Raw genomic sequence first — 113,301 nt, forward strand, 5'->3', positions numbered from 1 at the left:
TAGTACTGAAACCTTCCCTCTGCCACTCCCTTGAAGACCTCAACCACGTCCCTGGCGTGGTCGCTGTGGGCTGCCGCACCCGCGGCTATCATTCTCAGTAGGTTCCTTGCAACGATTGTGTCCGCTCCTGCTCCACAGACACCTTTTGTTGGTCCCGAACCGAATGGGTCAATCCTGCACGGCCCCATTGCACAGTTCCTACAGCAAACTCCGAGTTGTCCAAAGGCACACTGGGGTTGTTGCTCTAAGAGGCGGTGCCAAGCGGTCTTTATGCCTTCCTCTTCGGCCTTCTCAATCAGCTCGGCAACACCCTTGGTTGCCGAAACTCCCTTTGCGGGAACACGATACTTTATGTATTCGGCCATATCATAACACCCCCTCAATACCACCTAACAGAAGTGTACATCCTGTAGAGGTCCATGGGCTTAACAGGCCCTTCCTCCTTCTTCTCGACGATGGGCTTTACGTACACCATGCCAGGAACCTTCATTCCGGAAATCAGGTTCTCAGCCTTTTCCGTTCTGACCTCATCAAGGATGTCGCTGAGCCGCCCGAACTTCATCGCTCCGGTTGGGCATGCTTCGACGCACGCTGGAAGTTTACCTTCCCTAATGCGCTCGACGCACGAATCGCATTTCAAAACTACCTTGTATTCTGGCTCGTATTTTGGATGACCAAAGGGACATGCCATCACGCACATAAGGCATCCAATGCACATGTTCGGGTTCAAAACAACGAAACCTTCCTCGGTCTTGGAGATTGCTCCCGTTGGGCACGCCTTCATACAGGGGGCATCCTCACAGTGCTGGCATCTCATTGGGACATTGAAGAAGTCGGCAACGACGACCTTCAGTCTTGGTTTCGGCTTTGGTTTCTCCTGAATTGCCCCAAATAGTGTCTTGCTCATGGAATGCTCGATGGCACATGCCATTTCGCACGCTCTGCACCCCATGCACTTGGAGGGATCTATATAGACCGTCAGCCTGTCCGTTGCAGGCGACAGTATAGAATCCATTGTTATCACCTCAATCTTTAGGTTAAACAAAACAGATAAAAGGAAGTCGTGTTCGGGAATCAGGACATTAACAGCCATTGTTTCTCTAAATTCAGAACACGAGACTTTCACTTGGGATTATAACTAATGGGCGTCCTTCACGTGTATAGAGAGAGGAGTACCTTTTCCCTGACCCTGCGGTATTCTTCTAAAATGTCTCGTGCGAATCCCGTCAAAACAGTTATACCCTTCTTTCTGCCCCCTCTCACGGTTATTAGTAGGGACATGCCAAGCTTGTACTCAAGTTCCTTTATTCTTTCCCAGTACGTTGAGGGGGAGACACCAATGGCTTTGCACGCAGCCCTGAAGGACTTTAGCTGGGAAATAAGCTCAAGAAGTTCCATGATGTCTGAAGGTATCTCAACTCCATCCCGCGTTACAAAGGAAACTTTGACTTTGGGGGTTAGCTGAAGGGCATTTTGACTCAACGGGCATGGAGAAAAGAGCATCTTCCTGAGGTACTCAGTCGATATGTGGCGGTAGTTGATACTGAGCTTTGAGTGGGGGCATTTGGAAACATTGCCGTAGGGGTTTACATAAATGGTCTTGCAATTCTCTGAGGATGGAGACGTCAGCAAGGTCACAGGATAGTCATCAAAGAAAACCTTAAGGGCATGATAGATATACTTTATCCCATAGTGTAGGCCCACCTCGGTGTTTTCCCTCTTCGCAAGTTTTTTCAGAAATTCCTCTGTTGGGGCTTTCTCATAGAATCTCGGCCCCACGGTTATTCTGAGTCCAAGTCTGCGGCAGATACCAATCAGGGAAAGTATCTCTGCAAAATCAAAACTCGATCCTAACGGTATGTACGCTTCAATGTTATCGACACCAAAGGACAGCAGGTTTTTTATCGTCTGAATTGACGACATCATGGCCTTTTGAGAGTCCACCAAGATGATGAGGGCATGCACATTATCTGAAATTTTTTTAAGTTGACCGCTTCGAGCAACGTTCTTTAATCCCGGGATTGTTATGAACATATCAATACGATCGCATATTTCTTGGGTTTTATTTACTATAACGTCTATCTTTGGATGGGAGAAGGGGTTGGGGCACGTTATAACACACTCATCAAACCTGAAGCCATCTAGGTTCTCGGCCAAGATATCTACTACCTCAGGGGGTAGCATCACCCCTGTACACCCAAACTTCTCCCTCCATGGACAGATCAAACAACCTCCGTCACATTTAGTGGAGGGTTGGATTACCAACAGGCTCATACCCATCACTCGAATACCACTTCAAATCCGCAGAAATGATTGCCTAATCCCCAGCAGTATACTTCCCTTGTAATGTTCTTGCCGATAAGAGCCTCCATGACTCCTTGGATGAAGCCGGCTTCAAAGTCGCAGAGGGTTCTCCCAACGGGCTTGATGTTGTAACAGCTTATGCACTCATAGAGGTTAACTTTCATGCGGTTGAAGGATTCTTCGATGATATCGACTATTCCAAGTTTCTGCTTCAGAAACACCCTCGGGAGGTCGTCTATGCTCCTGATTTCGCTGGTCTCAACAAGTTTACGGGCTAAGTTATATCCTGCACCCCTGAGAATGAGTGTCCTCAGGGAGGGACTGTATTTGAGCATACCGTATGAGATCATCCTAAAAGTCCTCACGTACGTGGGATCTTCTGGGGATAATCTCACAAAGAACGGCCTTTTTACGTTGAAGTACACCGCCGGTTCAAGCTCGGAATATTCCACTTTTTCGGGGGTCTTTTTTTGTTTCTTTTCTTCTTTGTACACCTCCCGCCACTTTTTCAGTAAGGGTTCAACTGAATACGTGATGTCTTCCACTTTTAACACCAAGATTATATGGCTAAATATTCAACTAAAACCTTTTTGGTTGTTATTTATCTTTGGATACTCCCTTCTGACGTTTGGTTAAGCAACTTTGCCAGCATTATTGGAAGCCAAAACTGTTACCATGCCTTTAATTTCAATGCCCAAAACATCTTTTCAAGCTTATTTTTCACCCAATTACTCTGGAGTGTTCCTTACGGAGAGGGCCGTCATTACTGGGACGATGATTGGGGCGAGGGAGTAGGCTTTGACGCTCCATTTGTCCCTGAGCCGGATTCCGATGAGTTTGGGCAGGACTTTGACGATGGCTTCTATGACTGCGAGAATGCCGAGCGTTCCTACGAGCGTAGTTTTGAGGATTTTGGCGAGTATGTCGCCCAAGTAAGGCTCGAAGAATTGGCGGAATTGGTTGGTGGCCATGACGACGGTTATGGAGAGTATTATGAGCCAGAGGAGTTCGGGCCGGCGGATTTCCCGGAAGGATTGGAGGGTGTGGCTTAGATAGGAGCGTTCGGGTTTCTGGAATTCATACTCGGGGATTGTGTAGGCGACTATGAGCGTGGCTATTTCGAGGATTAGGGTCAATGCTAAGGGGAGGGTGAATCCGTAGAGTTGGGCAAGGATTCCGCCGATGGCTACTGTGAGGGCGGAGAGGGGTAGGGTTATGGTTTTGATGTCTTTCATGAGTTGTCTATACTCTTTTTCTCTGCCGAGGTGTTTGAGGTTGTCGTATAACCATGCTTGGAGGCTTCCGCTGATGAATGCGACTGCGAGGGGTGTTATTATTGAGTAAGCGATGAGCATTGGGAAGTTTTTGAGGAGTATGAGTATTATCGTGCCGATTGGGTAGAGGGCGAGGCCTGTGAGGACGCTGGTTTTTCTGCTTATTTTGTCGCCGACTACTCCGGTTGGGACTTCGAAGAGGAATGTTCCTATGGTTGCTATGGCCATTGCTGTGCCTATTTGGGCGTAGTTGAAGCCTTTGGTTAGGTAGTAGATGACGAGAATGTTTCCTACGAATCCAACGTTCATGAGGGCATAAAAGAGCTTGTATTTCCTAACCAGGCCCACTTAACATCCACCGCCCAATTAAGGAGCAGGAAAAATAAAAAGTTATCACTCTCCAGGTGGAACATTCTTAGAGCGGTAAATATCCCCAATAATCTCTTTGATTGTGGCTTCATCTAGGGCTTTTTCAGTAGTTTGGAGCGGAAGTATGATGAGCTCTATTATTATAGTGGGAGAGTAGACCTTCGACGTTGAGATGGCAGTTACCATTTCATCGAGAAGAAGCTGGTATTTTTCCTCCAGAGGCCGGCCCTTTTCTTTGAGGATGTCCAAGGTTTTGGCCAATAATGAAGGAGAAACTTCAGAAAGCCCTGTGTCTATCAATATGCGAGATATCTCCTCTTCAGCTTTCTTCGTATTGCGGGTTCTGTGAAATGTTTCAGTAAGTTTCCTAGCCAGCGTTGATAGATCGGTACACGAGTCCAAGTTGAGTGATGTGCAGGCTTTAATTTTGATTAATCCCAGAGACTCAAATTCCAGCAGACTTTTCTTTACAGTCCGGGAATCCTTGTTCAGTGTTCTCAAAGCGTCAACAAAGACCACAGCGGGAATAGGCACTTTAGTCCATGGAACCTTAATGTCAATTCTCCACCTAGATAGGATTGTGTTAAGCACATTTTCATATCTTTGGAGAATCTTGTCCCGCCTCTTATCTTTCCTGTATTTGTTCAGCCGGTGAATCCAGTTCTTTCTTGCTTCTTTATGCTCTAAAATCTCTTCGAGAGCACTCTCTAGCTCTTCAGGGGTTTCAATTAAATTAAGGATATGCCCTAGGACCAGCAGATCTTCAAGGGTATAAACTATCTGTTCTTGGGCTGGGTCCTTAGGGTACCATCCTGAAGCTAAAATATCCAGGAGAGCGTTTATTCCAGGAGTCACCTTAATGCATTTCAGTTTCAATTCTCCCGGCTCCATGAGTCCGTAAAGCACCCCAATAATCTCTTTAATTTCCTCCCTTTTCATTATCTGCCACCCCAGTTGTTTTATATCCATGAGTAATTGATCCGCATAATTTCTATGCTCTAATTAATTAAATAATTATTGGGTCTCACTTTTAACCACCACCTTTTCTTGTCGTGAGATATACAAAAAGGAGCAAACAAACGTTTACGAGATAAAAAGCTCTTAAAGTGGCCAGAATCTGAATTGAAAACTTTATATAGTATAAGAGCATAAAAGACGCCTTCTCGTTCCTAAATCTTTATAAAGTTGTAAGTCTACATAATTACATAAAAACTTGTGTACACTACCATGAGAACTTGAACGAGGTGAGATAGTAATGAGGCAACTGCACGTTCTGATCCCAGACGAGCTGGATGAGGAATTTAGGCTCGCAGTTGGAAGGAGATACGGATCAAAGAAGGGAGCATTAGGGATTGCAGTCACCGAGGCTCTCAGGATGTGGATTGAGAAGAATATGGCTGTGAAAATAAAAGAAGATTGAAACTCTTAGATAGCCGGCTCCGCTGACTAAAAGGGGGATACCCGAGAATGACTAGGTTAGAGGATACTATAAATTTTATCCCTGCTAATGAATACAACAAAATATCATCAATCAACAGCTCTCATTTTGGATTACAGTCTCATTATTCTGCCGTTAGGCACCATTTTGTAGTATATTTCTCATACTCTAGCACATACATATATGACGTCTTGGAATTCCTAAGCCGGCATCTAATCAAGGCTCTAGTTCGGAATGTGATAAATAGCCGGGATAAGATAAGAGAAATAGAGCAGTGGAGATATATAGGTGAGACAAGAAAAAACGGGAAAAGGTATTACATATTCCTGAAGGAGCTAAAGAGGGAGGATATTAAGATCATTTTAGAAGCCCCTCTAGATTCAAGTCGCAAGTCAAAAAATTCGGAGGAAATGCCCCCAATTATTGTAAAAGGCTTCAAAAAGAACCAGGATATAGAAGGGGATCTACCCATATGGACAGTAACTGTGGAGACAATATACCGAAACACATTGGACGCTAGATATATAAGACCCTGGTATGTACAATCAACAGTAAGAATCGACCTCTATGGCACCTACTATCCTTTTGGAGCTCTTAGTGCCATCAGGGATCTTCCTAATAGACCTATAAATTATACATATCGCCTTAAAGAAGCCAAATTGCTTGCTCCTGAGCTTTATATAAGATTTCCTAGATACGGCATAGATGAACATGGAAAAACTGTAGATAATCTTATGAGAGTTGACAGACTTCTAAATGAGTTAAGAAAAAGAGTAGGAATATCCCAACGCTTCGGTAGCAAAGGGGAATTTAGGAACTTGAAATGGTACTATAACATAGTAGAAATACTTTGGAGAGGCCTTAAATTTCGGCTGAAGCTATATCTCTCAAAGTTACATTCATACAGGGATCCAAAATTGGAAATTATTGTTGTAGATGGTGTTGATATTTCGAAAGACGAGATTCTTAACCCAGAGAAACTCTCAAAGAAGCTGGCCCTTATTCGAGAGAGAATTAACATGGCATCGGGAATACTGGGAGCAATAATGACTTTCACTGGAATATCGCCCCGATGGGACCCATATGAAGACTACAAGTATCTAGTCCAGAAGCTTTTAGTAGATAGAGGATTTTTAGCGTATTTAAAAGGCATAGATCTTGCGAACTATCTAGCCTGTCATAGCCAACATTTGACAAAGTTAGATAATTTAGACTATAAGATACTTCAGATAGCTACTCAACATCTTGTTATTAGAATATCAATGTTAGCTGAACTCCTATCAAAAAGCGAATCAACAATAAGACGCAGACTAAAAAAGCTGGAAAAACTTGGATATATTTCTGGCACGACGGGCAAAAGGCCGAACTACTACTGGCTCAAAATATATGAAGACCTCTCCAAGACTACAATTGAAGAAAATGAGAACAAGTTCCCGTACGTGGACACAAAATTCTTAGAGCATACTACTAGCATACTCCAACGTATTGCCTCCGAACATATATACAGCCAAGATGACATCGAAAAGATGAGTATAATCCTTTGGGTCATTGGAATCGAGTGGAGCACGAGCGACCAACTCTTTAAGTTTGTTAGGTTCCTCGGAAAGCAGAGAGGTTTAAAGAAATTGTCGAAAAAAGCCATAAGCAGGTATCTGGAATTTTTAACAGATATAGGATTAGTAAAAGTTGAGGAATTCAAAGTTGGGAAAAAGAAAGAAAAAAGGTACCTTCTACTTGATGAGACTCTGAAATCATACTTTAGCGACTTGGATTACTACAAAATATTCGGAGTATAACTCTGAGAAATCCTAACGTTGGTGACTTACATCCCGCCTGTTAACGCATTCACCTTTTCAATCATTACAGTTAGCTTTCTGCTGAGCTCTCCGCTCAATATGAAGCTACCCTCCTTACCTCTACCGATCAAGCCTAAACTGACTAATTTCTTCAATGTACGATAGTAGAGCTGGATGTCCCTTGAAGATTTAGTGGGGATTATGACTTTCCACTCATCAGGCCACAGCCTTCCGTTTGTCTTTATGTGATTAATAATTCTCTCTGCCATTTCAGCTTCATTTTTGGTTAATAAAATCTCCAGAATCGGCGTTTCATACAGAACTGTTATTTCTTTGGGTATTGCCACTTTAACTTCCGAGGGATATTTGGGACGTCTTGGCATTATTCACACCCCATAGTGTAATATACTCATTACTTTGTAAATATTTCCCCTAAAGTGATTAGGGCAAAGTCATGCTTATTCACATTTCAATGTGAATAAGTGTGGTTCTGCACTGAATAGGCTAGCCTATACTAAGGAAACTCAAAAGACAAAAGAATATTTACAATAACATGTGAATAAATAGCCCTTCACTCTTTATCTTTTTCGAGCAGTTCAATAAATTCCTCAACGCTCAAGCCAGAGACATTCTCTGGCTTCAAATTTTTCAGCTCAGCCTTCAATCGGCTCAACGTTTCCTCGTCAATCTCCTCTTCAGGCAGGTTATCAGCAATCATCTTCAGGACCATGATTTTCAGCTCTTCTACGTCGTTCTCAATCTGGATAACTTTTCTCAATATCTCATTGAGATTATGAAGAACGTCGTTCATGCTACATCACACATCTATTTAGGAGGCCATGAATATAAACTATCAACCCACACAACTTTCTCAGAGGCTTGGAAAATATAAGAATATAGTGACGGAATACCCTTGTGTAGAGACATAGTGTATCCGTCACGAAAATACCCATTAATGAGTATTTATGAACAGAAAAGAAGCCCCAGTTTGTCTCAAAATCTCGGATGTTAGAGTTTGTAGGGGTTTATTCTAATAGTTATTGCTGGTATAACTGCTCCAAATTTCTAGAAAAGCTCTAGGAGTTCTTTAATAACAACATAACTATCTTTAATCAGGTATTGAGAAGTTGAGGTTGTTACTGCTGGGAAAGTTGGTGGATTTATTCATAATATTATTGCTGCTATTAGTCTCTTTTTAAGAAAGCATATCCAGAGCTTTATTTTTGGATTGAATTAGATTAGAATGAAGGATAATATGACAAACTAGTGGTTTAGGGCAATATAGAGTTGGCATTATCTTGGTATTTCTTAGCTTCTCTCTCTTTCAATTTCTCGTATCCTCTCAATCATGCGAATAATGTACTCATTAAAGTCCTTATGGAGTTTGAACTCATGAGCTTCTTCATCAAAATCCTCAACAAGCTTAGATTTTCCATCGACAATTCCAGTGATATTAACATAGAATTTTAATTTTATTTTTTTGTCTCCTAATAGAGATAGAAGTAGATCAAAGTCCACTTGAGCTATGCTGAATATTTCGGGATACACTGTTTTATCCAGATTGTCCTCAATTACCCTCGACAAGATCTTGAATATAGTTAGTACTTGTTTTAGATTCTTTTTCTTGTGTCCAGATAGATATGCATCAACGTGTTTTTCTGTAATATCTAACATAAAGATAGCCTGGATTGCTGATGTGTACATCTCCCAATTAACAGAACGGAAGTTGTCACCATATACCTTCTTTATTTCAAGTAGAGACTGTAAAAGTTTTCCAGGTAGGAGTTTCCGATCGTTAGTTATGTCCACAATACCCAACTTATATAACTCTTGAAGAATCTCAGTTTTGTTTTTGTATGTATATTTTAACGAAACCAAGTCCTCAATTTCAATTCCTTCTATTTGAGCTTCATCATCAATTATATATTCCCACACTACTTCAGATACGACATTTTTATACGCCAAAAACTCGGGATAATTGGATAGGATTTCAGTGATCTTATTTGCAGCTTTAAGAGCCCATTCCGGAGGCTTTTCTTTATGCATGATAGATTCTCTTAGTGTGTTTTTTAACGTTTTGATTTGAAATAATGATATCTGGCAGTTTTTGCATATTGGGATTTTACTAAGTGGATCAATAGATGCACCGCAAAGTTTACATTTCCTTCTATGTCTAAGAACACTTCTTTTCATTTTTTTGGGTTTTTTATATCGTTTACGTTTGGATCGTCTTTCTGAATGGGTGGTTTCTGATCTATGAGGGTCGCCCTGCTTACTGTATTTTTTTAGATATTCATCAAGTCGTTTTTCCATGAGTCTTACCCCACTGGTCTTATTAAAATATTAAAATACTAACCTCATAAAACACTCACTTTTATGTCATTGACATTAGATGTTGTTCTAGTTAACACTATGGTAACTTGTTCTTGCTTGGCATATTCATTGAGAAGTTTTAGTATTTCATCTGTTCTATACTGGTCAAAATACTCGTACATGTTGTCTATAATGATATAGTTTATATTCTCTCTGTACACCTTGTTCAAAGCTAACATCAATACAAGAGCTATAGCAACTCTCTCCGACTCACTGAGAGCGTATGGTTGTATGATCTTAACTTCCCCATTGGGCGCTACATATTGGACATTTAATATGTAATCCTTGTCGAGGTAAATCTTCTTGAATTCACTAAACCCAATGCGCTTTAACACGCTAGTTATCATAGTGTTAAACTGTTTTCTAGCTTCTTGCCTTACTTTTTCGGCCTGATTATGTGCATATTTATATGCACTACTAAGCTCCTTTGCCAACTTTTCAAGTATTTGTTGAGCGGCCTCTAGTTCTATGTTGACTCCATATATTTCCATGTAACCCATAGTAGTATATTGTGACTCTTTGTGTTTCAGTAGTTTTTCTTTTTCATCGATCTTCCTCGATATTTCATCTAGCTCTGCGATCAATTCAGGATTCTCTTTCCTTAGGAGTTCCTTAAGCTCTGAGATTTTCTTATCTACTTGATCTAGCTGTTTTTTGAGAGTTTCTAGCTTACTCATGTCATTCTGTAACTCTACTTTTTTTGTATCTACATATTGTTTAAGCCAGCCAATTTTTCCATGTGTTTCCCTTTCTTCAGCAACTAATGATTCACGCCGTCTTTCAAGCTCTTTTAGGTACCGCTCTATTTGTGTTTTCTTAGACACAAGTTCACGTAGTCTCTTTTCAATTTCAGAAACTTTGTTCTTTGTTTCATTGAGGTGACTCTCTATATGAGAAACATCCAATGTCCCTACTCCACAGAGCGGACAAACAGAGGGCTCATTAGTTTCCTTAATATTTTCAAGTGCTATGTAATATAGATCAGCTAACGCTTGTAAACGAATTCTCTCTTCTTGCAGAGATGAGATTTCATGTTCTATATCATCCAAATCCGGCGGATTTGAAAGCTCCTTTTCTATTTGACTCAGAGTTTTCTTTATCTCTTCAAGTCTTTTAGTTAAAAATGCAATTTCTGCTTCTTTTTGTTTAATTTCTTCTTTAATTCTTTCCTGGGAGGTTGTAAGCTCTCTCATCTCTTGTTTAAGGCTTTCTTTCTCTTTTTCCAATTTTTCAAGGTTGCGTTTTAGTTTGGATATTTCCTGTTTTTTATCTGCTCTATCGGTTCCAATCATTGCCATCAGACTGTTTTTCTTTTGGGTAAGCTCTTTGATTTCCTTTTTCAATTGCTCAATCTCTTTTTTTAGATTGGGAATCATTGCTTTTCTCTTTCTTAACTCATTCTGAAGTTTATGGATCTGAGAATAGTATTCCTGGATCAAAACTCCCGCACTTTCATATTTGTCCGCTTTTGCAGATAATCTTGTGATGTAATTCTTAAAGATGGATTCGTTTCTTATATCCCCGGGCCTACTAATCGCTGTATATAACCAGGAATTTGGCGTTAAAACTCCAACTAAGAGAAAATTCGAATTTGCATTAATATCTGGGTATACCTTGCCGGATTCGTCTATGATAAGTCTTCTTTCCAAAGATTTTTCTTTGAGAACTACTTCTCCTCTACTAGCATGTGCGTGAAGAATTCCTGCTCTGTGTCCCCCCCTTTCTGGGAGAAGGCCTAGATTTCTGGCTTCAATAGCCCATATCTTACTGTAATTCCCTACGTGGAGTACCTTATTGTCAAGTCCTAGAACTGCCATCAGGCCCTTAGCAATACTGCTTTTCCCACTGGCATTAGGACCTTCTACAATATTTAGTGTGCCTTCTGCTAGATTGATTTGTTTTTTGCCTAGAATTCCTCCGATGTTTAGAACTTCCAAAGTGATGCTGTCTCTCATTTTTTAGCCCCCTCTACTTTTTCTTTAAGAATTCTTTCCAATTCCTTTCTAAATTGAGTCTCTGTGATCCTTCCTTGAACATACTCCTCGACTAGTATTAGGAGGGAAGGGTTTTTGGGTTCAGTCATATCTAATCACCCTCCTCGCTATTAGTATGTAGTAATCCCCAAACCATTCTGGTTTTCCATTTTCTTTTTTCTTCTCTAATATTTCAAACAATGCCTCATAGAATTCGGGAGTTGCGTTTTCTATCAGATATTTATACTCTCCCCCTTTGGCTTTACCTGCTCTTCCCTTTTTCTTGGCGGGTGAGATATATCGGGTTAGCGCGTATTCTAGAGGCACGATGCTGGTTTCAGGAGATGCTGCCTTTAACTTCTTTGGTAACTCTTCCATTAGCCAAGTTCTGGCTTCATTCTGAACGTAGTCTTTTAGAATTCTAAAATAAATTCCAACAATTAGAATGCCCTCTTTCATTGTGTCTTCATCATACCATATGGGGTACTCACTCATCAATATCACCTTCCGAGATGTAATTAAATGTCATCATCGCTATCTCATATAGTACTCCTCTTAGGTCTTGTATTTTATCATTTTCTATTTTATTCCTAATTGCAGATGCTATTTTTGTTTTTATATTTTCAGGGAGCTCTATTGAAGACATCATGTTGTCAAGAAGAGAAAATAGTTCAGATTTTGGAACTCTTGGAATTTCAATTAAGTAGAATCTAGATTTCAATGCATCATCTACTAGATCGATTCTATTTGTGGTAGCTAAAACAACGCATTTCGATGGATCTATAAAATCCAATGCATGAAATAGCACCGAATTTATTGAATAATGCCACTCTTTTGCAATAGATGCTCCCCGGCTCATCATTAAGCTCTCAATATCATCAAAAATTATTATTCTCCTTTCATTCTCGGAGATATTGAATACATCCTGAAGTTTCTTTTCTGCTTCCCCCCATTTTGGAGATGCAATATCTGCACCATCAATATAATATACTTTCACATTTGGATAAGCCTCTGCTATCTTTTTACTTACTTGCTTTACTATTTCACTTTTCCCAGTTCCGGGGGGACCATAAAGGAGAAAGCCCTTGAAGGGAATATTCTCAAAAGTGCTATCAAACAACCAGTTCACTACGTTATATATCTTCTTGAAAATGCGTTCTTGATATTCTAGCAATTTGACTTCTTTTATTGTAAATGGATCAATCTCTGGCATTCTCTCTCACCCTGCTAGCATATATTCTTTCCAAGGCTCTTATAAGATCCTCCCTCACTATAAATTCAACTCCGTTATTCCCTGTAGGCTGGATGTTTTCAATAAATTGTTGAACTGAGTTGGGATTTATTGCTTTTAAGGCAGATATGTAGTTAGATATAGTAGTTGTTGAAAGACCCCGTTTTGCAAGGAATTTCCGAAACTCATCTTCAGTGAAATGTCTTCCCTCTTCCCCTTTTGTTAATCTAGTAGTCCAAAGAAACATCGTTGCCACCCATGGTGCTTTGGGGGAATGAACGCCAAAAGTATTTTCGATTTCTGTCTTAGTTTTTAATTTAGCTAGTACATATAATTCGTGTAGAATAGCATACATAGTTAGGACAGAGGCAACTCTCGTTTTTGCTTGTTCTTTAGCTTTATACACTCTATATACCTTGGCAAAATTCTCTAACACCGGCCCAGGTTTAACTACCCGGCTAATCCTATCGGGAGATTCTAACTTGAGAATCTCAGCGTCTTCCATAGATTTCAGAACCTTTAGAATATTTCTTCTGGATCTTGTTCTCCTCCACAACTCATCATAATCAATCTCCGTCAGGTTTTGTATAGCAAATGCTTCTAAAAGTTCCTTTACAATGGCTGCGTATACAGAGAGCTTGGGATTCTTTTGGATAACAAAATAAGTTTGTTTTAGTATTTCATAAATATCTGAAGCTTCAATTGGGGCTGAAGGGTCCAAAAATGTCTCCTTGGCAGTCTCATAAAGAGAGATAACTACCTGTTCATGCTGCTTGCATTCATCACAAATAAAGGTCTCATAATCCACATTGGACCGTCTTCCACTTGTAACTCCACACTTTATGCATCTTACAGGCATATGTATACCTCCTACCAAATACTTTCTACTTTACACTATCCATAGCATACTATTTAAATGTTTTGGCTATGCCTTGAGTCAAGGTAAACATTTAATAGGCTCATCAACGTGATGGTAAAACATGAGCACTGAGAAAGAACTAAAAAAGAAAGAACTAGAAGCGCTGTATTTCTTGAGACAATTCCCCAAGTCTGCGATAGCAGTGAGTTTTTCGGGGGGTAAAGATAGTTTGGTTGCCCTTCATTTAGCTTCGAGAGTTGGTATTAGAAGAGCGGTTTTCAGTGATACAACAATTGAATCTTCTAAAACAATTGAGTACATTAAAGAGGTTGAGACTATATTAGGGGTTAAAATAGATATTGTGCGCCCACAAAAATCTTTTTGGGAGCTATTGCCCATGCTTGGACCCCCTTCCACTCGCCACAGGTGGTGTTGTCCAACTATCAAATATCCCCAACTTAGTGAGTATGCCAAAAAGCATCACATTAAATATTATATAACCGGCTTAAGGAGAAATGAGAGTCTAATTAGAATGGAATACAAAAAAATTGGCAAGAACCCCATGATACCTTACGTCATTCAAGTTAACCCGATTATTGATTGGACTGAAAATGAAGTATGGGAATACATTAAAAAATATAACCTCCCAATTCATCCAAACTACAAACTTGGATTATCCAGAAATGGTTGTGTAATCTGCCCATATAAATCGCCAAAAGAGCTTAGAAAACTCAAAGAGATAGAGCCTGAAATCTGGGAGAAATTCGAGGAGTTCTTAATTACATACGCTGATACAATGGGAATACCTAACAAAGAGGAGTTCTTAAATGGAGGATGGCGCTCTTGGAGGCCTCCAACTAAGAGAAAGATTGTTGGGGAGGTTGAAATCTCCAATTTTAAGGTTAGTTTTAATAATGGACTGTCAAAAGAGAGCTTCAAACTACTAGGTATACTAAGCAATGGACCAAATCTTCAAGATTACCAATATAGGAACAAAGTCAGGATTATAATTGAGAAAGAGCTCAATTGTATTGGGTGTGGGGCTTGTATCTCACTATGTCCAACAAATGCGTTGTTTATAAACAAGGAGGGCAAAATAGATGTTAATTTATCTAACTGTATCCACTGCTATGCATGTCTAGATACATCTAAATTGAGAGGAGCATGTATTGGTCGAACGTATACTTTAGAAACATTTGTTGTTAAAGTTAAGGATATTAAAGAAAAATCCAAGTCATCAGCTAAGAGCATCTGATAACATTTATAACTTTCAAACTTCTGAATACTTTTTGGTGAGTTCAATGGATGAATTAAACACAAAAACCATTAGGCTCACAGTGGATGCATACAAAATCCTAAATTCTGAAAAGAAAAAGCTGAATCAGATTGCTAATGTCTCATACACATATTCAGACATAATACTAGCAAGCTTGGCAATACTGGAAGCGTTAAACAATGAAAACCAGCCTCTTGTCATCGACATCCTTAGGAAGTTCAAAAATGCCAGGGTTAACAGTGATAAAACTAACATTGAAGAACTCTTTAAAAATACAGCCAATGAGATCGTTAGTAAACTTTCATCTAACCTTCTGAAAGAGGCTATCACTAGGATAATCGAACATTTGATTGAAAGAGGCTTTCCAGGGGCCGCTATGGAAGTTTTGTTAAGTAATGTTAACCTTTTTGATGTTCATGAAAGAAATCAACTTAGCTTTGAGATTCTCTCGGCAATGGCTGAGATTAGCCAGCCAGAAGTTAAGGAAAACCTAAAGAAGAAACTTGAAGGTTAAAGGTTTTGGGTATTTTTATTAACCGATGACGGCTAATTGGCTCTTTTTTCTTAGCTGTTTTTAGATGGTAAAACCTTTTAACCTCTCTTTCTTGGGTAAGTTTAAAGGGGGTGGGATGACAGACCCACTTTAACCGATGACACCCACTCCGTTGAAAAGGCCCCTTTGGCCGAAAGAAGGCTTGAAAGGGGAGATTTGGGTTGCGAACCGATGAGGAGTGTCATCCCTCCTGATGTCGAGATGATGACATTATCCCCACCCGAGGTGGTTCAATGCTGGGCTTTTTGAGGAGGAAGAAAACCTACGGGCCCTTCGTTTACCTGACGGAGCCCACCTTCCTCTACCACACCCGAACAGAGAGGGCAATCCTTGAAATCATCGAGGAAAAGCTGAACTCCAACAACATCCTCGTGCCGTCAAAGTATGGCATTCGAGACACGAGCGACAGGATTGAAGAGGCGGAATATCTCGTCGCGGTAGCCCCTCTCGGGAAATTCACCTCCCTCGTCGGCAGAGAGGTTAGGATTGCGCAGGAGCTCGGCGTCAAAGTGTTCACGATTCTCCTCGCCCGGAAGGGAGAAGAGCTCGTCTATCTGTGGGTTGAAGGAGTTCCTGAGGATGTCGAGTGGCTCTCGCCGGAAGAAACGATGGAGTTCATGAAAACGTTTGCGAACAGCGAGTTCATGGACTTCGTGAAATACGGACTCTTTCTGGGTTCGAGAAAAAGGGAATGGTAAAGACGAAATCACGCGCTGGCTTTCTTGGCCCGGATATACTCGTCTATTGCCTTCGCCGCCTTCTTTCCGTCGCCCATCGCGAGGATAACCGTTGCCTCGCCCCTTATCGCGTCTCCACCGGCGAAGACTCCGGGAATGCTCGTCATAAGGTTCTCATCAACGACGAGCGTCCCGTTGGCGTTTGTCTTCAGCCCGGATTCCTCGCTGATAATCCTGTTGGGTTCAAGGCCGATTGCTATTATCACCGTGTCCGCCTCAACTGTGACGTACTCGCCGGTCGGCCTTATCTTCCTCTTCCCCCTTGAGTCCCTCTCCTCCAACGGCTCCATCTTCTCGAACTTCACCGCCTTGACCTTGCCCTTCTCGTCGCCTATGAACTCGACCGGCTGGACGAAGTAGAGGAACTTCACGCCCTCCTCCTTCGCGTGCTCGACTTCCTCAATCCTCGCGCTGACGTCCTCCTCGCCGCGCCTGTAGGCTATCGTCACGTCGCAACCGAGTCTGAGCGCGGAGCGCGCCGCGTCCATGGCGGTGTTTCCGGCTCCGATGACGATTACCTTCTTCCCGACGGCTATCGGTGTGTCGTACTCGGGGAACTCGTAGGCCTTCATCAGGTTGATCCTCGTGAGGAACTCGTTGGCCGAGTAAATCCTGTCGAGCAGGATTCCCGGGATGTTGAGGAGCTTCGGCGTTCCCGCACCGGTTCCTATGAAGACGGCGTCGTACTCTCCGAGGAGCTCTTCTAAAGTCACGGTTCTGCCAACGACGTGGTCGGTCTTTATTTCGACTCCAAGGCGCTTGAGCTTGGCCAGCTCGTGGTCGAGTATCTCCTTCGGCAGTCTGAACTCAGGGATTCCGTAGATGAGAACTCCACCGGGCTTGTGGAGGGCCTCGAATATTGTCACCTTGTAGCCCATCTTCGCGAGCTCACCGGCGGCGGTTAGTCCAGCCGGCCCGGCGCCAACAACTGCCACCTTTCCAAGCTCTCCGGTGCACTTCTCCTCGAACTCGCAGAGGAGCTCCTCCTCTATGCCGTGCTTCCTCGCGTAATCTGCCACAAAGCGCTCGAGTTTGCCTATGTCAACCGCGTCTCCGACCTTTCCGACGACACATGCGCCCTCACACTGGTCCTCCTGCGGGCAGACACGGCCGGTTATGGCTGGTAGAGTGTTGTCGTTCCAGATTATCCTCAGGGCGCCCTTAATGTCGCCCTCCTTAATCTTGGCGATAAAGGCAGGAATGTTGATGTGAACCGGACAGCCCTTTATACAGGGCGCGTAGTTCTCGGGACACTGAAGACAGCGCTCCGCTTCCTTAACGGCAAGCTCGAAGGTGTAACCGAGGTTGACCTCACCGAAGTCCTTAACCCTCTCCTCAACGGGCCTCTCAGGGGTTGGAACCCTCTCCTTGATGAGCTTCGGCATTCAAATCACCCCCTTGGCGCGGAGGTACTCAAGGTAGCGCTCCTTGGCGAGCCTCTCCTGCTCTGCAAAGCGCTCCGCGTTCCTCCTAATCGCGTCCTCCCAGTCAATCTTGTGGGCGTCGAAGACCGGCCCGTCCCTGCAGGCGAACTTTACTTCTCCGTCGTAGAGGACCCTGCACGAACCGCACATGCCTGTTCCGTCCACCATAATCTGCCTCACCGTCGCGTAGGTTGGGATTCCGTAGGGCCTCGTGAGCTCCGCGAGCTTGGCGAGAGAGCCGAGCTTTCCGCCGGCGAAGATGATGTCGACCTTGTCCTTCTCGATGAGCTCCTTCACGACGTCGAGGTAGTGGCCCTTTATTCCGACGGAACCGTCGAGTGTAGTCAGGTAGTACTCGTCCGCCACTTCTCTCGCCAGGAACTTCTCGGGGTAGACCCTTTCCCTGTCTTCGAACGTCTGAACGGAGATGGTGTAGTTACCGGCCTCGCGCATGGCCTTCAGCGTTGCGTAGTTCTCGGCCTGCCCGCAGACCGCATCGGAAACAAAGGCCACCCTGCCGTAATCCTTGATTTTGATCGGCCTTCCAAGGGGCCCGACAAAGCTCCAGAGCTCGTCTCCGGGCTTGTACTCGTGGTAGAGCTGTAGGCTGGTCTTTCCGAGCTTTCTGATGAACATGCTTACCCTTCCGTCCTCGGCCTTGTAGACAGACATTGGAACCCTTTCGCCCTTCTCGTGGAGGATGAAAACAACGAACTGGCCCGGTTTCCATGCTTTGGCGACGTGCGGGGCCTCCACCTCCACAAAATAGTCAATCGGGCTCAAATCTTCCTTTGCAGTGATCCGGTATCCCAAGATGAACACCCCCGTTCACGGGAACAACATTGTTCACCAGAAGTTTTGAACCTAGAGTTTATACGGTTTTCTTGAACCAAAGGTTTAGAACCCCTTTCCGGCCAAAAGGAGGAATGAGCTGGCTTTTTGGTTAAGGGCTGAGGACAGGTTTATTAGGGGTTGGGAGAAACCCCTCCGGTGATTGGAATGGTGAAGATCCCCAAGAGCCATCCGCGCTACTGGAGCCTTTACTACCGTGAGAAAATCATCGAGGGCATGGAGAAGGGAATGACTGCCAAAGCCGGTCTAATCGCCCACGGACGGGGGGAGGCGTTCGATTACCTAATCGGAGAAAGGACCATAGAGCCTGCGGAAAGGGCGATGAGGGTGGCGGTTGCCAAGTTCCTGCTTGCGGAGTGGCCGGTCATATCAGTAAACGGCAACGTCGCGGCGCTCGTTCCAAAGGAGACGATTGAGCTGGCGAAGGCCCTCAACGCGAGGCTCGAGATAAACCTCTTCTACCGAACGGAGGAGCGCGTTAGGGCCATAGAGCGGGAGCTCAGGAAGTATGACCCGGAGATAGAGATACTCGGGATAAACCCGACGAAGAGGATTCCGGGCCTCGAGCACGAGCGCGGGAAAGTTGACGAAAACGGCATCTGGAGGGCCGACGTGGTTCTCGTCCCGCTCGAGGACGGCGACAGAACGGAAGCGCTCGTGAAGATGGGCAAGTTTGTGGTTACCGTCGATTTAAACCCCCTCTCAAGGAGCGCAAGGATGGCGGACGTAACGATAGTCGACAACATCGTTAGAGCGTACCCGAGGATGATAGAGCTGGCGAACGAGATGAAGGACCTTCCGAGGGAAGAGCTTGAAATAATTGTGGAGTCATACGACAACGGGAAAACGCTGAGCGACGTTCTGATCCACATGAGGAACAGGCTAACTAAGCTTGCGGAGGAGGGGATCTGGAGGAGGAAGAGCCTGGATTAGTCTATTCTCTCGCTTTTTTCGACCAGCGCGCGGAGGCCCGCTATCAGTTCGTTTTCGTTTTCGGCGTGCGAAACGACAAGGGGTATCTTCTCCTTCTCCGCGAGCTTTACGGCAAGTTCATCGAGCTTCTTGACCCCGTGAACGACGACAACGGCCGGTTTAAGCCCCTGAACCCGGACGGCTATCATTGGACTCCGCCCTGTGCTCACCTTGGTGAAAACGAGTGCCCTCTCCGTCGTCCAGCCGTAGAGCTTGAGGAACTCCTCGCTGCTCATTTCGAGGATGGCCTTTATGCTGTCGACCACGGTGTAGCCGTAGATTCGCCTGTCCAGGTCTTCTTTTCTGGTTACGACCTCGCCCTTTACGGCCTCCACCAGCTCCGCTATCGTCACCGGTATCGCGAACTCCCTGATGTCGAGTATCGCGCTCGTCGGGAGCTCCACCCCGATGGTCCTGCTGAAGGCCTTTATGACGTTGCCTCCCCTCTTCTCGTCTATCTCCAGAAGTGCCTCAACGAACTTCTTTATCGTTGCGGCTCCGGGGCTTTTCCTCCTGCCGCCTTCGTAGTCGCTTATCACGGAGGAGGAGACGCCGAGGTGCTCCGCGAGTTCGGTCTGGCTTATCCCGAATATCTCGCGCCACTTTCTCATGGTCTTCCCGGGATCGGAGGAAAGGGCTATCTCGCCGGCGATCCTCCTCGCGAGGGCTTCCTTCTCTTTCTCCAGCATGTTTTGATGATCCAGCCTAACGGTTATAAACCTATCGGCAATTGCTGAAATTCGGTCTTAGCTGATCGAGTACATGTCAACTCATCATGGAAGCCAGAAGGGCCCCCTTCTTAGAGCGAAACACTCACAAGCAAGCTTTTGGGAAAAAGTTTGACCAAAAGGGTCAAACCCTCCCAGGGGGTAAAGATAGAGTGCATGCCTTTCCAAGTGATCCGTTGGTTTTTGGGTTTGTTTTAATAAGGGCTCTTGGGAAAGGGGTTTAAACTTGAAACGCGCCCGAAGGGCGCTAATGGAAAAACACGCTCGAGAACGGCGAGTTTGAGAGCAAACCCACTCGAAAATGAACCCGTCTAAAAGCATGCCCACTTTGATGAAACTTTTCACCAGAAAAGTTTCTCCGCCAGCGCTTTCGTCAGAAAGGGCTGTTGTGGTGGGCCCGCGGGGCTTCGAACCCCGGACCTCCCGCTTATCAGGCGGGCGCTCTGACCAGGCTGAGCCACGGGCCCACGAGAATTCTGGTGCCCCGGCCGGGATTTGAACCCGGGTCGCGGGATCGAGAGTCCCGCATGATTGACCGGGCTACACCACCGGGGCGCGTCCGAGATTAAGGGTGAGGGAGGGTTTAAAAAGTTTTCGGATCGAGGAGGGGCGTCGCGAGCAGATGTGCCAGGGTCCAGGCCATCCCTATTCCCGTTATGCCCTCCCTCGGCAGGAGGAAATAGCTGAGGAGAAGGAAAGATACACCCCTCACGAGGTTTATTGCCAGGATTCTTCCCGCGGCGTTCCTGAGGGTGAGCCCCGAGATTCCGAGGTAAACGAGCCCAAACGGCCCGAGACCGAGGGCGATCGCCTTGAGCATTGGGAGGGCATTGAGGTAGTCCATGCCAAAGATTTTGAGAATTGGTTCTCCAAGCAGGAACGTGCCGGCAGCTGCAAGGGCCCAGTAGGAGAGCACAAGGCCCAGGGATTTTCTAAAGAGTGCCTTTTTTCCGTCCCTAATGAGGACGGTGGAGAGGGCTATTATCGGGGTCGTCAGGAGGTTCCCTATGGTAAAGCCGATGTAGTAATAGCCCGCCCACTCCTTCCCCAGCTCCACGAGAACGATCGTCGGCATCAGGTAGAGGGGAAGCACGTTGACGATAGATCCAATGTAGTTGCTCAGGGACAGCGCGAGGCTTTCCCTTATGAACTCGACGTCGATTGTGAAGGAAACCTGTTCCCGGAATTCCTTCATTCCCAGGGCCGATGCGACGGCCAGACCGAGGGAAGTTGCCAGAACCATGCCTCCTGCCTTCAGGGTTCGTAGGAAGGGCAGGAAAACGACCCTCAGGCAGTAGAGGGCGCTCATCTTAACGTACACTTCCGTTCTGCCGAGGGGGATGGAGACGAAGCCTAAAGCGTTGTAGAGGGCCCCAAAGAGGGCGAGCAGATAGGCCCCGAGGATGAGTTCCGGTCTTTCGAAGGCCCCGCCCGGGTTCATCAGAACGTAAGCGGTTGTTAGCCCCGTTGAGAGCAGCAGCATCGCCGTTACCATCGTGCCAGAGGCCCCCTTTCCGTGGATCCTGTAGAACCTGACGAGCCCGATGTTAAGTCCAAGCGTTGATAGGGCGAAGACGAGGTTCATGAAGGATACGAGCGCCGAGGCGGTGCCTATCTCCTCAGCCGGATACAGCCTGGCCGCAAAAAGCCAGAAGAAAAGCCCGCTGAGGGCCATTACGATCGTCCCGAGGGTTAAGTCTGTCGTTGACCTCAGGAGGGCCTTCAGCTCCACCCATCCGACCTCCTGAAAACGCCCCTGTCGAGGATCGTCTCCCCCTTGAGGTAGGTGTACCTTATCACGACGCCCCTGACCTCGGGAGGTATCTTGAACTCCGTCATTCCGGAGACGTTGTAGGCCCTGTAAAAGACCCTCTTCCCGGAATCGGTGTAGCCGTATATCCTAAGTGTATCTCCGGTTGCGTTTTCGAACCTGAGAAGCCCTTCTTCGCGGTCGAGGGCAACGTTTGGGTGCACCAACTTGAATATCTTGACCATTCCCCCATCCGTGTAGGCGAGCCTGAAATCCCCGGGATAATCGTTCGTGAACATGAGCCTCGCGAAGGGTGTCTTAAACGTCTCCCCGTCCATCAGCACCGCGTAGCCGTAGTTGAGGTTGACGTACAGGTAGGCGTTGCCGGCTTTTTTCCCGGTTACGTTCGCCAGGAAGGAACCGTCTTTTCCCTCTATCCAAGTCTCGTTTGGTATGAACTGGGCACCGCCGGCGTTTACGAGCACGTCCCACGTTTTCCCGTTCTTCCTCACGGCCACCTGGTAGTTACCGTTCTGGAAAACCGCGGTGTCCCCGTAGGCTCCCCTGAACGGCAGGAGGATGAGGACGTAACCGCTTTTCTGGCCGGCAGTTGCCTTGAGCGAGCCCCACTTGAGCATCGTGTCGAAGGAAACCGTGACGTAGTCCACTCCAAGTGCCATAAGGTCTTCCTTCGTCGTTTTTCCCAGGTAGAACTTTGACACCAGCTCGCTCGGCGTCCCCTGTGCAACCGCCGCCCTGTGGGCGAAGTATGTAACCCAGTGGCCGTGATCCCACCACGTCAGCACTATATCGTTCTCGTTGGAAACACCCCGCAGGTATTCCAAGGCCCTCTCCCAGTGCTCATCGACTATGGGCTTAACCTCGTACGTGGCCTTTACGGAGTGGTAGCCGCCTATGAGGAGCAGGATGGCTATCAAGAGAATTCCGACGGGACGGGCGTTTTTCTTCGTCAGCTTGAGGAACTCCGCCCCCCCAATGCCGCCGAGCAGTGCCAGGCCAAATGATCCGATGAAGAGGAAGCGGGTCCAGTAGAGGGAGAGCAGGAGCAGGGGAAGGGAAGAACCGAGGGCGAAGGCATCGCCGAGCCTTGGTCTTCTCAGGGAGAGGGGATAGAGGAAGAGAAAGAGCAGGAGCGCGTGGTAGGCGGTCTTGATGTCCCACCACCCCGGCCTCGACATCTCGGCCGTGGCCGCTCCGCCGAAGGCGTTGAGTCCCGAGGCGAGTATCTCCAGTGTACCCCCGTACCTCCAGAGCAGCCCGAGGAAAACAACGAGGGCAAGGGCTAAAGTTCCGGCGGTTCCGATCTTCCTGGCTTTCTCTGGGATTTTTGACTTAAGGGCCCACAGAAGGGCGATTATTACGAGCGTGGCTGGGAGGAGGACGAGGAGATGGAGGACGAGGTACGCATCCTGGAGGGGACCCGGGCTTATTCCGGTGAGCTTTACTAGGTTTTTTCCCTGCCAGTTCTCGATCCAGAACATTCCGAAGCCGAAGAGCCTGCCGAGGAGTGAGGCAACGACGGCCGCTATTCCCGTTGAAAGGGTCATCAGAACACCGTCCTTGATGCCCTCTCCCCGTAGGAAGCCGTAGGCTGAAACGCTCAGCCCAACGAAGAGGGGCAGCACGAGGACTATGTAATAGGCGCTCCAGAAGGCGCTTGAGAGCCCGCCGGCGAGACCGCTCAGCGCGTAGAGCTCCACCTTTCTCCGGGGGTTTTTCTCGAACAGGGCGAGGGAGAAGAACAGGAGCACGACGGAGTACCAGAAGAGGGCGTAGTTGTCACCCCTGTAGTAGTTGGACATGGATCTGAAGACGTGCCCGAAGGTCAGGGCCAGGATCAGAGAAGATATAATCGCTGCTCTCGTCGAGTGTATCCTCCTGACGGTGTAGTACAGCGCCAGAACCGTTAGGGTGCCGAAGATAGGAGGGGTTAGTTTGAACGCACCGTAAACTGATAGACCGGCCCATTTTCCCATGAGGTAGACCGCGTAAGGCGCCCCCCACAGTCCCTTGGGGTGGAAGTGGTTTATCAGGAAGCCCCACGGGCCAAGGGCGTAGGGGAAGTAGTTCACCCATCCGTGCTCCGTGACGTACTGGAGGTATGCCAGGTGGAAGTAGGGATCGTAGCCTATTGGATACCTGAGCCTGTACGGTATGAGCCTTATGAGGAACGCGATCAGCGCTATGAGGACGGGGACTGAATAGGGGGATGATTTAATCCTTTCAAGCGCGGCTGTTTTTTTCCGCTCGGTTCTTTCAATTTCACCCTTCTTCCCTTCTCTCTTTCTCGCCATCACGGGCACCCGATTCGGATTGACTTTTTCATATATATCTCTGACGGAAACGTTATATTGCCTGGGGCCGTAGGGTAGTCCCATGGTGATGCCCGTGGAGAAAAAGCTCAAGGCCTGGCTCGGCATCCTGACGGTGCTCGTTTTGATCCTCCTGCTGATAGACGTTGGGGCGATGGTTTTAGTGTTCAAAGTCAAGGGAAAGGCGGCCTCGTCCGTGGATCAAGCCATCGCGTCCCTTCAGGATCTGAAGAACAAGACGTTCCAGGTCAAGATCCCGATCCACAAGACAGTGAAGATTCCCGTGAACACAACGGTCAGGGTTCACGTTTCAAAGACCTTCCACGTGGGGCTTGAGAAGACGGTCGAGGTTGATGTCAACAAGAGCTTCCGGGTCAACATTTCAGATACCGTTGAAGTTCCCATAAACCAGGAGGTAAGCTTCGACGTGCCCATCGACCAGGTCGTGGAGGTTCCGATAAACACCGTAACGAGGGTCCACATCGTTCAAACCGTCAACACCACGGCGTACAACAGGGAGGAAAACCTCACCCTCAACGTGACCGTTCCGATAGACAAATGGGTGGACGTCCCGATAAACACCACCGTGAAGGTCCGCATAAACACAACGGTCCCGGTTACGACCCTTGTGAACACGACCGCGACAGTTCCGATAAACACCACCGCGGTCGTCCCGTTCCACGACACGCTGAAGGTGCCGATAAACACGACGATCGACGTGCCCTTCGACGACTACCTCGACGTCCCCATAAACCAGGAACTTGAGGTTCCCATCGACATGGAGTTCACGATGAACCTGACCGCTAAAGAGCTGGGCCTTGACGAGATGATAGACCAGGCCGTTCAGATGCTTGAGGAGATAAAGGCCGGTCTCGGGTGAGGGTTAAACCTAAAAGCCCACCCTTCAATTTTTTCCAGGTGAGGCGATGGACGTTTCGGTGGTTCTGCCGACGATGAACGAGGAAGAGGCGATAAGGGTAGTTCTCCCTAAGATAAAAGACGTCCTCGATAGGATGGGTCTTGAGTATGAAATCATAGTCGTCGACAAGAGCAGCGATCGAACGCCGGAGATAGCGAGGGGGCTTGGCGCTATAGTTGTGAGGCAGAGGGGCAAAGGCTACGGCGATGCTTACCTTGAGGGGTTCAGGAGGGCCCGGGGGAAGTACGTTCTCATGCTCGACCCCGATGGGAGCTACGATCCGGAGGATATACCGGCGATGCTGGAGCCCCTCCTTAAGGGTGAGGCCGACTTCGTGATCGGCTCCCGCCTAAAGGGCGAGATGGATCCCGGGGCCATGCCTTGGCTTCACAGGAGGATTGGCAACCCCTTCCTGACGTGGGTTCTGAACCTCTTCTTCAAGGCGGGCATATCCGACGCCCACTGCGGAATGAGGGCCATAAGGAGGGATGCCCTTGAAAGGCTTCCACTCAAGTGTAAGGGCATGGAGTTCGCCAGCGAGATGGTCATAGAGGCTGCTAAGCACGGACTCCGTATAAAGGAGGTTCCTATAAGGTACCACCCTAGGATAGGTGAGTCAAAGCTGAGCTCCTTCAAGGACGGCTGGCGGCACCTCCGCCTCATGCTCCTGTACTCTCCGACATACCTCTTCCTGATTCCCGGACTCGTTCTCCTTGCCCTTGGGCTGTTCCTCTTAGCTTACACGTACATCTTTGAGCCCATTAGGCTGCACACGATGATACTCGGCTCCCTCCTAACCATCACGGGGACGCAGGTCCTCGGCTTTGGGGTTTCCGCCAAGGTCTACGCCGTTAAGGAGGGCTTCGAAAAGCCGGACAGGATAACGGGCTTTTTCATGAGGTACTCCATCCTTGAGGAGGGCCTTTTGGCAGGAGGAGTTCTCCTGTTCGTCGGTCTCGTCCTGGGAATTAGGCTGTTTCTCCAGTGGAGGAAAGCAAACTACGGTGCCCTGTTCCACATCCAGGAGGCAATCCTGATACTGACCCTGATAACCCTCGGCCTCCAGGTGGTCTTCTTCTCCTTCTTCATCAGCGTGTACATGCTCAAGGAGGGTTAGCCTTGCGGATTCTTCTGGTTTCCCCTTATTTTCCCCCTGAAGGCGGCGGCCTTGAGAGCTACGCTCTGGCCATGGCCGAGGAACTCCTGGAGGAACATGAGGTTCGGGTTCTGTGCATGAGCCGGGGTTCATCCTCCAGGGAGACAATGAGGATCCGGGGAAAGTCCCTGCCGGTCGAGCGCGTGAAGGCGTTCGTGTTCTCCAACACTCCCATAAGCCTGAGGTTCGTTCTGAGGCTTTTTTCCATCGTCAGGAACTGGAGGCCGGAGCTTATAATCGCCCATACGCCGGTCCCCTTTGCGGCCGATGCTGCGGCTTTTGCTTCCGTCCTCTTCCGCGTTCCGCTCATGATAGTCTATCACACAGTCGGCCTGAGGAAGGGATCCGCCCTCGATGCCGTTGCAGCTCTCTACTCAAAAACCCTGGAGCGGTTTACCCTCTCACGGGCGGGGCTTCTGGTGGCGGTCTCCCCGTCGGTCAGGGATTACCTCCGTGAGGCCGGCTTTCATCCCATAATTATTCCGCCGAGGCCGAAGTCAGAGCTTCTCAGGGCCGTTCCGGAGAAGCTTCCACCCAAGGAGAAGGTGGTCCTCTTCGTCGGTCGGCTCTCCTCCTTCCATCGCTTCAAGAACTTTGAGCTTCTTTTGAGGGCCTTCGCTCAGGCTTCGCGGGATCATCCCGACTGGGAGCTCTGGGTTGTTGGGGGTGGAGACGAGCTGCCGAGGTATCGCGCTCTTGCTGAGGAACTCGGCTTGGAGGATAGAGTGAGGTTTTTTGGCCCGGTTTCGGATGCAGAAAAACTTGCCGGGATCTATTCCGGGGCCGCGATAGTGGTTCTCCCGTCTTCTTTTGAGTCGTTCGGCCTCGTCGTCGTCGAGGGGGCCCTCTTTGGAGCGGTTCCTCTTGTTTCGGATGTGGTGGCAAGGAACGTTTTTCTCTTCCATCCAGGGATTGGCAGGGCTTCCCGCGTGTTACGGCAAAAGGCGGAGCTTTCTTCGATGTTAAACGAGCTGTTTGAACATCCGAAAACTTTAAAAAAGCTTTCTGCAATGCTTGGGAAGATCGAGGGATTCAGAAAATCCTTCAAAAGGTTTAGATACATCAGCGTTCTTTCAGAACTCAATCTTTTGGAAAAATTTTGAAGATATTGGGCGTTTTTCCGTGAAACTAGTTCTTATGCCTTCAATTATTAAATAATGCTCGGTGATCCAGCGAAAGGTTTATATTTGTCTGGTGGCCTATAAGGTATTGGCCTTCCATGAGGCCGGCCTCAAAGAGTGGCAAAAAAGGAAGGTAGGTGAAGTAGTATGAATAAGCGCAGGAAAGCGCGGATCTTTAGTTTGTTATTGGCATTTTTAATGGTAGCCTCAGTAGTTCCAGCAGGATTCATTGGCTTCCTTAAACCGGTAAGTGCTGCAGATTACATTACCAGTGTAGTTGCTGAGAGTAACTATGGCGACAAAATACTGTACAGGGGGTACAATTACACAATATCGTTCAAAATTTCAGGAACTGTAACTTCGTACAACGTGACCCTAATATACGACTTTGGAACTCACCAGGAGATTGCTTATAGTGGAAGGTGGTTTGGTAACCCAACCAATGGTACAATAAACTCATCCGATACCCTGGATCCGTATATGATACGTCCAGGTCCGCTTCCTCCAGAAGTACAGAGAGTTTACTTGGAAGTGTACTACTGGACTGACACTGCGGGGAATATAGGCAGTCCATATATACTCAACTTTACTGTCAAGGATCCATTCAACGTCACAATAACCTCAATACACAGTGAGATCCCTTACAACGACAGCGGTACTTGGAAGTACGATAAGGCATTCGCTTACATTCCGTTTAACTTGACAGTGAACGTTACGTATGATCCCAATTTTGTCAACTACTCCCCAAGCTCTCAGATTGTGTCAATAATCCTACCAAACGGATCCGTAAAAGAGGTCCCAGTGACCCTTGTTAATGGAACCGGTGTAGCCAATGTTTCAGTAGACGGGGTGAAAGCGGGTTCAATTGGTGTGACCTCCACTAGCGGAGTTTACACATACTCTAACCCCAATGCTGGCGTCGTTCACTCTTGGCACATTGAAACTGAGATTGACAAGTACACCTATAACGCAGATACTCTGACACAGCCTTACAAGTACGTTCCTTTCAACGCTACCATCAACGTAACTGCCCTTAGCGATGCTGGTGAGCTTCTCGGTGTCAACGACACCATAATCGCTGAGGTCAGCGGGGCCGTTGAAGAACACGGACCTTACAGTGGTGCAATGATCAACGGTACCGGTCAGGTAACCCTCACTGACATCAGAGTTGATCCAGCAACGGTGCTCCTCTACCTCGGAAACTACACGGCAATAAACACAACTTTCACCCTTACCGCCAGTGAGTGGGTGATCTCCGCTGACTACAACGTTACCTACGTTGGCAACCAAGTAAGTGACAGGTTCTACATTAACGTTCCTGCGAACCTTACAGTTAACGTTACCTACAATCTCCCGGTTAACGTTAGCAGCAACAACGTCAATTACACCATTAAGTTCCCGAATGGTTTGAGCATTCCTGGTAACTTCAATGTTACCAACAACACCGGCAACTTCACAGTCGAGATACCCAGTGATTACGTTAACGAGCTTGGTAACGTCGTTGTTATCATCAACGACACCTATTATCACGTCAGCAAGATTATCACGATACCCATTGAAAACTGGAGTGTCTCCGTTGTCTCACATGAGGTCCTCTACACTGGAAACACTCAGAGTGATCCGAACTTCTACATTAACGTTCCTGCGAACCTTACGTTCCAAGTTCACTACAACATTCCAATACTCCTAAACTCAACGAACGTTAACTACAGGATCATTGTTCCGGGCATTGCTACTCCAATAACTGGAGTCTTTAACATCACGAACGGTGTTGCCATAGTCAACGTGAACGCTTCAATGATTCCAAGTGAGCTCGGCAACGTTACTGTGATAATCAACGACACGACCTACAGCAGAGTATCAGAGCCTTACAAGATCCCAGTTAAGGACTGGAACGTTAGCGGTGCTTATATCGTCTACCACTACGGCAATCCTGCCTACCCGGACAGGGTGTTCTACATCGGCATTCCGGCCAGCCTGTACGTTAACGCCACCTTTGAGAACATTACCATCAACTTGGACAGTGGTGTTATCGTTGAGGTATATGGACCAGACGGAACCCTGGTCAGGACCAAGAGGGTGACTATTACCAGCAACTTCGGAGAAGACATACTCGATGGGCTCCAGTTTGACCAGCTTGGCTACGTCACAGTGAAGATATACAACAGCACTTACAGAATACTTGACACCCTCAGAATCCCCGTAAGGGACTGGGGCATCTACGTTGACAGCACTCCGGAGAACCTTACGGTGAACGAGCCCACCTCACTGACAGTTGAGATCAGGGAGAGCCTTTACTTCCCAGGTGCAAAGGACGTCAACGTCACGCTCTATCTACCGGATGGTACAGTTAAGCAGAGAACCGTGACCCTTGTTGGAAGCTCCTACGGCACCAACGGTGGCTACTATGGTGTCGTTACCTTCGGCAACGTTACTTCAACAGAGCCGGGTATCGCGAAGGTAGTCGTTACTGACTCGGGCAAAGAGGCAGTTAAGCTCATCCCAGTGTTCCCGCAGGGAGGCAGGCTCTACCTTGAGGTCACAGCGCCAGAGCTTTACAAATACGTTCCGGCGGAGCTCACGGTCAAAGTAATGAACTACACCGGTTCAACACCGACTTACTTCAACATCACGGTCTACGATCCGAACGGTGATGTGATCTACACCAAGAAGGTACTTTACAACAGCAACGTTCCAGTCTTTGAGATTCCTGTCACTGTGGACCAAGCGGGCAACATAACCATCGTTGTCATGGACGAGGGCGGTAACTTCATGGGTGTTTACAAGGTACCAGTTCACGACTGGAGTGTCACCTTTGACTGGACCCTGCCCAGTAGGGTTTACAAGTGGGTTCCGGCCAGTGGTAGTGTGAGTGTTAGCACTGTTCCGGACGAGCCTGTGACTATCGAACTTTACAGGAATGGAGAGCTAGTTTACAGTGGCTCTGACTTGACGATACCGTTTGACATTCCGACTGAAAACGACACCGTGAACTACACAGTCAAAGTTTACTACAACGGTCACCTTGTTGGCAGTGACGAGAGGAGCATAACAATCCAGTCGTGGAATGTTACCGTTGATGTTAGCCCGAGTGAGGTTTACAAGTGGGTTCCGAGTGATGTCAGTGTTAGCGTTGAGCCTACGATTAGCGCAGTGGATGCTAGTGAGCTTGAGGTTTACGTTAATGGTCAGCCGTACACTGGACCGTTCAGTGTTGAGCTTGAGAACAACACTAACTACACCATCACCGTCTACTACCACGGACACCTCATCAAGAACATCACCAAGACAATCACCGTTGAGAACTGGAGCGTTAGCATAGAGCCATCCACTACATGGATTTACAAGTATGTACCGACAACTGTGACATTCACAGCCACTCCAAGCATTGATGCGGTTAGTGCTAGTGAGCTTGAGATTACTCCAGAGAGCGTGATCATAGATGACACTACTAACGTAACGGTGACAGTTAAGTACAGAGGACATGTCATAAAGACTGAAGAAATACCAATAACCGCCAAGGAGTGGAACGCTCAGATTGACTACTACACTGACAAGCCGGTATACGAGGGTGTTCCAGTGACTGTGTACATTGATCAGTACAATGAACCCGGAGTCCAGGTAAATGTCACCATCTACAAGAATGGTATCCCAGTTACGCAGGGCATTGACAGTGCAGAGTTCACAATTGAGAACCCGCAGGGTACCATGGTATATGAAATCAACGTCACGTACAGAGGACATGTAGTGGGCCACAGGGTTATATCTTTAACTGCAAAGCCGTGGGGTATTTACATCAACACGTACCCAGAGAAGCTTAAAGTTGGCGAGAGGGTGAACCTGAGCGTGCACATCACCAGTGACAGGGTTGGATTCGATGGCCTTGTAAAGGTCACGCTTGTACTGCCCGATGGAACAGTAATGTCTTTAACTCGCACACTGGCCTACGATGGTTCTCAGCAGGAAGCTACCATAGTCCTGCATGATGTGGTCTCAGAGAAGCCTGGACTTGCCAAGGTAATAGTAACTGACGAACTTTCAGGCAAAGAGTTCGTCAAGTACATCCCGGTCTACCCGAACGGTGAGATAACCGGCAGGTGGATCGACGTCAAGGTTACTCCGGAGAAGAGCCCGGTTTACGCTTACGTTGAGAACTCCCTCAGGATCGACGCCCAGTACTACTACAACATGGGCGATGGAGCCTACAAGGATGACGTCAACAGCTACGTCAACATAACCATCATTGATGCCGACGGTAGCGTCTACAAGCTCAACAACGTCCCAGTGATCAATGGTGTCATAAGCATACCGAACTATCCACTCCCAGTTAACGGAACTGGTTCAATCTATGTAATGGCAGTGGATGCATTCAACAGCAGTATCATGGGCTTTGCTGAGATCCCAGTTGAGGACTGGAAGGTTACCTTCGACATAAACACCAACGGTCCTGTCTACCAGTACGTTGACAACATCCTCAAGGTCACCGTGCACGTTCCGGCTGGAGTTCCCGTTGACGTCAACGTTAGCGGCCAGATATTCACCGGCGTCACCGACGGCCAGGTCATAAGCATACCGATAGTTGACCCGACCTCGGACATAAACGTCAACGTCGTTGCCAAGTACCACAACGCCGTCGCCGGCAAGGACTACGTCGTCGGAAGCGCGAGCAAGACCATCGAGCTCAGGGGATGGCACGTCGAGATAACCTACACGCCGAAGGTCATCTACACCCACATACCGGCCACGCTCACCGTCAACGCCATAGCCGTCGACAACGAGACCGGTGAGACCCTGCCGTTTGACCTCAAAGTTGGTCTCTTCAATGAGACCCTCAGCTTGGTCGCTGTTGAGACCAACACCGTTAGCATCCCGATCCAGGACGACACCGGTGCAGGACTTACCTACTTCGTCACCGTTAACTACGGTGCCCACGAGATGGTGAGCTACGAGCCAATACTCATCGACACCCACGACTGGGCCATTGAGGTCACCAAGACCATAACCTCAAGCGCCTACAGCGGAACCGACTACCTCTGGGCTGGAGTTCCGGCTCAGATCACGTTCAGCGTCGTAACCTACGACCTTGACACCAACGCTCCCGTCAGCCTGCCGGTCAGCATACCGATCAACGTCACCTATAACGGCTACACCTACACCGGAACCGACTCGATAACCATCAACCTCGCCTCACCCGAGCCGGCCAGCGAGGCCTTCCACGTCGAGGCGGCTTACCAGGACATAAGCTACGTCAACGACTTCATCGTTCCGGTCAAGGACTGGAGCATCTACGTCAACGCCTACCCGAGCAAGCTCTACGCCGACCTGCCGCAGCAGCTAACCCTCATCATCGGCTACAGCGCCGGAATCGAGAGCGTCGCCACCGTTGACGTTGGCGGAACCACCTACACCGCCCACGTCGAGCCGGTTGGCGAGGACAGCGCCATAGCGGTCGTCAACGTTGGCGAGGTCGTTGCCTCCGAGGGCTACCTCCGCGTCACCGTCACCGACCAGTACGGCAAGACCGCCACCCTCAAGATCCCGGTCGTCAGCTGGGACATCGCGGTCACCTCGAACGTCAACTTCGTCTACACCAACGTCTCAACCGACATCACCGTTGACGTCCACTACAGCGACAGCATGCTCGACGGAAACGCCAACGTATACCTTGTCCTGCCCGACGGAACCATGCTGACCAAGACCGCCACCATCCTCGACGGCAAGGGCCAGGTCACCTTCACCGGCGTCGTTGCCGATAGGGCCGGCAACATCACTATCTACGCGGAGGACGTTGCCTCCGGCAAGAAGAGCGGCAACATCACCATTGAGGTCCACGACTGGCACATGGAGGTTAACCTCACCCCGACCGAGTGGTACACCTACCTGCCGCACGACTACATCGTTGGAATCAAGTACATCGACGATGTCACCGGAGGCATAGCGAACATCGACTCGACCGTGGAGGTCAGCTACAACCTCACCGGTGTCACCGGCAGCGAGCTCGTCAACGTTACGGGCGGCCAGGGAGAGGTTACCTTCACCGGACTCGCTACCGAGAACGCGGGCGTTGGAACCTTCACAGTCACCGACGCCGCCCACGGCAAGAGCGGAACCGTAAACGTTACAATCCACGGATGGACAGTCAAGGTTACATACCCAGAGAAGCTCTTCGTTGCTCCAGGCTACAGGAACCCAGTGGTCGTTGGCTTTGCATACATTGCTGACGACAACAGCACCGTCCCATACACCGGTAACACTACTGTCACGATTGAGCTACCCGGGAACTTTACGCGCACTCTCAATGTCAATGCCAGCCCCGCTGACTTTGGTCAGATTAAACTTAACCAGACCGGCGTTGGAACCATAACAGTCTTTGCCAACGACTACCCAGAGGTCAACTTCACGGGTACCATCCAGGTCGAGAACCTCCTCGAGATGAGCTTGATAACCAAGAGGATCTATGAGAACGTTCCGACTGACATTGTTGTCAACATAACTTACAACGGCGGAGACTACCATAACCTTGAGGTCTACATCGAGGGACAGAACATAACTCTGACCACCACCAATGGCCAGATTTGGACCGCTGAGGTCAGCCTGCCAGCAGGAAACTATACAGTTGTTGCATACGATCCCGTCTATAACGTCACAGTCACCGACACGTTCCACGTCGCTCCATGGCACCTCGAGATCGTCCCGAGCACCACCAGCATCTCCGCCGGCAACCTTGAGGAGGTCAACTTCACCGTCAGGGCGATCGACGACGAGACCAACACCACCGCTGACATCGACGCACTCATACACATCCAGATAACCTTCAGCAACTCTGCCCTCATACCGAACGGCACCTTTGAGGTCGCTGACTTCAACCTCGTGAACGGTGAGTACACCTTCACCGAGAGCCTCTTCGCACCGGCTCCAGGTAACTTCACCGTCAAGGCTATGGCTGTTGACTACGGCAAGTGCGCCAAGACGATCATCCAAGTAACCGAGCCAACGGTTCCACCGACCTATGCCTACATCAAAGTCTATAAACAGGGTACCCTCGAGGTTCCAAACGACACCGTGGTACTCTACTGGTCAGTCGATGGCAAGACATACTTCCCAGCATATGATGCCAAAGCTGGCAGGATAGCTGAGATAAACACTGCTGAAAACAACGAAATAGTGCTTACCCTGTATCCAACCAACCAGTTCACCCTCTACATAATCGCGGTTCCGAAGTTCATCGCCGACAAGTATCCGATCCTTACCTCAGAACCAATTGATACTAGAGTTACCCACGAGTACGTCTGGTACAACTACTCCATCACCTCAGTGAACGGTACGATAAAGGCCAAGGTCGTTGCCTACAAGAAGACCATCACCGAGGGCTGGACCTACCAGATCCCAGAGGCTCCGGGTTACATCTCGGTCATCCCACCGGCCTCAGTACAGGGTGTCGCTCCGTACACCGGCTACCAGTACGTGTACAAGGAGGAGCTCGCCAACGAAACCAACTGCACCAAGTACACCTTCACATTCGAGCCTACTGAGTTCATTAAGTTCAAGAAGCTCAGCACCCTCAGCATACAGCCGGCTCAGTACGGCTCATACTTCGAGTTCGAGGCTATCCTCTACGAGAAGTACCTCAACATGAGCGGCCAGTTCGACGAGCAGTTCAAGGTCTTCGAGGACAACGTCAAGAGCATGGTCTCAAGCCTGCAGTTCCTCAGCGACGACCAGAAGCAGGAGCTCATTGACGAGATAATCAACGAGGCCCTTGGCTACAAGGACGAGATCATCGGTGCCTACCCGCAGGATGAGATCCCGATCAGCGGCGCTGAGGTGCAGTTCCACATTGACAACCCGGCCATAGCGTACCTCGAGCCAGTCAACGCCACAACCGACGAGAACGGCATTGCCAAGGTGAAGGTCTACTCCGCCGCTCCGAAGGACGCCACCCCAGAGGAGCTTGTCAAGTACATGGGCAGCGTCACCGTCTGGGCTACCTACGACAACATGACCAGCGAGAACTACACCGTCTCCTTCGGCGGCATCGGTAGCATCTCAGGTGACGTCGTCGATCCGAACAACAACCTCCTGCCGGGAGCCAAGGTCGAGCTCTGGATCAACGACAACGGCCAGTGGGTCATCGCCAAGGACTACGCCGGCAACAACCTCACCACAATAACAGACGGCCACGGCCACTACTCGTTCAACGTGCCGGCCGCTCCACAGGGAACCGCCTACAGGGTCGTTGCCTACTACGGAGACGGCACCGGCTACGCTGACGTGGTCGTCTATCCGTTCAAGACCAGCACCGCCGACGTCGTCGTCACGACCTACGAGACCACCAACGTCACCGGACTCGGTGCCTTCCTCAGCGACGCCCAGACCCACGACGTCAAGATCGTCCTCGGCAAGAACGCCCTCACCTCAGTCGACTACCACGCCATGGACTTCCTCCTCGAGTACATCGGTGTCAAGCCAGTCTACAGCGACAGCGACATCAACGTTGACAGCCTCTCCGCCAGCGACATGATAATCGCCGTTGGTGGTCCAGAGGTCAACAGCATCACCGCCTACTACCAGAAGATGACCCCGGTCAGGATGGTCACCAACGCCGACGGCTCAATAAGCATCATCGTCAACAACGAGACAGTCGCCAACTGGACCGCTCCGAGCCCATGGTGGAACGTCACCAAGGGCTACTGGGTCATCCAGAGGGTCGTTGATCCGGACACCGGTGCAGTGGTCTACATGATCTACGGTACCGATGCCGACAGCACCTGGGCAGCGGCCTACTACTTCAGCAAGCACTTCAGCGAGCTCAACAACGTCAACTACGTCGTCGGCTGCTGGAAGGACACCGACAACATGATCTACAGCCCAGCGTTCCTCAAGTTCGCCAGCGACGACAAGAACGGATTCAGCCCGACCGACAAGATCGGGGTTATCGTTGAGGGCTGAGGCCCTTCCAACCTTTCTTTTCTCGTTTGTTTATTACAAATCCCTTGGTGGTCGTTTTGATTTCGAGGGATTCTCTAACAGGTGCGGTCCGCTTCGCTGGTATGTTTCTCGCCCTGTGGCTCTTGATCAGGTTTGGCTACGGCAGAATAACCACCACATTTGACGAGGCTTACTATCTCTCAACACTGAGAACAGGTGGCGTTTACTCGGGATTGATCACTCCCTACGTTCTAAAGGCAGTTAATGCCCTTATTTCCAGCCCTGTAGTTTCCCTTCTGCTGGTCTCGTTGGTACTGTTCGTTACGTATCCGTTTTTTCTCCTCCGGTTTCATAGGTCTTTCAGCGGATATCAATCAACGTCACTTTCGTTCTTCCTGGCTTTGCTCCTGAGCAGTCACTACCTTTGGTCCTCCAACGAGGTCCGGCCGCAGCAGATAGGAACGCTGGTGGGACTTGTTCTTATTCTTGCAGTCATGAGAATCCACGAGAATAACTCGTCAGGGGTTAAGGGGTTTCTCTGGGTTTCCGCGCTGTGGGTTTTGCTGGGCCTCGCCCATGTTCTCTCGCTTGTGGTCTTTCTTGCCCTGGCTTGGTTCGTGGGTGTTCTTGAGCTCATTAGGGGCAGACCCCTAAAGGCTTACCTGCTTTCCCTGGGTTCCTCTTTCTTTGCGGTTTCTCTGCTTTTCATCTCCGAATACAGAACGATGGTCTTCTCAATAAAATGGATGCTCAAGCACTCCACCAACACCCTTTTCCATTTCATCGGCTGGAACTTTTACACATCTCTCGTTCTCGGATGGTTTCTCCTTTTGGTCTCCGGCCCTGTGATCGCTTTGCTGTGGAATAGAAACCCCTTGTTAAGTTTGACCCTGGGGAGAGTCAGGGATGAGATCGTTAAGCGGGCGGGACCATACGCCCTTTTAGGAGCCCTGGCCATGGCTTGCCTTATGATAGTTCAGTTCCAGTTGAGCAGGAACGTTTACGAACTGGTGTATCGCAATCCCTATTTCATCCCGATAATGCAGGTGGGAAACCTCATATTTGGAATCCTCACCATCGCGGGATTTATCGGATCGCTCAATGAAAAACGATCTGACTTCAGTAGGGAGATTCTCGTCTTCATGATTGGTCTAATGATCTCCGCCCTTCTCGTCTCGACGGTGATGCCTGCCGGCTTCGGAAGCTTTGGCTTCAGAAACTGGATGATCCGGATGTATCAGTACTTCGTCGTGTTCTCCGTCCCATTTGTCGCTCGGGAGATTGAGGCTTTGCTGGGAAGTTTTCAGTGGCGCAGGGCCTTAGTTCTCGTGCTGGTCTTTGGCATCGCGGTGAGCGTTCTGAACGTGAGCCGGCCTCCGATCGTTTACAACTACCCCTATTACTGGACAGAGTCCGATCTTGAGCTTCTGCCGAAGGTTGGTCCTGGATTTGTGTACCTGGGCGATACCCTTTCCCCTCCTGAGAACTCCCTGGCGGTATCGTTCCTTGGGTGGGCCTACGGGAACCGTATCGAGCCCTATCCCAATAATTTAGGGTATCCCCCGGAACCAGATCAGTGCGTCTCGGATCTCTGTCATTCTCCTTATCCCTATCATGAGATTCCACTGACGTCGGTGAACGTATCCCAAGCGACGATTGTCTCTGGAAGCACCCCGGTGGGCCTCACGTCTTGGGCGCGATCGCTCTTCCACCTCAACGGAACGGGGAGAGGTCCCGTTATAGCACTGGGTAACTCCACCCTGAACCCCCTGATTTCAAGGCTTGAGTCCAGGTACCTTCTCCCTGTGGTTGTCAACTACTCGATAGTCACGGGGCCCCACTTCCGGTACTACTTCGCCATTCGGGAAGGGCGGGTTAAGGGGGACGTTGACCGCTCGATGTTCGTAATCCAGGCAGTTCTGGTAAACGACACCCCAGTGATCGTCATCAGCTCACCTTCCTTGGACGGTGTTGCCGCCGGGCTCTGGGTGCTCAAAACTGAAATCCTCCAGAACAGAACGAAATGGAGGGGTGTTTCCTTCGTCGTTGGTGAATGGAGCGAGAAAGACGGAAGGGTTCTTCCCATGCTGAAGGCCTATCCAGAGGACGAAAACGGCTTCAGTTACGCAGACAGGATAAAAATTCTAAGAACAGGAACGGTCGGAAAGCCCTGACCGATCATCACACTTCAGGGTCCTGGCTTCTCGTCATCCCGGGAGGAGCTCACTCACTTCCCAGCTTCTTGAGGGCCCTCTTGCCCTTTGGCCGGCCATCCCTGAAGAGCCAGCCGTGGGATTTGTTGACGTGCCTTATGTAGTCTCTGCTCCTCCGGAAGACCATACCGCAGCGCGGGCAGCGATAGTAGAGCTCGCCATCCCTATCGACGAAGGTGATGGCCTTGAGCTCCACCATCCTCCCACCCCCGATTTCTCCGGGTATTTGCGTTTTTTAAAGGTTGCGCTAGGCCCATATCCTGTTGCCCTTGACTTTGAGGTATCCCAGAGCTTGCAGTTCCTTCAGGAAGCTCTCGATGGCCTCCTCATCAAAGTACACATGGACGGTTTCCCGCTCACCCTCAACTGTTAGGGGCTCCATCTCGAGGAGTTTCTCTATCAGTTCGTCCTTCCTCCGTATCCGCTCCGCTAGTTTTAGGATTACGTCCGCCAGGACAGATCTCGCTATCCCCACGAACATGGCCTCAACGTAGCTCTCCTCCGTTGAGTACTCCCTCGCTATCTCAAGCGCTGCCTCAATTAGTTCTCTATCGACCTCGAGCACCTCGACGTAGTAGGTTTTCATCATGGCAACTTCCGTTATCATCCTCGGACTGAACCTCTCCTCCAGTTCCTCAAGATCTTCCTCAAGCTCGTCAAGGGAAAACCTGAGTTCGATTTCAAGATCCTCCAGCGGCGGCTTTGAAACGATCTTCAACCGCTCTCCACTCTCCTCAAGGGCTCCCTCGGCCGCCAGTGCCTCCAGCAGCGCAAGACCTCCATCCAGTTCCTCTAAAAGCTCTTCCGGGCCGATCTCATCCCCTATCTCCCGGGACAGAAAAACATTCTGGTAAACCCCCCTGATGGACTGGAGGGCTTCCTCCACAGGCGCGATGCCCTCGGCCTTCTCGAACAGCTCTCCGTACCTGCCGGAGATGACCACGTAGTGTGAGACTTCCTTTCTGACTTCCTCCACCTTTCTGTTCATGATCCCCGCTCTGCTGAGCTGCCTTGAAAGCTCATTCATATCGTCCTTTGAGAGAACCTCGAACTTCATCAAACCACCTGCACTAACTTCCCCTTCAAAGTTAAAAAGAAAGCGGCGTCAAACTGTCCTCTCTTCCTCGGGCTCGCCCTTTCTCCTGCTCTCGTTTTTGATGACCTGTATGACGTAGTCGATGAACTTCCTGACCTCCTCGAGCTCCTCCTCGGGGATGTCCTGGATTTTTTTGTTCTTGGTCTTGTATGTGAGCAGCTTGAGGAGTGCAAGCCTTCCCAGGGCAGTCTTCGTGCTTATCTCTCCGTTCTTCCAGTCGCGCCATATGGCGTTCGCTATGCCGTAGAACTCCGGGATGCTGTCGAGTCCCGGGTCACCGACGTCAATAACTTCTTTTCCGAGGTACTTGTAGCGCTTCTCCTTCTCCTCTTTTGTGAGCTCTTTGGTTTTGTCTTTGATGTACTCGTGCACCATGATATCACCCCCTTCGGTTTCTTCACTTATTTATTAACCTTCAGTTCTTAAAAGTGTTCCGGAGGCAGCTGGTGCCCTTCGTTCCTTATCTCCCTCCAGATGGCACCGAGAATTAGCAGGGCCCCGAGGTATCCCCTCGGACTGAGAAACTCTCTGAAAAACAGGAGGGAGGCAATGTGGCCGAATATCGGTTCGGTGGAGTATATGAGCGCCGCGCGGTAAGCTTTGATGTACTTCTGGTACTTGACCTGAAGGGTGAACGCCAAGACCGTGGCAAAGGCCCCCGTGTAGAGTGCCCCCAGCCAGGGGACAGGATTCCTCCAGAGAGCAAGCTCTCCGGTGAGGATTACGTACAGGAAGGAGAGGGCGAAATTCCAGAATATCTGCCAGAAGGACAGGCTGAGGTAGTCGTTTTCCCTGAATTTCTCGACGAGTACGATCTGAAAGGCGAAGCTCACTGCACACAGCACCGTTAGCAGGTCGCCATAGTTCAGCTCCAGAGAAGCGTTGGAGATCAAGTAAAGGCCGAGCAGAGCCAGGAGCAGGGACTCTACGTCTCTACTACCCACCTTCTCTCCGAGGAGGAAGTACGCCACGAAGGGCGTGAAGACCACGTAGAGGGAAGTTATGAAGGCTGAGTTTGAGGGGGTTGTGTACTTCAGTCCCACGATCTGGAAACCGTGCCCTAAAAACAGGGTAACGCCCAGAACAAAACCCCTCCAGAAGGTGTCCCTTCTCAGCACCCGTCCCCCAAAGAGGAGCAGCATCAGCAGGGAGGCGATGCCGAACCTGTACACTAAGAAGGTCATAGGCTCGGAATAGCCCAGGCTTACCTTCATGATCGGAAAAGTTGAACCCCAGATCGCCGTTATGCCCAAGAGTATGGCTTCTTCTCTCTTCATACGCCTTACCCTTGTTCCTTCGTTCTTTCCCTGAACCAGCGCTTCTAAACCTTTGGTTTTGGAGACGCTTTTAAGGTTTCCGTCTGATCTTGAAGTGAGGTGGTGAAGAATGCCGAAGTACAAGGACATGCCGATCAAAATATCTGGAATCCGGGTCTCCCCCACCAAGATGAAGGTTGTTGGGGATGGCTTTGAAATAATGGTGGATAAGCTCGGCGGCGAAGCCCCCAGCCCGCTCCACTATCAGCTCGCGGCGCTGGCAGGATGCCTGAACATAGTGGGTACCCTCGTTGCCAACGACATGAAGATCGATCTCGAAGACCTTGAGGTAGAGGTCGTTGGAATATTCAACCCCTCGAAGTTCATGGGACTCGAGGATGGCAGGGCCGGCTTTAAGGAGATTGAGGTAACGATCCGGGTGAAGACGAACGCAGACGAGGAAACCCTGAAGAAGTGGCTCAGTCTCGTGGAGGAGCGCTGTCCAATAAGCGACAACCTGAGCAACCCGACACCCATCAGGATAGGAATCAAGAGGGAGTGACTCACTCCCCCGGTCCGTTAACGCACGACATGTTCATAGCAAGGAGCATCTCGACGTAGCCACTCTCCAGGTTTCTTTTTATCCTTTCGGAGAGCTTTCTCAGTTCGTGCTCCTTGAGGGGTTCCTTGCTCCTCAGCCACTTGATAAGCCCGTCCCTTTTGTCCAGTATCACGATCTCCCCCTCTGTGATCAGGGGGACATAGTTCATCTTTACGCCGTAGAGTTCCTCGGCAAAGGCCAGCTTCGCCCTCAAAAGCTCCAGGTAGTTGGCCAGCTCCTCCCCAAGGAGTTCCCTCAAGAGCTTCTTCATTCTCCCACCAGGTGTACTTTGCTGGACAGGTTTATTAACCTATCGGGCAGATGTGGGTAGGAAAAGGGGATAAGACTCCTTAACTTATCACTCCCGGTGAGACCATGCTCATGAAGTACGCCCACCACTTCCACGCCTATCAGCCAGGGGATATAGTCTACGTTGAGGACGGCGACGGATCCAGGCCTATAGAGTACGAGGAACGGAAAAGCCCGGTCTCAATTAGGATCGGCGATGAAGAGGTTAGAGGTGAGAACTGGACGAGGGCGATGCTCTACTCCTATGAGAGGATCTCAGAGGTTCTGTCGAGGCTCCGGGGGGTCAGCGTTGACATCGAGCTCTTCACGTTCCTCATGCTCCTCCATTATCGGAAGGGCACCTTTGAGGAAACGGTTGAGCTCCTTAAGAACCTCGATGCCGTTCCAACGGTTCCATTTCATCCAATAATGCCCCATCTCGATGAATTCGAGCAGAGAATCCTCGCGGGGGTTTCCTTTGACTTCTACGCTCCCCTGATTGGGGATAAGGGCGTCATCGGCTACTGGCTTCCGGAAGCCGTGATAACGAGGAGAACGACTGAAATCGTCGAGGCTTCGACGGACAGAAAGCTAGTCTTCCTGCTCGATGAGAGACAGCTCCTCTACGACTTTCCGCAGGCGAAGTACTCGTGCAACCGCTACTCCAGCTCCTTTGTCTTCGGCCGCGAGTGGAGCCTTAGCGACGCCTTCGCCTTCAACACCCTCGACGTCCCCGGGCTGGTGAGCGAGACCCTCTCGCGGAGGGACGACTACAAGGAGAACCTCGGCGTCCCCTACCTGGTCTTCACCGCGAGCGACCTTGAGAGCCTGCTCGGCAATCCGGCACAGCTCGAACGATTCGTTGCCTGGATGGAGGGGCTTGAAAAGCGGGGCATTGAGAGGCTCTCGGCGATGGAGTTCGTTAAAAGAAAGCTCTCGGGTGAATTCAAACGACTGGAAGGAGAGTGCTCCTTTGAGATGAATGTTAAGGACTACTCCAGCTGGAGCGATTACTTTGACCTTAGCCTCGACGGCAAGACGAGCGACTCGCGCTGGCTCGGCTATCGTAGGGCCGATGGAAGGGTCTTCGCGAGGGAAATAAACGGGAGAAAAATCTCCCAGCTCTGGAAGGTCGCCTTCACGAGGCTCTTCGAGGAGCTCAACAGGACGGTAAGGCTTGGCGTTTTAAAGGGCCTGAGAGAGCTTAACGCCGATCCCGAGGAGTTCCTGATCAGGTACGCGCGGATTTTCTTCAGGGACTACTACGATTACTTTGGCCTGGACACGTCGTTCAACTACGTTCTCGAGCCTGCCAACGGCGATAGGGACGCCCTACCGCTCGGCAGGGCCTACTACCTTATGCTCCTCGCCAACCACTCCTGCCCGCGCTTCTGGGAGAACCTCGACACACGCGTTGCCTTCTCCAATGTCTCGGTCATGGCGAAGGCTTTGATTGAGCTTATGAAGTACTTCGGGGGAAGCGAACTTCAGGGCCTTTTCACCGAGGCCTATCTACGGCTCCTCAACTTCGAGAACCTCTACCATTTGTGGAACCTCTCCGCAATGCCTTCACTCGAGGGCTGGGAAACAAGCGAGAAAGCTTGGCGCGAGGCTTTGAAGCCGGAAGTTCCAACGAGCGGTTACAGCGTCGTAACGAGGGCCGCTCTCTATGTTGGGAAGCGTGATCTATCGGGCGAACTGAAGAGCATCCTTGATAGCTATAACCTGGAATGGGCAACCGCGGACACTGGCCACATCCCCGGCGAAAAGCACGGTATCTGGGAGAATCCCGAGTACTGCGAGCACAGGCCTTAACCCTTGATGTTCCATTTTTCCCTGCTCAGGAAGAGGTAGGCCTCCTCCTCCAGTCCACGGGGAACGTAGTTCAGCAGTATATCCGCTTCCTTCACCGCGTTCCTTATTCCTTTTCCGAGCGACACCTGGTTCTTATCGAGGAGTTCGAGGATGACATCCACAACGCTCTCCGTGACCATCTTTTCGGAGTAGAGCCTCTTTCCGATTAGCCATACCTTCTCGTTCTTCCGGTAGAAGTTCCGTCCCCGCTCGGTGAAGAACTCCGGGCCGGGCTTGATCTTCACTCTCACTCTTTTTTCCCTGTCGAGCTCGAGCATTATGAAGGCCTTTTCTTTTCTCCCGACGTTCCAGCCGAGAACGCGGAAGCCTTCCCTCTCAAGGGCCTTCTCGAAGCCCCTCGCGCTCCTCTCCAGCTGGGGCAAAAGGATGTCGTCCACCATATCCGGGGCATCGATTAGGAGCGTTACAAGGGCTGTTCCCCTTTTCCTCAGCTCGTCGAGGTAGTTTCCCTTGGGTTTCTTCGGTGGGAAGAAGAACCGGACCGAGGGATTCTCAAGGAACTCCATGCTCTTGAAGTAGAAGCGCCCGTACTTCTCCCAGCTCAGGTTGGCCGAAACGTTCCGCCGCGGGTCAACGGGGTCTATCACTATCAGCGGTCTGTCCTCCTCGGTTTCCCTCTTCACCGTCCTGAGTGCGATTTCCGGTTCTCTCCTCAGCCAGTCCGCCGGGTCTATTATCTTCTGCCTCAGTATGAAGTCAGCCTTCCTGACCACGTCGAGGAAAGAACCGTACTTGATGACGAGGATCTCGGCCAAATAGCCGGAAAAGCCCCTAACGTAAATCTCGCTTCCATAGGCGTTGATGCCCTTCAGGAAGCGCTTGAGAAGCCTTACCTCGTCGTTCCGTCCCCGGAGGTTCTCGTTTATCCACCTTGTATGGAGTATCGAGCGGTCAACGGCAGTTCTAACGTCCCTCCAATTTCTGACGTCGTAGCAGGGAACTAAATCAACGCTCACTCCCTTATATCTCGCCCGGACGTAGGGGTGCTCCGCGTAGGCTATCTCGTAGGAGTCGAGTTGTTCTGCTATGGCTTTTCCGAGTTCCGGGCCTTTTTTCCTCAGCTCCTCAAGGGGGGTTTCGAGGGGAAAAGCCAAGAACAGGTCAACGTCGTGGTCTCCAGCTAAATAGGTGTCCTTCGCGAGCGAGCCGACGAAGTAGGGCTTAACCTTGAGGCCAAGTTCGGTTATCTTTTCCTCTGCAAGCTCCCTCAGCTCCTTCATCAACCCCTCGACGAAGGCCCGTTCTTCCTCGCTTGGTTTTATCCGCTTGAGAACTTCGTTGACGACTTCTTCCAGTTCCATTCTATGCACCTGCTGAAACTAACTCACAATGCATCTCATATATCTTTTGTTCTGATCCTAGCCCGACCTAAAGGGCGAGTCTTTCGGGAGAAGATTCATTTTCAGCGCAAAGCATTCTCCTTTTCTCCTCTTTACTGAGCGGGTAGCCGGCGTCGGTGAGGAGTTTGGCGGCAACGATTGCGAAAAGCAACCCAAGTGTTCCGAGCACGAGGAGGTTTCCGTTGAACCATCGGCCGAATATTGAGGCCGTTATTGGGATGATGCCTATCATAAAGCGGGTGATGAGGAGGTTGTTGGCTATTCGATCTGCATCTCTTTTGGGGTACACCTTTGAAAGGCTCTGCCATTCCTCTCGATATGTGTGGAGGATTATAGGGGCCATCACAAGCGACCACAAGATACCGAACTTCACTCCCACTTCGGGAGCGTATTTTCCGAAGATTATTACTAAAACCTCTGCGCTTATCAATCTTGTGACGAAGTTATATATGAACTTTCTTTTGGGTGGAACGTTTATCATGAGGATCACCTTTAATCAGTGTAATGTTTTGGTCGCTCTGTCAGTTATAAGTTTTTTCTTATTGCTAATTTTTCGAGGGGACGAACTCATTCCGAATTTGTGTTTCCTATTAACATCACACAAAAAGTTCGAGTAAAGGGATAGAGACGGGGAGGGGAGAAAAGTTCATCTCATTCGGCCAGCTCGAACCTCGCAACGGTCTCGTAAATCGGGCCCTTTGGAGTAAGCGTGCTCTTCTTCAGCTCTATCGCCTCAACCTCGAACTCGCCGAAGTCCTTGTTGGCGAGGTCTTTGAGTGCAATCGCCAGTTCGACTTTATCGCGGACGAACTTGACACGTCCAATTGTTATGTGGGCCACGAAGTCCTTGTCCTTTTTGAAGCCCAGCCTTCTCATCTCGCGCTCGACGTCGTTCGCTATCGCCTTTATTCCCTTGTCGTTTTCGATTCCGGCCCATATCACCCTCACGTAGTTCGGGTTCGGAAAGACGCCGATTCCCTTAACGCGAACGCGGTGCTTTTTGTGCTTCCTCGCTATTTCCGCCAGGGCCTTCTTGACCTCCTCCGCCGTTATCTCGTCAATTTCCCCGAGGAACTTGAGTGTCACGTGAAAGTTCTCCCGCTCGACGAACTTTATCTTTGCTGACTTGTTCCCTATCCTCTCCTGAGCCTTCAGAAGGTTGTCGCGAACCTCGTCGCTCACATCTATCGCTATGAACGCCCTCATACCACCACCGAGAAAAGTTGGAGGGAGGGGTTAAAGGGATTGCGATTGGTTGTCATTCTTTCTCAAGGATGAACCACGGGTACATTTCCACCTTGATTTTTATTTCTGGGGCTTCTTTGTAAGTTTTTAGATTATACATTGCACATCCTGTATAAATTATTGGTGGGCAGTAAAGCTTTTTATATTCTCCAACAAAGCGTGCCCTTGCTTCGATTTCTATGTCTCCCTCATGAAAAGCCACTTCAGGATTAACCGTTACTATAGTTAATGTTGTTGCCCCGAATATTTCACCCCATGCAGGTGAATCTCCTTTTCTCAACTTATAAAATTTGAAGGTTATATCCCTGTTTGGATCACTGGAGGATACGTACCATCTAAAGTTAAGCCCATCACTTGAAGTTTCGCTGAATCCCGCGGATATGGAGGGTAAGATGTATGGGAATTCAGGGGCAGCACTGGCACCAATGTTTATTCCCCAAGTCTTTGTTGCCTCTTTTGATTCACCGCTCCCATAGGGCATGTAATCGGACAGGAAAACCTGTATGTTTCCATCGAATCTATTGCGATAGTTGAGGATTCTAACTGACTCTTGGACACTGTCTACGGCTAATTTTAGGCCATTTTGCTCCTCTTTGTCTGGTACCTCGGCTTCGTGCTTTGTGAACACATAGTAGTCATATTGGCCACTTGTCGTTGTTCCATACCAAAAATCTGCTTTAACTTTGTGGGATGCCTCCAAACACACTCCCGCTGAGTTGCATACCTTTGTGGTTTTTTCTTGCCAGATTATTGTTCCTATCTTCTTAAGCTCTCTTGAGGGTTCAATATCGACTGAAACAATAGACGTTAGTGGGGTTCTTTCAATTCTAAATATATGTTTTTTGAATTCCTCTTCACTTTGAGAAATGTCGGTGCTATCGCTTATGTAGTATGTGGGTATGTACATCCCGTTGGGTAGTTCTCTGAGATATATTCCAACGAAATGAGCTGTGGAAAATTCCGACAGGTTAACCTTCAAAGTGAGGTGATCCCCGTACCTTTCAATGAATCTGAGAGCATCTTGAACGGCATTTTGTCCCGTGAATACCTTGAACTCTGGGGTGGTGCTAGGCACGGGAAGCAAGGCGTTTGGTGGTGTAGTTTTTGCATCTATCCTCTCTATTTCTGTCCCCTTTGCAGGAGAAATGGCTAAAACAACCAGAAGAATCAGTGCCAGTATTTTTAGTTTCATTAGGTTCATCACCTTTAATGTTTTTTCAACAGAATGTTGATCACTAGTTTTTATAAATTTTTTGTTCATTAGAGTTGTTAGTATCTGTATATTTCTCTGAGTGTAGTATTACTCATAGCTATATTCTCTTTATGGGACAAGCTAAGAAACATAAAAGATAAAAGCTCACTCCCTCACCACAACGGGGAACTCCTCCCAGGGGAAGACTATCCACTTGTCTGTTCTGAAGACGTAGAAGTCCGGCACCACCTTCGTCCAGGGCTTCATGCTGAGGCACGCTACTTTGACCTCCTTCGCCCCGGCCTTCTTGACCTCCTCGATGACGACCTCAAGGGTCTTTCCGGTATCGCTGACGTCATCTACAATAACTACCTTCTTGCCCTCCAGCGAGCCGTGGAGCGGAATCGTCACAACTGGCTTTTCCATCCTCTCGTCGATGCCCTTGTAGAACTTGACATCTATGACCTTGAGCTCCACATCGCCCAGAACGTGGCTCAGCCTCACCGCTGGAATAAGCCCGCCCCTCGCGATTCCGACTATCACGTCGGGCATGAAGTGCTTCTGTATCTCCTCGGCGAGCGCGAAGACGGCCCTATCAATCTGCCACCAGGTCAGGTAAACCTTGTCCATGGGAACACCTCCGAATAGCGTGAGTTCTCAACGCCAAACTTAAGCTTTGGGTGAGTGGTGGAAGTTAAAAGATAGGGATTAAAAAACCTATTTTGGCAGGAATATGTTAAAAGATGTCTGGAGGAACGAAATTAAGGGGCAAAGAAAACGGAAGAAACCCTCAGCTGATGACGCACTTGCTCCATCCACAGCGCGGGCAGGTGGCGCAACCGCTCTCCATTCTAAGCTCTACCAGCTCCCCGTCCTTCTCGTAGCAGACCGGGCAGTAGGCAACGCCGAGGAGCTCCTTAATTTTCTCCTCCGGAACTTCCGGCTTCTCCGCGTGGTGCGGGTGCTCTGGCGTCTTTGGTGTGACTGCCTTTGCCGTGCTCAGGGAAAAGCTGAGCTGAGGCTTCTCCTTTCCGTTGGTGCCGTTGAGGATAGCCTCGACGTTGATGAACTTGGCCAGCCAGGGCTCGGCCTCGACAACGGCCTTCAGCTTCTCGACGGCGTAGCTACTCGGCTTGGCCGGGACGCGCTTCCTCTTCTCTCCCTCGACGCTGTAGACCTGCACCGAGAGCGAACCGTCGCGGTAGACGGTTATTCCCTTACAGCCGAGCTTGTAAGCTAAAAGGTATGCCGCCTTGACGTCCTCAACGGTGGCGTCGTTCGGCATGTTTATGGTTTTGCTCGCGCTGTCGGTGAGCCAGAGCTGTATGTTGGCCTGAGCCAGGATGTGGTCGAGCCAGTGGACGTCCATCGAGGTAACGAAGACCCTCTGCATATCCTCGGGAATCTCCTCAAGGCCCTGCACAGAGCCATAGTTGTCGCTTATCTTCCTGAGTATCTCGTCGCTCCAGAGACCGCGCTTCTTGAGCTCGGACTCGAAGACAGGGTCGACGTAGTAGAACTCGCCGACGGTGACGCTCTTCTTGTAGACGAGGGCAAAGATTGGCTCGATTCCGCTGGAGGTGTCCGCTATCATTGAAACGCTTCCTGTCGGCGGACAGGTGGTCACCATGCCGTTTCTAACTCCATGGCGTTTGATTTCCTCGACGAGCTCGTCCCACGGGAGCGTCCATATCTCGCGGTGGTAGAAGCCCTCGACCGGTAGCTCACCGTCCTTGTAGGCGCTCTTCTCGTAGAGCGGGAACGTTCCGCGCTTTTTGGCCGCTTCCACGCTGTACTTGTAGGCGTAGAAGGTGAGGTACTCGGTTGCCTTCCTCATGAAGGCGAAGCCTTCCTCGCTGTTGTAGGGTATACCGAGCTTGAAGAGCGCATCTGCCAGTCCCATCATTCCGACACCTATTCTCCGGGTCAGCTTTGTGTTGTGGTCGATTTCAGGAAGCGGGAAGCGGTTGACGTCGATGGCGTTGTCGAGGTACTTGGCGACCTTCTGAATCACGTAGGCGTACTCGTCCCAGTCGAAGTAGGGCTTTCCTTCGTCGTCATACTTCACGAACTTGGCGAGGTTGATGCTCGCGAGGTTGCACGATTCGTATTCGTAGAGGGGCTCTTCACCGCAGGGGTTGGTGGCCCTTATCGGTCCTCCCTTCGCCTCCGCCAAAACGTTCCTCCTGTTGATAACGTCGAAAAATATAACTCCCGGGTCGGCCTTGCTCCAGGCCATGAAGGCTAACTCTTCAAACAGGCTCTTGGGGTCTATCTCCTTGACCTTCTCGCCGGTCCTCGGGTTCACGAGCGGGTAGCGCTTGCCCTCCTTCAGGGCCTCCCAGAAGTCCTCCCAGATGCCAACGCTGATGTTGAAGTTGCTGAGCACGTTGGTTCCTGTGTTCCTCTCCTTCGCGTGGATGAACTTCTCTATGTCCGGGTGCCAGACCTCGAGGATTCCCATGTTCGCCCCGCGCCTTACACCTCCCTGCTTGATGACGTCGCTGACCGCATCGATAAGGTGCATGAAGGAAACGGGCCCGCTCGCGGCTCCGGCCGTTGAACCGACAAAATCGCCCTCCGGACGGAGCTTTGAGAAGTTTAAGCCAGTATTGTGAACGAAGACCATCCCGTTTTCTCCAGCCAAGTAGTTTTGGTAGTTCTCAACCGTCAGGTCATAGAAGGTCTTTGGCTCGTTTGTGGTGGTTATTTCCTTGACTACCTCCAGGCCCTCGACAAGATGGAGCATTCTCTTGACGTCTTCAACTCCCGTTGCGTCGTAGAGCTTCCTGAGCATCTTTACAAGAACGGCCTTTGAAACGCGTCCCCTCGTGTGCCACTGACCGAGGGATATTTTCTCACCCTTTATGATAGCGAGGGTCTGACTGCCGTTGGTTTTGAACTCAACGCCGTGTTTTGACGCCCATCTCTTAAACGCCTCGAAGTTGAGTGAAAGGCCGAAGGTCCCTCCTTTGTGTTTTTCTAAGAGAGTTTCAAGCTTCTTCCTCTTCTCTTCGTTTTGGAGGTTCTTTCCGATTAACTCGTAGAACCTGAGCAACGAGGAGTACTCCTCAACGTGGACGATGTAATCAACGCCATCTTTTCTGGGCTTCTCCCTCATTCTTGCTTTTATCCCAAGTGAGCTGAGGTAGTGTGCAATGTCCTCTATTAGTTTCCTGTTCACCATGCCCAGTTCAACGCCTGGCTTGCTGTTCACGTGTCCTTCTGCATCGAACAGCCCAGTTATAAAAGAGAGCACGGCGGCACGGCCCTTTCTGAGGATTTCGGGTGGAATTCCGGTGTCTATCCCATCCAGAAGCTTCCTGTAGTGGGAGGTTATCTCCCTGGCCTTTATGTCGATGTAATAGATGTTCCTATCCCTCTGAAGGCTATATCTCTTTCCAAACGTCTCTTCGAGGTACTTGTTTATGGTCTCGAAGGTTTCAACTCTGTAGTCGTATATCCTTAGTCTGTCGTAAATGTACTCATGTCCTTTGACGTGCGAGCGTTGTTTATCAAAGCTTCCATCGCCTGCTATGAAGCCGGCGAGCCAGTAATCGAAGATGAACTCGTGATTGTCGTCCTCTGGCATTCCTCCTACCAGCATGTCTCCCTCACTGAGTTCATCTGCCCTCTTCTCGACGACCTTAAAGTCTGGGTTAAGCACAAAGAACGGGTGCCACGGAGACGTTAGAATTCTTGTTCCCTTGTTGGTTTTGATGTTGTATTTGGTCACCTTCTCTCCAAGCTCGTACCTCCAGATGGCCTTAACCCTCCCCCTAACGACTTCCCCTGTTTCTGGGTCGAACGACTTTACGTAGATAGGAACGCTTGAAACGTCTATGCCCCATCTGTTGTAGTTTTTGTCATAGAACTCACCCAGGTGCTTGTAACGTTCGTACATCTCCGCCATTGTTGTTAGGTGCTCTTCCCCTTCATTTTCAAAGAGTATCTTAGCGTTTCCGTCGATACATCCCCCGCCGCTCTTCTGTATCATGGCAACGTCGTGGGCCGCCTTCATGATGCTCTCCATGTCGTCCTCTATGGGGACAACAAAGCATGCCGAGAGCATTCCCAGCGGCCGGCCGGAGTTAATGAGAGCAGGGGTGTTGGGCATGAACGTCTGACTCGTCATTAGCCTGAAGTACTCCTCTATTTCGCTCTCGTAGTCGTCAAAAGCTCCGTTCTCGAGCATGCCCAGGAACTCGTCTATCGAGACCTTCATCTTCCCCTTCTCTGCCAGCTCGCGGTAGAGCTTCACGAGCCTCTCGAAGTGGTACTTGTTGAGCTTGAAGCGTCCGATTGAGTACTTTCCATCGAACTCCTCGAAGTGTTCCAGGTAGTGCTTAACGCGGCTTAAATCCTGCTCGTGCTTTCCTTCCTTGTCGTAAACGCGCTCGTCGTAGAGCAAATCGGGGATGACCGCGAGGGTGGCGACTCTCTCGAAGAGCTCCCTGGGGCTCTCTACTATCTCCCCCTTCTCGTTCCTTATGAGGTATCTGCTCGCCAGAACGCGGAGGGCGTTGAGGGAGAAGCGCTTGTCGATTTCATCGAGCTTGTCCTTGTTGAGGATTTTCTTCTTCTCCTCCCTGATTTCGGCCTTCTTCTTGCGGTAGAGGATGTACGCCTTTGCAACCTCGAAGAGGCCCGCTCTCATGAGCTCGAGCTCAACTATGTCCTGGATGTTCTCGATGTGGGGAACCTGCCCGTCGTAGAGCTCGTTTATTCTCCTGACGACCCTCCTGACGACCCTGTTGAGGAGCTTGTCGTCATGAACGCCAACCTCGAGCATTGCCCTTTTTATGGCCCATTTTATACGCTCCCTATCAAAAGGCACGATTCTACCGTCCCTTTTCATCACTTTTTCAACGGCCATATAAACACCCCTGTCTTATAGTTTCGGGTTATTGTACCTTTTGGTAAAAGCATCAGCGGAACCCTTTGGGGTTCACACCTAAATATACCTTGCCCTGTTCAACGCTGGCGAAATGACAATAAACCCCGGCTCACTTTGCTCAGGGGGTGAAAGGGTAGAAAAGGGAAGTGTCGGATAATTTGTCCATCGGCTAAAGGGCCTCGTAAATTATCTTGAGCCGGTAAACGTGTTTCAGCTCCTCCCCGGCCATCATCCGAAAGATCTGCGCGAGGGAGCCGTCGAGTATCTCCGAGAGTTTTGAGTACATTTCGTAGGCGTGCTGCTCCCGAATTAACGCTTCCACAACAAGCTCCTCCAGACTTTTGGGTTCGGCCCTCTCGTCCCTCAGAACGGGCTCAAGGGAGAGGACGTCGAGGTAGTCCACTACAACGCTTCCCTCAAGGCTGTTCTCCGAGATCATGGATTCCAGGGTTTTTCTATGCCTGAGCTCTTCCTCGGCCATAAGCCTAAACGTATCGGCGAACTCGCTTCTCTCAAAGGTTGCGAAGGTCTCCCCCAGCTTGTGGAGGTTGTAGAGTTCGTTCTCCTGCCGAACTAGGCTCTCAAGAAGGTCATTGATTTTCATCCGCATCCCCCAGAACGGTAGAGAGGTAGTCCTTGAGCTCCCTGATGCTCGGGAGCACGAGGTCCGGCCTTACGTCGCTCCTCTTAATGTCCTCTAGGTCGTTCACCCCGGTGAGAACCATTATCGCCTTCATTCCAAAGCGCTTGGCGAAGGCTATATCAGTGTCCAGCCTGTCTCCAACCATCCAGATCTCGTCCACCGGGCCGAGTTTCTCCCTGGCCACCTCATAGGCGGGTTCGTTGGGTTTCCCTATGATCAGGGGTTCCTCACCCGTTGAGGCCTTCAGCGCCGCTATGATCGCCCCTGCCCCGGGGTAGAGGCCCTCCTCGGCCGGATAAGTGGTGTCGGGGTTCGTTCCGATGAAGCCGGCACCGTTCCTTATCGCAAGCGTTCCGTACTTGAGCTTCTCGTAGGTTAACCCCGGATCGAGACCGACGACCACGTACTCGATTTCTTTCCATCCGCCCGTTCTGCACTCTTCAAGGCTTACAACGCCCCATCCCAGCCTTTCCATCTCAATCTCAAGCCCTTCACCGCCGATTACAAATATCCTTCCCGGATTGAAGTGTTTTTCCATGTAGATCCTGGCCGCGAGTCCCGAGGTAACGATCCTCTCGGCTGGAACGTCGATCCCAAGCGAGAGGAGTTTTTGCCTGTACATCTCCGGGGTTCGTGTGGAGTTGTTGGTCAGGAACACGAAGGGAATCCCCGCTTCCCTAACGAACTCTATAGTCTCTCTGGCGCCGTCGATGGGGCTGTTCCCCCTGTAAACGACACCGTCCATGTCAAAGATTATGCCTATCATGTCCATCCCGGAGTAGAAGGGGAGGAGGCCTTTAAAAGCAAATCGGAAAATAGGAGATCAGAGCTCAAGGCTTTCGCCGGGCTTGAGAATAACGACCTCGGCCTTGTCTCCAACGAGCTTCTTAAACTCCTCGGGGTCAGCCGAAATCGGGGGCCAGGTGTTGTAGTGCATCGGGACGACTTTCTTGGGCTTGAGCAGCTCGACGGCCTTTGCCGCTTCCTTCGGGCCCATAGTGAAGTGCCCGCCTATCGGGAGCAAAGCTAAGTCAATCGGGCCGTAGAGCTCGCTGAACAGGCCCATGTCGAGGAACACGAATGTGTCGCCGGCGTGGTAAATCGTCTTTCCATCGAGCTTGACTATGTAGCCACAGGGGTTGCCGATGCCGTACTTGCCGTCGCTGCTTGAGTGCCAGGCCGGAACCTGGACGATTCCGACGCCGTCTATCTCAGTCGGTCCGTAGTTCATGCCGATGACCTCAACGTTGCCCTGCTCGCTGATGTAGTTAGCTATGTCGTACATCGCGACTATCTTCGCGCCGGTCCTCTTGGCTATCTCGACCGCGTCTCCGATGTGGTCGCCGTGGGCGTGGGTTATGAGTATCAGGTCGGCCTCAACCTCCTCCGGCTTCACAGCCGCCTGCGGGTTGCCGCTGAGGAACGGGTCTATAAGGATTTTCTTGCTTCCCTCAATCAGAAAGGCCGCGTGCCCCAAAAAGCGCACCTTCACCATCGCCACCACCTCCAAGGATAAAATAACCAGAGCTTACTTAAACCTTTCGATGGCCTAAAAAGCCCACTGGTGAACGTAAAGAGCTCAGCGATGCCCTAAAATTCTCCGATGTCCTATTTGGGAAAGCTTATATACGATTCGGCGGAGATTTAAACGGTGAGGCTCATGAACTTGGACTACTTCTTCAGGCCGAAGGGCATAGCCGTCATCGGAGCATCGAACGACCCGATGAAGCTCGGCTACGAAGTTTTCAAGAACCTCAAGAAGTACAAGGACGGCAAGGTTTACCCCGTCAACGTCAAGGACGAGGTCGTTCAGGGCGTTAAGGCCTACAAGAACGTCAAGGACATCCCCGACGAGGTTGACCTCGCGATAATCGTAGTCCCCAAGCGCTTCGTGAAGCAGTCGATAGTAGACTGCGGTGAGAAGGGAGTTAAGGGAGCGGTCATCATAACGGCCGGCTTCGGCGAGACTGGTGAAGAGGGCAAGAAGGAGGAGCGCGAGCTCGTCGAGATTGCCCACAGGTACGGAATGCGTCTGATAGGCCCGAACTGCGTCGGCGTCATGAACACCCACAACGACATGAACGCGACCTTCATAATGGACGCCAAGAAGGGGAGCATAGCCTTCGTGAGCCAGAGTGGAGCTTTGGGAGCGGGAATCGTCTACAAGACCGTCAAGGAGGGAATCGGCTTCTCCAAGTTCATCAGCGTCGGCAACATGGCCGACCTCGACTTCGCGGAGCTCATGGAGTACCTGGCCGACACCGAGGAGGACAAGGCAATCGCGCTTTACATCGAGGGAATCAAGGACGGAAGGAAGTTCATCGAGGTCGCCAAGAAGGCCACCAGGAAGAAGCCCGTCATAGCCCTCAAGGCCGGAAAGAGCGAGAGCGGGGCGAGGGCAGCATCAAGCCATACGGGTTCCCTTGCCGGAAGCTGGAAGATTTACGAAGCTGCGTTTAAGCAGAGCGGAGTTCTCATCGCCGAAACAATCGACGACATGCTCAGCATGGCGAGGGCCTTCACCCAGCCGTTGCCGAAAGGCAAGCGCGTCGCGATAATGACCAACGCCGGCGGGCCGGGCGTTTTGACGGCCGACCAGATTGACAAGAGGGGCCTTAAATTGGCAGACCTCGAGGAGAAGACGATAGAGGAGCTCCGCTCGTTCCTCCCGCCGATGGCCGCCGTAAAGAACCCCGTCGACATGATTGCAAGTGCGAGGGGCGAGGACTACTACAGGACCGCGAAGCTACTCCTCCAGGACCCGAACGTCGACATGCTCATAGCGATATGCGTCGTCCCGACCTTCGCGGGAATGACCCCAACGGAGCACGCCGAGGGCGTCATAAGGGCCGTCAAGGAGGTCAACAACGGCAAGCCCGTCTTAGGCCTCTTCATGGCCGGTTACGTCAGCGAAAAGGCGAAGGAGCTCCTCGAAGCCAACGGAATCCCGAGCTACGAGAGGCCCGAGGACGTTGCCGCCGGTGCCTACGCCCTCGTCCAGCAGGCGAGGAACGCTGGGGTTTTGGAGGATGAGTGAGATGGAGGCTATTGAGAAAGTTCAAAAGAGCGAGGTCAAAACGTCTCCTCCAAAGATAAAGGATGTGTACGCCAAGCTCAAGGAGATAATAGGGGAAGTTGAAGAAGACCCTCACAGGCTCATAAAGGAGATGAGAAATGCTCGTGGTTGATACCTCCGTCCTCATAGATGCTATGATTCCAGTCAAAGGGCGAGAGGACAGAGCGGAAGCCGCCCAGAGTGTAATCTCTGTGGCAGAAGAGAAGGGGATACCCCTGTTAATGCCCCGACTGGGAATTGTGGAAACTATAAGCCTAGTGATGAGGCTCTCAGGAAAAGAAGAGGCGCTTGAGTTAGTGATTGAGTACCTGGACTCAAGGGTTCTCCAAGTTTCAGAGGATTGGATATTCGAGGACGCGAAGGAAATAGCCAAGAAAATTCACCCTCGCGCGGCGGATTCGTACTTTATTGCAACCGCGAAGAAGTTCAACGCACTCCTTGTGTCCTCAGATAGGGACATGGTATCCCGCGCGAGGAAGCTAAACATCCCCGCCTTTTATGTTTTGGACGATTCGGATAGAACTCAGTTATTGGAAACCCTCGGAGGTGTTGTTTGATGGCGAAGGTAACGGACATAGTGCTGTGGGATAAGCCCGGGGAGAGGGTTCTCCTCCTCGGAAACCAGGCCATAGCGCGCGGAGCTTTGGAGGCCAACATAGCGGTTTTCGCGGCTTATCCCGGAACCCCGAGTTCGGAACTGACCGATACGATGGCGATGGTGGCCAAGAAGGCAGGAGTTTACATGGAGTACTCCACCAACGAGAAGGTTGCCTTTGAAACCGCGCTTTCCGCTGCCTGGAGCGGTCTCAGGGCCATGACGGCCATGAAGCACGTAGGCCTCAATGTCGCGGCCGACACCTTCCTCAGCGCCGTTGGCATGGGCGTCGAGGGCGGTTTCATCATAATGGTTGCCGACGACCCGAGCATGTGGAGCAGTCAGAACGAGCAGGACACGAGGGTTTACGCAAAGTTCGCCAACGTGCCCGTTCTCGAGCCGATTTCACCCCACGAGGCCAAGGAGATGACGAAGTACGCCTTCGAGCTGAGCGAGAAGTTCAAACACTTCGTCATTCTGAGGACGACCACGAGGAGCTCCCACGCGAGGGGCGATGTCGTTCTCGGAGAGCTTCCGGAGGAGATAAAGACCGGCAAGAGGAAGTTCGGGAACTTCAAGAAGAACCCCGAGAGGTTCGTTGACATTCCTGCCCACGCAAGGAAGTTCCACCCGCAGATTCTCGAGAAGATTGAGAAGATTCGTGAGGAGCTCAACAACTGCCCCTTCAACTGGATTGAGGGCGACGAGAACGCGAAGGTCGGTATAATCGCTCCGGGCCTGAGCTACGCCTACGTCAAGGAGGCCCTGGCCTGGCTCGGCGTCGAGAACGTCAAGATACTCAAGCTCGGAACGCCCTTCCCGGTTCCATACGGCCTGCTTGAGAAGTTCCTCGACGGGCTTGAGAAGGTTCTCATCGTCGAGGAGCTTGAGCCGGTCGTCGAGGAGCAGGTCAAGACCTGGGCCTACGATAAGGGACTTAGAATTCCGATTCACGGCAAGGACCTCGTGCCAAGGGTTTACGAGATGACCACGAGGAGGGCGGTAACGGCCATAGCGAAGTTCCTCGGCCTCGAAACCCCGATTAACTTCGAGGAGCTCGACCAGAAGTACGAGAAGGTAAAGGGCATGGTCCCGCCGAGGCCCCCCTCGTTGTGCCCGGCCTGTCCGCACAGGAACACCTTCTACGCGATTAGAAGGGCTGCAACTCCAAGGGCAATCTTCCCGAGCGACATAGGCTGTTACACCCTTGGTGTCCTCCCACCGCTCAAGACCGTTGACACAACCGTCGCGATGGGCGGTTCAATCGGCGTCGCCCACGGCCTCAGCGTGGCGCTCAACGGAAGCGTTGCCGAGGACGAGCACAAGACCGGCAAGGAGAAGAAGGTAATCGTTGCCACGATAGGCGACTCAACGTTCTTCCACACGGGACTTCCGGCTCTGGCAAACGCCATCTACAACCGCTCCAACGTCGTCATAGTCGTCCTCGACAACCTCGTTACAGCCATGACCGGCGACCAGCCCAACCCGGGAACCGGTGAGACCCCACACGGACCGGGCAAGCAGATTAAGATTGAAGAGGTCGCGAAGGCGATGGGAGCGGATTATGTAGCAGTCGTTGACCCCTACGACATAAAGGCCGTCGAGAGGACCATAAAGGAGGCCCTGGCCGTTGAGGGCGTCAGCGTCGTCGTCGCGAGGCGCGTCTGTGCGTTGTATCGTATCGGCCAGCTCAGGCGCGAGGGCAAGCAGTGGCCACTCTACCAGGTCAACGAGGACAAGTGTACCGGCTGTAAGATTTGTATCAACGCCTACGGCTGTCCGGCAATCTACTGGGACGCCGAGAAGAAGAAAGCTAAGATAGACCCGACGATGTGCTGGGGCTGTGGCGGCTGTGCCCAGGTCTGTCCGTTCGACGCCTTCGAGAAGGTGAGGGAGGGAGAGCTATGAGCGAGATGAGGGAGTACAACATCGTTATCACCGGAGTTGGCGGTCAGGGAATCCTCACCGCGGCGAACCTGCTCGGCTGGGCGGCGCTTAGAGCTGGCTACAAGGTGCGCGTTGGTGAGGTTCACGGCATGAGCCAGCGCTTTGGAAGCGTTATCGCCTACGTTCGCTTTGGGGAGGACGTCTACGGCGCGATGGTTCCCGAGGGCAAGGCCGACGTCATACTGAGCTTCGAGCCTGTCGAAGCCCTCCGCTACATCAACTACCTCAAGAAAGGGGGCCTTGTCTTCACCAACGCGAGGCCGATTCCGCCGGTTCAGGTCTCGATGGGCCTCGCCAAGTACCCGAGTCTCGAAGAGATTAGGAAGGTCGTCGAGGAGAACTTCGAGGCCAAGTTCATGGCCTTCGATGCGGAAAAGCTCGCGATGGAGGCAGGAAACATCATAACTACCAACGTCGTCCTCATCGGAGCGCTGACTCAGACGCCGGGTTTTCCGCTTTCAGCGGAGCACGTCAGGGAGGTCATAAAGGTCAGCGTGCCGAAGAAGGCTGTTGACGTCAACATGAAGGCCTTCGATTTGGGCGTCAAGGCCGCGAAGGAGATGCTGGGGCTTTAAGGCCCTTCTCTTCTTTTTGACACGTCTCAGTCTGCAGATATACCTCCCAACGCCACCCGGTAAAAGGGAAACCCTTATAACTTACCCCGGGGTAAGTAACTTACGGTGGGGTAAGTTGCTGTTCGACCTCCGGCCAAAGAGGAAAAGAGAAGACCTCTACGATAGGGAGAAAGAGCTCAGGGAGTTTTTTGAAGCCGTTGAGCTCGGAGAAACGCTTGTTCTTCTGCTCGGCATCAGGAGGCTCGGTAAAAGCTCCCTCCTCAACGTTGCGCTCTCCGAATCAGAAAAGCCGTTCTCCAAAATTGACGTCCGCTCGCTCTACTTCACCCACGGCTCGATTCCTCAAGAGTTGCTCGCGAGAAAACTCCTCGAAGGTCTCCTCAAGTCGTTGAAGGGGACTAACAAAATAGGGATGGAACTCGTGAAAGCCCTCTCACGGATTAAAGGGATTAACGTTTCGGGCCTCCAGATCGAGTTCGATGAAAAGCCCGACCTTGCAGAGCTCCTTGAGAAGCTCGACTCTTGGGCCGAGAAAACTGGGAGGAGGGTTATAATAGCCTTCGATGAGGCCCAGTACCTGAGGCTTTCGGGGATACGGTACGATGGGCTCATAGCGTACGCCGTGGACAACCTGCCGAACCTGACGTTTGTGCTGACCGGCTCCGAGGTCGGAATGCTCCACGATTTTATCGGACTCGACAACCCCAAAAAGCCCCTCTTTGGCAGGTACGCGAGGGAAATAACGCTGAAGAGATTTTCGAGGGAGCAGAGCAGGGACTTCCTGAGAAGAGGATTCGACGAGCTTGGTGTGAAAGTTCAGGAGGAGGAAATTGAGAGGGTCGTTGAGAGGCTCGACGGAATTGTCGGATGGCTGACCCTATACGGCTACCTCAGGGGAGTTAGAAAGCTCTCCGAAAAAGAGGCACTCAACGAGCTCTTTGAGAGGGCCAAAGCGCTTGTCCTCGACGAAATTTCGACCCTCACAAGGTACAGCACGAGGTACTGGTACATTCTGAAGGCAGTCTCCTTGGGAAACGATTCATGGAGCTCTATAAAGGAGTACGTGGAGTTCAAGGCGGGAAAAATAAACGACGCGAAGTTTTCAGCCCTGCTAAGGAATCTCGTCAAGTACGGCTACCTTGAAAAGACAGAGGATGGCTACTCTATCCCCGACCCAGTCGTTAAGGAAGTCATAAAGAAGACCAACTTACCCCCGGGTAAGCCACTTACCCTCCCGTAAGTCAGAACTCCCACCACTCGGACTGCACCTCTTTGACCCTTGCCACCGTTCTCAAGGCTTCGTACGATGGACTGACCGGAACCTCGCGGATTTCCCCGCTGAGATAGCCCCTGATAAAGGCAGGGAGGCCTTTGTCAAGGCCGACTGAGTAACCACCCTCAAAAATCACCGCGAGAGGATAGCGCGAAAGCGTTGAGCCCGCGTAGGCGAAGAAAAGCTCGCTCAGCCGTAGGGTCGTCAGGTTCTCGCCGAGGAAGCCGTCGAAGCCAGCCGAGACGACCACGAGCTTCGGCCTGAACTGGGCCAAGACCGGGAGAACAATCTCGTTCCAGGCGTAGATGAAGTCGTCATCTCCAGAGTAGTGGGGCATCGGCAGGTTGATTTTCGTCCCCTCTGCATTCTTCCCGCCGACGTCGTGCTCGTAGCCACTCCAGGGGTAGATGTCCCTCTCGTGAAGGTCTATATGCACCGCGTTGGGGTCGTTCCAGAGTATCTCCTGCGTCCCGTTGCCGTGATGGGCGTCAAAGTCTATGACCAGAACTTTTCCAGCGAGCTCCTCCGCGACCTTTGCCGCGTAGGCCGCGTTGTTGAAGATACAGAAGCCCAAAGTGGGAGCGTTGAAGGCCCTTCCGGCCTTTCCGGCGTGATGGCCTGGCGGTCTCACGAGGGCGAGGTGAAGGCCCTTCTTTTCCAGCGCCAGCTCGACGGCCAGCTTCGAAGCCCCAAACGCGGTCAGAGCCGCCTCCCACGTGCCGGGGGAGACGTAGGTGTCCGGGTCGAGGTACGAGAAGGTTCTGCTACTCTCGCGGACGAGCTCAATGTAGTCCCTTGAGTGGACCTTCAGGAGTTCCTCCTCCGGAACGGGAACCGGCTCGATGGGCTTCCACAGGTTCAACCGCTGGAGGACCTTTACTGCCCTCAACAGCCGGTTGGGGTTTTCGGGATGGTAGTTCTCGGGTCTGTGCTCGAGAAAAACGGGAGAGTAGATAACGGAGAAGGCCTTCAACCCTCATCCCCCGCCCCTCTTCCTGCTGTGGAACTTCTTCACGCGGTCCTCAACGGTCTCGGGCTCCAGGAGCACGTTTCTGAGCAAGGGCACCCATAGGGTTTCGGTTATCACGGAAGCGAGCACAGTTATAACTGTGACAGCCAGTATGACCTCACCCCAGTGAACGGTTAGGGTGTTTCCGCCGTACTTAATCGCGAGGCTGAGTGGGAGCGATGCAAGCGCCGAGGGCACTATTCCCCTGGGGCCCTCTAGGGCAATGAAGAGGTACTTCTTCGCACCCCACCACTTGATGATTGGCAGCGCCGCTATAGGTCTAGCCACTAGCATTACGAAGTACGCCACAAGGAGTCCTTTGATGAGGTTTCCGGTGAAGATGTCGAGGTTCAGGCTGGCGCCGAGCAGGAAAAATATGAAGAGCGTCGCTATCGCCGAGAGGCTCTCGTTGAACTCGACCTCCAGCTTTATTGCCTTGAGCACGCGGTCCATGATATGAATGTTTCTGACCCGCCCGAGAACCTTGAAATTGCCCAGGACGAGCCCCGCCACCGTTGCCGCGAGGTACCCCGAGGCATCGAGCTCTTCTCCGACGAGGAACGTCAGAAACGCCAGACCGAGGGCGAATATCTCCACCTCCGGGAACTCCAGGATCTCGGCCTTCTTCATGAACCAGTACCCGAGAAGCCCCATGACTATTCCCACCGCAATCGAGGTTAGCAGCTCGTAGAGGAAGTAGAGAACGCTGGCACCGTACAGGCCCACGTGTCCGCTGAGGACGTAGAACACCTTGGAGACCGCTTCGGGGTAAAGCATCGCAACGGCCACCGTTGTCAGGACTATGCCGAGGGGATCGTTGAAAATCGACTCGGTGACGATCGTTGTCTCTATGTCCTGTTCAACGCGGTACTGGCGGAAGAGGGGTATGAGAGTCGCCGGATCGGTTGCGCTTATTATCGCTCCGAAGAGAAAACCGACGAGGAAGGGTGCACCGAAGAGCCAGGAGAAGAACCATCCCGCGAGCAAAGCGGTCAGAAAGACGCCGAGGGTGTCGAGGATCAGTATTGTTTTTGAGTTCCTCCTCAGGAGCCTCCAGCTCAGGTTGTGGCCTTCGGTGAACAGGATTATCACGAGACCGAAGACCCTGAGGTAGTCAAAGAGCTCGTGCGCCAGTTCCCGGGGCACCATGCTGGTTATGGGACCTATCGCGATCCCGAGGAGGATGAAGAGAGGCACGTAGGAGATGTTGAACCTCCTGCCTATTATCATCGCCAGAACGCCGAGCATGAGAACGGCGACGAGGAGCCTCGCAACGATGTCGATTGGAGCCATGTTACCACCGCCGAAAATTCTTCAGTCCGCTTTTAAGCCTTCCCTCTCAGAAGTACCCCCTGTCGTCCTCCCCAGACATGGCCCGCTTTATCTCGTTCAGGAGGGCCTTAGCCTCTTCCTTCGTCATCCCGACCTTCTTTACGAGGAAGTTCATGATCTCCGCCTCGCTCATGCCCCTCTGCAGCCTCTCGATGATCATCATGCTCAGCCGTTCGAAGATGGCCTCCTGGAACTCCTCCGTGAGCCCGAGCGAGTCCATCAGGACGTTCATCCCAACGAGAAGGGCAGTTAGTGCGTCGTTGAACTCCTCCTTTCCAAGGCTCTTCTCGTCGAGATCAACCCTCAGCGTTACCTCGTCGTTCATCCCGCTGAGCGTGAACTTCAGCATGTTCATGCGCTCGTTCAGAACGAGGAGCGTGTGATAAGTCCTGATCCTCTCTTCAAGCCTCATGGCTATCGTTTCTATCCCCGAGGGGACCGCCAGCCTTATGAAGCCATCGGCGAAGACAACGTTGAGGGTGAAGGGAATCTTCGGATGCTCTGCAACGTAGTGGTTCTCCCCAACCTTCTTGACCTCCCAGGGAAGGTCGACTATGTCCTCCGCATCGTCCCTACCGCTCCGGAGCCACTCCAGAACTGCCTCGACCAAAATCACCACCGTAGAAACTACGCCCTTCGGGGTAAAATAGTTTGCCCATAAAGCTTTTTTGGCCTTCGCCAATCCATGCCCGGTGGTGTAGAGGTGGAGTTCCTGTACACGTACGAGGCCTTTAAGCTCGAGCTTCCCCTCGTTCCTCCTGAGCGAGCGGACTTCGTTATCCTCGGGGTGCCCTTCGACGGCACAACCAGCTACAAGTCCGGAGCGCGCTTCGGGCCGACGCTGATAAGACAGGCCACGCTGAACCTGGAAACCTACGTTCTTGACTACGACGTGGACGTTTCGAGCGTGGGGGTGGCGGACATAGGCGACGTTGCGGTTGTGGCGGGGAATCCTCGCGAAACCGCGGACAGGGTTAGGGAAACCGTTGAGGAGCTGAAAAAAGCGAATCCCCGCGCGATACCGGTACTCCTCGGCGGCGAGCACTCCCAGACGCTTGGGGCCGTTGAGGCATTGAAGCCAAAAAGCTACGTGGTCTTCGATGCTCACCTCGACCTCAGGGACAGCTACGAGGACAACCCCTACAACCACGCCTGCGTCGCCAGGAGAATAGCCGAGCTGGGCGTTAGAGAGGCAATGTTCGGGATAAGGAGCGGGACGAGGGATGAAGTTGAATTCGCCGAGAAAAATGGAATTCGATGGGTTCACGCCAGGGACTACGGCTTCGATTCCTTCGTGGATCTCGTTGAGCCCCTTCCGGAGCCGGTTTACCTCTCGGTGGACATAGACGTCTTTGATGTTTCAATGGTTCCGGACACGGGAACGCCCGAAGCCGGAGGCCTGAGGTTCTGGGAGGTAATAGAGGCAATCGAATGGCTCACGGCCAACAAAAGGATAGCGGGCTTCGACATAATGGAGGTTGCGGGGGAGAGGCTGGGGAACCCAACCGCCCTGACGGCCGCGAAGCTGCTGTTTTACTTCCTGGCAATGATGAAAAGGTGAGGTCAGCCGAAGAAGGCTCCCATCATGTCCATCTGCTCGTCGCTCATGGACTTCACTTTGAACTCGGGCATCTCTCCCTTGAGCCTCTCGTACTCTTCCCCCGTTATCTCCTTCGCCTCGCCGTTCTCGACGAGGTAGAATATCCCGTAGTCAGGGTCGCGGTAGGCCACGAGGAACTTCCCGACCTCGATGTCGTCGAAGTTCACGAAGATAACGTTTCCTCCTGTGTAAGGTCTCTTGCACTTGAAGGGGAAGCTGGAGGAGTTGAGCATCGCGTCGCCGAGTGCCTGGTTGGCCTTCTCGCCGTTTATCTCTGTCCAGAATGGCCTTCCCTCGAAGTCGCCCTCGACGACGATGAGGAACCTCTGGCCGTCGAGCTCGACTATCGGGGCTCCCTTCTCCTGCAGTATCTTGAAGAGCTCGCCGATGGTTTCCGCGTTTCTCAGGGAAGAGACGAATCCCTCAACCTTCATGCCTTTCACCGAGCCTACTTGCCGGTGGGGGTATAAAAACCTGCTGGCGGAACGCTTTTTACCTCAAGGCACTAACTTTTTTCATGACGTGGGGCAGGGCGTACGTGAAGAAGTGGACCGTTGTCATAATATTCTCGATCACGGCCGGTGTAGTTGGCGGTCTCGGGGCCGTCATGTTCAGGCTCATGATACGTCTCAGCCATGAGTTCTTCTTTGGCCGGCTCTTTCCCCTTCTCAGTCATCCCATTGGAGGTTTGGATCTGGGCTACGTTCTCCTGCCCGCAATCGGCGGGCTGTTCGTTGCCCTGCTCGTGGTTCGATTTCCCGATATCAAGGGGAACGGCATCCCCGAGGTCATAGAGGCTGTCATCTTCAAGGGCGGCATGATAGGCGGCGTGTTCGCGGTGACGAAGATAGTGGCCACCTCCATAACCATCGGATCCGGAGGCAGCGTCGGCAGGGAGGGCCCCATCGGGTTCATCGGGGCAGCTTTAACCTCCGCCTTCGCGAGGTGGTTTGGACTGTCCAAGGAGATGCGCAAGCTCCTCGTAACCTGCGGACTCGCGGCTGGAATAGCGGGAACCTTCAACACGCCCCTGGCCGGGGCCATGTTCGCCCTTGAGGTCGTCTATATGGGTGCCTTCTCAATAAACCTCGTTCCGATATTCATCGCCGCGGTTACTGGCAACGCCGTTACCCTCGCGATCCTTAAGAGGGCATTTGAGGTCGAGATACCCGGTGGAATAGGGCACACCCTTCCCGAGCTCCCCTTCTTCTTCGTCCTGGGGCTGTTCCTCGGAGCCCTGGCCGCTTTTTACGTTCGTTTCCTCTACCGGGTTGTCGATGGCTTCGAGAGACTTCCCGTTCCTGGGATTTTCAAACCGGTCATCGGAGGCTTGGGCGTGGGCTTTCTCGGGGCATTCTTTCCGAACTACGGCATCTTCGGCGTTGGTTACGAGGGCATGAGCATGGCCTTCTACGGGAAACTTGCGGTATGGCTTCTCCTGACCCTGGGAATCCTGAAGATGCTGGCCACCGCCCTCACGATCGGCTCGGGCCACAGCGGTGGCGTCTTCGCTCCGAGCCTCTACATAGGCACGATGTTCGGTTCGGCCTTTGGCATGCTCCTGGCTAAGATCTTCCCGTCCCTCGGGGCCACGCCAACGGTCTACGCCCTGGCTGGAATGGCGGCTTTCTTCAGCGGAATGACCCAGGCCCCGATAACCCAGATCCTCATGGTGACGGAACTGACGAGGGGCTACGCCGTTCTACCCGCCGTCATGACGTCCGCGACCATGGGCTTCCTAACCGCGAGGTTCTTCCTGAGGGGCGACTCGATATACACGATAAAGCTCACCAGGAAGGGGTACAGGATAAGAACCGGCAAGCCGGTTATCCTCGAGACCATACCGGTCGGCGAGATAATGAGCAGGGATCCGGTTTACGTCTACGAGGATCAGACCCTCCTCGACGTTGAGCACCTCGTTTCCGAAACCGGGCACGACTGCTTCCCCGTCGTTAACAGAAACCTTGAGGTCGTCGGGATAATCGGGATAAAGGACTTCATAAAGCGACCGACTGCTGTTAAAAGGCTCCGCGTTGGCAGGTTCCTGCGGAAGGATTACGCGGTAACGTACCCGACCGAAACGGCTGAAGTTGCCCTCGAGAAACTGATGGCGTACGATCAGAACCTCCTCCCGGTTGTGAGGGGGCCGAACGACAGAAGGCTCATCGGTGTCGTGACCAAAAGGGACATATACACCGCCTACTACCGCGGACTGGAGGGAATGTACATAGACTGAGGTGGTCCCATGCTCGTTGACGCCGACCTTCACCTTCACTCCCGCTACTCCAAGGCGGTCTCAAAGGCGATGACGATACCCAACTTGGCTCAAAACGCGCGCTTCAAAGGGCTTGGCATAGTTGGAACGGGCGACATACTCAACCCCCACTGGGAGGGGGAGCTCCTCAGATACGCCAAGAAAGTCGATGAAGGGACCTACGAGCTGAGGGGAGTTCGCTTCCTCCTCACAACGGAGGTTGAGGACAACAGAAGGGTTCATCACGTCCTGATTTTCCCGAGCATTGAGACGGTTCGCGAGATGAGGGGAATACTAAGAAAATACTCAAACGACATCGAGACCGAGGGCAGGCCCCACCTGAGCCTCTCAGCGGCTGGAATAGCGGATATAGCCAACGACTTCGGCGTTCTAATCGGCCCCGCCCACGCCTTCACCCCCTGGACGAGTCTCTACAAGGAGTACGACAGTTTGAAGGAGGCCTACGGAGGGGCTAAAATCCACTTCCTTGAGCTGGGTCTCTCGGCCGACAGCGAGATGGCCGATATGATAAAGGCCCACCACAGATTAACCTACCTCAGCAACAGCGATGCCCATTCACCGATGCCTCACCGCCTTGGGCGGGAGTTCAACCGCTTCGAGGTGGAGGATGCTACCTTTGAGGAAATCCGGAAGGCGATTCTAAGGCGCGGCGGAAGGAGAATCGTCCTGAACGCTGGTTTGGACCCCCGTCTTGGGAAGTACCACCTGACGGCATGCTCCCGCTGTTACGCTCACTACTCCCTCGGCGAGGCGAAGGCCTTCAAATGGAAGTGCCCCAAGTGCGGTGGTCGGATAAAGAAAGGCGTAAAGGACAGAATACTCGAGCTGGCCGATACGAAAGAAAGGCCGAAGGACAGGCCGCCTTACCTTCACTTAGCTCCCCTCGCCGAGATAATCTCAATGGTCATCGGTAAGGGGGTTGAAACCAAATCCGTCCGGCTGATATGGGAGCGCTTTTTGAGGGACTTCGGGAGCGAGATCAGGGTTCTCGTCGACGTTCCAGTCGGGGAGCTTGCCAACGTTCACGAGGAAGTTGCCAAGGCTATATGGGCCTACCGCAGCGGGAAGCTCATCGTTATCCCCGGCGGTGGCGGGAAGTACGGAGAGATAAAGCTCCCAGAGGAGATAAGGAACGCTAAGATTGAGGAGCTCGAGAGCGTTGAGGTGGAAGTTCCCGAGGAGACCGAGAGACCGAGGCAGAGGAGCATAACGGACTTCCTCAAGGTTGCCAGGTGAGATTGGCAGGATTCGTGAAAAGTTGCTAAACGTGATTGGCAAGTTTGCACGAAAGGGTAATAAGTAAGAAAGTGGGAAATTCCTACGGTGATGGGAGTGGAGGTGGTGAAAGTATCCACCAAGGGGCAGGTCGTCATACCCAAGGAAATCCGTGATGCCCTTGGGATACGGAACGGGGACTATCTCGTCGTGATGGAGAAAAACGGCTACATCGTGATGAAGAAGCTGAGCGTTGAGGACGTTTTTAAAGAGGGTGAGGAACTCGCAAAGACCCTTGAAATCACGAGGGAAGACGTAATCAGGGCCGTGAGGGAAGTGAGGTATGAGGATTCTACTTGACACAACCACTGCTTCAAAATCTTAAAGCCGGGTGAGTTCGAATGAGGGAATCCGAAATCATCGAGCTCTTCCTCAGGCACCTCAAACGACAGGGCGACCTGCCCCTCGGGGACGATGCAGGGGCTCTGAGACTCGGCGATAGATGGCTCGTCGCGACCAACGATATGCTCGTCAGGAAAACGGACGTGCCCGATATAATGACTCCCGAACAGGTCGGATTCAAGGCAGTAACGATGAACGTGAGCGATATAGCTTCGATGGGAGCGAGGCCAATAGGCTTTCTCTTCTCGCTCGGGATTCCGGGGGATTTGAGTTCGGACTACCTTGAGGGGATTGCTAGGGGGATTGGAGAAGCCCTCGACTTCTACGGTCTTCCCGTTCTGAGTGCAGACACCAACGAGGCAGACGACCTCATCATAGACGGTATAGCACTGGGGCTTGCGGAGCGTTTGCTAACCCGTTCTGGGGCCAAGCCGGGTGAGCTGGTCTGCGTTACCGGCGACCTGGGGAGGGCTTTGGCGGGATACCTCGTCTGGAAGAACGGACTCGAGGTGAGCGACGCAGTTAGAAAAGCCCTCTACGAGAAGTTTTTGGAACCAAAGGCGAGGGTCGAGGAGGGAATGGCCCTCTCGAAGGTGGCCAGCTCTGCCATAGACGTCAGCGATGGCCTCGCGAAGGAGCTTTACCTCCTCGCGGAGATGAGCGGAGTTGGAGTGGAGGTTAGGCCCGAGAGTATTCCGCTGGGTGAGGGCGTTGAAGAGGTCGCCGGACTTTTGGGCCTCAATCCGGTTGATGTTGCCCTTGCGAGCGGGGAGGAGTTCGAGCTGGTCTTCACGGTTCCGCCTGAGCTCGTTGATAGCCTGGACTTCAGTTTCTCCATCATAGGCCGCGTCACCGCCGGAAGGGGCGTTTACCTCGTCGATGACTCGGGCAAGAGAGTTATGCCCAGGCTCGGGTGGGAGCACTTAACCGGATTTCAGATGAAAATTTTATATAGCTGAAGGCGAGTTAGTATCGGTGGTCGGGATGAAGGTTAAGGATCTGATAAACATGCTGTCGGACAGGCAGAGGAAGAGCGTTGAGAGCTGTGTTGAGCGGTGCGACCTCATCGATCCCGAGGAGGAGATACCCACCGAACTCCCGAGGGACGTGGTTGAGTTCTCCAAGATCATAGCTAACCCCATCAGGGCGTCGATCCTCAAAATGCTCAGCAACAGGTGGCTCTGTGTCTGCCTGATCTCAAAGGCCCTCGGCCAGGATCAGACCCTCATAAGCCATCACCTGAGAACGCTGAAGCGGTTCGGTCTTCTCCACGAGAGGAAGGAGGGCAAACTGCGCTTTTACAGGACGAACAGGGAAGCACTCGAGCGTTACCTTGAGAAGCTGTCGGCCGAGCTGCTGGGTGGTGAAACTTGAAGCTCCAGGGTGAAGTTGACGAGCTCATACGGGCTTTGGGAGGCTACTGGAAGCCCTTTGAGATGCTGGCGGCCCTACTTGAGGAAACGGGCGAGTTGGCGGAGGCCATGCTGGCCATTGAGGGGGTCAAGGGGAGGGGTTCGAGGGAAAACCTCGTTGAGGAGATAGGCGACGTTCTCTTCGCCCTCGCCTGCATAGCCAACCATTACGGTGTGGACCTTGAGGATGCCCTAAGCATGACCATAGAGAAGTACCGGCTCCGTTTCGATGGGGATTGAAAAAAGCTTTATAACGGCGACACCTTTTTACCTTTGCGAGGAGAAAAGAAGTTAACGGGGGAGCTTGGATGGTGCTTGAAAACTTTGTCCAGAGCGGCGCGAAATACCTTGGGGTTCTCCGTCACGTCCCCCTCCACTACCTTCTCCTCGCGATAGGCACCTACTACGTGAGCGTCTTCCTATACACCGTGAGGTGGAAGCTCATCCTCGACAGGATTGGAAAAAAGCTCCCCCTGCTCGACCTCTTCAAGATCTTCATAGCCTCGATCTTCGTGAACAACGTCACGCCCACGAGCAGGAGCGGCGGTGAGGTTCTCCGCATAACGTGGGTCTCAAAGAAGGCCAACCTGCCCCTTGGAGTTTCTGTCGCAAGCGTCGTTTACGAGAGGCTCCTCGAGGCCATTCCCTTTCTCTTCCTCATGCTCCTCGCCGGGGTTTACGTGGTTCCCTCAAAGCTGCCCCTCCTTGTCCTGCTCCTCCTCGCGGCCGGGGCGATGTGGTTCAGGTGGGACCTCGTCGTTGGGCTGTTCCTCAGGATCACCAAGACCCAGATAGACGACGCCGGAATGGCCGAGCTCTCAAAGCTGAGGAAGTCCGTTCTCGTGACGGGTGGCGGTGTGGCCCTGAGCACGGCCGTGTGGGTGCTCGATGTCATAAGGTTCAAGCTGATAACGATGGCCTTCGGGCTTTCCCTCCCCTGGGGCCTTCTCGTCGCCGTTTCCGTTGTGAACATGCTCCTTGGCCTGATGTCCTTTACACCTGGTGGAGTCGGCATCATGGAGGGCGGTTTGATAGGTGCGATGATACACTTCGGAATTCCCCAGCTCTTCGCGGTTTCAATAACCCTGCTGGAGAGGTTCATATCGTACGTCCTGAGTACAGTGGTTGGAATGGGGGTCCTCCTCCTTTCCGGAGGGTCTGAGATATGGAGAGCCTTAAAATCGCGCTGGTGAGCGACTGGTACTTTCCCAAGCTCGGCGGCGTTGCCGTTCACATGCACGATCTCGCCCTCTACCTCCGCAAGAGGGGTCACGAGGTTGATATAATCACGAACGACCGCGTAACCGGTAAGGAGGCCGAGCTGAGGGACAACGGCATCGGGTTAGTTAAGGTTCCCGGTTACACCTTCGGGAGCGTTGGAATCAACATGACTGTCTTCTCCAGAAACGCCTCCCGCCTCATCCCTTACGTGCAGGACTACGACGTCGTTCACGGGCAGCACGCCTTTACTCCCCTGGCCCTCAAAGCCGTCTCCGCCGGCAGGAAGGCGGGCAAGGCTACGCTGCTGACAACGCACAGCATAAACTACGAGAACTCCTCCGCGATCAGGGCATTAGCGAGGATAACGTTCCCCTACTTTCGCTACTACCTCGGCAACCCCCACAGGATAATCGCCGTCAGCAGGGCCTCCAAGGACTTCATAAGGCGCTTCACCCGCGTCCCGATCGAGGTCATCCAGAACGGCGTCAACGTGGATTTTTTCGATATTCCCCTCTCCAAGGAGGAGGCCAAGGAAAGGCTGGGCCTCGGCGAGAGGGTAATCCTCTACGTCGGCAGAATCGAGCCGAGAAAGGGGGTCAGCACTCTGATCAACGCAATGAGGCACGTTGACGGAACCCTTCTGATTGCCGGCCAGGGAAGCATGCTCCCCCTCCTCAAGGAACGCGCAAGGCTCCTCGGCATATCCAAAAAGGTACGCTTCCTCGGCAGGGTGGAGTACTCAGAGCTTCCCCTCTACTACCGCGCGAGCGACGTTTTCGTGCTCCCGAGCCTGAGCGAGGCCTTCGGGATAGTCCTGCTTGAGGCGATGGCCAGCGGGACGCCGGTCATAGGGACCAGTGTGGGGGGGATTCCCGAGATAATCGATGGATGCGGCATCATAGTGCCCCCTGGAAACGCGAAGAAGCTTGCAGAGGCGATAAACCTCATCCTGGGCAACCAGAACATCGAGAAACGCTTCGGGCGCCTCGGAAAGAGACGGGTGGAGAAGGTCTACGACTGGAACGTTGTCGTCGGGAAGATCGAGGCCCTCTACCGCGACGTCCTCAACGAGGTGGCGGAGAATGGCTGAACTCGTAATGCTGACCTTCGACGTTGAGCAGGACTGTCCCCCCTTTGCGGAAACCAGGAGGGGCATGGAAGAAGGTTTGCCGAGGGTGATGGATCTCCTCGAGGAGTTCAAGATCAGGGGGACTTTTCTCTTCACCGGCAGGATCGCGGAGGAGTTCCCGGAGCTGGCGGAGCGCGCTGGAAAAAAGCATGAACTCGGCTGTCACGGTCTTGAGCACGAACGCTTTGACCGGCTTCCCTTTGAGGAAGCGAGGCGGAGATTAATGGAGGCGAGGCAGATTCTCTCCCGCTTTTCCGAGCCGGTCTCTTTTCGAGCTCCCAACTTCCAGTTTCCGAATAGCTACTACCGCATCCTGGCCGAGCTCGGCTTTAGGGTTGACTCGACCAAGGCCCGCCACAAGGGCTGGCGAGAGGGCGTAACCGAAATCAACGGCGTTCTCGAAGTTCCCGCCACGACGACCTCCATAGTCACGCGCCTCCCGTGGAGGATGCAGGAGAGGTTTCACAGGAAGTTTGAGAGTCCGGTCGTCTACATCTTCCACCCCTGGGAGTTCGTGAGGATGCCCAAGCGCTTGAGGCCCGACTGCTGGTTTGGGACCGGGGAAGGTGCTCTTGAAAAGCTCAGGAAGCTGATTGAGTTCCACCTCGATAACGGTGCGAGGTTTTTAACGCTCCGGGAGTTCTATGAGGAATACCAAAAGCTTAAACGTGGGTGAACTGACTTCTTCTGGGTGAGAGCCATGAAGGAGGCCCTTTACTGGGAGCCCTTAGAGGGGGGTAAGGTTCGCTGTAAGCTCTGTCCCCTTAACTGCATCATAAACGAGGGCAAGAGGGGTTCCTGTAAGATTAGGAAAAACATCGGTGGAAAACTTTACACGCTCAACTACGGCAAGGTTTCGGCGATAGGAGCCGATCCGGTGGAGAAGAAACCGCTCTTCCACTTCTGGCCCGGCTCGTGCGCGCTCTCGATAAGCACGGTCGGCTGCAACATGCACTGCAAGCACTGCCAGAACTGGGAGATAAGCCAAGCCGACGAGAGCTTCCCCTACCTCCACGACATGAGTCCAGAGATGGTCGTTGCCATAGCGAAGCGCTACGGCTGTGAGAGCATAGCCTACACCTACAACGAGCCGGTAATCTGGTACGAGTTCGTCCTTGACACTGCTAAACTTGCGAAGAAGGAAGGAATTTACAACCTCCTCATAACCAACGGCTACATCAACGAGGAGCCTTTTAGAGAGCTCGCGCCCTACATCGACGCGATGAACATCGACATCAAAGCCTTCAGCGACGAGTTCTACATGAAGATAGCCGGAGTTCCGAGCGGTGAGCCGAGCAGGAGGACGGCGGTTATAGCGAAGAAAGACTTTGGAATCCACGTCGAGTTAACGTATCTCATAATCCCGACGCTCAACGACAAGGAGGAGGAAATACGGGCCTTCGTCCGCTGGGTTGTCAGCGAGCTTGGCGACGACACGCCGGTGCACTTCTCGCGCTTCTTCCCGCACTACAAGCTCCTCCACCTTCCACCGACACCTCTCGAAACGATAGAGATGGCCTACCGCGTTGCCAAGGAAGAGGGCCTGAAGTTCGTCTACATCGGCAACGTGCCGGGACACCCGGGTGAGCACACCTACTGTCCGCGTTGTGGAAGGCCTTTAATCGTCCGCTACGGCTTCGAGATCACCGAGTACAATATCACCGAGGACGGAAGGTGTAAGTACTGCGGTGAGAGAATCCCGATAGTCGGCACCTACAGGAAGAGGCGCTATCCGGGGATGTGGTGGTGATGCTTGAGGCCATCCTCTACTTCGAGGCCCTCGGGCGAACGAGGCTCGCGGTTGAGGACAGAGTTAGAAGAACCTCCCGCGGACTTGAGGAGTCCGGGTTGAAGGTGAAGCGGCTCGATGCTGGAGAGGTCATCGAGGATCCCGAGCTGGATCCCCTCCGCTTCTCGGCCCTCCTTGAGGCGAGGGTCGAGGGTGAACTGGATGACCTGATCGGGGTGGTTGCGGAGTACGGCCCGACCCTCGTGGAGATCCTCCGGCCGGGCAGGCTTGAGCTCCAGGCTGATTACCTCTCCTCGCTTCTGCTCAGGCTCTCGAAGAAGGTTGGAGACCTCATCGGTGGAAACGCCTTTGTGCTCCCTCCACTGAACCTTAAGGAGATCCCCGTTCCCCCGGTGGGCTTTGACGAGGAAGAGCTCTGGGAGGCTGTCTACCAGGGAAGGGGAATACTCTACAGGCTTTCCCTTCGCCTGCCCGAGGAAATCGACCGGGATACGCTCTTGAGGCTTTTCCTCATCGAGGGTTGCGGCGTCAACGACATCGAAGTTCGGGGACTCGACGGTGAAAGTGAGTTCAGGCTTGAGGTGGTTTCCCCCTTCGAGTCGCTCTTCGCAGTTGCCTTCAGGTACAGGCTCTCCTCGCTGAGCATCGTCGAGCCGGAGCTCCTTGACGTTACCGCCCCCGAGCTCCAGAACGCCCTCAGCGACCTCGGCTCCTTCGTCAACTCGGTACTCATGGGAGAGGATCTTCAGAGGGCCTACGAGAGGGACACTTTTTCCTTCAAGCTTGTTTGAGGGAGTCGAAAAGTATATGAGGTTGAAGGAGAAGGTAGGAGATGACGCAGGAGAATAAGGGGGTATGCTGATGAAACTACTCCGAAAAAACGTCACCAAGGCCTTTGCCCTCCTCCTGGGGGTTATGTTCCTCCTCTCGATCGGCGGTGCGTCGGCCGGTTCCAACTACATCGTACCCACCGGCCTCAAGGACATCAGCAACGTCCCGAGGAGCTTCTTCGTTAAGCCCGACGGAACACCGAACGTGAAGATAGTCGTTGGGAGCTATTCCAAGGCGGAGGACGTTGCCAGCGCCGCCGACATAGCTGCAGCACTCGGGAGCATCCTCTACAAGGAGGAAGAGGCCAAGAACATAGCCGTCAAATTGAGGAAGGCCGGTGAAACCGACGTCGCCCTCGAGCAGGTTATATACCGCTACGATTACCAGACCATGACCGTCGATCACGGTCTGCCCTACAACAGCGGCCTCGTGAACTGGTCGAAGTCCTACGATGAGCTTCCCGCCGACTACTGGTTCAACGGGGCCTCATACACCGCCAACTACTCAACCTGGGCAAGTTCCTTCTCGGCCCAGTTCAAGGTCAAGGACAGCGATGCGGTCAACGGTGACTACCTCTACGGCTGGGATATAGAGATCAACGAGCTCTCACTCCTTCCCATCGACCCGGCCGACTGGAAGGGAATCGCCCCGCCAAAGCAGGCGGATATCGAGATACCCTCGAGGAGGATAGTCGTTTCCGTCGATTACACCCTCTACAACTACACCGTGAAGAAAATCAAGGTTGTGAGGGAGGCCTACCCCGAGTGGGGAGTTCCTGAGAAGACAGTGGTGGTGAACGAGAGTAGAATAGGCAACTCAATCGACGTTGAGCTCGACAACGGAACGATCGTCGGTGTCATAAGCCCGGGCGTTGGGGCCGGGGACGAGTTCACCCTCCTCGGAACCAAGTACCACGTCTTCTCCATCGGAAGGGGCAGCTTCACCGCCGGTGAAGTGCTCGGCACCGGCTGGTTCGCCCAGAACGAGAGCAAACTCCTCGGAAACAGCAGGTGGGAGATCACGCTCATAGGTGCCGATCCGCTCCAGGAGAAGGCCATAGTGACCGTTAAGGACACCAAAACCGGCGAACTCTACGGACCCGTTGTTCTAAAGCTCGGCGAGCCCAAGAACGTGGTCGTCTCGGGCGACACCGTTGAGCTCCAGCTCAAGCTTGAGGCGCTCTCCGAGAACCTCATCCTCGGCAAGATCGCCCAGATAAGCGGCTACGGTAACATAAAGACGTACTCGAGCGGAACATACGTGGAGTACAACGATCAGAGATGGATAATGAGCGTTGATTCCGACGGCAAGTACATCAAGAGGATCAGCATGACCAACGAGGACGAGCTCATAGGCAATCCCCTCGACGTTCTGGGGATATACACGATCAAGTACTCCTTTGACATGAGGTCCCTGAACGAGAAGGATGTGGACTTCGACATCAACCGCGATGGCAAAATAACGGACACCAGCTTCGTCGTCGCCAAGGCGACCATCACGATACTGGAGAACCATCCGAAGATCCACGAGCTGGTCCTCTCGGTCGGGGACAGGATCCCGGGCACGGACTACGTTATCTCCGGCGTTGAGGGCGTCAAGAACATCGTCCTGAAGACCCCGACCCAGCCGATAACGATCCTCGATACCGAGGTTAACTTTGTGAACCCGACCTCGAACTACATCCTCGTGGGATCCAACAGGGCCAACCTGCTCACCTCGATGATCTTCGGCCACTACCACCTGCCCGTCGACTTCAGGGTCTGGTTCGGCGAATACCCGGTCCTCGGATACATCCCGCACTGCGACCTCCTCAAGGGCAGGGGAGTTATAATAGTGGCCGGCTCGACACCAAAGGCCACGAGAAAAGCAGCGACGATACTCATGCAGTACATAGCGGGCCTTTCGTGACCCTTTCCTTTTTGGTGGTGGAGATGGCCAGAAGATACCTCCTGGCGACTTTCTTTTTTGCAGTCATTCTCATCGGTGCACTCGTTCTCAACTCCTGGTATTCCTCCTATACGTCCCTTTTTCGCTCGGATTTTCCCTCAAAGGTCCTGATCGAGAACGAGGGGGTAAGCGTTGAGGCATATCTCCCCGGCGATCCCCTCGCCCTCGTTAACGCGACCCTTTACCATCACTACGATCGGGTCACGATAATCCTCGGCAGCGGGGACACGAAGGACTACTGCGACAGGACAGGGAGGTGTCAGTTCAGAACGCTCGCGGCGGTGGAGGTTTCGTGTCTGGCTGGCAAGCTCATGGGCTCTTACTACTACGAAACGGCCAGGGAGATGGGCTACAACGACTCGGAGGCGAGGAGGTTTGCCCTTGAGCAGGTCTCCAGACGGGTTAGCTCGGGAAACTGGCTTACGTTTTCGCTCAAGCTGGCGATAGGCAGGGGAAAAATCGGAAACGAAAGGCACCTGCTGATAATCCTCAGGGGTCCCCTCGATGGGGCCGTTGGAAACAGGATTTACGTCCCCAGAAAAGGGGTACTCGTTCTGGAGGCGCTGGACGATAAAACCCTCTACCGGGAGGCCCTTCTGATTGAGGGAATAACGGGAATAAGCTGCTCAAAAGGTTAGAGGAGTTACCACTCCTCCTCTTCCTCCCCGATAAGGCCGTACTTTTCGAGCTCACGGAGGAGCTTCTTGACCGCTTCCCAGGCGTCTTTCTCGCTCTTTGCGCCCGAGCAGACGATCTTACCTGAGGAGAAGAGCAGTATAACAGCCTTCGGGTCTTTGGCACGGTATATGACACCGGGGAACTGCTCTGGCTCGTACTCACAGTTTGGCAGGCTTAAAGCTACCGCGTCGAGGTTGAACTCCATGCCGATGTCGCCGCTGAAGACCATGTTCTGGATGTCTATCTGGGGCGGTCTAGTGAACTTCGTTCCCACCTTGGTCTTCAGCATCTCGGTGAGCTTTTTAACGGCCCTCTCGATGTCCTCAACGCTTTTAGCACCGGTGACAACGAGCTTCCCGGAGCTGAATATCAGCAGTGCAACCTTGGGATCCTCGAAGCGGCAGATTATGCCGGGGAACTCCTCCGGGTTGTACTTCGAGTTGGGGCATATCTCAATAACCTTCTCGAGGTTCAGCTCCGCGAAGAGATCAACAGAAGCGACTATGTTCTCAATTCTGAGCTTTACGTTACTTATATCGACCAAGGCCAGCACCTCCAGCCGGTGGGTTTAAAAACCCCTTTATAAATGGAGGCGGTCGCTTTTTAAAGCTTTATGCTCAAAAGGGAACATCGAAGAAGAAAAAGTTCAAAGGTAGGCCTCAACGAGGACCTTTCCTGCCTCCGTCAGGCTCTTGCTTCCGAGGAAGCCGAGCTGGCGGAGCATCGTTAGGGCCTTCTTTATTTCGTCGTCGCTGAGGCTGAGGTGCTTCCTGATGACGTCCACTTCCTCCATCTTGTAGCCCTTGATCTCGCTCTTCTCCTTCCAGATTCTGTTGAAGGTCTCAAGGTTCTCGTAGATTACCCTGAGCACGTTGTAGAGGGTCGGCGTGACGCTGAACTTGACCTTGACTATCTCCTGGAGCTTGGCGTTCTCGAGGGCGGTCTTAACTTTATCTCCGAGTTCGGTCAGTTTGACCATACCGTTCTGGAGCTCGACGACGAAGCCCTTCGCTTCCGCCTCGCCGATTGCCCTGATGATTTCCTTCTCGTCTCCGCCAACGTAGTCCTTGACCAGCTCAACCAGCTCATCCCTGTGGATGTACTTCTTCCTCGGGGTCTTGGCGAGTATCGCCGCGTCGTATCTGGTGAGGAACGGCTTCCTCTTAATCGAGCGACTGAGCTTGAGGTAGAACCTGCCCTTGTCGGTGACGCCGACCTTGACGACTCCCTCCTCCTGGGCCTTGATGACCCACTCGGCTATGGGCACGTCGCCGCTCTCGGCATAGGTTACCGCCTTCATGGCATCGGGACTGACGGTTCCGAAGTTTATGGCCTCTTTACCCCACTCGGTGAGCCAGTAGGTGTCCTTGTTCTTGACGAGCTTCCTCTCGACCAGCTCCTTGCTCTCAAGGAGGTGCAAGATAGCTCCAAGGTCCTCGACCTCAACGCGCCTGGCAATTTCCTTCTCCGTTGGCAAGATGTCGGGGTTGGTCTCGTACTTCTTCTCAATCTCCCTGATGGCCTTGAGGACCGCAAGTCCGTCGTCGAGCAGGTAAATCGGGAGAACCTTCTCCTCAACCCTGCCCATCGCCTCGTAGGTCTCCATCACGGCCTTTCCGAACTCAGTTGTGCCCTTCTCGTCGGTGAGTCCCATGCTCTCAAGCTCGGCGTTGCTCCTTCCGGCCTTCAGGGCCTCGAAGTCCTCCTTCCTGAGGACTATCGCCCTCGCAAATACCGGAATCATGCTGACGGCTTTGAGGGCGAGCTTCGCCGCGGGAGTGGTTGCGAAGGCCCTTCCCTTCTCGGTCGGCGGTGAAATCAGGAGCAGGCGCATCGCCTGGAGGGCGTTCACGATGTTGTCGCCGTAGAGCTTTGAGTTCTTGTAGGTTACAAGTTCATCGAGGGTTCCGATTTTCGGCATTCCCCTGAGGAACGAAACTATCTCCGGGGTCAGGTAAACGACGGGGTGGGTCTCGCGGTAGAGCTCGAGGAGCGCCTTTCCGAACTCGGTGAGGCCGTTCTCATCGGCGAGCTTTCTCTCCTTCAGCTTCTCGAGCCAGCTCTCGGGGACCTTTCCGGTCTCATCGAGGAGCTCATGCATCTTCATTATCTCGGTATCGGCTATGACCTCCGGAAGCTCGTCGAGGTTCAGGGAGTCGCTTATCTCGAGGAGCTTCCTTCCGGCATCGGTGAGCTTAATCTTTCCGCCCTCAAGCTCGGCAAACCCGAGAATGTAAAGCTCGATTGCCCTTATCTGGAACTCCTCCGGCAGTTTGGCCTCAATCTCGGCCTGGCTCTCGGTCTTCTTCATTTCCCTGAGTATCTCAAGGTGCCTCTTCTTCAGATACATGTCATCACCCCTCCTTTCTCATTTCGGTCTTTTAAAAAGGCTCCGGGATTTTTAAAAACACGAAGTTTTTAAAACTTTCGGTAACTAAAAAAGGTAAGGGGTTCATTTGACCCCTTCCTGCTTTACGGGATAGGGCATGAACTCCACAGTGCCCCTCTGCCTTACCGGTTGCTTGTAAAGCTCCATCAGCGCGTAGATCTCCTCTGGAACGTCCGTCTCGACATGAAGTCCCAGTTCCTTGGCGTGATCGACCGTAATCGGGTAATCGTGGGTCCACCTTCCCTCCGTGAGTATCTGGGCCAGCTGCCTGGCTTTCTCCTCGCCGTATCTGTCCTTCAGCAGGTAGAACACGAAGTCCTGAACCTGCTTTATCGCCTTCTTGGCCACGTCTGCCAGAATCAGTGTCTGGTCGTCCACTTTCTCGGCTCCCTTCTGTTCCACTGCCTTTACGATGCTCGGGGCCGGGTACTGACCAAGCTGCGGATCAACTGGTCCGAGAACTGCGTTGGGATCCATTATTATCCTGTCGGCCGCGAGGGCTATAAGCGTCCCCCCGCTCATGGCGTAGTGAGGCACTATCACCCTCGTCTCCGCCGGGTGCTCCTTGAGGGCCCGTGCGATCTGAGTTGCCGCTAAAACCAACCCTCCTGGGGTGTGGATGATGAGGTCTATCGGTTTATCCTTCGGCGCCGCCCGTATGGCCCTGAGTATTTCCTCGCTGTCCTCAACGCTTATGAACTTGTACACGGGGATTCCAAAGAATCCGATGCTCTCCTGCCTGTGGATCATCGTTATTACCGTTGAGTTCCTCTTCTTCGCTATCTTGGCCAGCAGTTTGGCCCTCATTATCTGGAGCTGCCTGTACTGGAGCTGGGGCCACATCAGGATGTACAGGAAGAACAGCCACCAGAGAAGTGAACCTAAGAAACCACTGAGTGGGTCCATGGGTTTCCCCCCTTAACGTTTTGACGGAATGTTTACGCTTTCCGCTACTTAAAGCTTTGCTTTCGATCAGGTTTATAAGCATCCGAACCGCCCATTCTCTGGTGAGAACATGCGAAACACGATTGTCTTGGTTAGAACCGACAACTTTCAGAAGGCGAGCGTGGCTTTGGCCGACCTCGTGAGATACGGGGGCATGAGGATTCGCGGTGACCCGAGGATAATCCCGCCGGCCCTCTCGGACTGGGCCTTCGAAAAGATAAGTGGCGAAAAACCAAGAAAGCGCTTTAAAGCCCACGTCGTGGCTCAGATTGACCTTCCGCCGAGGAAGGCCATAGGAAGGCTGATGGACATTCACCCACCGGCCCACGTGCTCGTGATTCCACCGGACACTGAGGTATGGGAGGAGTTAATGCGCCTCTGGGGAAGCTTTGAGAAGCTCCGCGGCTTCCACCCCCCGAAGAGGACGAAGGCCGAAGAAGCCCGGCGGAAGGCCGAGAAGAGGAGAGAGAAGGAAGAGTGGGAGTTCGAGGAGGTTTAGGGAAGGGCGTTTAGTCCTTCTTTCTCCCCAGCCTGTTTAAGGTCGCTGTCCAGCGTTCCAAGGTTTCTCACTTCAAAGACAAGACAAGTGGCGAGGATTATTGCGTCATTCGGGAGCAGGTTGTGCTTTCTCATGAGCCCATAAGATACCTCAAGAACCTCATCGTCTGTAGGAAGAACGTGAAACTGGTCAAGGAAGTCCTTTGGTTCCTCGGTGAGGATTACGTTTCCTATCTCGCCCCGCTTTTTGATGGTAAACGGGGAAACTCCAGTTTTGAGGGCGATGTAGTGGAAAATGAACTCACTGAAAACTATGTCGTTGATTACTGGGACCAAATTGGAGTTGAGAATCTCTTCAAAGAGCGAAACGGCGGAGGATTACCTTTTAGTCCCTCGATTAAAACGGAGGAGTCCAAAAAGATAAGCTCACTGGAGGTACCAGTCTTCTTCATTGACATCCCCCTTGAACTTGCCAAGGTACTTGAAAAGAACAGCTCTGCTCAGCCCTTTCCCCATCTCCCGCTCAAGTATAATTTTTATCTTCCGTTCAATGAGGCGCTCCATTCCAGAGGGTACCTTCACAACTATCTCGCCCACTGAAACCACCAAAGTAAATAGAACTAAAGGAATTTAAACTTCACTTCTTCCTCTTCCGTATCCTGATGTTGGCGATGTCGCCGAGGGTCGGCTCGTAGTCCTTCGGAATCGTCTTCTTTTCCTTGAACTCCTCCTCGACGCGCTCGATGAGCGTAATCTTGAAGTAGCGTTCAAGCTTTTTGGCTTCCTTGATGGTGGGTTCGCGGTAACCGTGCGCTATGGCTCTCAAATCGTTCACCGAAAGCCCAATCTCGTGGGACAGCTCCTCGTAGCTTTTACCGCTTCTCTGTATAGCTTTGTAAACCCTCTCGGCGAAGTCCTCGACGATTTCTTCGGTGTAGAGCGGTCTCTCGCGGTAGGGCTTCGGCTCCCTCTTCGGCCTCGGAGCTGAGACGGGCCTTCTCCTCGGCTCTCTTCCGGTGGGCATTATGCTGAAGCCGGACTTCTTTCGGCCGTACTTCTCGTAACAGCGGTCGCAGACGAGGACCTCGGCACCTTCGAGCCTTATCCTGTGCCCCGGGCCTCTAATGGGCGCACCACAAATCTCGCAGTAGCGCGGCTTGGCCTTGCTCATAGCTACCACCTTCTCTACCGCTCAAAGCTCGGAGTCAGGCTTTTTAAACCCGACGATGAGGGTATGGATGATGACGGAAGTGAAGATAGAGAAACTCCAAAAGCTCGACCAGGAAACGCTGGAGAGGCTGATAGAGATTTACATGAACGCCTACGAGGGAATGCGCGAGTACGGCGGGGAGGGCGAGAGCTACGCGAAGCGTTATCTTAGGTGGTGCTGGAGCAAAGCTAAAGACGGCTTTTTCGTTGCCAAAATCGGCGACGAGATAGTCGGCTTCATCGTCTGCGACGACGACTGGTACAGCAAGTACGAGGGGAAAACGGTTGGGGCCATACATGAGTTCGCCGTGGACAGGAAGTATCAGGGGCACGGAATCGGGCGGAAGCTCATGGAGAAGTGCCTCGAGTACCTGAAGGGAAAGAAAATCGAGCTCTGGGTCGGCGAGAAGAACGAGCGGGCAAAGAGGTTTTACGAGGAGTACGGTTTCAGGGAAGTTGGAAAGCATGGCATCTGGGTTAGGATGGTTAAGCCTGCCGAAAAGGTGATAAGCGCGGACGAGAAGTAGTTTTATTGGTGGTTGCAATGCCGTGCATTCAGCCGGCGAACCCTGATAGGGTGAAGGAAATGAAAGAGGAGAGCTTCATAAGGGAAGGAAAGGGAAAGCTCAAGGTCACGATAGAGGGGAGCGAGACCCTCGAGACGACGATGAGCGGAAGGCTGAAGAGCGTCGAGGAAGTGGCCGAGATGCTCGGCGTCGAAGCGAAGGACGGAAAGATAGAGGCCGTGGTTGACGGAGTGAAGGTCAGGATGGAGAAAGGGAAGCTCGAGCTTGAGTTCGAGAGCGGGGACAGGATGAGGATTGAGAGGGCTTAGCTTTCAATTATTATTGCATCTCCCAAGAGCCGAAAATGGTGGTCGGTTGTAACCACAAGCGCCCCGTATCTCTTGGCGGTTTCTGCAATAATGCAGTCTGCAAGTGAAACGTGCTTGTTTTTGTTCCTCCTGCGGATTTTTGCGTGCAGTTTTCCCGCCTTTATAGCGACTTCTCTATCCAACGGAACTACCAGACCCATATCCGCTATCATCCCCACTACACTTAAATCAACCCCGTTTCTCTCCAAGAAACTACTAAGCTCCGCCAAAACGAGCGTTGGGATAATCACCAGCTCTGATTCGTTGAGAATCTTGAGAACAGCTTTTCCCTTCTCGGTGCCCCTAATAAGTTCCACGAGGGCAGAAGTGTCGGGGATAACTATCATATCCTCACGTCCACCCGGTCTTCTTCCTTAAACTCCGGAAGCCCTTTGGCTATCCCGAAGAGTTTATCCCAGTTCTTTTTCTTCTCCCTTCCCTCAAGGAGTCTCCTCAGTTCCTCCCCGTTAATCGGGACTTTAACCTCTATGGCCATGTCATCACCCAAACGAGAATTGGAAAGAAAAATAGATAAAAATTTCCATCACTTCAAAACGGGCCTGAACTTGTAGGCGTAGAGAATTATGCCGTCCTCCTCAAACTCCCTGACCTTTCTGGTCACGACCTCAACTTCCATGCCCTCGTGGATTTCCTCCGGGTCAACGTCCGTCAGCTGGGCCAGAACGACGGGCCCTTCCTCGAGCTGAACCAGGGCCAAGGGATAGGGCTTGTAATACTCGAACCCGCTCGGCGGGTTCCTCACTATCGTCCAGGTGAGCACCTTGCCCCTTCCGCTGAACTCGTACTCCTCGACGTTCTTCGAACCGCAGACGGGGCAAACTCCCCTGTGGGGGAAGAAGACGTGGCCGTTCTCGCATTTGCCCCCTATGAGCCTGTACTTCTCGCGGAAGTGCCTCCAGTAGCGGGAAACCTGCATCGGACGGGCCATCTTCACACCCTCCTGAAGATGCTAACGGTTATGTTCGAACCAGTTCCACCGATGTTCTGGGTCAGGCCGACCTCGGCGTCGGGAACCTGGTTCGGCGCCTCACCGCGGAGCTGGAGAACCGCCTCGAGAGTCTGGTAGACGCCGGTAGCTCCAACGGGATGACCGCGAGCTTTGAGTCCTCCCATCGTCTGTATCGGATAATCCGCGTCAATCGCTATCTGGCCCTCTCTGGCGAGCTTCGCTCCCTCACCCTTCTTCGCGACGCCGAGAGCCTCAAGACTCAGCGCGGCCATGACCGTGAAGGCGTCGTGAACCTCGAAGAAGTCGATGTCCTTAGGCTCAACTCCCGCCATCTTGTAGGCTTTCTCTGCTGCTATCTTCGCCGCCTTGAGGGTGAGCAAATCTTCCCTGTTGGCGAGGTTTATTGTGTCTATGGCGCGCGCCATTCCAGCAACTTCAACCCACTTCTCCTTCGGAACGCCGAGCTCCTCGGCCTTCTCGGGGGTGGTTATTATCACTGCCGCTGCTCCGTCGCAGACCGGCGAGGCGTCGAAGAGCTTGAGCGGGTCGGCTATGTAGGGGCTCTTTAAAACAGTCTCGACCTTGATGGGCCTCTTGAACATCGCGTAGGGGTTCTTGGCGCCGTTGGCGTGGGCGTTGACGGCGAAGAGGGCCAAATCCTCCTCGGTGTAGCCGTAGGTCTTCATGTAGTGCCTCATGATGAGTGCATTGAGCGCCACGAAGCTGGCCCCGTGGAAGAGCTCCCACTCGGCGTCTGCCGCGTAAGCCAAGTAGCGCGTCGCGTCGCTCGGCCATGCATCTGTCATCTTCTCGACGCCGACGACGGCGACAACATCCTCCAATCCGCTGAGAACGGCCTTAACGCCCTCCTGAACGGCGGCACCTCCGGAGGCGCACGCTGCCTCAATTTTAACCGCGGGAATGTTCCCGAGACCGGCCCAGTCAGCTATGAGCGCGCCGAGGTTCTCCTGCTCGACGAAGGGACCCGAAACCATGTTGCCGACGTAGAGGGAGTCAACCTTATCGACGCCGGCATCTTCCATCGCCTTGAGGAGGGCCTCAACGGCCAAATCCCTAAGTGAGAGCTTCCAGTGCTCGCCAACGGGCGTCATGCCCGCTCCGATTATGACTGCCTTCCTCATCTCCACCACCTCACAGTATGAACTTCCTCCTGGCTTTGGCGTAGAGGGCGTAGTCTATGTACTTCTTCCTCTCGACGTAGTCCCTAACCTTCGGCGCGAGGTCCCTCTTCTCCTCTATGGCGTCCTGAACGACGATGCTGAAGGCGTCGCTTCCGGCTCCGGAACCAAAGGAGACCCACAGAATCCTGTCGCCGGGCTTGGCTATGTCGAGAACCGCTGAAACGCCGACCATCGTCGCACCGCTGTAGGTGTTTCCAATCTTGCCGGTCAGCAGGCCGGGAAGAACCTTCTCCTTCGGGATTCCAAGGATTTTGGCAGCGGTGAGCGGGAACTTGACGTTGGGCTGGTGGAAGACCGCGTAGTCGAAGTCGTTGACTGTAAGGCCAAGCTCCTCCATCAGCGTTTTTGCCGCGTTGATTATGTGGTGGAAGTAGGCCGGCTCACCGGTAAAGCGGTTTCCGTGCCTCGGGTAGTGCTCGTGCTGGCGCCTCCAGAAGTCCGGAGTATCGGTAACGTAGGAGTAGCTTCCCTCGAAGTAGGCAACCGTTTCGGAGCTCTTCGGCCCAACTATGAAGGCAGCTCCGCCCGCTCCGGCAGTGAACTCGAGGTGGTCGCCGGGCCTTCCCTGGGCAGTGTCCGCTCCGATTGCCATCGCGTAGTCGGCCATCTCGGAGCCAACGAAGCCGATAGCTGTTTGCAAAGCTTCGGTTCCGGCCTTACAGGCGAACTCGAAGTCGGCGGTGCTGACGTCAGGCGTTGCTCCGATTGCCTCGGCTATGACCGTTCCTGTGGGCTTAACCGCGTAGGGCTTGCTCTCACTGCCAAACCAGACCGCCCTTATGAGCTTGGGGTCAATTCCGGCCCTCTTGAGCGCGTTTCTCGCTGCCTCAAGTCCTATGGTGAGCGCGTCCTCGTCGAGACCTGGAACGGCCTTTTCCTCTATTGGAAAGCTCGAAACGCCCCAGACCCTTCCTATCTCCTCGGCCTTGATTCTATACATCGGAACGTAGGCACCGTAGCCGACGATGCCCACTTCCCTCTTCGGCTTCAGAAGTTTCCTCATGGGCATCACCCACAAACGCTTGAACGTAACTTCGCCTAAGATTAAAGGGGGCCTTATAAAAGCCTTTCGGTAAAAGTGAAAAAGAGTTTAGGCAATCGACGAGGAAAGCTCAGGGCTTCCTGACCACGAACAGCGCGTGGTCCTTCTCGTAGGGCTCCAAACTAAGCCTCTCGACGACCTCGAAGTACTCGGAAAGCTCCCTCTCAACCTCCTTGAAGACCTCCTCAGGCTCCTTGGTGACGTCGATGCTCCTGCTCTTGACCGAAATCATGCCGTAGCCGCCGCTCTTGAGGAAGACCTTTGCGTTGTCGATGAGGATTTTCGCCTGCGTCGGCTGGGCGACGTCCTCGAAGATGACGTCAACCTTCGGAACCAGCGCGCGGTAGCCTTCGGGCTTCGTTGCATCGCCGAGTATAGGAACGATGTTCCTCCTCTCCTCGACTATCGGAACGAGCTCCCTCAGAACCCTCGGCGAGAACTCGACGCCGAATATCTTGCCCTCCCAGCCGACGATGTCGCTGACGTGGGAAGCGGTTGTTCCGCTCGCTATTCCGAGGTAGAGCACCGTTGAGCCGGGCTTAATCGGGAAGTTCTTGAGGCCGTTGAGGATAGCTGCACCCAACTTTGAACGGCTCGGGTTCCAAATCCTGTACTCCTCGCCCTCGAACTTGATGACTCTCTCCCCGTAAACCCTCTGGCCGGGAACGAGGTTCTTGGTTGCAATCTTCTCGCTCCCGTCGTCATCGATGACGATGTAAACGCCCGGGAACCTGTGCTTCTTAACCTTCATCTACCTCACCTCTTGCCCTTCTTTTTCTTCTTACCCCTCTTATCGGGCTTGCCCTTACCCTTCTTCTCCTTCCTGCCCTTCTCGTGCTTCTTGCCCTTCTTGTCCTTGCCCTTGAACTTCTTCTTTTTCTTCTTCTCGGGCTTGGCCTTCCTCTTGGGCGGGTTCGGGTACTTCTCCTTGATTTCCTTGATTCTCTGCTCGAGCTCCTTCTTGAGCTCCTCGCCGATGTATTCGCCTGAGAAGTAGTCAACCCTCGCCGCTATGGCCAGCTTTCCGGCCAAAGCCCTCGCAATCTTACCCCTCTGCCACCAGGGCGAGCGGTTTATTGCAGGGTACTGGAAGATTACGCCGTGCTTGGGTGGCTTGGCACCGGTTCTTAAGTGCCTGAAGAGGGCCTTTTCAGCGCCAAGAACCTGTATCGTCGATGCCGGCATCATGGCAAGCTCCTTAAGACCTCCAGCGAGGCTCATCAGGCGAGCGGCGAGCTTCGCACCGACGAGGGCCTTCAGGTTCGGAGCAACTTCGCCAACAGCGGTCTCAAGGTAGTCCTCAATCTGCTCCCTCAGCTTGTAGAGGTCGGAAATCTCGCTGGCGAGCTTCCTTATGATTTCGCTGTCGAACTTGCCGAGCGGTGCTCCCATGGACTTCTCGGCCGCCTTGAGAATCTTCTCAACCTTGCCCTCGGAGAAGCCGAGCTTTTCAAGCTTCTCCCTGCTCACGTTCTCCCTCGGGCCGATTTCCTTGACAAATGCTACATACTGAGGGTGCTTGGGCAGAATTTCGTCCAGCTCGGGGAAGTGAAGGCCGTACCACTCCCTAAGGCGTGAAACGAGCAGGTTAATGACCTTGTCGATGTCGTCCAGAGCTTCGATTGCCTGTATAATCATCTTGTCGCGCGCACCGCTCTGCTCCTGTATGCGGAGCCTCGTCAGAGCGACGCCGACGGTGTAGTACTCGTCGAACCAGTTCTCGCCGAGGAACTCCTCCGGGCTTGAGCGGAGCTTTTCTCCTGCCAAGTTAGGGAACTCGGCGGTGGCGTTGTAGCCGAGCTCCTTGAGCTTCCTGCTCAGCTCGGTGTCCTCAACGATGAACTCTTCGTAGCCCTCTCCGCCCAGCTCGTCGAGGAGAACTAAAAGCTCGTCGCTCGGTTCGCCCTTCAAAAGCCTGTCGAGGCTTACCTCCGGCTTCCCGCTGAAGGGTTTGCTCGCGATGAGCTTCCCGCTCTCGTCGAAGGCGTAAATGCCCCTGACGTTCTCGGCAATGTAAACCTTCACCCCAACCACCTCCGGATCATATTGGGTTCCCTCTATAAAAAGATTTCATGCCTCCAAAGGTCTATAAACCCAGCGATAGAGCGATGATTGGTGTTAGGAATGAGTGCCGGTAGGAAGTTCATAGTCAAAACGCAGAGGGGCATGGAGAGTGTGGCCGCCAACTACATCTCCGAGTTGCTGCCCGGGGCAAACGTCTGGGCATCGCCGATGGGCTATTCAGGCCTCGTGATAGTGGAGAGCTCCGATGAAGGCGCAATGGAGAAAATACTCCAGATTCCAGAGGTGGAGAGGGTGATTCCGGTCATAGTCGAGACGGAGGCAGAGCTTGAGAGAATAGCTGAGAGTGCGGAAAAGCTGGCGGGTTTCATAGGTGAGAACGAAACCTACGCCGTGAAGACCAAAAGGCGTGGAAAACACGACTTTTCAAGTATGGACGTCAACAGGGTTCTGGGTGCTAAAATCAAGGAGCTCACCAACGCCGACGTCAATCTGAGCTGGCCGGATAAGGTCGTTCAGGTGGAGATAATCGGGGATAAGGCGTACATCTCCGTGATTCCTGGGGAGGAGTTCAGGAAGTACACCCCAGACAAGATAGACGCGAGAAAGCTCTTCTCCAAGGTTACACTTGTCCAGATGCCCTACTGGGGTGATTACAAGGCCTGCAGGCTGTTCGGCGAGAAGATAGGAAGGGCCGCCCAGGCCTTCGAGGTCAAAGAGCTGATCATCGCACCGAAGGAAAAGATGGACGCCTATGAGCTCATGGAGTTCATCAGGGGAGTGAAGGTCGGACAGGAGAGCCGCTATCAGATTCAGAGGGATGCCTACCCCTGGAAGGTCGAGAAGGTTCCAGTTACGGTGTGGGATCTCTACCAGGTTGTCAGGGATAAGAGGCGCAAGAAGAGGCTGTTGATTATAACGGACCCCAAGGGGCCGACGCTCGCCGAGGTCAAGGAGAAGCTCGCAAAGGACATTCACTACGCCAAGGAGGTCGTCGTGTTTATAGGCTCAAGGGAGGGCATTCCGAAGGGACTCTTCCGCTTCGCCGACTACGTCGTCGATCTCGCCCCGTACATGACCTTTGCCACGGAGCACGGTATTCCAGCGGCGCTGGTGTCTCTCTGGGAGATCTACGAAGAGTTCCTTAGGGGGGAGAAGAAGGAGTGATTCTTTTCTTTTTTTGGCGTCAGACCCTAAGGTCCTCCTCACAGCTCGGGAATCCGCCGTAGTCATCATCCGCCCATTACATAGAAGACGAGCGCCCCCACCAAACCACCGATCAGAGAGGCCAGGAAATTGGTGCCGTTGTTGTTGACAAAACCCCTGTTCTCGAGGGTGGCCCCGATGAAGCTGTCAGCGTTTATTCCAATGAAGCCCCCACTCAGAATAGCGAGGGTCATGGTGAGGTCGTGTCTCGTGAGGGGCAGCGCGAAGGGAATGATAACCAGAACGCCGAGAAGTGCGAAGAGTTCGCCCGCCAGGGAAACGCCCCCGTTCGTGCCGGGCTTCACGGGCTTCAGGTTCGTTATAAGCCTCGGCCTCTTTCCGTAGATCTTTCCGAGTTCGCTGGCGAGGGTGTCACCGTTGACCGTTGCTATGGCCGAGAACGTCGCGGCCCAGAAAACATCCTGCTTTGTGATCGCCTCTATGATCAGGAACACCACAACGGCCAGCCCGTTTCCGAGGACGTTTCCAACGCTCCGCGTTTTCTCCTCTATGGAGGAGAAGCCCTTTCTAACTTTCTCGCCAAAGCGATACTTAGTCGCCGCGATCCCGGAGACCAGAAACACGAGAAGGGCCAGAAGGGTGTAGACGTTGCCCAGGAGGATCACGATAAGGCCTATTACAACCGAGGCCAGCGTTCCGCTGAGATCGAGTGCCTTGGTCCTGTACGAGATCAAGCCTAGGAATAGCACGGTGAGGCCCATGACGCCGGTTGTGAAGGATGGATCGTGCATGTCTCTGGCCCCCTGATTTTACGTTGTTTTCTGTGTCATATCGTGGGGGCTCATTTATTACTCTTTCCCTCGACTATTGGCGAGAATTAAAAAAGAATCGGAGTTAGAAAGTCTGAAACTTGCAGGTCTCGGTTATGAAGGTTATGTCCACGTGATCGATGTCCTCTATGTCGCTCGTGATGGACTCTATAATCGACTGGATCTCCCTCATGTCCTTGGGGGCTATCACGTGGACGACGAGGTTGTGGGTGCCGAGGGCCTTCTGGATTATCTTAACGTACTCCTTCTCTTTGAGGCTCTGGACTATGGCGTCTGTTTTTGCTCCGGGTTTGAGGGTTATCCCGAGGATTATGTAGGAGTACCCGAGGGTTTCATAATCCGGCAGTATGGTGTACTTGCGTATTATCCCCGCCCTCTCGAGTTTGTCCATTCTCCTGGAAATCCTCTGCCGTGTTGTCCCGATTGCCTCGGCAAGCTCTTTGTAGGTCATCCTTGCGTTTTCGGAGAGAAGATGAACGATCTTAAGGTCAATGGAGTCTATTTTAACTTTCCTTGGCATCCTAACACCTCCGGTGTGTACGGTTTCCATATCCCCTTAGGGGTTATAAGATTTTCGGAAAATTTTCAACATTTTGTGACGAGGCTATCGGTTATGGTTCCTAATGGAATGTTCGTAATTCGAATGTCCGCCTAAATTGGGGTTCGGATGTCACACAATGTTACAAAATTACCATGTTATTATTTCAATGCAATGGTGTTTTATGGTGATATTACTCACCAAAATGTAAATACCGAAGACGCCAATAAAAAAGAAACGCTCAGGTTTTGCGGAGGGGCAGCGTGTCCCTTATCCTGCTCAGCAGTTCTTTCTTTTTCTCCGAGTCTTCCAGTGCTATCTCAAGTACCTCGTCAATGGTCTCAACGGGGATTATCCGTATCTTGGAAGCTTTATCCGGACTGAGGAACACGTCCTTCTCGTTGGCCTTTGGTATGATGACCGTCTTAATTCCCGCCTCGATCGCCGCCTCTATCTTGGGGGTTGCGCCGCCTATCGGCAGAACCTCGCCGCGGACGCTAAGCGAGCCGGTCATGGCAACATCCTGCCTGATGGGGATCTCCTCGAGGGCCGAGATTACGGCTGTTGCAACGCTTATGCTCGCCGAGTCCCCCTCGACACCCTCGTACGTCTGAAGGAACTGGACGTGAATATCATAGCGGCTGATGTCTTCTCCCTTGTAGCGCTTGATTATGGCCGAGACGTTCTGGACTGCCTCCTTCGCTATCTCGCCGAGCTTTCCTGTGACGATTATCTTTCCTTCCTCCTTGCTCGCGGCGGGGGCAACGACGGCCTCAATCGGCAGGACAATACCGCTCTGTTCCCCGATGACGGCCAGACCGTTTACCCTTCCTATCTCGCCGCCTTCCGTTTTTATGACCTGGTACTCCTTCTTGTTCTCTATGTACCAGTCCGCGAGCTGCTTCTCGAGGGGCTTTGCCATCTTCATGGCCTCAAGGACGTCTTCCCTCTCCACGTACTTCTTGCCCTTCTTGACCGCTATGTCTCCAGCGGCCCTTACGATACCACCCAGATCACGAAGGCGAAGCGTCAGGTGGCCCTTTCTGCCCCCTCTCCTCTGGGCCTCGCGAACGATCTCCTCAACGGCATCGCGCGTGAAGTGCGGAATCTTGCCGTCGCGCTTGACTTCTTGAGCAACGAACTGGACGAGCTTCCTCCTGTTCTCTATCGTGTCGGGCATCGTGGTTCTCATGTAAACCTCGTAACCGTAGCCCCTAATCCTCGAGCGGAGTGCGGGGTGCATTTTCTCTATCGTGTCGAGGTTTCCGGCCGCAACGAGAATGAAGTCACAGGGAACCGGTTCGGTTCTGACCATCGCGCCGCTCGAGAGCTCGCTCTGGCCAGTAATCGGGAACTTCTTCTCCTGCATCGCTGTGAGAAGGCTCTGCTGCATCTTGAGGGAGAGCGTGGCTATCTCGTCGATGAAGAGAACCCCCTTGTGGGCGCGGTGTATCATTCCCGGCTCAACGCGCTCGTGGGCTGGAGTTCCGAGGCCTCCGGAGTTCTTGACGAAGAGGCCGTTGGCTACTAAGTTGCCCCTCTCCGTCGTCAGGTTGTAGGTTACCTCCACTTCCTCCCACGTCTCGACGAAGGTCCTCTTCTCGCTCTTCTTCACGCGCTCGAACCATTTCCTGAGCTCGTCGAGCCTGTCGGCGTGTCTCGAATCGCCCGCTTCGTTCAGGTACTTTTCAACTTCGGCGATGAACTTCTCCCTCTTCGCGGGGGAGAGGCTTATCGGGACGAGTTCAAGGAACGTCAGAACGTTGTCTATGGACTGCGACAGGATGAGCCTGACCTTGTGTTTGCCCCTTGCTTCATCAACCCTGACCTTGGCGTCTATTCCAAAGAGGCCGAGGTGCCACGCGAGCTCCTCAAAGAACGGCAGCTTGTCCTCGAGCTCCTCCGCGAGCTGAGCAACTTCAAGCGTTCCGTTGAACTTTATGCCCTCCTTGTAGCGGGCAAACCTCGGAACGCTGCCGTCGCCGCTGTAGAAGCCGTCGAAGAAGGCCAAGAACAGCGATGGCTTGAGCTTGACCCACCACGGGAGTTCAAGCCTGACCCTTGTTTTGTTGCCGACCGGAGCACCGAGGGCCACGAAGAACCTTATAACCCTTCTGTCCCAAGTCCTGAAGAGAACGCTCCTGCCCTTTGCCTCCCGGTTCTCCTTGATTTCGTAGTCGAATTCGCCAAAGAGCTCCCTAAGGGTATCAACGAACCTTTCAACGGCTTCCTTTTCGCTTGAGATGAAGCTCAACGTGTTGAGGTTTCTGTCGATGTTACCGTCGCTGAAGAGTGCTCCCACAAGGAGGGCAACCTTCTCAAGCCTTTCGTCGTCGCTTCTTAGGGGCAGAAGGTCAAGTCCTTTGAGCTTCTCCGCCATCTTGAGGGATTTTGGCTTTGCCCCTTTCTCCCACCAGCGGAGGGTGCTCGCCTTTATTCCGAGCTCCTTCGAGGCCCTCTTGTAGCCGTGGCCTGTCCTCTCGCGGTGCTCCATCCAGCGGAAGTAGTCCCTCAGCTTGTCCTCCTCGCCGTAGGTTCCGGCTATCCCGAACTCGTCGAGCACCACAACAGGAACGCTGATGAGCTCGTCCCTTTCTGTGAGCTCCCCGACTTCTTTGAGTCCGCTGGGGGTGTAGACCCTGTGGTCTGGAGTTAGGGCAAGCCAGTAGTCCTTCTCAAGGTTGACTATCCTCCTCAGCCTCTGCTTTCCAACCCTCTTGTTGGCGTAGAGGAGCTTTGTGAAGCCTTCTCTGGTGAGGACTTCAACGTTCTCATTCCTGAAGTCGTGGTAGACTACCCTGACGTCCCCATCCGTCCCCTCGCCTGACGGGTTCTTCAGAGCATTCTCAACGAAATTCTTGAGCTTTACAGCCTTTATCTTGCCGTTTTCTCTGATAACAACGCTCTCGTTTCCGCTAAAGCACTGGAACGGGTCGTGTCTCACGTCGCCGAGCAGTGCACCCGCATGAGCTCCTGTCGCGTCTATGAACGGGGCCTTTGTCCTTCCGCAGTTGTCGACGAGGAGCTTGGGCACGAGGACACTCGTTCTCATCCTCATGTTTGAGAGAACCATTATGGTGAGAATGATGACGAAGAGCCCCATGAGGAAGTTCTGGGTCGAGTACTGCATCATAACGGCCATCATGACCATGAAGACTATCGCGAGCAGGAGGTAGGACTTTATGTTCTCCTGGCTCTTGGCCTTTTCGCGGTACTTCTGCACTATCCGCCTTCCCTGGCATGCCGGGACGGTCTTGATCTTGGGCATGTTCTCGTCCTCTGGGTTTGGAAAGACGAGTATGTCCTCGAGGTTCTCTGTTGGGAGTAGCTCGGCCATCGCCTGGCCCAGCATGGACTTTCCAGTTCCGGGTTCACCTATCAGGAGGACGTGCCTCCTCTGCCCGGCTGCCGTTTTGATAACCTCGACGGCGTGATCCTGACCTATGACCTGATCTATGAGTCTCTCGGGGACCTTGACCTCTTCGGTCGTCTCGAACTCGATTCCGAGGTCAAGGGTCTCGCCGGTTTGAAGGGCTCTCTCCTCTCCCATGAGCATCCCCTTCTCTGCCTCTGGCAATGCTACCCCGCGAGACTTGTAACTTTATCCTTGAGGGCAAAGATAAAATACCCCCTCGGGCTATTAGCTTCTGGGGATGAAAGATGCCTCGGGCTGTTGAAGACCACGTCATGTTCACGGCAAAGCACGGAAACTGGAAGGTTGCGGACAGGCTGATGGATATGGAGGACGAAGGGGTCGCCCGTTTCCTGGCGAGGGTTGCCAACACGGTTAACTCCAAAATTCCAGAGTACCTGACGGATGTTATGAACGTTGCTGGGATAATGAGCCTCGCCGAGGGGTTTGACGGCGATCTTACGAAGGTTATAGTTTCCCTCAAGTCTCCGGGCACCTCGAGGAAACTCGGGGCACTCGTCTTCGAGGAGGATAAGAAGCTCAAGAAACTCCTGGTTGATGCCGCAAAGGCGCTGCTGGTCAGGCTTACCCTCTCGAGGTTCGTCCCCGTGGACTATCCCGACGGTCTGCTCGAAGAGGTCCGCGTGATGTTTCCTTTCCCCGAAGACCACGTTAACTTCACGGCCAAGCACGGCAGGTGGATAGTCGTCAAGAGGCTCATAATAGACGACTCAACCCAGAAGGTGGACGTTGCCAGGCTGCTCGCGAGCATAAACGAAACGGTGACCCTTAAGCTCCCGGCTTACGCGGGCATAGATGTGAAGGGCATTGAGGAGTGGTTCGGGCCCAGGAAGAAGGTGAAGAAATCGGAGATCCCGTCCGTCGTTGAGAGGTACCTCAACTTCCAGCCCTCAGAGTTCGCCCCCGGCTTCGAGGAGCACGCGAGGGTTTACGCCCTCAGAAAGGCCCTCGAGCTCATCGGTCTTTCACTGGACGTGCCGGCCAAGAGCCTGGAGAAGTATCTTGAAAAGAAGCCATGATGAGGCCGAGGACACCCGACGAAAGGATGAGGAATCTTCGCTTCGCTGAGGTGATCGAGATGGAGAAGGAGTTCGTGTTTCCCGAGGGGATTTCCCCCATCGGGCCGTACAGCCCGGGCGTCGTCGCCTCGGGCAGGCTGCTCTTTGTTTCGGGCCAGATCCCCCTGGATCCCGAGACCGGTGAGCTGGTTAAGGGGACGTTCAAGGAAATGGCCAGGAGGGCCATTGAAAACCTCCTCTCCGTTGTTGAAGCCGCTGGAGGAAGCGTTGAGAACGTGGTTAAGGTAACGGTCTATCTGAGGGACATTGGCAAATACGGGGAGTTCAACGAGGTTTACTCTGAGTTCTTCAGCGGAGCAAAGCCTGCAAGAGCGGTTGTTGAGGTTTCCAACCTGCCCAAGGGGGTTGAGGTTGAGATTGAGGCGATAGCCGTGCTCTGATTTTTCAATTTTTGGAGGGCTGAAGTTGGTCGAGAAGGTTAGGATACGTGAGGAACTCCTCGAGTACCTCTTAGAACTCGCGAGGAGCTTTTATCCAAACGAGTTCGCGGGATTTCTCCGGGAGAAGGATGGGATCTTCGAGGAGGTTCTCATAGCCCCGGCGGGTCACTTTGGTAGAACCTCGGCGTTTTTCAACACGTGGATGCTTCCGCTGGACGACGATGTTAAGGGAACGGTCCATTCTCACCCGGACCACGTATGCTGGCCCTCCCGGCAGGATCTCTGGTTTTTCTCAAAGTTCGGGGGCGTTCACCTGATCATCTGCTATCCATTCACCCCTTCGGACGTTAGGGCGTTTCTTAGCTCGGGAGAGCCGGTAGAGATCGAGGTGGTCCCCTGATCCCGAAAACTACTTAAACATTTTTGGTTATCCTAACTCAGGTGAGGCCGTTGGAGGTTAGCAAGCGAGAGGAAGAGTACCTCGAGACCATGTACCTCCTCTACAAGAGCAAGGGTATAATCCGGGTTAAAGACATCGCCAAGAGAATGAACGTCAAGCCTCCAAGCGTCATCGATGCCCTCAAAAAGCTGAGCAGCAAGGGTCTGGTGGAGTACGAGAAGTACGACAGGATTCTCCTCACGGAGGAGGGCAAGAGAATAGCCGAAAAAACCTACGCCAAGCACAGGTTTCTAACCGAGTTCTTCGTGGAGATACTTGGAATTCCGCCCGAGATAGCCGAGGAAGACGCCTGCCAGTTCGAGCACTACGTGCACGAGGAAACCGTCAGGAGGATGAAGGAGTTCGCCCAGTTCATACGCGAACAGTGCCCGTACGCGATAAAGCAGTTCGTTAAGGAGAAGCTGGGAGAAGGCTGATTTTTCGTCCGCGATTCTCTTCTTCCGAATTCCGAAATTAAAAAAAGAGTCAGAAGACTCCGCCCAGGTAGGCGAAGTAGAGCAGGAAAACAACCGCCAGAACGTACATGAGCGGGTGAACTTCTCTCCAGCGGCCGCTGAAGACCTTCAGCAGTGTGTAGCTTATGAAGCCCATTCCAATGCCGTCCGCTATGGAGTAGGTATACGGGATCGTTATGAGGACGAGGAAGGCCGGAATGGCCTCGGTGTGGTCCGAGAAGTCAACCTCCCTTATGGCGCTGAGCATGTAGTAGCCCACTATCACCAGAGCTGGAGCCGTTGCAAATGTCGGTATCGCCCCCGCGAGTGGGGCTATAAAGAGGCCTATCGCCAGGAAGAGAAGCCCCGTCACCACCGCCGTCATTCCGGTCCTTCCGCCTTCCTCTATACCCGCGGCGCTCTCTATGTAAGTTGTCACCGTCGAGGTTCCGAGAACGGCTCCGAGGGTGGTTCCTATCGCGTCTGTGAGGAGAACCTTCTCTGCATCGGGCACTTTGCCGTCCTTCGTGAGGAAGCCCGCTTTGGCGCTCAGTCCCGTTACGGTTCCAAGGGTGTCGAAGAAGTCCACCATGAAGAACGCGAAGACGACTCCAAGGGCTCCCACGTTGATCAGGCCGTGCAGGTCCATCTTCATGAAGGTGTAGCTTATGTCGGGAGTTGAGAAGAGCTTCGTCGGCCAGCTGGCCGCTCCGGTAATCCAGCCCAATACGCTGGTCGTTAGTATCGAGATAAGCAGGGCCCCCTTAACGCGGAGGGCTATGAGTATTCCCGCCAGGAAGAGGCCGAAGAAGAACAGCAGTCCGGCCTTGGTTGCAAGGGCAGAGGCGTTAAGGCCAGTGAAGAGCAGAACTCCCTTGTTGGTGGCGGCCGTTAGGAGTCCCATGTCGTTGAGGCCTATGAACGTGAGGAACAGGCCGATTCCAGCTCCAACCGCGTACTTCTGGCTGAGGGGTATCGCGTGTATTATCGCGCTCCTGACCTTCGTTATGCTGAGGATGATGAAGATTATGCCCTCGACGAAGACCGCCGCGAGGGCGACCTTCCAGCCGTATTTTGGCGCAACGGTGTAGGCGAAGTAGGCGTTGAGTCCCATGCCCGGGGCCAGGGCGAAGGGCTTTTTGGCGTAGAGGCCCATTATGAGGGTCGTAATACCTGCAGCGAGGGCAGTTACCGCCACGAGGGAGTCAAACGCTTTAGCCCCCATCGCCGCACTGAGGATCTTGGGGTTAACGAAGAGTATGTACGCCATCGTCATGAACGTTGTGATCCCCGCGAGCACTTCCGTCTTCATGTTCGTTCCGTACCGATCGAACTCAAAATACCTCTCAAGGGCTTTCATTTCACCACCCCCCATTGACTGATTACTGCTAAAAAAGTGCTTTTTTAAACCTTTTCTTAACAAATTTTTGTCCAAGAAGCGAGAGGGGTGGACACTCAAAAAGGGGCTCAAATTTAACTTCTAGATCACTCCCAAATAAAAGCCTTTCGGAAATTACCGAAAAGCTTATAAATGAATTGAGCGAAAAGTTTAAAAGGAGATGGCCTTTTGGGGTGGGGCTATGAAGCGACTCGGGAGGGTTTCTCACTACGCGAAGCAGGGGTTTCTGATAATCAGGACGAACTGGGTGCCCAGTTTGAACGATCGTGTCGTTGACAAGGATCTCACCTTTGTTGGTGTTATCAAGGATGTTTTTGGTCCCGTGAAGGCACCTTTCGTTGCAGTGAAACCCAGGGTAAAGAAGCCCGAAAGCTACGTGGGCTCTGTTCTGTACGTTGATAATAGAACCAGGAAAAAGGGGAAGGAGACCCGGCCCAAGAAGAGGCGTCCCAGACGCCCCACCCCCAAGAGAAGGGGGTGAGAACCTTTGGCCGATAAGAGGGTGTGTCCGGTTTGTGGTTCAACGGAGTTTTTCTTCGACAGGACGAGGGGAGAGCTCGTCTGCAGGGTTTGCGGCTACGTGCTTGAGGAGAACGTAATCGATGAGGGGCCGGAGTGGAGGGCCTTCGATCCGGATCAGAGGGCCAGGCGCGCGAGAACAGGTGCGCCGATGACGCTGATGATACACGACAAGGGCCTCTCGACCGACATAGACTGGCGCGACAAGGACATACACGGCAATCAGATAACCGGCATGTACCGGAGCAAGCTCAGAAGGCTCCGCATGTGGCAGAGGAGGATGAGGATAAACGACGCCGCGGAAAGAAACCTCGCCTTTGCCCTGAGCGAACTCGACAGAATGGCGGCGCAGATGAGGCTCCCTAGACGCGTGAAGGAAGCCGCAGCCGCACTCTACCGCAAGGCCGTCATGAAGAAGCTAATCCGCGGGCGGTCGATCGAGGGCATGGTTTCCGCCGCCCTCTACGCGGCATGCAGAATGGAGGGCATTCCAAGGACCCTTGACGAGATAGCGAGGGTTTCAAAGGTCACGAAGAAGGAAATCGGGAGGAGCTACCGCTTTATGGCCCGGGGGCTGGGCCTCAACCTCCGCCCAACGAGCCCGATCGATTACGTCGATCGATTCGGCGACGCCCTTGGCGTGAGCTCCAAGACCAAGCAGCGCGCCAAGGAGATCCTCCAGGAGGCCATAAAGAGGGGCATCACAAGCGGTAAGGGTCCGACGGGGCTCGCGGCTGCGGCCCTGTACGTTGCCTCGCTCCTCGAGGGGGAAAAGAAGACCCAGCGCGAAGTGGCTGAGGTCGCCCACGTCACAGAGGTCACGGTCAGGAACCGCTATAAGGAGCTCGTCGAGAAGCTCAACATCAAGGTTCCGATGTGAGGTGTTTCTTTTTGAGGATCGCGGTTCTCAGCGATACCCACGTTGGGGACAAGGCGAGGGCCCTTCCCCCCGTTCTTATTGAGAAAATGCGAAACGTCGCTCCGGAGCTCATCCTTCACGCTGGAGATATAACGGATCCGTCCGTTCTGGAGACGCTCGAGGAAATTGCCCCCGTCATTGCAGTCAGGGGAAACGTCGATTACCTGCACCTTCCCGAGGAGGAGACGGTCGAGGCAGATCGGCTCAGGATAGGCATGATTCACGGCCATCAGCTCTTGAGCCTTAACGCGCAGTTTTTGAGCCTTAAGGCCCTCGACATGGAAGTTGATATTCTCGTCTTCGGCCATACGCACCGCTTCTACTTCGACTCCTTCAGCCTTTACGGAAGAAAAGTTTACCTGCTCAATCCGGGCTCCCCGACGTTTCCAAGGTGGGACGATGCAGGCTTTGCCGTTCTAAGAACGGGTGAAGAGCCCTCGGTGAAAAGGGTAAAACTCTGGTAAAAGAGAGGGAAAGGGCATCAGCTCCTGATGGCGAGCTTGATGTCCTCGGCCTTGACGGTCTTCCTGCCGGCGTGGTGGGCAAGCTCAACGGCCTTCTTGGCGATCTCGATGGCCTTCTCCTCGAGGTGCTCGGTGAGGACCTTGGCGGCCTCCTCGCTGACGCGGGCGGCACCGGCCTTCCTTATAAGCCTGTCAACCGGGGCAATTGGCAACTCAGCCATTTCATACACCTCCATCCAGTTGTTTAGGAGTCTTTTGCACTTTATTTTAGGTCTAACGCCCTATATAAAGTTTTCGGGATCGGACGCGTAAGAACCCTTGAATCACCGGATAGATCGCTACATGTCATCGAGGTTGATATAGAGAAAACCCCGTGCTTGAATTGTGGGAATGGGAAAACATCAACTTTCGGTTCAACCGCCGCTCACGTTACTCCACTCTTTCCTCAGGTACTCTGAGAGGGTCTTTGAAGACTCGTTGATTGTTTTACCAGCCTGCTCTGCCGCCTGTCTGACGTACCTGATAACTATTGCGACCATCATGAGCGCCACCGCGATCATCATGAGGTACTCAATGGCGGCCTGGGCCCTCCTCATGTTCTCACCCGTAAGCGGTTTGTCAAAAACCTACTATAAACCTTTGGTAACAGTCATGCCCTCCACAACTGTTTTTAACGTTGGACATCAACCTTTATCGGGGTAGACCATGAGGTTCGTTCTCGACACGAGCATTTTCGTCAATCCCGACATCAGGTCGGCCTTTGGCAGAAACCCGACCGAGGCAGTTAAGTCCTTTCTCGAGTACGCCAAGGCCCTCTTCGGTAAGGTGGAGTTCTACATGCCGCCCGGGATATACAGGGAGGTCATGAACTTCGTGGATGAGGAGGATGTATCGCCCGAACTCGAGCTGTACATAATAAAGAAGCCCCCAAACGTTCACGACATAAAGATCCCGGCCTTCGTGGTGTACGAGCTTATAGACGACATCAGGAGGAGGATAGACAAGGGGCTCAGGGTTGCTGAGAAGGCCGTGAGAGAGAGCGTGATCGAGACGGATAACGTTGATAAGATCATCCAGAAGCTTAGAAGGAACTACCGCAAGGCCCTCCGGGAGGGGATAGTTGACAGCAAGGAGGACTTTGAGCTTATCCTCCTGGCCAAGGAACTCGACGCGATCATAGTTTCTGCAGACGTTGGGATATTGACCTGGGCTCAGAAAATGGGCATCAAATGGATAGACGCGGCCAAGTTCAAGGACGTCCTTGAGGAGCTCGTCGAGAAAGTCCGGGAAGAGAAAAATTTATAAATGCTCGGCTTCATCGTATCATCGACGCCCCGGTGGCTCAGCCTGGTGGAGCGGCCGCTTGGTAAGCGGCAGGTCGCGGGTTCAAACCCCGCCCGGGGCTCCAGTTTCTCGGGGGGCCGTGGGGTAGCTTGGTCTATCCTTCCGGCTTCGGGAGCCGGAGACCCGAGTTCAAATCTCGGCGGCCCCACCATTCCCAACCGTTGCCTTCTTGGACGATATATCCAAAACCTTAATATATGCCTTCGCCCTTTTCTTGCTGGACAATTAATCCAGGTGGTGAAGATGAAAAAGGCGACGGTTTTGTTTCTCCTCCTGATCATGGTGGGCTCGGTTGTAGCCCTAGGCTGCATAAGCGGTTCAGGAACCTCAAGCCCCAGCCCTTCCAGCACCTCGAGCGTTGAGCAGAGCCCTACCACCACGACCTCTGCCTCCACCTCTGAATCAACAACTACTCCTTCCACGACCCCAACTACAACTACCCCCAAGCAAACCCAGACCGAAAAGCCATACTACCCATTAACTATAACGGATTTCGCAAACAGGACCGTTACGATCGAGAAGGAACCAAAGAGGGTTGTCACCCTTGCCCCTTCCATAACCGAGGATCTCTACTACCTCGGCCTCTTTGACCGGATCGTGGGGGTTACTAGGTTTGACGACTTCCCCCCGGAGGTCGCCAACGTAACACGGATCGGCGGTTATGGTAAGTACGCCAACCTTGAGCTCATAGCCAACCTCAGTCCGGATCTGATACTCGCGGACAGTTACTCCCTATCGATCCTCGATCAGCTCGAGAAGATTGCCCCCGTCGTTATTGTGGACCCCCACAGTGTAGGCGATATTCCCAAGGCTCTCAAGCTCCTTGGAAAGATCTTCAATGTCGAGCCCAAGGCCGATGAAGTCTCCGCACGGTTCGTTGTCCAGCTTAAGGAGCTCGGCTCCGCGGTATCTGGCTTCAAGAAGGTTAAGGTGTTCTACGTTGTCTGGGGCGATCCACTGACCACTGCCGGCGGCGATACCTTCATCAGCGACATCATAAACATCGCCGGCGGAAGGAACATCTTCAACGACACAAGCGGATGGCCGACCGTTAGCATGGAGCAGGTTATAGCCAGGGATCCGGAGGTTATCATCCTCACCCCCCACTGCGGCATGAAGCTGGACGATGCCTTCCAGAAGTTCGCCGGAACGTCTGCCGCGAGGAGCGGAAGGATCTACATGATAGAGAACGAGAACGATATTCTCCACCCGAGTCCGAGGCTGATCAGGGGCCTTGAGACGCTGGCGAAGCTCCTCCATCCGGAGGCGTTCCAGGAGAAGTACCCGATGACGATAACGGACTTCATGAACAGGACTGTTACCATACCGAAGGAGCCCCAGAGGATAGTTTCCCTCGCACCGAGCATAACCGAGACGCTGTTCTACATCGGGGCCGGCGATAAGCTCGTGGGCGTTACAAAGTGGGCCGACTGGCCCCCGGCTGTGAAGAACATATCAAAGATTGGAGGTTACGGTAAGTACGCCAACCTTGAGCTCATAGCCAACCTCAGCCCGGATCTCATAATAGCCGACGACTACGCCGTTCCGATCCTTGACCAGCTCGAAAAGATAGCCCCCGTCGTCATAGTCGCTCCAAAGGACATCAACGGGATTTACAGGCAGATCGAGCTCCTCGGAAAGATCACAGACAGAGAGGAGCAGGCAAAGCTTGTGATCGGCGAGATGAAGGGAGAGATAGCCTACGTTGAATCCAGGGTCAGAGACCTTCCGCGCCCCAAGGTCTTCTTCATACTTAGCTATTCCCAGGGCTACTGGACTGCAGGCAGGGGAACCTTCATGGACAGCGTGATAAACATCGCCGGCGGAAGGAACATCTTCAACGACACGGGCGGATGGGTTAAGGTCAGCGAGGAGCAGGTTATAGCCAGGGATCCGGACGTTATAGTGATCCTCCCGACGGCGGGAATAAACGCCACCGAACTCTGCAACGGTCCGCTCTCGGCAACGACCGCCGTCAAGGAGGGGAGGGCCTACACGGCAACCGATTCCAACATCTACCAGAGGCCCAGTCCAAGGATAGTGATCGCCATAGAGGAGATGGCCGAATTCCTGCATCCGAAGGCCTTTGGAATAACCTTCAACTCGACAGTCTGTGCGGTCTCTACCTCCTGACCTCTTCTTTTTTCCGCAATATATTTAACCCCCCAACTCTATAGCTTCCGGGATGCAGTATGGAGTTCAGGAAGATACAGTTTACGGGCAGAAGTTCATACATAGTGTCCCTCCCCAAGAAGTGGGTTGTGGAGAACAACCTCAGGCAGGGCGATACAGTTCCCATGGTGATAAACCCCGATGGCAGTATCACTATATTCCCCCGGGAACCCAAGGACGTCGGCGAGAAAAAGAGGCTCGAGATATCCAAGGACTACTCGCCCGACATGGCGGTAAGGCTCGTTATATCCGCCTACATTCAGGGGTACGACACTTTCGAGATAGTCTTCCCGGAGGAGATGCCCTTCTACAAGGTGAAGATCAGGAAGATACTCCAGGGATTGCCCGGGGTTGAGATAATCCTCGACGAGCCGACGAGGATAATAGCGAAGAGCCTCCTTGATGAGAGGGAGGTGAACCTCTCGGAGATACTGATGAGGATCCGCTCGATCGTGATCTCGATGCTCGGCGACCTGGAACTCCTCGCGGTTAAGCCCGGGGAAAGGGAAATCCTCAGGGACCTCCACGACCTCGAAAACGAGCTTGACAGGTTTTACTTCCTGACAATACGGACGGTTAACAGGCTTCTCTCACAGCGCACGGTGGTGGAGGAGAGCGGGATCATCAGGAGGCACTTCGACCTGATCGGCATACTCTTCATAGTCCGCAACATCGAACGAATAGGGGACCACATAATCCGCATCTCAGAGGCTCCAGAGCCCCTGGACTTCGCCACCCTAAAGGCCCTCTTTACTGAGGTCCTTGACAGGATCTCGGACAGGGATCTCGGTAAGATAGACAAGCTCATGCTCCGCCTCAAGGACGAGATAAAGGCCATCGACTCCAAGGAATCGACCGCCAAGGAGAGCTACCGCAGAATCCTTGAGTACCTCGAGAACATCGGGGAGACGATAATAAACATGGCCCTCAGCTGACCCCTATAACGTTATAAGCCCACCCATCACCTAACAGTGGGGATTGGAATGAAGGTCGTTATGTCCACAAAGGTGGATCCAGCATCGATGAACATCAGAGGAAAGCTGGTTGAGAACTTCGGGTTCAGCGAAACGGACTGGCTCTTTGACGGGAACCCCGTTTTCAGGTGGGGGGATGTTCTCCTTCTGACGACCAACGAGGAGATGATCTACTACGACAACTTGGACTCTGCGATCGAGGAGCAGCTCGGGATCAAGCCCGAACTCATAGTCTTTGCCTCCAGGCACGCGAGCAAGGCCAAAATGCCCGCCCTGACAACCCACGTGACCGGAAACTGGGGTAAGGCCATGTACGGGGGCAAGGACTTCTCCCTCGCAATCGCTCATCCAGTTGCAATGAAGCTCGCCCTCCTCAAGCTCAGCGAGCTCAACGATCTCGGCTGGACGGTCTGCTACGAGGCAACCCACCACGGGCCGAGCGAGCTCAACGTGCCGAGCCTTTTCATCGAGATCGGCTCGAGCGAGGAGGAGTGGGTTAACGAGAGAGCGGGCGAGATTTTGGCCGAGACCATAGTTCACGTCCTTGAGAACGTCGGGAAAAAGCACGAATTCAAGCCGGCCCTTGGAATAGGGGGCGGCCACTACGCGCCCAAGCAGACCAAGCGCGCCCTTGAGGGCGACCTGGCTTTCGGTCACATACTCCCAAAGTACGCACAGCCTGTGGACGAGGCCATGCTAACGAAGGCCATCGAGAGAACCCTTGGAGGAGTTGAGGCCATATACGTGGACTGGAAGGGGAGCAAGGGGGAGATGAGGCAGAAGGCCCGGGATCTGGCCGAGAAACTCGGCCTTGAATTCATCCGGGACTGAAAAAATGACGAAAGGTTTAAAGACTTCAAGATCAACATAACCCAGCGTTGGCCATCTATGTAGCTAAGTTTATATACTTGCAGCCTGCATTTACGTGCAGGCGTCAAATTGCACCCGGAGGGTCGGAAGATGTTGAAACTGATTGAGGATGCCATTGATAAAACTGCCGCTCCCGTCCAGTCAAAGACTGAGCCTCAGGTTGAGGTTCAGAGCGACATTGATGAGGAGCTCAGGAGGCTTCTCGAGCAGATTCAGGCAAAGATATACGTCGTTGGTGTCGGCGGTGCCGGCTGCAACACTATCAACAGGATGATGCAGGTCGGCATTCAGGGGGCCAAGATAATAGCCGTCAATACCGACGCCCAGGATCTTCTCAAGATAAGGGCTCACAAGAAGATACTCATAGGAAAGGAACTCACCCGCGGACTCGGCGCAGGCAACAACCCCAAGGTTGGTGAGGAGGCCGCAAAGGAGAGCGAGAGGGAAATCAGGGAGGCACTTGAAGGGGCCGATATGGTCTTTGTCACCTGCGGTCTCGGCGGTGGAACCGGTACCGGTGCGGCTCCCGTCATAGCGGAGATGGCGAAGAAGATGGGCGCCCTAACCGTGTCCGTCGTGACGCTGCCCTTCACCGTCGAGGGCATAAGGCGCATCAAGAACGCTGAATATGGCCTTGAGAGGCTTAGAAAGGCCAGTGACACAGTCATCGTCATCCCGAACGACAAGCTCATGGAGGTTGCTCCGAACCTGCCGATCCACATGGCCTTTAAAGTTGCGGACGAGATACTCGTTCAAGCCGTCAAGGGTATCACAGAGCTCATCACCAAGCCCGGACTGGTTAACCTCGACTTCAACGACGTAAGGGCCGTCATGAAGGACGGCGGTGTTGCGATGATAGGCATCGGCGAGAGCGACAGTGAGAAGAGGGCTTTGGAGGCGGCCCAGCAGGCCCTTAACAGCCCGCTCCTCGACGTCGATATCAGCGGTGCAAAGGGCGCTCTCATAAGCATCAGCGGCAGCGACGTCAAGCTCGAGGAGGCCCAGCAGATCATCGAACTCGTCACCAGCAAGCTCGATCCGGAGGCGCAGGTCATCTGGGGTATCCAGCTCGATGAAGAGCTCGGCAAGATGATCAGGATTCTCCTCGTTGTCACCGGCGTCAGCTCGCCGTACGCGGTCACCGAGGAGGAGAGCTCCCCCTACGGGGACGAGGAGAGAAGGGTAGTAAGGCTCGATCTTGAGGAGTTCTGAAACCGTTACCTTTTTATTTGCTTTTAATCTCGCCTTAAGCAAGCGGAGTAGGGGTGTTCATCATGAGCGGGAACTACGTTGAGAAGATCAAGAACTTCCTTTCAGAGTCCAGGAGGGTCCTCCTCGTAACCAGAAAGCCGAGCTGGAAGGAGTACAAGCTTGCGGCCAAGATAACCGGGCTTGGCATGATCATAATTGGAACAATCGGCTTGCTCATAACTGTGATCGGTTACCTGATCATGGGTACCGGGCTCTGATGGTGGTTTCCATGAGCGAGGGCAAGATATTCACAGTGAGGGTCACGGTTGGCCAGGAGGAGACCACCGCGAAGCTGATCTACAGCAAGGTCAAAACCTACAACCTGCCTGTTTACGCAATCCTTGCCCCGAGCAAGGTTAAGGGCTACATCTTCGTCGAGGCCCCCAGCAAGAGCGCCGTGGACGAGGCGATAAAGGGCATCAGGCACGCCAGGGGAACCCTGCCCGGCGAGGTCAGGTTCGAGGAGATAGAGCACTTCCTTGAGGAGAAGCCCGCTGTCAGCGGCTTCGAGCCCGGTGATATAGTTGAGCTCATCTCCGGCCCGTTCAAGGGCGAGAAGGCCAAGGTCGTTAGGGTCGATGAGAGCAAGGACGAGATCGTCGTTGAGCTCATCGGCGCCATAGTCCCGATCCCCGTTACGGTGAGGGGAGAATACGTTAGACTTATAAGCAAGCACCAAAAGGAGTGAACGGTTTACAGGTTGAGAGGTGAGAAAGATGCCACAGGTCGTTGAAGTCCTCGTTGAGGGAGGAAAGGCCTCACCCGGACCCCCACTCGGTCCGGCAATCGGTCCACTCGGATTAAACGTCAAGCAGGTCGTCGATGAGATAAACAAGGCCACCAAAGAGTTCGAGGGAATGCAGGTTCCCGTTAAGATCATCGTTGAGGATCCCAAGAAGAAGACCTTCAGGATCGAAGTTGGTATCCCGCCGACGAGCCAGCTCATCAAGAAGGAACTCGGCATTCCCAAGGGTTCGAGCGAGCCCGTCCACAGCCCCGTCGGAAACCTGACCATGGAGCAGGTCATAAAGATAGCCAAGATGAAGATCGACCAGATGCTCTCGCCGACGCTCAAGGCCGCCTCCAAAGAGGTCATAGGAACGGCCCTGAGCATGGGCGTCACAGTTGAGGGCAAGGACCCGAGGGAAGTCCAGAGGGAGATCGACGAGGGTCTTTACGACGAACTCTTTGCAAAGGCGGAAGAGGCCGAATGAGGCCTCTTCTCTCCGAATTTAGAGGCCATGGAAAAGTTTAAAAACTCCTCCCTTTACGCATCTTTGGTTCTTCGTCCTTGCTAAAATCAAAAAAGGAAGGGAGGGCTGTAAAGTGGCCTTCGACAGGCAGAAACTCGTGGAAGCGGTGAAGGAGGCGAAGGCCCGGGCTAAGCCGCGCAACTTCACACAGACCGTCGAGATGGCAGTCAACCTCAAGGATATAGACCTCCGCAAGCCGGAGAACAGGTTCAAGCTTGAGGTTGTGCTGCCCCACGGTCGTGGGAAGGAACCAAAGATCGCGGTCATCGCTGATGGTGCCGTGGCCGAGGCGGCTAAAAAGCTCGGGCTGGATGTGATTAGTGGAGAGCAGCTTGAAGAGCTTGCAAAGAGCCCGAGAGAAGCGAGAAAGCTCGCCAAGCGCTACGACTTCTTCATTGCCGCGGCTCCGCTGATGCCTAAGATAGGTAAGTACCTCGGTAGGTACCTCGGTCCAAGGAACAAGATGCCTCAGGTCGTTCCGCCGACCATGACCAACCTCGAGCCGATAGTCAACAGGCTCAAGAAGACGGTCAGGATACAGCTCAAGAACAACCCGGTCGTTCATGCCCCCATCGGGACCGAGGACATGGACGACGAGAAGCTCGCTGAGAACGCCGAGGCGGTTCTCAACGCCATCATCAACAAGCTCGAGCGCGGAGAGAACCAGGTGAAGTCAGTGTACATCAAGACCACGATGGGACCGGCCGTTAAGGTTGAGAGGTGAGGGAGATGGCCCACGTAGCCGAGTGGAAGAAGAAGGAAGTGGAAGAGCTCACCAAGATCATCAAGAGCCACCCAGTGATTGCCCTTGTCGACGTGGCCGGCGTCCCAGCTTATCCGCTCAGCAAGATGCGCGACAAGCTTCGCGGGAAGGCCCTTCTCAGGGTCAGCAGAAATACACTCATCGAGCTGGCAATAAAGAGGGCCGCCCAGGAGCTCAACAAGCCTGACCTTGAGAAGCTCGTCGATTACATCGAGGGAGGGGCGGCGATACTCGCCACTGAGATGAACCCCTTCAAGCTCTACAAGCTCCTCGAGGAGAGCAAAACACCGGCCCCGGCCAAGCCCGGAGCGGTCGTTCCAAGGGACGTCGTCATCCCTGCCGGACCGACTTCCCTCGCGCCGGGCCCGCTCGTTGGTGAGATGCAGGCCCTTGGAATCCCTGCGAGGATTGAGAAGGGTAAGGTCAGCATCCAGAAGGACTACACCGTCCTCAAGGCGGGTGAGGTCATAACCGAGCAGCTCGCGAGGATCCTCAACGCCCTCGGTATCGAGCCGCTCGAAGTCGGTCTCAACTTACTGGCAGCTTACGAGGACGGCATCGTGTACACCCCTGAAGTTCTCGCCATAGACGAGCAGGAGTACATCAACATGCTCCAGAAAGCTTACATGCACGCATTCAACCTGTCGGTCAACACCGCCTATCCGACCAAGCAGACCATCGAGGCCATCATCCAGAAGGCCTTCCTCGGAGCCAAGAACGTTGCAGTCGAGGCCGGTTACGTTACTCCTGAGACCGTCGAGGACATACTCGGCAGGGCTATACGCGCTCTCCTGCTCATAGCACGGAACCTGCCCGAGGAGCTGCTCGACGAGAAGACCAAAGAGCTTTTAAACGCTCAGGCCCAAGTGGCCGTTGCGACCCCTCAGCCAACAGAGGAGAAGGTTGAGGAGGCTGAGGAGGAAGAGGAAGAAGAGGAGGCATCCGAGGAGGACGCGCTCGCCGGACTGGGCGCGCTCTTCGGCTGAACTTTCAATTTCCCTCGTACCCTGATGGATTCCACGTGAAATGAATGAAAAAATGAAGATGATTGGAGGTGCGAAAAATGGAGTACGTGTATGCCGCTCTGCTGCTCCACGCCACTGGTAAGGAGATAAACGAGGAGAACCTCAAGAAGGTGCTCGAGGCCGCCGGAGTTAGCCCGGACGAGGCCAGGATAAAGGCCCTCGTCGCTGCCCTCGAGGGCGTCAACATCGACGAGGTCATCGAGAAGGCCGCCATGCCGGTTGCCGCCCCGGTTGCGGTTGCCGCCGCCCCGGCTGCCGAGGCTCCGGCCGAGGCCGCCGAGGAGGAAGAGGAGGAAGAAGAGGAAGAGGTCAGCGAGGAGGAGGCCCTCGCTGGACTCGGTGCCCTCTTCGGCTGAACTCCTCCATTTTCTTTACTTCTTGGATTTCCTCTTTGAGAGCGCTATTCTCCTGCTCCCCTGATAGTTTCCGCGGTAGGGATTTCTTGCGGGCCCCTCGAGCCTTATGAACGCTATTTGAACGAACCTTTCCCCGTATTCGAGAACTACCGGCTCGTCGGACGCGTTGAAGACCATGAGCGTAAGGTTGCCGTCCCATCCTGGATCGACCCACGCGAACGAGCCGAGCAATCCTTCCCTCGCCAGACTGCTCCTTATCTTCATGTCACCCATTACATCGTCCGGCAGCTTGACCCTCTCAAGGGTCAGTATAAGGGCGTGCTTTCCCGGTGGAACGATAACTTTGCCTTCCTTTTCAACGTCGATGAGCTTTCCCCCAACGTACGCCTCTTTTCCGACCCTCAGGTCGTAGCCCGCAGGTTGAAGTGATTCCTTCGAGAACGGTTGGATGAGGATTTCCCTTTCGATCTTCCAGTCGGGGAGCATCATAGTCTTCACCGCAAGCTTTATTTTGGGTCACCTTAAAACGGTTCCGAGGGCCGGTGGCCTAGCCTGGATGGGGCGTCGGCCTTCGGAGCCGAAGGTCGCGGGTTCAAATCCCGCCCGGCCCGCCATCGAAACTTTTGCCAAGCAAAAGTTTCATCAAAATTTGTGATTCCTTTTGAATTGCAGTTCTTGTGGGGATTTCTTTTTGAGTTGCTCTTTGGTGAGGGGGGCATTTTTTGTCAAGCTCTGCGCGGGCAAAGCTTGTGGAGGGTAAAATTTATAAATCCATCCCGGAACCTATCAACGGGCACAGCCCCGTGGTGTAGCGGCCAAGCATGCGGGACTCTGGATCCCGCGACCGGGGTTCGAATCCCCGCGGGGCTACCATTTACATGGGCTCCAGACGAAATTCGAACCCCATGTTTTACTCCCATTCCTAATTTTAACATCTGGACATTCAACCGCATTTTCTCTGTATCATTCTCGTGGAATTAACATGTCTTCAAAATATGGGTTATTTTCCAATCCTTTTCCCGAGCGGGATTCTTTCAACGTTGTCCGCTGGCATCGTCTATTCTGATTTCCCCACGAGATACCGTGTTTTAGATCGTTGGTTTTTATCCATCCATTTCTGGCCAATTTGAGAAATTTCAATGTCGAAAATTCAAATTCAAACTCTCTCGGAAGCTTTTTAAGGAGAGGAACGCAGAATAGGTGAGTGGGAAGTTATTCAAGGGGCTGGTAACATGTCCAATAAAGATTGCTCTAATCTGAGAGGTACCGGGAGGTTTGGTAATGAACGAAAATCTGAATTTGGAGTGCGAGATCAGGAACCTCCTGCGATTGAAGGGACCGTTGAGCGTCGCTTTTATCACCAGGTTCTTGAACGAGAGGGGGCTTGAATGCACCCGGCAGAAGGTTGAGAGGGTTCTCAGGGACCTCGTCTCGAGGGGAATCGTTGAGGCGTCCCTCCATCACAACAGGCGGAAGCAGTACCGGCTGAGGTGGCGGGAGTGATGGTTTCATCAACGTCCTCGAGCGTTATCCTCGGCAACAAGAGACGCATGCTCATGATAGAGTTCCTCCAGATGAAGAACGGAAGGGCCGAGCTCAGGGATATAGTCGAGTACATCGCGGAAAAGGAGGGCAACACGGACAGGAGGCACAGAAAGAGCGTTTACGTCAGTTTGATGCAGACCCACATTCCGAAGCTTGAGAGGGAAGGCGTGGTTGCCTTTGAGCGGGGAGTAATAACCCTTCTCCAGGTGCCCGATAACGTTACCCTCTACATGGAGGTCGTCCAGAGGAACGATATAAGCTGGAGTACTTTTTACGCCGGCCTGTCGGTGATATTCCTCGTTACCGCGCTGTGGTTTGGAAACCTGCTCCTGGTTTTCGCCTCAGTCACGTATCTCATCGTGGCTATCCTCCAGCATATGAAGATGTACCGGGTTCTTCAGCCGAGGGACTCAAAGAAGGAAGATAATTCCCGTAGAAATGAGCGGTAATGTCCCGTTACCGCCCGGTAATTTCCAACTTCATATATATCGAAACGGGCAACTGTTCTTGGGTGCGACCGTATGGTTGCCCTGATCTGGGGCATCCGTGGTGGCAGTTGATTTCAGTGTTGAGTGGTGTGGAAGGGCCGCGGATCCGCATGGATCCCGCACTCACAGTACGGCCTGTTCCACGGTGCCTCGTATGGAGGCGAAAAAATGAGAAAGAATCTTGCCTTGGGAATTTTTGGCCTGATAGTGGCCTTTGGTCTTGTTCTGGGAGCAGGGGCTAACTTCAGGGACTACAGTGCGTCAAGAAGTGTCCATTGGGACATCGTTACCGACGACAACGAGTTAATAGACCTGACCCCTCTCCAGCCCTACGCGTACATTGACAACGAGACTGGGGTTCTAGTTGTGGACATAAGCCCGGACAACCCGAACTATCCGGGTTACGGTATGGGCCTCAGCCCGAACTCGGAGTACAACTTCGACGAGGTCTTTGAGGTAAGCAACGACCTTTGGGAGGAGAACATGACCATAGTCGTCATGATAACCAGCGACAACGATGAAATACAGCTTTACGGTGCGGATGGAGACATCCACGATGCCACCAACGGCGACGTAGTTAGGTACTCGGACACCGCCGTTAACTCAGTCTGCTTCGTCGTTGAGTCTGGAGATGCCGTTAAGGTGGGTATGGACTTTGACGCTGGGAACCACGCGCCCGGCACCAGCCAGAACGCCACGCTCCACATAGAGGCCTGGAGACTCGGAACCGAGCCCAGCAGCCTTGTTGGGAAGTGCGGTCAGTGAGGGGGAATGAGAGATGAACAAACTATTCGGATTGGCATTGCTTATGATTGGAATGGTTCTGGCCGTTGGAGCCGGGGCAAACTTCAGGTACTACTCCGCCGACAGGCACGCGAGCTTTGACATCGTTTCCGACGACAACGAGCTCATAGACCTAACCGCGATGCAGCCCTACGTCAAGTACAGCAACGGCAAGCTCTACGTGGACATCAGCGATAGCAACAGCAACAGACCCAGCGGCGGAGGCGCCGGCCTGAGCCCGAACACCACCTACGTTTTCGAGGAGATGTTTGAGGTAAGCAACGAACTCTGGGAGAACAACGAGACGGACTTCCCAATCTGCGTCAAGATAAACACCAACCACGAGCAGGTTATGGTGTTCGCGGGGAACTATACCAGCCCAGTAGCTGGACCGGCTCAGAACATCCAGTTCACCGTTTACCACG

The 113,301-nt window shown here is 52.8% G+C and carries 115 protein-coding genes, 6 tRNA genes and 1 pseudogene (2 of these 122 running past the window's edge); 63 read left to right on the forward strand and 59 right to left on the reverse strand.

The annotated features are described in order from the left end of the window. The 6 genes and pseudogenes from cooS to TAM4_RS10025 all read right to left on the reverse strand — a co-directional run. Positions 1-365, reverse strand: the 5' end (the start) of a protein-coding gene (cooS, locus tag TAM4_RS10000; RefSeq protein ID WP_014123107.1) for an anaerobic carbon-monoxide dehydrogenase catalytic subunit. It extends 1,534 nt beyond the left edge of the window; 365 of the gene's 1,899 nt are visible here — the first part of the coding sequence; its start codon is at positions 363-365; its stop codon lies beyond the left edge, outside the window. A gap of 14 nt (positions 366-379) precedes the next feature. Next, a complete protein-coding gene (locus TAM4_RS10005; RefSeq protein ID WP_014123108.1) occupies positions 380-1,015 on the reverse strand; it encodes a 4Fe-4S dicluster domain-containing protein in 636 nt (211 codons plus the stop codon). 137 nt (positions 1,016-1,152) lie between these two features. Beyond that, positions 1,153-2,184: a winged helix-turn-helix domain-containing protein gene (locus tag TAM4_RS10010; RefSeq protein WP_148258699.1), complete on the reverse strand. Its 1,032-nt coding sequence runs from the start codon at positions 2,182-2,184 to the stop codon at positions 1,153-1,155. Positions 2,185-2,279: 95 nt separating this feature from the next. Further along, entirely contained in the window at positions 2,280-2,849 is a 570-nt protein-coding gene (locus tag TAM4_RS10015) for a V4R domain-containing protein (RefSeq protein ID WP_048150650.1), read from the reverse strand. A gap of 201 nt (positions 2,850-3,050) precedes the next feature. After that, positions 3,051-3,887: pseudogene (locus TAM4_RS10020) on the reverse strand (MFS transporter); the annotation flags it as partial. Positions 3,888-3,971: 84 nt separating this feature from the next. Beyond that, positions 3,972-4,886 carry a hypothetical protein gene (locus TAM4_RS10025; RefSeq protein WP_014123112.1) on the reverse strand — a complete coding sequence of 305 codons (915 nt, stop codon included), beginning with the start codon at positions 4,884-4,886 and terminating at the stop codon, positions 3,972-3,974. A gap of 316 nt (positions 4,887-5,202) precedes the next feature. Between TAM4_RS10025 and TAM4_RS11830 the strand changes: the two genes are divergently transcribed. Together TAM4_RS11830 and TAM4_RS10030 are read left to right on the forward strand one after the other, a co-directional pair. Further along, on the forward strand, positions 5,203-5,367 hold the full coding sequence (locus TAM4_RS11830) for a hypothetical protein (RefSeq protein WP_014123113.1): 165 nt from the start codon (positions 5,203-5,205) through the stop codon (positions 5,365-5,367). Between the two features lie 254 nt (positions 5,368-5,621). After that, entirely contained in the window at positions 5,622-7,181 is a 1,560-nt protein-coding gene (locus tag TAM4_RS10030; RefSeq protein ID WP_158306679.1) for an Lrp/AsnC family transcriptional regulator, read from the forward strand. A gap of 26 nt (positions 7,182-7,207) precedes the next feature. Here the strand turns inward: TAM4_RS10030 and TAM4_RS10035 are convergent, their stop codons facing one another. The 8 genes from TAM4_RS10035 to TAM4_RS10065 all read right to left on the reverse strand — a co-directional run bounded on the left by TAM4_RS10035 (position 7,208) and on the right by TAM4_RS10065 (position 13,617). Beyond that, positions 7,208-7,564, reverse strand: coding sequence for a hypothetical protein (locus TAM4_RS10035; protein WP_048150654.1), 357 nt, complete (start codon positions 7,562-7,564; stop codon positions 7,208-7,210). 188 nt (positions 7,565-7,752) lie between these two features. Beyond that, entirely contained in the window at positions 7,753-7,992 is a 240-nt protein-coding gene (locus TAM4_RS10040; RefSeq protein ID WP_014123115.1) for a hypothetical protein, read from the reverse strand. Positions 7,993-8,489: 497 nt separating this feature from the next. Then, positions 8,490-9,494, reverse strand: coding sequence for a hypothetical protein (locus tag TAM4_RS10045; RefSeq protein WP_014123116.1), 1,005 nt, complete (start codon positions 9,492-9,494; stop codon positions 8,490-8,492). Positions 9,495-9,538: 44 nt separating this feature from the next. Beyond that, positions 9,539-11,509: an archaea-specific SMC-related protein gene (locus TAM4_RS10050; protein WP_014123117.1), complete on the reverse strand. Its 1,971-nt coding sequence runs from the start codon at positions 11,507-11,509 to the stop codon at positions 9,539-9,541. Further along, positions 11,506-11,637, reverse strand: a complete 132-nt coding sequence (locus TAM4_RS11950; RefSeq protein WP_256359054.1) for a hypothetical protein — start codon at positions 11,635-11,637, stop codon at positions 11,506-11,508. Before TAM4_RS11950 ends, TAM4_RS10050 begins: the two co-directional genes overlap by 4 nt. Continuing rightward, complete coding sequence (locus TAM4_RS10055; protein WP_048150660.1) at positions 11,630-12,022, reverse strand: hypothetical protein; 393 nt, start codon at positions 12,020-12,022, stop codon at positions 11,630-11,632. Before TAM4_RS10055 ends, TAM4_RS11950 begins: the two co-directional genes overlap by 8 nt. Next, positions 12,015-12,740, reverse strand: a complete 726-nt coding sequence (locus TAM4_RS10060; RefSeq protein ID WP_014123118.1) for an ATP-binding protein — start codon at positions 12,738-12,740, stop codon at positions 12,015-12,017. The genes TAM4_RS10055 and TAM4_RS10060 overlap by 8 nt, the downstream gene beginning before the upstream one ends. Then, a complete protein-coding gene (locus TAM4_RS10065; RefSeq protein ID WP_014123119.1) occupies positions 12,727-13,617 on the reverse strand; it encodes a hypothetical protein in 891 nt (296 codons plus the stop codon). Before TAM4_RS10065 ends, TAM4_RS10060 begins: the two co-directional genes overlap by 14 nt. A 121-nt stretch (positions 13,618-13,738) precedes the next feature. Here TAM4_RS10065 and TAM4_RS10070 point away from each other — a divergent pair, with 121 nt between their 5' ends. The 3 genes from TAM4_RS10070 (at position 13,739) to TAM4_RS10080 (ending at position 16,144) form a co-directional block, all read left to right on the forward strand. Next, a complete protein-coding gene (locus TAM4_RS10070) occupies positions 13,739-14,872 on the forward strand; it encodes a phosphoadenosine phosphosulfate reductase family protein (protein ID WP_014123120.1) in 1,134 nt (377 codons plus the stop codon). A 46-nt stretch (positions 14,873-14,918) separates the two neighbouring features. Beyond that, a complete protein-coding gene (locus TAM4_RS10075) occupies positions 14,919-15,407 on the forward strand; it encodes a hypothetical protein (protein WP_014123121.1) in 489 nt (162 codons plus the stop codon). Between the two features lie 272 nt (positions 15,408-15,679). Beyond that, complete coding sequence (locus TAM4_RS10080; RefSeq protein ID WP_014123122.1) at positions 15,680-16,144, forward strand: hypothetical protein; 465 nt, start codon at positions 15,680-15,682, stop codon at positions 16,142-16,144. A gap of 8 nt (positions 16,145-16,152) precedes the next feature. Here the strand turns inward: TAM4_RS10080 and gltA are convergent, their stop codons facing one another. Continuing rightward, positions 16,153-17,568 (reverse strand): NADPH-dependent glutamate synthase, encoded by a 1,416-nt coding sequence (gltA, locus tag TAM4_RS10085; protein WP_014123123.1) that lies wholly within the window; start codon positions 17,566-17,568, stop codon positions 16,153-16,155. Then, a complete protein-coding gene (locus TAM4_RS10090) occupies positions 17,569-18,420 on the reverse strand; it encodes a sulfide/dihydroorotate dehydrogenase-like FAD/NAD-binding protein (protein WP_014123124.1) in 852 nt (283 codons plus the stop codon). A 186-nt stretch (positions 18,421-18,606) separates the two neighbouring features. Between TAM4_RS10090 and TAM4_RS10095 the strand changes: the two genes are divergently transcribed. After that, positions 18,607-19,392: a 4-phosphopantoate--beta-alanine ligase gene (locus tag TAM4_RS10095; protein WP_014123125.1), complete on the forward strand. Its 786-nt coding sequence runs from the start codon at positions 18,607-18,609 to the stop codon at positions 19,390-19,392. On the opposite strand, the gene TAM4_RS10100 is transcribed toward TAM4_RS10095, so the two are convergent. The 5 genes from TAM4_RS10100 to TAM4_RS10120 form a co-directional block, all read right to left on the reverse strand. Beyond that, on the reverse strand, positions 19,389-20,120 hold the full coding sequence (locus TAM4_RS10100) for a helix-turn-helix domain-containing protein (protein WP_014123126.1): 732 nt from the start codon (positions 20,118-20,120) through the stop codon (positions 19,389-19,391). The two genes, TAM4_RS10095 and TAM4_RS10100, sit on opposite strands and share 4 nt — an antisense overlap. A gap of 428 nt (positions 20,121-20,548) precedes the next feature. Beyond that, positions 20,549-20,626, reverse strand: a tRNA-Ile gene (locus tag TAM4_RS10105). Positions 20,627-20,636: 10 nt separating this feature from the next. After that, positions 20,637-20,714 (reverse strand) — tRNA-Glu (locus tag TAM4_RS10110). Positions 20,715-20,742: 28 nt separating this feature from the next. After that, positions 20,743-21,891 carry a lipopolysaccharide biosynthesis protein gene (locus tag TAM4_RS10115; RefSeq protein WP_014123127.1) on the reverse strand — a complete coding sequence of 383 codons (1,149 nt, stop codon included), beginning with the start codon at positions 21,889-21,891 and terminating at the stop codon, positions 20,743-20,745. Next, a complete protein-coding gene (locus TAM4_RS10120) occupies positions 21,882-24,224 on the reverse strand; it encodes an STT3 domain-containing protein (protein WP_014123128.1) in 2,343 nt (780 codons plus the stop codon). The genes TAM4_RS10115 and TAM4_RS10120 overlap by 10 nt, the downstream gene beginning before the upstream one ends. An 88-nt stretch (positions 24,225-24,312) precedes the next feature. On the opposite strand from TAM4_RS10120, the gene TAM4_RS10125 reads away from it, so the two are divergent. The 5 genes from TAM4_RS10125 (at position 24,313) to TAM4_RS10145 (ending at position 38,540) form a co-directional block, all read left to right on the forward strand. Then, the gene (locus TAM4_RS10125) at positions 24,313-25,122 is read left to right on the forward strand and encodes a hypothetical protein (RefSeq protein WP_237702091.1); all 810 of its coding nucleotides are present in this window, start codon (positions 24,313-24,315) and stop codon (positions 25,120-25,122) included. Positions 25,123-25,168: 46 nt separating this feature from the next. After that, positions 25,169-26,278: a glycosyltransferase family 2 protein gene (locus tag TAM4_RS10130; RefSeq protein WP_014123130.1), complete on the forward strand. Its 1,110-nt coding sequence runs from the start codon at positions 25,169-25,171 to the stop codon at positions 26,276-26,278. 2 nt (positions 26,279-26,280) lie between these two features. Further along, positions 26,281-27,420, forward strand: a complete 1,140-nt coding sequence (locus tag TAM4_RS10135) for a glycosyltransferase family 4 protein (RefSeq protein WP_014123131.1) — start codon at positions 26,281-26,283, stop codon at positions 27,418-27,420. Between the two features lie 549 nt (positions 27,421-27,969). After that, positions 27,970-36,387 (forward strand): carboxypeptidase-like regulatory domain-containing protein, encoded by an 8,418-nt coding sequence (locus TAM4_RS11835; RefSeq protein ID WP_237702137.1) that lies wholly within the window; start codon positions 27,970-27,972, stop codon positions 36,385-36,387. A 101-nt stretch (positions 36,388-36,488) separates the two neighbouring features. Beyond that, positions 36,489-38,540 (forward strand): hypothetical protein, encoded by a 2,052-nt coding sequence (locus TAM4_RS10145; protein WP_237702092.1) that lies wholly within the window; start codon positions 36,489-36,491, stop codon positions 38,538-38,540. 49 nt (positions 38,541-38,589) lie between these two features. Here TAM4_RS10145 and TAM4_RS10150 read toward each other — a convergent pair whose 3' ends face one another. Genes TAM4_RS10150 through TAM4_RS10165 form a run of 4 tightly spaced genes read right to left on the reverse strand, consistent with a single transcriptional unit; the run spans position 38,590 to position 40,952 of the window. Next, complete coding sequence (locus TAM4_RS10150) at positions 38,590-38,778, reverse strand: C2H2-type zinc finger protein (protein ID WP_048150668.1); 189 nt, start codon at positions 38,776-38,778, stop codon at positions 38,590-38,592. Positions 38,779-38,826: 48 nt separating this feature from the next. Continuing rightward, positions 38,827-39,636: a hypothetical protein gene (locus TAM4_RS10155; protein ID WP_014123135.1), complete on the reverse strand. Its 810-nt coding sequence runs from the start codon at positions 39,634-39,636 to the stop codon at positions 38,827-38,829. Positions 39,637-39,684: 48 nt separating this feature from the next. Next, positions 39,685-40,050: a hypothetical protein gene (locus TAM4_RS10160; RefSeq protein WP_048150671.1), complete on the reverse strand. Its 366-nt coding sequence runs from the start codon at positions 40,048-40,050 to the stop codon at positions 39,685-39,687. 47 nt (positions 40,051-40,097) lie between these two features. Then, complete coding sequence (locus tag TAM4_RS10165) at positions 40,098-40,952, reverse strand: DMT family transporter (protein ID WP_014123137.1); 855 nt, start codon at positions 40,950-40,952, stop codon at positions 40,098-40,100. A 109-nt stretch (positions 40,953-41,061) separates the two neighbouring features. Here TAM4_RS10165 and TAM4_RS10170 point away from each other — a divergent pair, with 109 nt between their 5' ends. Further along, positions 41,062-41,493 carry an OsmC family protein gene (locus TAM4_RS10170; protein ID WP_014123138.1) on the forward strand — a complete coding sequence of 144 codons (432 nt, stop codon included), beginning with the start codon at positions 41,062-41,064 and terminating at the stop codon, positions 41,491-41,493. 1 nt (position 41,494) lies between these two features. On the opposite strand, the gene TAM4_RS10175 is transcribed toward TAM4_RS10170, so the two are convergent. Further along, positions 41,495-41,803: a hypothetical protein gene (locus tag TAM4_RS10175; protein WP_014123139.1), complete on the reverse strand. Its 309-nt coding sequence runs from the start codon at positions 41,801-41,803 to the stop codon at positions 41,495-41,497. A gap of 104 nt (positions 41,804-41,907) precedes the next feature. Here TAM4_RS10175 and TAM4_RS10180 point away from each other — a divergent pair, with 104 nt between their 5' ends. Beyond that, positions 41,908-43,635 (forward strand): hypothetical protein, encoded by a 1,728-nt coding sequence (locus tag TAM4_RS10180; RefSeq protein ID WP_014123140.1) that lies wholly within the window; start codon positions 41,908-41,910, stop codon positions 43,633-43,635. On the opposite strand, the gene cca is transcribed toward TAM4_RS10180, so the two are convergent. From cca to TAM4_RS10225, 9 genes are all read right to left on the reverse strand, one after another. Beyond that, positions 43,632-44,996: a CCA tRNA nucleotidyltransferase gene (cca, locus tag TAM4_RS10185; protein WP_014123141.1), complete on the reverse strand. Its 1,365-nt coding sequence runs from the start codon at positions 44,994-44,996 to the stop codon at positions 43,632-43,634. The two genes, TAM4_RS10180 and cca, sit on opposite strands and share 4 nt — an antisense overlap. A 67-nt stretch (positions 44,997-45,063) precedes the next feature. Further along, on the reverse strand, positions 45,064-45,516 hold the full coding sequence (locus TAM4_RS10190; RefSeq protein WP_014123142.1) for a hypothetical protein: 453 nt from the start codon (positions 45,514-45,516) through the stop codon (positions 45,064-45,066). A gap of 170 nt (positions 45,517-45,686) precedes the next feature. Further along, positions 45,687-46,241 carry an RNA 2',3'-cyclic phosphodiesterase gene (gene thpR, locus TAM4_RS10195; protein ID WP_014123143.1) on the reverse strand — a complete coding sequence of 185 codons (555 nt, stop codon included), beginning with the start codon at positions 46,239-46,241 and terminating at the stop codon, positions 45,687-45,689. A gap of 52 nt (positions 46,242-46,293) precedes the next feature. Further along, positions 46,294-47,481 carry a hypothetical protein gene (locus TAM4_RS10200; RefSeq protein WP_148258703.1) on the reverse strand — a complete coding sequence of 396 codons (1,188 nt, stop codon included), beginning with the start codon at positions 47,479-47,481 and terminating at the stop codon, positions 46,294-46,296. Between the two features lie 156 nt (positions 47,482-47,637). Then, positions 47,638-48,102, reverse strand: coding sequence for a phosphoribosyltransferase (locus tag TAM4_RS10205; RefSeq protein WP_014123145.1), 465 nt, complete (start codon positions 48,100-48,102; stop codon positions 47,638-47,640). A gap of 160 nt (positions 48,103-48,262) precedes the next feature. Continuing rightward, entirely contained in the window at positions 48,263-52,348 is a 4,086-nt protein-coding gene (locus TAM4_RS10210) for an adenosylcobalamin-dependent ribonucleoside-diphosphate reductase (RefSeq protein ID WP_014123146.1), read from the reverse strand. 190 nt (positions 52,349-52,538) lie between these two features. Continuing rightward, positions 52,539-52,973: a ferritin family protein gene (locus TAM4_RS10215; protein ID WP_014123147.1), complete on the reverse strand. Its 435-nt coding sequence runs from the start codon at positions 52,971-52,973 to the stop codon at positions 52,539-52,541. Beyond that, positions 52,960-53,784: an HAD-IIA family hydrolase gene (locus tag TAM4_RS10220; RefSeq protein WP_014123148.1), complete on the reverse strand. Its 825-nt coding sequence runs from the start codon at positions 53,782-53,784 to the stop codon at positions 52,960-52,962. Before TAM4_RS10220 ends, TAM4_RS10215 begins: the two co-directional genes overlap by 14 nt. 51 nt (positions 53,785-53,835) lie before the next feature. Continuing rightward, entirely contained in the window at positions 53,836-54,507 is a 672-nt protein-coding gene (locus TAM4_RS10225) for a metal-dependent hydrolase (protein ID WP_014123149.1), read from the reverse strand. Between the two features lie 165 nt (positions 54,508-54,672). Here TAM4_RS10225 and TAM4_RS10230 point away from each other — a divergent pair, with 165 nt between their 5' ends. The 6 genes from TAM4_RS10230 (at position 54,673) to TAM4_RS10250 (ending at position 60,445) form a co-directional block, all read left to right on the forward strand. Continuing rightward, positions 54,673-56,049 carry an acetate--CoA ligase family protein gene (locus tag TAM4_RS10230; RefSeq protein ID WP_048150676.1) on the forward strand — a complete coding sequence of 459 codons (1,377 nt, stop codon included), beginning with the start codon at positions 54,673-54,675 and terminating at the stop codon, positions 56,047-56,049. After that, a complete protein-coding gene (locus TAM4_RS11840) occupies positions 56,042-56,200 on the forward strand; it encodes a hypothetical protein (RefSeq protein ID WP_167729480.1) in 159 nt (52 codons plus the stop codon). The genes TAM4_RS10230 and TAM4_RS11840 overlap by 8 nt, the downstream gene beginning before the upstream one ends. Further along, positions 56,187-56,645 carry a type II toxin-antitoxin system VapC family toxin gene (locus tag TAM4_RS10235; protein WP_048150680.1) on the forward strand — a complete coding sequence of 153 codons (459 nt, stop codon included), beginning with the start codon at positions 56,187-56,189 and terminating at the stop codon, positions 56,643-56,645. Before TAM4_RS11840 ends, TAM4_RS10235 begins: the two co-directional genes overlap by 14 nt. Then, positions 56,645-58,591, forward strand: coding sequence for an indolepyruvate ferredoxin oxidoreductase subunit alpha (gene iorA / locus TAM4_RS10240; RefSeq protein ID WP_014123153.1), 1,947 nt, complete (start codon positions 56,645-56,647; stop codon positions 58,589-58,591). Before TAM4_RS10235 ends, iorA begins: the two co-directional genes overlap by 1 nt. 5 nt (positions 58,592-58,596) lie before the next feature. After that, positions 58,597-59,205: an indolepyruvate oxidoreductase subunit beta gene (locus TAM4_RS10245; protein ID WP_048151081.1), complete on the forward strand. Its 609-nt coding sequence runs from the start codon at positions 58,597-58,599 to the stop codon at positions 59,203-59,205. A gap of 115 nt (positions 59,206-59,320) precedes the next feature. Then, positions 59,321-60,445 (forward strand): ATP-binding protein, encoded by a 1,125-nt coding sequence (locus TAM4_RS10250; protein ID WP_014123155.1) that lies wholly within the window; start codon positions 59,321-59,323, stop codon positions 60,443-60,445. A 1-nt stretch (position 60,446) separates the two neighbouring features. Here TAM4_RS10250 and TAM4_RS10255 read toward each other — a convergent pair whose 3' ends face one another. From TAM4_RS10255 to TAM4_RS10265, 3 genes are read right to left on the reverse strand one after another with little or no spacing between them, the layout of a single operon-like run. Continuing rightward, the gene (locus tag TAM4_RS10255; RefSeq protein ID WP_014123156.1) at positions 60,447-61,451 is read right to left on the reverse strand and encodes a histone deacetylase family protein; all 1,005 of its coding nucleotides are present in this window, start codon (positions 61,449-61,451) and stop codon (positions 60,447-60,449) included. Between the two features lie 3 nt (positions 61,452-61,454). Continuing rightward, the gene (locus TAM4_RS10260; RefSeq protein ID WP_014123157.1) at positions 61,455-62,780 is read right to left on the reverse strand and encodes a sodium:proton antiporter; all 1,326 of its coding nucleotides are present in this window, start codon (positions 62,778-62,780) and stop codon (positions 61,455-61,457) included. Positions 62,781-62,826: 46 nt separating this feature from the next. Continuing rightward, positions 62,827-63,429: a hypothetical protein gene (locus TAM4_RS10265; protein WP_014123158.1), complete on the reverse strand. Its 603-nt coding sequence runs from the start codon at positions 63,427-63,429 to the stop codon at positions 62,827-62,829. Positions 63,430-63,522: 93 nt separating this feature from the next. On the opposite strand from TAM4_RS10265, the gene speB reads away from it, so the two are divergent. Next, entirely contained in the window at positions 63,523-64,380 is an 858-nt protein-coding gene (gene speB, locus TAM4_RS10270) for an agmatinase (RefSeq protein ID WP_014123159.1), read from the forward strand. Positions 64,381-64,382: 2 nt separating this feature from the next. On the opposite strand, the gene TAM4_RS10275 is transcribed toward speB, so the two are convergent. Then, positions 64,383-64,853: a hypothetical protein gene (locus TAM4_RS10275; RefSeq protein WP_014123160.1), complete on the reverse strand. Its 471-nt coding sequence runs from the start codon at positions 64,851-64,853 to the stop codon at positions 64,383-64,385. Positions 64,854-64,936: 83 nt separating this feature from the next. Between TAM4_RS10275 and TAM4_RS10280 the strand changes: the two genes are divergently transcribed. From TAM4_RS10280 to TAM4_RS10340, 13 genes are all read left to right on the forward strand, one after another. Then, a complete protein-coding gene (locus TAM4_RS10280) occupies positions 64,937-66,655 on the forward strand; it encodes a chloride channel protein (RefSeq protein WP_014123161.1) in 1,719 nt (572 codons plus the stop codon). A gap of 9 nt (positions 66,656-66,664) precedes the next feature. Beyond that, on the forward strand, positions 66,665-67,930 hold the full coding sequence (locus TAM4_RS10285; RefSeq protein WP_014123162.1) for a TIGR00375 family protein: 1,266 nt from the start codon (positions 66,665-66,667) through the stop codon (positions 67,928-67,930). 90 nt (positions 67,931-68,020) lie between these two features. Next, complete coding sequence (locus tag TAM4_RS10290) at positions 68,021-68,269, forward strand: AbrB/MazE/SpoVT family DNA-binding domain-containing protein (RefSeq protein ID WP_237702093.1); 249 nt, start codon at positions 68,021-68,023, stop codon at positions 68,267-68,269. A gap of 41 nt (positions 68,270-68,310) precedes the next feature. Then, positions 68,311-69,270, forward strand: coding sequence for a thiamine-phosphate kinase (locus tag TAM4_RS10295; RefSeq protein WP_014123164.1), 960 nt, complete (start codon positions 68,311-68,313; stop codon positions 69,268-69,270). Positions 69,271-69,295: 25 nt separating this feature from the next. Further along, positions 69,296-69,685, forward strand: coding sequence for a helix-turn-helix transcriptional regulator (locus tag TAM4_RS10300; protein WP_014123165.1), 390 nt, complete (start codon positions 69,296-69,298; stop codon positions 69,683-69,685). Beyond that, a complete protein-coding gene (locus tag TAM4_RS10305; RefSeq protein WP_014123166.1) occupies positions 69,682-69,963 on the forward strand; it encodes a MazG nucleotide pyrophosphohydrolase domain-containing protein in 282 nt (93 codons plus the stop codon). Before TAM4_RS10300 ends, TAM4_RS10305 begins: the two co-directional genes overlap by 4 nt. A 68-nt stretch (positions 69,964-70,031) precedes the next feature. Continuing rightward, on the forward strand, positions 70,032-70,916 hold the full coding sequence (locus tag TAM4_RS10310; protein WP_014123167.1) for a lysylphosphatidylglycerol synthase transmembrane domain-containing protein: 885 nt from the start codon (positions 70,032-70,034) through the stop codon (positions 70,914-70,916). Next, positions 70,889-72,034, forward strand: a complete 1,146-nt coding sequence (locus tag TAM4_RS10315; RefSeq protein WP_014123168.1) for a glycosyltransferase family 4 protein — start codon at positions 70,889-70,891, stop codon at positions 72,032-72,034. Before TAM4_RS10310 ends, TAM4_RS10315 begins: the two co-directional genes overlap by 28 nt. Then, positions 72,027-72,749, forward strand: a complete 723-nt coding sequence (locus TAM4_RS10320) for a polysaccharide deacetylase family protein (RefSeq protein ID WP_014123169.1) — start codon at positions 72,027-72,029, stop codon at positions 72,747-72,749. The genes TAM4_RS10315 and TAM4_RS10320 overlap by 8 nt, the downstream gene beginning before the upstream one ends. A gap of 24 nt (positions 72,750-72,773) precedes the next feature. Beyond that, the gene (gene amrS / locus TAM4_RS10325) at positions 72,774-73,823 is read left to right on the forward strand and encodes an AmmeMemoRadiSam system radical SAM enzyme (protein ID WP_014123170.1); all 1,050 of its coding nucleotides are present in this window, start codon (positions 72,774-72,776) and stop codon (positions 73,821-73,823) included. Further along, positions 73,823-74,614 carry a hypothetical protein gene (locus tag TAM4_RS10330; protein ID WP_083820430.1) on the forward strand — a complete coding sequence of 264 codons (792 nt, stop codon included), beginning with the start codon at positions 73,823-73,825 and terminating at the stop codon, positions 74,612-74,614. Before amrS ends, TAM4_RS10330 begins: the two co-directional genes overlap by 1 nt. A 70-nt stretch (positions 74,615-74,684) precedes the next feature. Further along, complete coding sequence (locus TAM4_RS10335; protein ID WP_014123172.1) at positions 74,685-76,562, forward strand: S-layer protein; 1,878 nt, start codon at positions 74,685-74,687, stop codon at positions 76,560-76,562. 23 nt (positions 76,563-76,585) lie between these two features. Next, the gene (locus TAM4_RS10340) at positions 76,586-77,239 is read left to right on the forward strand and encodes a hypothetical protein (RefSeq protein ID WP_014123173.1); all 654 of its coding nucleotides are present in this window, start codon (positions 76,586-76,588) and stop codon (positions 77,237-77,239) included. A 5-nt stretch (positions 77,240-77,244) separates the two neighbouring features. Here TAM4_RS10340 and TAM4_RS10345 read toward each other — a convergent pair whose 3' ends face one another. From TAM4_RS10345 to TAM4_RS10355, 3 genes are all read right to left on the reverse strand, one after another. Continuing rightward, positions 77,245-77,823 (reverse strand): TATA-box-binding protein, encoded by a 579-nt coding sequence (locus TAM4_RS10345; protein ID WP_014123174.1) that lies wholly within the window; start codon positions 77,821-77,823, stop codon positions 77,245-77,247. Between the two features lie 102 nt (positions 77,824-77,925). Then, positions 77,926-79,629 carry a DUF505 family protein gene (locus TAM4_RS10350; protein ID WP_014123175.1) on the reverse strand — a complete coding sequence of 568 codons (1,704 nt, stop codon included), beginning with the start codon at positions 79,627-79,629 and terminating at the stop codon, positions 77,926-77,928. Positions 79,630-79,731: 102 nt separating this feature from the next. Then, entirely contained in the window at positions 79,732-80,574 is an 843-nt protein-coding gene (locus tag TAM4_RS10355) for an ATP-dependent Clp protease proteolytic subunit (RefSeq protein WP_014123176.1), read from the reverse strand. Between the two features lie 109 nt (positions 80,575-80,683). On the opposite strand from TAM4_RS10355, the gene TAM4_RS10360 reads away from it, so the two are divergent. Then, complete coding sequence (locus tag TAM4_RS10360) at positions 80,684-81,112, forward strand: DUF356 domain-containing protein (protein ID WP_014123177.1); 429 nt, start codon at positions 80,684-80,686, stop codon at positions 81,110-81,112. Here TAM4_RS10360 and TAM4_RS10365 read toward each other — a convergent pair. From TAM4_RS10365 to TAM4_RS10370, 3 genes are all read right to left on the reverse strand, one after another. Further along, a complete protein-coding gene (locus tag TAM4_RS10365; protein ID WP_014123178.1) occupies positions 81,109-81,447 on the reverse strand; it encodes a type II toxin-antitoxin system VapC family toxin in 339 nt (112 codons plus the stop codon). The two genes, TAM4_RS10360 and TAM4_RS10365, sit on opposite strands and share 4 nt — an antisense overlap. A gap of 90 nt (positions 81,448-81,537) precedes the next feature. Beyond that, positions 81,538-81,708, reverse strand: coding sequence for a hypothetical protein (locus tag TAM4_RS11845; RefSeq protein WP_014123179.1), 171 nt, complete (start codon positions 81,706-81,708; stop codon positions 81,538-81,540). Positions 81,709-81,748: 40 nt separating this feature from the next. Beyond that, a complete protein-coding gene (locus TAM4_RS10370; RefSeq protein WP_014123180.1) occupies positions 81,749-82,282 on the reverse strand; it encodes a multiprotein bridging factor aMBF1 in 534 nt (177 codons plus the stop codon). Between the two features lie 67 nt (positions 82,283-82,349). Here TAM4_RS10370 and TAM4_RS10375 point away from each other — a divergent pair, with 67 nt between their 5' ends. After that, a complete protein-coding gene (locus TAM4_RS10375) occupies positions 82,350-82,847 on the forward strand; it encodes a GNAT family N-acetyltransferase (RefSeq protein WP_014123181.1) in 498 nt (165 codons plus the stop codon). A 17-nt stretch (positions 82,848-82,864) separates the two neighbouring features. After that, entirely contained in the window at positions 82,865-83,155 is a 291-nt protein-coding gene (locus TAM4_RS10380) for a hypothetical protein (RefSeq protein WP_014123182.1), read from the forward strand. Here TAM4_RS10380 and TAM4_RS10385 read toward each other — a convergent pair. The 7 genes from TAM4_RS10385 to TAM4_RS10410 all read right to left on the reverse strand — a co-directional run bounded on the left by TAM4_RS10385 (position 83,152) and on the right by TAM4_RS10410 (position 88,433). Then, positions 83,152-83,541 (reverse strand): PIN domain-containing protein, encoded by a 390-nt coding sequence (locus TAM4_RS10385; protein WP_014123183.1) that lies wholly within the window; start codon positions 83,539-83,541, stop codon positions 83,152-83,154. The genes TAM4_RS10380 and TAM4_RS10385 overlap by 4 nt on opposite strands. Continuing rightward, positions 83,538-83,690 carry a hypothetical protein gene (locus TAM4_RS11765; protein WP_014123184.1) on the reverse strand — a complete coding sequence of 51 codons (153 nt, stop codon included), beginning with the start codon at positions 83,688-83,690 and terminating at the stop codon, positions 83,538-83,540. Before TAM4_RS11765 ends, TAM4_RS10385 begins: the two co-directional genes overlap by 4 nt. Positions 83,691-83,738: 48 nt before the next feature. Next, positions 83,739-84,143, reverse strand: coding sequence for a Zn-ribbon domain-containing OB-fold protein (locus TAM4_RS10390; protein ID WP_014123185.1), 405 nt, complete (start codon positions 84,141-84,143; stop codon positions 83,739-83,741). A 2-nt stretch (positions 84,144-84,145) separates the two neighbouring features. Beyond that, complete coding sequence (locus TAM4_RS10395; RefSeq protein WP_014123186.1) at positions 84,146-85,306, reverse strand: thiolase domain-containing protein; 1,161 nt, start codon at positions 85,304-85,306, stop codon at positions 84,146-84,148. Positions 85,307-85,316: 10 nt separating this feature from the next. Beyond that, positions 85,317-86,369 (reverse strand): hydroxymethylglutaryl-CoA synthase, encoded by a 1,053-nt coding sequence (locus tag TAM4_RS10400; RefSeq protein ID WP_014123187.1) that lies wholly within the window; start codon positions 86,367-86,369, stop codon positions 85,317-85,319. A 109-nt stretch (positions 86,370-86,478) separates the two neighbouring features. Next, entirely contained in the window at positions 86,479-87,159 is a 681-nt protein-coding gene (locus TAM4_RS10405) for a fibrillarin-like rRNA/tRNA 2'-O-methyltransferase (RefSeq protein WP_014123188.1), read from the reverse strand. Between the two features lie 5 nt (positions 87,160-87,164). After that, positions 87,165-88,433, reverse strand: a complete 1,269-nt coding sequence (locus tag TAM4_RS10410; RefSeq protein WP_014123189.1) for an rRNA biogenesis protein Nop5/Nop56 — start codon at positions 88,431-88,433, stop codon at positions 87,165-87,167. A 99-nt stretch (positions 88,434-88,532) separates the two neighbouring features. On the opposite strand from TAM4_RS10410, the gene TAM4_RS10415 reads away from it, so the two are divergent. Further along, the gene (locus tag TAM4_RS10415; RefSeq protein ID WP_014123190.1) at positions 88,533-89,597 is read left to right on the forward strand and encodes an SPOUT family RNA methylase; all 1,065 of its coding nucleotides are present in this window, start codon (positions 88,533-88,535) and stop codon (positions 89,595-89,597) included. 65 nt (positions 89,598-89,662) lie between these two features. On the opposite strand, the gene TAM4_RS10420 is transcribed toward TAM4_RS10415, so the two are convergent. The 3 genes from TAM4_RS10420 to lonB all read right to left on the reverse strand — a co-directional run bounded on the left by TAM4_RS10420 (position 89,663) and on the right by lonB (position 94,521). Continuing rightward, positions 89,663-90,388 (reverse strand): DUF92 domain-containing protein, encoded by a 726-nt coding sequence (locus TAM4_RS10420; RefSeq protein WP_014123191.1) that lies wholly within the window; start codon positions 90,386-90,388, stop codon positions 89,663-89,665. A 103-nt stretch (positions 90,389-90,491) separates the two neighbouring features. Next, the gene (locus tag TAM4_RS10425; protein WP_014123192.1) at positions 90,492-90,947 is read right to left on the reverse strand and encodes an Lrp/AsnC family transcriptional regulator; all 456 of its coding nucleotides are present in this window, start codon (positions 90,945-90,947) and stop codon (positions 90,492-90,494) included. A gap of 259 nt (positions 90,948-91,206) precedes the next feature. After that, complete coding sequence (gene lonB, locus TAM4_RS10430; RefSeq protein ID WP_014123193.1) at positions 91,207-94,521, reverse strand: ATP-dependent protease LonB; 3,315 nt, start codon at positions 94,519-94,521, stop codon at positions 91,207-91,209. A gap of 104 nt (positions 94,522-94,625) precedes the next feature. Between lonB and TAM4_RS10435 the strand changes: the two genes are divergently transcribed. Genes TAM4_RS10435 through TAM4_RS10450 form a run of 4 tightly spaced genes read left to right on the forward strand, consistent with a single transcriptional unit; the run spans position 94,626 to position 96,733 of the window. Further along, the gene (locus TAM4_RS10435) at positions 94,626-95,417 is read left to right on the forward strand and encodes a DUF2666 domain-containing protein (protein ID WP_014123194.1); all 792 of its coding nucleotides are present in this window, start codon (positions 94,626-94,628) and stop codon (positions 95,415-95,417) included. 59 nt (positions 95,418-95,476) lie between these two features. Beyond that, entirely contained in the window at positions 95,477-95,857 is a 381-nt protein-coding gene (locus TAM4_RS10440) for a RidA family protein (protein WP_014123195.1), read from the forward strand. Positions 95,858-95,882: 25 nt separating this feature from the next. Continuing rightward, positions 95,883-96,257 carry a Mov34/MPN/PAD-1 family protein gene (locus tag TAM4_RS10445; protein ID WP_014123196.1) on the forward strand — a complete coding sequence of 125 codons (375 nt, stop codon included), beginning with the start codon at positions 95,883-95,885 and terminating at the stop codon, positions 96,255-96,257. Between the two features lie 50 nt (positions 96,258-96,307). Beyond that, positions 96,308-96,733 (forward strand): metal-dependent transcriptional regulator, encoded by a 426-nt coding sequence (locus TAM4_RS10450; protein WP_014123197.1) that lies wholly within the window; start codon positions 96,308-96,310, stop codon positions 96,731-96,733. 49 nt (positions 96,734-96,782) lie between these two features. Here TAM4_RS10450 and TAM4_RS10455 read toward each other — a convergent pair whose 3' ends face one another. Beyond that, on the reverse strand, positions 96,783-98,111 hold the full coding sequence (locus TAM4_RS10455) for an NCS2 family permease (RefSeq protein ID WP_014123198.1): 1,329 nt from the start codon (positions 98,109-98,111) through the stop codon (positions 96,783-96,785). 220 nt (positions 98,112-98,331) lie between these two features. Here TAM4_RS10455 and TAM4_RS10460 point away from each other — a divergent pair, with 220 nt between their 5' ends. The 3 genes from TAM4_RS10460 to TAM4_RS10470 are packed head-to-tail and all read left to right on the forward strand — an operon-like array spanning position 98,332 to position 100,052. Then, positions 98,332-98,631 carry a Gar1/Naf1 family protein gene (locus TAM4_RS10460; RefSeq protein ID WP_014123199.1) on the forward strand — a complete coding sequence of 100 codons (300 nt, stop codon included), beginning with the start codon at positions 98,332-98,334 and terminating at the stop codon, positions 98,629-98,631. A 6-nt stretch (positions 98,632-98,637) separates the two neighbouring features. Then, on the forward strand, positions 98,638-99,549 hold the full coding sequence (locus TAM4_RS10465; protein ID WP_014123200.1) for a transcription initiation factor IIB: 912 nt from the start codon (positions 98,638-98,640) through the stop codon (positions 99,547-99,549). 11 nt (positions 99,550-99,560) lie between these two features. Continuing rightward, positions 99,561-100,052: a metallophosphoesterase gene (locus TAM4_RS10470; protein WP_014123201.1), complete on the forward strand. Its 492-nt coding sequence runs from the start codon at positions 99,561-99,563 to the stop codon at positions 100,050-100,052. A gap of 17 nt (positions 100,053-100,069) precedes the next feature. Here TAM4_RS10470 and hpkB read toward each other — a convergent pair whose 3' ends face one another. Both hpkB and TAM4_RS10480 read right to left on the reverse strand, forming a co-directional pair. Then, on the reverse strand, positions 100,070-100,273 hold the full coding sequence (gene hpkB, locus TAM4_RS10475) for an archaeal histone HpkB (protein ID WP_014123202.1): 204 nt from the start codon (positions 100,271-100,273) through the stop codon (positions 100,070-100,072). Positions 100,274-100,465: 192 nt separating this feature from the next. Then, positions 100,466-100,648, reverse strand: a complete 183-nt coding sequence (locus tag TAM4_RS10480; protein WP_014123203.1) for a class III signal peptide-containing protein — start codon at positions 100,646-100,648, stop codon at positions 100,466-100,468. 109 nt (positions 100,649-100,757) lie between these two features. On the opposite strand from TAM4_RS10480, the gene TAM4_RS10485 reads away from it, so the two are divergent. The 13 genes from TAM4_RS10485 to rpl12p all read left to right on the forward strand — a co-directional run bounded on the left by TAM4_RS10485 (position 100,758) and on the right by rpl12p (position 110,060). Continuing rightward, positions 100,758-101,357, forward strand: coding sequence for an RNA ligase partner protein (locus tag TAM4_RS10485; RefSeq protein WP_014123204.1), 600 nt, complete (start codon positions 100,758-100,760; stop codon positions 101,355-101,357). Positions 101,358-101,383: 26 nt separating this feature from the next. After that, positions 101,384-101,460 (forward strand) — tRNA-Thr (locus TAM4_RS10490). 9 nt (positions 101,461-101,469) lie between these two features. Further along, positions 101,470-101,547 (forward strand) — tRNA-Pro (locus TAM4_RS10495). Positions 101,548-101,639: 92 nt separating this feature from the next. Continuing rightward, positions 101,640-103,529: an ABC transporter substrate-binding protein gene (locus tag TAM4_RS10500; RefSeq protein ID WP_014123205.1), complete on the forward strand. Its 1,890-nt coding sequence runs from the start codon at positions 101,640-101,642 to the stop codon at positions 103,527-103,529. Between the two features lie 59 nt (positions 103,530-103,588). Beyond that, complete coding sequence (locus tag TAM4_RS10505; protein WP_014123206.1) at positions 103,589-104,503, forward strand: phosphate uptake regulator PhoU; 915 nt, start codon at positions 103,589-103,591, stop codon at positions 104,501-104,503. Between the two features lie 48 nt (positions 104,504-104,551). Next, positions 104,552-105,373, forward strand: coding sequence for a D-aminoacyl-tRNA deacylase (locus tag TAM4_RS10510; RefSeq protein WP_014123207.1), 822 nt, complete (start codon positions 104,552-104,554; stop codon positions 105,371-105,373). A gap of 129 nt (positions 105,374-105,502) precedes the next feature. Then, positions 105,503-106,624, forward strand: a complete 1,122-nt coding sequence (ftsZ, locus tag TAM4_RS10515) for a cell division protein FtsZ (RefSeq protein ID WP_014123208.1) — start codon at positions 105,503-105,505, stop codon at positions 106,622-106,624. Between the two features lie 62 nt (positions 106,625-106,686). Continuing rightward, positions 106,687-106,881 (forward strand): protein translocase SEC61 complex subunit gamma, encoded by a 195-nt coding sequence (locus TAM4_RS10520; protein WP_014123209.1) that lies wholly within the window; start codon positions 106,687-106,689, stop codon positions 106,879-106,881. An 11-nt stretch (positions 106,882-106,892) separates the two neighbouring features. Beyond that, complete coding sequence (locus tag TAM4_RS10525) at positions 106,893-107,351, forward strand: transcription elongation factor Spt5 (RefSeq protein ID WP_014123210.1); 459 nt, start codon at positions 106,893-106,895, stop codon at positions 107,349-107,351. Positions 107,352-107,379: 28 nt separating this feature from the next. Beyond that, positions 107,380-107,877 (forward strand): 50S ribosomal protein L11, encoded by a 498-nt coding sequence (locus tag TAM4_RS10530; protein ID WP_014123211.1) that lies wholly within the window; start codon positions 107,380-107,382, stop codon positions 107,875-107,877. A gap of 112 nt (positions 107,878-107,989) precedes the next feature. Then, positions 107,990-108,640 (forward strand): 50S ribosomal protein L1, encoded by a 651-nt coding sequence (locus TAM4_RS10535; protein WP_014123212.1) that lies wholly within the window; start codon positions 107,990-107,992, stop codon positions 108,638-108,640. A 5-nt stretch (positions 108,641-108,645) separates the two neighbouring features. Continuing rightward, positions 108,646-109,665, forward strand: coding sequence for a 50S ribosomal protein L10 (locus tag TAM4_RS10540; protein ID WP_014123213.1), 1,020 nt, complete (start codon positions 108,646-108,648; stop codon positions 109,663-109,665). Positions 109,666-109,742: 77 nt separating this feature from the next. Beyond that, entirely contained in the window at positions 109,743-110,060 is a 318-nt protein-coding gene (gene rpl12p, locus TAM4_RS10545) for a 50S ribosomal protein P1 (protein ID WP_014123214.1), read from the forward strand. A 15-nt stretch (positions 110,061-110,075) separates the two neighbouring features. On the opposite strand, the gene dcd is transcribed toward rpl12p, so the two are convergent. Continuing rightward, a complete protein-coding gene (gene dcd / locus TAM4_RS10550) occupies positions 110,076-110,549 on the reverse strand; it encodes a dCTP deaminase (protein WP_014123215.1) in 474 nt (157 codons plus the stop codon). A gap of 47 nt (positions 110,550-110,596) precedes the next feature. Between dcd and TAM4_RS10555 the strand changes: the two genes are divergently transcribed. The 6 genes from TAM4_RS10555 to TAM4_RS10580 all read left to right on the forward strand — a co-directional run. Further along, a tRNA-Arg gene (locus TAM4_RS10555) sits at positions 110,597-110,674 on the forward strand. 183 nt (positions 110,675-110,857) lie between these two features. Then, a tRNA-Gln gene (locus TAM4_RS10560) sits at positions 110,858-110,933 on the forward strand. Between the two features lie 408 nt (positions 110,934-111,341). Further along, positions 111,342-111,563 (forward strand): hypothetical protein, encoded by a 222-nt coding sequence (locus TAM4_RS10565; protein WP_014123216.1) that lies wholly within the window; start codon positions 111,342-111,344, stop codon positions 111,561-111,563. Beyond that, positions 111,563-112,054, forward strand: coding sequence for a hypothetical protein (locus TAM4_RS10570; RefSeq protein ID WP_014123217.1), 492 nt, complete (start codon positions 111,563-111,565; stop codon positions 112,052-112,054). Before TAM4_RS10565 ends, TAM4_RS10570 begins: the two co-directional genes overlap by 1 nt. Positions 112,055-112,261: 207 nt before the next feature. After that, entirely contained in the window at positions 112,262-112,858 is a 597-nt protein-coding gene (locus tag TAM4_RS10575; protein ID WP_014123218.1) for a DUF1102 domain-containing protein, read from the forward strand. A gap of 13 nt (positions 112,859-112,871) precedes the next feature. Next, positions 112,872-113,301: the 5' portion of a DUF1102 domain-containing protein gene (locus TAM4_RS10580; RefSeq protein ID WP_048150704.1), read on the forward strand. It continues 107 nt past the right edge of the window; the window shows 430 of its 537 coding nt (coding positions 1-430); its start codon is at positions 112,872-112,874; the stop codon falls past the right edge of the window.

The organism is Thermococcus sp. AM4, assembly GCF_000151205.2.
GTDB lineage: Archaea > Methanobacteriota_B > Thermococci > Thermococcales > Thermococcaceae > Thermococcus.

Bases quoted from the DNA above. Each gene is read 5' to 3' on its own strand.
- TAM4_RS10005 (WP_014123108.1), bottom strand. From the start codon at position 1,015: ATGGATTCTATACTGTCGCCTGCAACGGACAGGCTGACGGTCTATATA.
- TAM4_RS10010 (WP_148258699.1), bottom strand. From the start codon at position 2,184: ATGCTACCCCCTGAGGTAGTAGATATCTTGGCCGAGAACCTAGATGGC.
- TAM4_RS10025 (WP_014123112.1), bottom strand. From the start codon at position 4,886: ATGAAAAGGGAGGAAATTAAAGAGATTATTGGGGTGCTTTACGGACTC.
- TAM4_RS11830 (WP_014123113.1), top strand. From the start codon at position 5,203: ATGAGGCAACTGCACGTTCTGATCCCAGACGAGCTGGATGAGGAATTT.
- TAM4_RS10035 (WP_048150654.1), bottom strand. From the start codon at position 7,564: ATGCCAAGACGTCCCAAATATCCCTCGGAAGTTAAAGTGGCAATACCC.
- TAM4_RS10040 (WP_014123115.1), bottom strand. From the start codon at position 7,992: ATGAACGACGTTCTTCATAATCTCAATGAGATATTGAGAAAAGTTATC.
- TAM4_RS10045 (WP_014123116.1), bottom strand. From the start codon at position 9,494: ATGGAAAAACGACTTGATGAATATCTAAAAAAATACAGTAAGCAGGGC.
- TAM4_RS10050 (WP_014123117.1), bottom strand. From the start codon at position 11,509: ATGAGAGACAGCATCACTTTGGAAGTTCTAAACATCGGAGGAATTCTA.
- TAM4_RS11950 (WP_256359054.1), bottom strand. From the start codon at position 11,637: ATGACTGAACCCAAAAACCCTTCCCTCCTAATACTAGTCGAGGAGTAT.
- TAM4_RS10055 (WP_048150660.1), bottom strand. From the start codon at position 12,022: ATGAGTGAGTACCCCATATGGTATGATGAAGACACAATGAAAGAGGGC.
- TAM4_RS10060 (WP_014123118.1), bottom strand. From the start codon at position 12,740: ATGCCAGAGATTGATCCATTTACAATAAAAGAAGTCAAATTGCTAGAA.
- TAM4_RS10065 (WP_014123119.1), bottom strand. From the start codon at position 13,617: ATGCCTGTAAGATGCATAAAGTGTGGAGTTACAAGTGGAAGACGGTCC.
- TAM4_RS10070 (WP_014123120.1), top strand. From the start codon at position 13,739: ATGAGCACTGAGAAAGAACTAAAAAAGAAAGAACTAGAAGCGCTGTAT.
- TAM4_RS10075 (WP_014123121.1), top strand. From the start codon at position 14,919: ATGGATGAATTAAACACAAAAACCATTAGGCTCACAGTGGATGCATAC.
- TAM4_RS10080 (WP_014123122.1), top strand. From the start codon at position 15,680: ATGCTGGGCTTTTTGAGGAGGAAGAAAACCTACGGGCCCTTCGTTTAC.
- gltA (WP_014123123.1), bottom strand. From the start codon at position 17,568: ATGCCGAAGCTCATCAAGGAGAGGGTTCCAACCCCTGAGAGGCCCGTT.
- TAM4_RS10095 (WP_014123125.1), top strand. From the start codon at position 18,607: ATGGTGAAGATCCCCAAGAGCCATCCGCGCTACTGGAGCCTTTACTAC.
- TAM4_RS10100 (WP_014123126.1), bottom strand. From the start codon at position 20,120: ATGCTGGAGAAAGAGAAGGAAGCCCTCGCGAGGAGGATCGCCGGCGAG.
- TAM4_RS10120 (WP_014123128.1), bottom strand. From the start codon at position 24,224: ATGGCGAGAAAGAGAGAAGGGAAGAAGGGTGAAATTGAAAGAACCGAG.
- TAM4_RS10125 (WP_237702091.1), top strand. From the start codon at position 24,313: ATGCCCGTGGAGAAAAAGCTCAAGGCCTGGCTCGGCATCCTGACGGTG.
- TAM4_RS10130 (WP_014123130.1), top strand. From the start codon at position 25,169: ATGGACGTTTCGGTGGTTCTGCCGACGATGAACGAGGAAGAGGCGATA.
- TAM4_RS10145 (WP_237702092.1), top strand. From the start codon at position 36,489: ATGTTTCTCGCCCTGTGGCTCTTGATCAGGTTTGGCTACGGCAGAATA.
- TAM4_RS10150 (WP_048150668.1), bottom strand. From the start codon at position 38,778: ATGGTGGAGCTCAAGGCCATCACCTTCGTCGATAGGGATGGCGAGCTC.
- TAM4_RS10155 (WP_014123135.1), bottom strand. From the start codon at position 39,636: ATGAAGTTCGAGGTTCTCTCAAAGGACGATATGAATGAGCTTTCAAGG.
- TAM4_RS10160 (WP_048150671.1), bottom strand. From the start codon at position 40,050: ATGGTGCACGAGTACATCAAAGACAAAACCAAAGAGCTCACAAAAGAG.
- TAM4_RS10165 (WP_014123137.1), bottom strand. From the start codon at position 40,952: ATGAAGAGAGAAGAAGCCATACTCTTGGGCATAACGGCGATCTGGGGT.
- TAM4_RS10170 (WP_014123138.1), top strand. From the start codon at position 41,062: ATGCCGAAGTACAAGGACATGCCGATCAAAATATCTGGAATCCGGGTC.
- TAM4_RS10175 (WP_014123139.1), bottom strand. From the start codon at position 41,803: ATGAAGAAGCTCTTGAGGGAACTCCTTGGGGAGGAGCTGGCCAACTAC.
- TAM4_RS10180 (WP_014123140.1), top strand. From the start codon at position 41,908: ATGCTCATGAAGTACGCCCACCACTTCCACGCCTATCAGCCAGGGGAT.
- cca (WP_014123141.1), bottom strand. From the start codon at position 44,996: ATGGAACTGGAAGAAGTCGTCAACGAAGTTCTCAAGCGGATAAAACCA.
- TAM4_RS10190 (WP_014123142.1), bottom strand. From the start codon at position 45,516: ATGATAAACGTTCCACCCAAAAGAAAGTTCATATATAACTTCGTCACA.
- thpR (WP_014123143.1), bottom strand. From the start codon at position 46,241: ATGAGGGCGTTCATAGCGATAGATGTGAGCGACGAGGTTCGCGACAAC.
- TAM4_RS10200 (WP_148258703.1), bottom strand. From the start codon at position 47,481: ATGAACCTAATGAAACTAAAAATACTGGCACTGATTCTTCTGGTTGTT.
- TAM4_RS10205 (WP_014123145.1), bottom strand. From the start codon at position 48,102: ATGGACAAGGTTTACCTGACCTGGTGGCAGATTGATAGGGCCGTCTTC.
- TAM4_RS10210 (WP_014123146.1), bottom strand. From the start codon at position 52,348: ATGGCCGTTGAAAAAGTGATGAAAAGGGACGGTAGAATCGTGCCTTTT.
- TAM4_RS10215 (WP_014123147.1), bottom strand. From the start codon at position 52,973: ATGAAAATCAATGACCTTCTTGAGAGCCTAGTTCGGCAGGAGAACGAA.
- TAM4_RS10220 (WP_014123148.1), bottom strand. From the start codon at position 53,784: ATGGACATGATAGGCATAATCTTTGACATGGACGGTGTCGTTTACAGG.
- TAM4_RS10225 (WP_014123149.1), bottom strand. From the start codon at position 54,507: ATGGTGAAGGTGCGCTTTTTGGGGCACGCGGCCTTTCTGATTGAGGGA.
- TAM4_RS10230 (WP_048150676.1), top strand. From the start codon at position 54,673: ATGAACTTGGACTACTTCTTCAGGCCGAAGGGCATAGCCGTCATCGGA.
- TAM4_RS11840 (WP_167729480.1), top strand. From the start codon at position 56,042: ATGAGTGAGATGGAGGCTATTGAGAAAGTTCAAAAGAGCGAGGTCAAA.
- TAM4_RS10235 (WP_048150680.1), top strand. From the start codon at position 56,187: ATGCTCGTGGTTGATACCTCCGTCCTCATAGATGCTATGATTCCAGTC.
- iorA (WP_014123153.1), top strand. From the start codon at position 56,645: ATGGCGAAGGTAACGGACATAGTGCTGTGGGATAAGCCCGGGGAGAGG.
- TAM4_RS10245 (WP_048151081.1), top strand. From the start codon at position 58,597: ATGAGGGAGTACAACATCGTTATCACCGGAGTTGGCGGTCAGGGAATC.
- TAM4_RS10260 (WP_014123157.1), bottom strand. From the start codon at position 62,780: ATGGCTCCAATCGACATCGTTGCGAGGCTCCTCGTCGCCGTTCTCATG.
- TAM4_RS10275 (WP_014123160.1), bottom strand. From the start codon at position 64,853: ATGAAGGTTGAGGGATTCGTCTCTTCCCTGAGAAACGCGGAAACCATC.
- TAM4_RS10280 (WP_014123161.1), top strand. From the start codon at position 64,937: ATGACGTGGGGCAGGGCGTACGTGAAGAAGTGGACCGTTGTCATAATA.
- TAM4_RS10285 (WP_014123162.1), top strand. From the start codon at position 66,665: ATGCTCGTTGACGCCGACCTTCACCTTCACTCCCGCTACTCCAAGGCG.
- TAM4_RS10290 (WP_237702093.1), top strand. From the start codon at position 68,021: ATGGGAGTGGAGGTGGTGAAAGTATCCACCAAGGGGCAGGTCGTCATA.
- TAM4_RS10295 (WP_014123164.1), top strand. From the start codon at position 68,311: ATGAGGGAATCCGAAATCATCGAGCTCTTCCTCAGGCACCTCAAACGA.
- TAM4_RS10300 (WP_014123165.1), top strand. From the start codon at position 69,296: ATGAAGGTTAAGGATCTGATAAACATGCTGTCGGACAGGCAGAGGAAG.
- TAM4_RS10310 (WP_014123167.1), top strand. From the start codon at position 70,032: ATGGTGCTTGAAAACTTTGTCCAGAGCGGCGCGAAATACCTTGGGGTT.
- TAM4_RS10315 (WP_014123168.1), top strand. From the start codon at position 70,889: ATGGAGAGCCTTAAAATCGCGCTGGTGAGCGACTGGTACTTTCCCAAG.
- TAM4_RS10320 (WP_014123169.1), top strand. From the start codon at position 72,027: ATGGCTGAACTCGTAATGCTGACCTTCGACGTTGAGCAGGACTGTCCC.
- amrS (WP_014123170.1), top strand. From the start codon at position 72,774: ATGAAGGAGGCCCTTTACTGGGAGCCCTTAGAGGGGGGTAAGGTTCGC.
- TAM4_RS10330 (WP_083820430.1), top strand. From the start codon at position 73,823: ATGCTTGAGGCCATCCTCTACTTCGAGGCCCTCGGGCGAACGAGGCTC.
- TAM4_RS10335 (WP_014123172.1), top strand. From the start codon at position 74,685: ATGAAACTACTCCGAAAAAACGTCACCAAGGCCTTTGCCCTCCTCCTG.
- TAM4_RS10340 (WP_014123173.1), top strand. From the start codon at position 76,586: ATGGCCAGAAGATACCTCCTGGCGACTTTCTTTTTTGCAGTCATTCTC.
- TAM4_RS10350 (WP_014123175.1), bottom strand. From the start codon at position 79,629: ATGTATCTGAAGAAGAGGCACCTTGAGATACTCAGGGAAATGAAGAAG.
- TAM4_RS10355 (WP_014123176.1), bottom strand. From the start codon at position 80,574: ATGGACCCACTCAGTGGTTTCTTAGGTTCACTTCTCTGGTGGCTGTTC.
- TAM4_RS10360 (WP_014123177.1), top strand. From the start codon at position 80,684: ATGCGAAACACGATTGTCTTGGTTAGAACCGACAACTTTCAGAAGGCG.
- TAM4_RS10370 (WP_014123180.1), bottom strand. From the start codon at position 82,282: ATGAGCAAGGCCAAGCCGCGCTACTGCGAGATTTGTGGTGCGCCCATT.
- TAM4_RS10375 (WP_014123181.1), top strand. From the start codon at position 82,350: ATGATGACGGAAGTGAAGATAGAGAAACTCCAAAAGCTCGACCAGGAA.
- TAM4_RS10380 (WP_014123182.1), top strand. From the start codon at position 82,865: ATGCCGTGCATTCAGCCGGCGAACCCTGATAGGGTGAAGGAAATGAAA.
- TAM4_RS10385 (WP_014123183.1), bottom strand. From the start codon at position 83,541: ATGATAGTTATCCCCGACACTTCTGCCCTCGTGGAACTTATTAGGGGC.
- TAM4_RS11765 (WP_014123184.1), bottom strand. From the start codon at position 83,690: ATGGCCATAGAGGTTAAAGTCCCGATTAACGGGGAGGAACTGAGGAGA.
- TAM4_RS10390 (WP_014123185.1), bottom strand. From the start codon at position 84,143: ATGGCCCGTCCGATGCAGGTTTCCCGCTACTGGAGGCACTTCCGCGAG.
- TAM4_RS10395 (WP_014123186.1), bottom strand. From the start codon at position 85,306: ATGAGGAAGGCAGTCATAATCGGAGCGGGCATGACGCCCGTTGGCGAG.
- TAM4_RS10400 (WP_014123187.1), bottom strand. From the start codon at position 86,369: ATGAGGAAACTTCTGAAGCCGAAGAGGGAAGTGGGCATCGTCGGCTAC.
- TAM4_RS10405 (WP_014123188.1), bottom strand. From the start codon at position 87,159: ATGAAGGTTAAGAAGCACAGGTTCCCGGGCGTTTACATCGTCATCGAT.
- TAM4_RS10415 (WP_014123190.1), top strand. From the start codon at position 88,533: ATGAGTGCCGGTAGGAAGTTCATAGTCAAAACGCAGAGGGGCATGGAG.
- TAM4_RS10420 (WP_014123191.1), bottom strand. From the start codon at position 90,388: ATGCACGATCCATCCTTCACAACCGGCGTCATGGGCCTCACCGTGCTA.
- TAM4_RS10425 (WP_014123192.1), bottom strand. From the start codon at position 90,947: ATGCCAAGGAAAGTTAAAATAGACTCCATTGACCTTAAGATCGTTCAT.
- lonB (WP_014123193.1), bottom strand. From the start codon at position 94,521: ATGCTCATGGGAGAGGAGAGAGCCCTTCAAACCGGCGAGACCCTTGAC.
- TAM4_RS10435 (WP_014123194.1), top strand. From the start codon at position 94,626: ATGCCTCGGGCTGTTGAAGACCACGTCATGTTCACGGCAAAGCACGGA.
- TAM4_RS10440 (WP_014123195.1), top strand. From the start codon at position 95,477: ATGGAGAAGGAGTTCGTGTTTCCCGAGGGGATTTCCCCCATCGGGCCG.
- TAM4_RS10455 (WP_014123198.1), bottom strand. From the start codon at position 98,111: ATGAAAGCCCTTGAGAGGTATTTTGAGTTCGATCGGTACGGAACGAAC.
- TAM4_RS10460 (WP_014123199.1), top strand. From the start codon at position 98,332: ATGAAGCGACTCGGGAGGGTTTCTCACTACGCGAAGCAGGGGTTTCTG.
- hpkB (WP_014123202.1), bottom strand. From the start codon at position 100,273: ATGGCTGAGTTGCCAATTGCCCCGGTTGACAGGCTTATAAGGAAGGCC.
- TAM4_RS10480 (WP_014123203.1), bottom strand. From the start codon at position 100,648: ATGAGGAGGGCCCAGGCCGCCATTGAGTACCTCATGATGATCGCGGTG.
- TAM4_RS10485 (WP_014123204.1), top strand. From the start codon at position 100,758: ATGAGGTTCGTTCTCGACACGAGCATTTTCGTCAATCCCGACATCAGG.
- TAM4_RS10500 (WP_014123205.1), top strand. From the start codon at position 101,640: ATGAAAAAGGCGACGGTTTTGTTTCTCCTCCTGATCATGGTGGGCTCG.
- TAM4_RS10505 (WP_014123206.1), top strand. From the start codon at position 103,589: ATGGAGTTCAGGAAGATACAGTTTACGGGCAGAAGTTCATACATAGTG.
- TAM4_RS10510 (WP_014123207.1), top strand. From the start codon at position 104,552: ATGAAGGTCGTTATGTCCACAAAGGTGGATCCAGCATCGATGAACATC.
- ftsZ (WP_014123208.1), top strand. From the start codon at position 105,503: ATGTTGAAACTGATTGAGGATGCCATTGATAAAACTGCCGCTCCCGTC.
- TAM4_RS10520 (WP_014123209.1), top strand. From the start codon at position 106,687: ATGAGCGGGAACTACGTTGAGAAGATCAAGAACTTCCTTTCAGAGTCC.
- TAM4_RS10525 (WP_014123210.1), top strand. From the start codon at position 106,893: ATGAGCGAGGGCAAGATATTCACAGTGAGGGTCACGGTTGGCCAGGAG.
- TAM4_RS10530 (WP_014123211.1), top strand. From the start codon at position 107,380: ATGCCACAGGTCGTTGAAGTCCTCGTTGAGGGAGGAAAGGCCTCACCC.
- TAM4_RS10540 (WP_014123213.1), top strand. From the start codon at position 108,646: ATGGCCCACGTAGCCGAGTGGAAGAAGAAGGAAGTGGAAGAGCTCACC.
- rpl12p (WP_014123214.1), top strand. From the start codon at position 109,743: ATGGAGTACGTGTATGCCGCTCTGCTGCTCCACGCCACTGGTAAGGAG.
- dcd (WP_014123215.1), bottom strand. From the start codon at position 110,549: ATGATGCTCCCCGACTGGAAGATCGAAAGGGAAATCCTCATCCAACCG.
- TAM4_RS10565 (WP_014123216.1), top strand. From the start codon at position 111,342: ATGAACGAAAATCTGAATTTGGAGTGCGAGATCAGGAACCTCCTGCGA.
- TAM4_RS10570 (WP_014123217.1), top strand. From the start codon at position 111,563: ATGGTTTCATCAACGTCCTCGAGCGTTATCCTCGGCAACAAGAGACGC.
- TAM4_RS10575 (WP_014123218.1), top strand. From the start codon at position 112,262: ATGAGAAAGAATCTTGCCTTGGGAATTTTTGGCCTGATAGTGGCCTTT.